Here is a 114289-nt window from a genome sequence, read left to right on the forward strand (position 1 = left end):
GCGCCCTCGAGATCGGCGCCGAGGTCGTCCTCATGGCGAAGGCCGTGGACGGCGTCTACTCCGACGACCCCCGCACGAACCCGGCTGCGGTGCTGTTCGAGGAGATCACCCATCGCGAGGTCATCGAGCAGGGCCTCAAGGTCGCCGACGCGACCGCCTTCAGCCTGTGCATGGACAACGCCATGCCGATCATGGTCTTCAATCTGCTGACCAAGGGCAATATCGCCCGAGCCATCGCCGGTGAGAAGATCGGAACACTCGTACGGTCATGAACGGACAACGGAACATGGAGGAACTGCCGTGATCGATGAAGCCCTCTTCGAAGCAGAAGAGAAGATGGAGAAGGCCGTCACGGTGGCCCGGGACGATCTGGGTGGCATCCGGACCGGTCGCGCGAACCCGGGCATGTTCAACCGCATCGTCGTCGACTACTACGGGGCTCCCACGCCGATCACGCAGATCGCCAGCATCAATGTTCCCGAGGCGCGCATGGTCATCGTCAAGCCGTACGAGGCCTCGCAGCTGAACGCGATCGAGACCGCGATCCGCAACTCCGATCTCGGTGTCAACCCCACCAATGACGGCAACATCATCCGCATCTCGGTCCCGCAGCTCACCGAGGAACGTCGCCGCGAACTCGTCAAGCAGGCCAAGGCCAAGGGTGAGGACGCCAAGGTCGCCGTGCGCAACGTCCGCCGCAAGGCGATGGAGGAACTCGGACGTATCCAGAAGGACGGCGAGGCCGGCGAGGACGACGTGAACCGCGCCGAGAAGGAACTCGACAAGACGACCGCCAAGTACGTCGGTCAGATCGACGAGTTGATCAAGCACAAGGAAGCCGAACTGATGGAGGTCTGACAGTGGGTCGAGCCGACGGGTCCTCCGACCCGCAGCTTCCACTCGGTGCCGGAGCCGACTCCGGTGCCACCCCTGCAGACCCGGCACCGGCCCCCGACCCCGCGTCGGAGCCGGTGAAGAAACCCTCACGGGCGGGACGCGACCTGCCGGCCGCTTTCGCGGTCGGCGGTGGTCTGGGCGCGCTCGTCATCGGGATCCTGCTGTTCGCCCCGAAGGCGTGGCTCGCCGTCGTCGCGATCGCCATCGGCATCGCGACCTGGGAGGTCACCAAGCGTCTGCGCGAGGCGGACGTGCTCGTCCCCAGACTGCCGTTGCTGGCCGGTGGTCAGGCGATGATCTGGCTCGGGTGGCCGTACGGCACGACGGGTGTGCTCGGTGCGTTCGCAGGCACGGTCGTCGTGACGATGTTGTGGCGCCTGTTCGACCACGGTCTCGTCGCGCAACCGCGCAACTACCTGCGCGACACCGCGGTCGCGGTCTTCGTCGCGGCCTGGTTGCCGTTGCTGGCGTCGTTCGCGACCCTCATGGTCCTCGAGGATCAAGGCGCCCAGCGCGTGTTCTGCCTGATGCTCGTGTGTGTCGCGTCGGACATCGGCGGCTACGCCTCGGGTGTCCTGTTCGGCAAGCACCCGATGGTCCCGGCGATCAGCCCGAAGAAGTCGTGGGAAGGTTTCGCCGGGTCGTTGGTGGCCTGCATCGCGGTCGGTGTCCTCACCGTCGTCTTCCTGCTCGACGGCCCGTGGTGGGCCGGTCTGCTGCTCGGCGCCGTGCTCGTGGTGACGGCGACGGCCGGCGATCTCATCGAGTCGCAGGTCAAGCGGGATCTCGGCATCAAGGACATGGGCACCCTGCTGCCCGGCCACGGCGGCATCATGGACCGGCTCGACTCGATCCTGCCATCGGCCTTCGTCACCTGGCTGATCCTCACGGCCTTCGTGTAGTCGCCCGATGGTGCGTTCGTCGAAGCTTCGTGCGCCGAAGTCGGGGAGTGGTGTGATCGCCAGCCCCAACATCTGGCACTGGCCCGAGGTGTACGAGGAGGAGAACCGCGCGCAGGATCCCCGCGGCGCCGTGTACGCGGCGCTGCGGGAGGCCGCGGACTGGACCGGCCGCGACGTCGTCGACATCGGGTGCGGTTCGGGTTTCCACCTTCCGATGTTCGCGGCCGACGCACGCACGGTGACCGGGATCGAACCGCACCCGCCGCTGGTCGCCGCGGCCCGCATCCGCGTGGACGGTCTTCCGTCGGTCACCGTGACGGAAGGCTCCGCGGCTCAAATGCCGCTTCCCGACGCTTCGGTCGATCTCGTCCACGCCCGCACCGCCTACTTCTTCGGCCCGGGGTGCGGCGCCGGAATCCTCGAGGCGATGCGTGTGCTGCGTCCGGGCGGCGCGCTCGCCGTCGTCGATCTCGACGCCACCGCCCATCCCTACGGCGACTGGATGCGCGACGACCTGCCGCACTACGACCCGGCCGCGGTCGAGGCGTTCTTCGCGGCGCAGGGATTCGATCTGCGCCGCATCGACACGCTGTGGAAGTTTCCGGACCGCGCGACCCTCGAGCGGGTGCTCGGCATCGAATTCGCACCACGCGTCGCGACCCGGGCGATCCGGGAGACACCCGGCACGACGCTCACCGTCCGCTACCGGCTGCACGTGCGCCGCAGACCCCTCGGCCTGGAACTGAACTGAGAGCGGTCAGCGCGACCGGCCGATACCGAACATCCGCGCCAGCTCGCTGATCTTCTTCGCCTTCGCGAGGTTCGGCAGGTCGCTGCCGTCGCGGACGTTGCGCCCGTCCTCACCGAGCTTGTCGATGATGCCTTCCGCCCAGTCCACGTCCGTGCTGTTCGGGCTCAGAGCCACGTTCGCGTACGACGCGCGTTCGCCGGTCATGCACAATTTGCCGGTCATCCCCATCGAGCGGGTCAGCTCGGCCTCACGTTCGAGGACCTCGGGGTCGTCGCTGAGTGTGGGTCCGTCGATGGGTCCCGGAAGGCGCGCGGCGCGGCTCGTGATGACCAACCTCGACCGCGCGTACGCCATCGCCATCGGGCTGTCGCTCATGCCGGTGTCGCGCCGGAAGTCGCCGCTGCCGAAGACCAGGCGGAAGGTGCCCTCCGCACGGGCGATCTCGGGAGCCGCCTCGAGACCCATCGCCGACTCGATCAACACGAGGATGCGCGTGCCCTCCGGCAGCAGATCTGCGGTGGCCTCGACCTGGTGACCACTCTCCGCCTTCGCGAGCATGACGCCCTGCAGGCCCGGGAGCCCGGCGAGCGCGGCGAGATCGTCGGCCCAGAACGACGTGGTGGCGTCGTTGACCCGCACCCAGGCCTTCCCACCCTCGCGCAGCCACGCCTCGGTGCCCTCGCGAGCAGCGGGTTTGGCCGCGGCGGGTACGGCGTCCTCGAGGTCGAGCACCACCGCATCCGCCGGCGAGTCGACGGCGGCGTCGAAGAGATCGGGGGAGCGGCCCGGAACGAGCAACCACGAGCGTGCGACTTCGGGAGCGACGAGACCGGTCATGATGTCCATGCTCCCGTATTCCCCCTCCGCGCCCGGGCGACTCGGCGTGAGGGAGACCGACCGGTGACACCGGCCCGGGAATGGGGGCGAGTATCACAGCAACGCCCGGACCCATCCGTCCCGGATCATGGGACAATAGGTGATTATGGCTTCTTCCCTGCCCCTGGTCTTCGATGCACCCAAGCGTGGTCTTCCGCCGCGCCATCTCGCCGACCTCGACGCAGATCAGCGTCGTGATGCGGTGCGCGAACTGGGGCTTCCGGCCTTCCGCGCCGACCAGCTCGCCCGCCAGTACTACGGGCGGCTCGAGGCGGATCCGGCGAAGATGACCGATCTGCCCGCCGCCGTCCGCGACAAGGTGGGGGAAGCGTTGTTCCCGCCTCTGCTCAGCGCGGTTCGGCACATCGCGTGCGACGGAGGCGAGACCCGCAAGACCCTGTGGCGCGCCCACGACGGCACCCTGCTCGAGAGCGTCCTCATGCGCTATCCCGACCGCGCCACGCTGTGCATCTCCAGCCAGGCCGGATGCGGCATGGCATGCCCGTTCTGCGCGACCGGCCAGGGTGGTCTCGACCGCAACCTGTCCACGGCCGAGATCGTCGACCAGGTGCGCGCGGCCGCCGCTGCCCTGCGCGACGGCGACGTCGCCGGCGGACCAGGACGGCTGTCGAACGTCGTGTTCATGGGCATGGGCGAGCCGCTCGCGAACTACAAGCGCGTGGTCGCGGCGGTGCGGCGCATCACCTCACCTGCGCCCGAAGGCCTCGGTCTGTCGCAGCGTTCGGTCACCGTCTCCACGGTGGGACTCGCACCGGCCATCCGCCGCCTCGCCGACGAAGGGCTCAGCGTCACCCTCGCGGTGTCGCTGCACACCCCGGACGACGAACTGCGCGACACCCTCGTCCCGGTCAACAACCGGTGGTCGGTCGCCGAGGTCCTCGAGGCGGCGCGGTACTACGCCGACAAGACCGGCCGGCGCGTCTCGATCGAGTACGCCCTCATCCGCGACGTCAACGACCAGCCGTGGCGCGCCGACATGCTCGGCAAGAAGCTTCACAAGGCTCTCGGGTCGCTCGTGCACGTGAACCTCATCCCGCTCAACCCCACCCCGGGCAGCGAGTGGGACGCCAGCCCGAAGGACGTCGAGCGCGAGTTCGTGCGGCGCGTGCAGGCCCAGGGCGTGTCGTGCACCGTCCGCGACACCCGCGGCCAGGAGATTGCCGCAGCGTGCGGTCAGCTCGCCGCGGAAGGCTGAGCCGACAGACACGAAAGGGCCCGTCCGGAGAATTCCGGACGGGCCCTTTCGTCGATGGACTAGCGCAACCGGCGGCGACGCACCGCATCGCGCGCGACGATGAACACCAGCAGAGCCGCCGAACCGATGAGGTAGAGGCTCTCGACATGGCCTTCGTGATTGCCGATCAGCATCAGCAGCAGGAACGCCGCCACGATCAGAGCCATCACGCGGAAGAACTTGGGGGCTTCCCCGCTCCAACCCCACTCGGCGGACGGCACTTCCGCCGCCACATCACCACGAGTGGACTGCAACTCGGTACCGGCCACGGTTTCCTCCTGCTCACCAGATGCTGCTGTTGCTGCTTATCGTGACATACGACCCCGCGTCGTACGAAGCGGGGCATGCATGTGGCGCCTGTCGAGAGGTGGAGACCGGGCGGTTCAGGAACCGTTCAGGTGCGTGGGGAACAATGCTCGCGTGGCCGACACTCGATCTTCTTCCCGCACCCGGGTGCTCCTGCTGGGCAGTACCGGTTCCATCGGTACCCAGGCACTCGACGTGATCGCCGCCAACCCCGACGACTTCGAAGTCGTCGGTCTCGCCGCGGGCGGAGGCAAGACGGACCTGCTCGCCGAGCAGATCCGCGCAACGGGTGTCCGCGAGGTCGCCGTGGCCGACCCCGCCGCCGCCGCACGTCTCGACCTGCCGGTCCGGAGCGGCCGGACCGCTGTCACCGAGCTCGTGCGCGAGGTCGAGGCCGACGTCGTGCTCAACGCCCTCGTCGGCTCCCTCGGCCTCGAACCGACGCTCGCGGCGCTCGGTACCGGTGCGCGACTCGCGTTGGCGAACAAGGAGTCGCTGGTCGCGGGCGGCTCGCTCGTGACGAAGGCGGCGGCGCCCGGTCAGATCGTGCCTGTGGACTCGGAACACTCCGCGCTTGCGCAGTGCCTGCGCGGCGGCACCGGCGACGAGGTGGCGCGTCTCGTGCTCACCGCCTCGGGCGGTCCGTTCCGCGGCTGGACCGCCGACCGCCTCGAATCGGTGACTCCCGAACAGGCCGGCGCCCACCCCACCTGGTCGATGGGACCGATGAACACCCTCAACTCGGCGACCCTCGTCAACAAGGGACTCGAACTCATCGAGACCCACCTGCTCTTCGGCGTGGACTACGACCGGATCGACGTGACGGTGCACCCGCAGTCGATCGTGCACTCGATGGTCACCTTCGTCGACGGGTCGACTCTGGCCCAGGCGTCGCCGCCGTCGATGAAGCTGCCGATCGCGCTGGCCCTCGGCTGGCCGCACCGCGTTCCGCACGCCGCCCCGGCACTCGACTTCTCGACCGCGTCCACCTGGGAGTTCGAACCCCTCGACGACGACGTCTTCCCGGCCGTGCGGCTCGCGCGCCAGGCGGGCGTGGGCGGCGGATGCCTCACCGCCGTCTACAACGCGGCCAACGAGGTCGCCGCCGAGGCATTCCTCGCAGGGACGCTGTCGTTCCCGCGGATCGTGCAGACCGTCGAGGCCGTGCTGAACGACGCACACGAGTGGTCCGCCGAACCCAGTACCGTGGACGACGTGCTCGCCGCCGACGGCTGGGCCCGCGACCGGGCGCGCACACTCGTATAGGAGGATCGGCCACTCATGATGTTCGTACTGGGCGTGGTGCTGTTCGCCCTCGGCATCGCCATCTCCATCGCCCTGCACGAGGCCGGCCACATGTGGACCGCGCAGAAGCTGGGCATGAAGGTCCGGCGCTACTACATCGGGTTCGGTCCCCGCGTGTTCGCCTTCCGCCGCGGTGAGACCGAATACGGTCTCAAGGCGGTTCCGGCCGGCGGGTTCTGCGACATCGCCGGCATGACGGCCCTGGACGAACTCGCGCCCGACGAGGTCGAGCGCGCGATGTACAAGCAGAAGACGTGGAAGCGCCTCGTCGTGATGTCGGGTGGCATCGCGATGAACTTCCTGCTCGGCATCGTGCTCATCTACGGCCTCGCCGCCAGTGCGGGGCTGCCCAACACCGACAACCGCGCGGTGGTCGGCACCGTCGGCTGTGCCGCGCCGACCCAGGACGGTCCGCCCGATTACACCCCGGCCGACTGTTCGGGTCCCGGTCCGGCCGAGCAGGCCGGCATCGAACCGGGCGACGTGATCGTCGCCGTGGACGGGCAGTCCGTCGAGACCTTCGGCGACCTCGTCCGGGCCACACAGCCCCTGTCGGGCACCGTGCCGTTCACCGTCGAACGCGGCGAGGAGACCCTCACCGTGCCGGTCACGGTCCAGCAGGTCCAGCGCTGGGTCTACGAGAGCGAGTCGCCCGACGCCGAACCCGTCTCCCGCACCGTCGGTGCGATCGGTGTCGGGGGAGAGCCGGGAATCATCGAGTACACGCCGCTCTCGGCGATCCCCGCGACCTTCGACTTCACCGGTTACCTCGCGGTCCGCACGGCCGAGGCGCTCGTGAGCCTGCCGAGCAAGGTCGCCGACCTGTGGATGGCCGTCACCGGGGGAGAGCGCGCGGTCGACACCCCGGTCAGCGTCGTCGGCGCCAGCGTCATCGGCGGCCAGTTCGCCGAGCGCGGCATCTGGGAGTCGTTCGTGTTGTTGCTCGCACAGCTGAACTTCTTCCTCGGTGCGTTCAACCTCCTCCCGCTGCTGCCGCTCGACGGCGGGCACATGGCCGTCGCGATCTACGAGAAAGCCCGCAACTGGCTGCGCAGCCTGCGTGGACTGCCGGTCGGCCCGCCCGTGGACTACATGAAACTGCTGCCGCTGACCTATGTGGCGGTGGTCATCGGTGGCGCCTACATGGTGCTCACCCTCACAGCAGACATCGTCAACCCCATCAAGCTGTTCTGATCTGCGCCGGTAGACTTGCCGAGTAGCGACGAAAGAAGGCGAACTGTGACCAGCCCCGTCGGATTGGGCATGCCCGAAATTCCTGCGGTCCTCGCACCCCGACGCAAGACCCGGCAGCTCATGGTCGGAAATGTCGGCGTCGGCAGCGATCATCCGGTGTCCGTGCAGTCGATGACCACCACGAAGACGCACGACGTGAACGCCACCCTCCAGCAGATCGCGGAGCTCACGGCGTCCGGCTGCGACATCGTGCGTGTGGCGTGCCCGCGTCAGGAGGACGCCGACGCGCTCCCGATCATCGCGAAGAAGAGCAAGATCCCGGTGATCGCCGACATCCACTTCCAGCCGCGGTACATCTTCGCCGCGATCGACGCCGGCTGCGCGGCCGTGCGCGTCAATCCCGGCAACATCAAGGAATTCGACGGTCGCGTCAAGGAGGTCGCCAAGGCGGCCGGCGATGCCGGGATCCCCATCCGCATCGGCGTCAACGCCGGCTCCCTCGACCCCCGGTTGCTCGCCAAGTACGGCAAGGCCACGCCGGAGGCGCTCGTCGAGTCCGCCCTGTGGGAGGCGAGCCTGTTCGAGGAACACGGCTTCGGCGACATCAAGATCTCCGTCAAGCACAACGACCCCGTCGTGATGGTCGAGGCCTACCGGCAGCTCGCCGCGCAGTGCGACTACCCGCTGCATCTCGGCGTGACCGAGGCCGGCCCCGCCTTCCAGGGCACCATCAAGTCGGCCGTCGCCTTCGGCGCGTTGCTCAGCGAGGGCATCGGCGACACCATCCGCGTGTCGCTGTCGGCGCCGCCCGCAGAGGAGATCAAGGTCGGCACGCAGATCCTGCAGTCGCTGAACCTGCGTCCCCGCAAGCTCGAGATCGTCTCCTGCCCGTCCTGCGGGCGCGCCCAGGTGGACGTCTACTCCCTCGCCAACGAGGTCACCGCCGGACTCGAGGGCATGGAGGTGCCGCTGCGGGTCGCGGTGATGGGGTGCGTCGTCAACGGACCCGGTGAGGCTCGTGAGGCGGACCTCGGTGTGGCCTCCGGAAACGGCAAGGGCCAGATCTTCGTCAAGGGCAAGGTCATCAAGACCGTGCCCGAGGCGCAGATCGTCGAGACCCTCATCGAGGAAGCGATGCGCATCGCCGACGAGATGGAAGGCAACGCCTCGGGCGGCGGCCCCGTGGTGTCGGTCGGCTGATACGGGTGGGGCGCACGGGACGGCGTTCTCTCACTTTCGAGGACTCAGGTTTCCACGCCGCCGTCCGGCATGGCACTCTGATCTCGTATCGGCTTGTCGACGGGTGGTGAGCGAGTGCTCAAGCTTCTGGGTGTCCGGTCGTTGGGTGGACGTGACACCGCCGCGGTGCTCCGGGTGCTCTCCCGCGACCCCGTGGCCGCGTGCATGGTGGCCGGCCGCGTCGAGGAGTACGGACTCGACGGGCGTGCCGTCGGCGGTGAGATGTGGAGCCGCGGCGGCCCCGAGACCTCGCTGTGCTTCTCCGGCGCGAACCTCATTCCGCTGCTGGGCAGTCCGGACGACATCCAGGCGTTCGCCGAGCGCGCGAGTCGCGGGCCGCGACTGTGTTCGTCCATCGTCGGTCGCGCCGAGTACGCGCTGCCGATGTGGGAGCGGCTCGAATCGGCGTGGGGCGCTCCCCGCGAGGTGAGGGCAGAACAACCCCTCCTCGTTCTCGACCGCGAGCCGCTCGTCGAACCCGACCCGCAGGTCCGTCCCGTGCGGCCCGACGAACTCGATGTCTATCTGCCGGCCGCGATCTCGATGTTCATCGAGGAGGTCGGTATCGACCCGCGCACCGGCGACGGCGGTGCGGGTTACCGGCGCCGCGTCGCGAGCCTCATCGCGGCGGGACGCGCCTGGGCGCGATTCGAGGACGGACAGGTGGTGTTCAAGGCGGAGGTGGGCTCCCAGTCGTCCACGGTGGGCCAGATCCAGGGCGTCTGGGTCGATCCCGCGCATCGCGGCTCGGGCCTCGGCACGATCGGTACCGCCGCCGTGGCCTGCGCGGTCGCTCGCAGCGGTCGCCTGCCCAGCCTCTACGTCAACAGTTTCAACGCCCCGGCCCGCGGAGCCTACGCCCGCGCGGGTTTCCGTCAGGTCGCGACGTTCTCCACGGTGCTGCTCGACTGATCTCCCGTCGGCTCTGCCTACGATGACGGGCGATGAGACCTCGAAGTTCCACCCCGGCATCCCCGTACGCACGCGCGCTCCGGATCGGCGCTGTGCTGTCGGCGGCCGTCGTGCTCCTCGGCCTGGCCGTCGCGTGCACGCCGCGCCCGGCCGGGCCGGAGGCCGCCGCCCAGGCGTTTCTCGACTCGTTCGCCGCTCAGGACGTCGCGTCGGCGGCGGACCGCACCGACCGCCCCGACGACGCGGCCGTCGCGATGCAGGAAGTCCTGGACGGGCTTCAGGCCGAATCCCTCACCGCCACCACGACATCCACCCGGATCAGCGGCGACTCCGCGACCGTGGGCTACAACTACGAGTGGCACCTGCCGAAGGAACGGGTGTGGCAGTACACCGGTGAGCTCAACATGGGGCGCAGCGGGAACGACTGGATCGTGCGGTGGGCGAAATCCGCGCTGCACCCGCAGCTCGGCGAACGGCAGACCATGCAGCTCCGCAGCAGTCCGGCGCCGCGCGCCCGGGTCAACGAGCACGCGGGCAGCGACATCCTCGTCCCCGGCACGGTCTACGGCATCGCCTTCGACGCCTCGCAGACCACCGACGTCGCCGGTGCGGCACGACAGCTCGCGTCGACGTTGTCGGAGTTCGATTCCTCGCTCACGGCGCAGGCGATCGCGGAATCGGTGACGGCCTCGTCCGGGCCGCGGTCGGTGATGCGACTGCGCGAGGACGACTACGAGCGCGTCGCCCCACGCCTCGCCGGGATCGACGGTGTCGTGGTGACCGAGCAGGCCGACCTCGTCGCGACCGATCGCAACTTCGCGCCTGATCTCGTGGGCCAGATCAAGAAGACCGTCATCGACGAGGTCGACGGCACGGCCGGGTGGAGCGTCGTCGTGGTGAACCAGTACGGCGTGGACACCGGGGTGCTCACCGAGACGCCGCCGCAGCCGGTGCCGTCGTTCTCGGTCAGCCTCGACCGTCCCCTCCAGCTCGCGGCTCAGGCGGCCGTCGATGCCCGCACCGAGCAGGCGATGACGGTCGTGATCGAGGCGTCCACGGGTGCGGTGCTGGCGGTGGCCCAGAACAAGGCCGCCGACAGGGACGGGCCGGTCGCGCTGGCCGGCCAGTACCCCCCGGGCTCGACGTTCAAGATCGTCACCTCGGGTGCGGCGATCGCCGAGGGTCGCGCGACCCCGAACACGATGGTGCCGTGCCCCGGTCGCATCACGATCGGCGAGCGGAGCGTGCCGAACTACAACGAGTTCGAGCTCGGGACGGTCTCTCTCGCCACCGCTTTCGCCCGATCCTGCAACACCTCCTTCGCCAAGCTCGCCTCCGAGATGGCCCCGGACGCGCTGACCGTCGCCGCCTCGCAGTTCGGTATCGGTGTGGACTACGAGGTGGTCGGGATGCCGACCTTCACCGGATCGGTTCCGCCCGCGGAGGATCTCGTCGAACGGACCGAGGACGGTTTCGGTCAGGGCAAGGTGGTCGTGAGCCCGTTCGGGATGGCGCTCACCGCGGCGACGGTCGCCGCCGGCCGTACTCCGGTGCCCTATCTCATCGCGGGTCGCGAGACGGTTGTGAACGGTTCACCGCCGCCGGTGACGCCGGAGATGGTGGAGGGTCTGCGCGAGATGATGCGCTTGGTGATCACGAGCGGTACCGCCGACCGTATCCGGGACCAGGGCGACGTCTACGGCAAGACCGGCGAGGCCGAGGTCGAGGGCGGGTCGCACTCGTGGTTCGTCGGCTACCGCGGCGATCTGGCGTTCGCGACGCTCGTCGTGCGCGGCGGCAGCTCCGACAACGCGGTCGCGGTCACCCGCGACATGTTCGCCGCCCTGCCGCCGGAGTACGACGAGGGAGCCTGAGCTCAGGCCAGGGCCGGATCCTCGGCGAGGGCGGCGAGCTGTTCGAGCAGCGGTGCCGCCGCGACGAGTTCGGCGGCATCGACCGGATCCATCGCTGCGAGCACCTCCTGCATCCGTGAGATCCACATACGCCGAATGAGATTCCCGTTGTGCTCCGCCAGGGGAGTGCGGTGCAGATGGTGCGACCGCCCGTCGTTCGGGTTGGTCGTGCGGGAGACGAGGCCGCGGGCGACGAGGCTGCGCACCGTGGCACTGACGTTGCTGCTCTGCAGTCCGAGCATGCGCGCGAGATCGGACACGGTGATGCCGGGATGGTCGGAGAGCACCCGCAGGACCTCGATCTCGGACTGGGGGATCCCGACCAGGCCCGATTCGCGTTCGCCGACGCGCTGCAACTTCCACACGAGCGTGCGCACGCTGTCGGCCAGGCGGTCGACGTCGGCGTCGCTGATCCTCGGGTCGTCGGGCATGCCTCGATCGTAGGCTAGAATCTATATATAAATTTATATATGAATTCGAACTTATCGATCGAGGTGTGATGAACCGACCCTCCGAGGCCGCAACCGGAGTGAAGACCGGCGAGCACGGATCCGGCGGCCGTTCGCTGTCCGGCATGTCCGTGGCGTCGCTCGGTCTGCTGGCCGCCCTGGCCCCGCTCGCCGTGGACATGTACCTGCCCGGCTTCCCCGACATCGCCGAGGAATTCGGCAGTACCGCGTCCGCGGTGCAGTTCACGCTGACGGCCTTCCTCATCGGCATGGCCCTCGGCAACCTGATCATCGGACCGATGTCCGACCGGTTCGGTCGCCGCTCGTCCATGCTCATCGGCACGGCCGTGTGCGCGCTTGCAAGCGTCGCGTGCGCCCTGGCGCCCACCGTGGAACTGCTCGCGGTCTCCCGCTTCGTCCAGGGCTTCGCCGGCGCCGCCGGCATCGTCGTGGGTCGAGCCGTCGTCTCCGACCGTGCCGAGGGCATGGCCGCGGCGAAGCTGTTCGGCCTGCTCGTGCTCGTCAGCGCAGTGGCGCCCATCGCGGCGCCGCTCGTCGGCGGCGGCATCATCCTGTCCGTCGGCTGGCGCGCCGTCTTCTGGTTCCTGGCCGCGCTGAGCCTCGTGATGCTCGCGGCGATCGTCTTCTTCCTGCCCGAGAGCCTCCCGGCCGACCGTCGCTCGGCGGGTGGCCTCGGCGGCCTGGTGAGCGGGATCGCCGTCGTCGCCCGCGACCGTACCTATCTCGGCTACCTGCTGGCCCACACCTTCGCGTTCGGTGTGCTCTTCGCGTACATCTCCGCGTCGCCGTTCGTCATGCAGAAGATCCACGGCCTGTCGACCGGCTGGTTCACCCTGCTGTTCGCGTTCAACGCCGTGGGCATCAGCCTCGGCAATGTGGTGAACCAGAAGCTGCTCCAGCGCACGACCCCGCACCGGCTGCTCGGCATCGGGTCGGCGCTGCTCGTCTTCTGGTCCGCCGTGCTCACCGTCAACGCCCTCGCGGGACCCGTCCTCGGAGTGACCATAGTGGCGTTGTGGTTCGGCGTCGCGAGCCTCGGGCTGGTGCTCGCCAACGCCGCGACCCTCGCTCTCGGTCAGGTCCGGCACGCTGCCGGCACCGGCTCGGCGCTCCTCGGCGCCCTCCAGTTCCTGCTGGCGGCCGTAGTCGCTCCGATCGTCGGCGCCTGGGGTGAGGACACCGCGGTCCCCATGTCCCTCGCCATGCTCGTCACCGCCGTCCTCGGCCTCGGCTCGATGGCGTTGGTCCGCAACCGCTGACGGACCCTCAGCTCTCCTCGCGATCCGTCGTACTCGCGGGCCGGCCGTCGCGCCGGCCCGCGAGTCGCGTCACCAGCCACAGCACCACGCCGATCCCGAGCAGCACCCCGGCCGTCCGGTACTGGGTCGCAGGCCGGTCGACCCACGGTAGGACGAGGAACAGGCAACTGGTCGCCCCGAGCACCGGAAGGATCGTCGGCGCGCGGAAGTGCCGGTGCTCCACGTGGTCCCGGCGCAGGACCAGGGCCGCGACGTTGACGATCGCGAACACCCCCAGCAGGAGCAGCGCCGTCGTACCCCCGAGTTCGGGCACCCCGCCGACGAAGACGACGAGACCGACCGCGAGCAGCGTCGTGAACACGATCGCGACATAGGGCGTGCGGCGGGTCGGGTGCACCCGCCCCAGGACGGCGGGCAGGACGTCCTCGCGGGCGATGCCGTAGATCAGCCGGCTCGCCATCAGCATGTTGATCAGCGCGGTGTTGGCCACCGCGAACATCGTGACGAAGGCGAAGATCCCGACCGGGAACGCCGGGGCGCCGACCTCGACCACCCGCAGCAAGGGCGTCTCGCCCGCCCCGAGTTCGTCGGGCGGGACGAGCGAGATCGCGGTGATCGACACGAGCACGTACACCAGCGCAGCGAGACCCAGGCCGAGCAGCAGCATCCGGGGGAAGATCCGGGTGGGCTCCTTGCACTCCTCGGCCATGTTCACCGAGTCCTCGAATCCCACCATCGCGAAAAAAGCCAGGGCCGTCCCCGCGACCACCGCGGAGAAGACGGACCGGTCGCCGGGATCGATCTCGACCACACGCGAGAAGTCGCCGCCGCCGAAACCCAACGCCCACATGCCGATCGCGACGATGATGAGCAGGCCGCCCAACTCGATCATCGTGAGCACCACATTGGTCTTCACGCTCTCGGCGACCCCGCGGAAGTTGATCACCGCCAGGACGAGGACGAAGACCAGCGCGATCACGGTGATCCCGGCCGTGCCGGCCAGGTCGAGTCCGAAGGCCTCGGCGAAGTTCGCGGCGAACGCCCGCGCAGCCGTGGCGGCAGAGGTGATGCCCGAGGACATCACGGCGAAGGCCACCAGGAAGGTCAGGAAGTGCACGCCGAACGCCTTGTGCGTGTAGAGCGCCGCTCCGGCCGCCCGCGGATACTTCGTGACCAGCTCCAGATAGCTGAACGCCGTCACCGTCGCGACGGCGAACGCGACGAGGAACGGCAGCCACACCACGCCACCGACCTCGTTCGCGACCTCCCCGGTGAGGGCGTAGATGCCGGTGCCCAGGATGTCACCGATGACGAACAGCAGGAGCAGACCCGGCCCGAGAACGCGGACGAGCTGGGGTGAGTCGGTCGTCTCGGCCACCGCAGGCCCCCTTCCGCGCACCCTGTCCGCCGGCGGGGGACCGACCGGATTCAGGGCAGCAGACCCGATTTTCGCGCGGCGACGACGGCCTCGTGGCGGGAATGGACGTCGAGCTTGCTCATGGCGCTGCGCAGGTAGCTCTTGACCGTCTCGGCGCCGACCGACAGGCGCTGGGCGATCTCGGCGTTGCTGCACCCCAGCGCCACATGGGACAGCACGTCGGTCTCGCGGGGGGACAGCACGACGTCCGTCGGTTCCGGTTCCGTTCCGTCGAGCACCCCGGCGAGACGGTCGGACAACGAGCGGAGCTTCTCCTGCAGCGCCGGATCGGTCGTGCCCTGCGCGAGCACCCGCAGATCGGCGTGGACCTCGCGGACCTGCGCGGTCGCGACGGGATCGCGGTCGCCGGACGACCGCTCGAGCATCGCGAGTCGCCGATCGACCTCGTCGCGCACCTCGATCTCGTGCGCGAGACGAGCCGCCGCCTGCGCGAACGCCGTCACAGCCCGATCGCCGACGGGCGCGCACTCGCGCGCGGCGCCGTACAACACGGCGCGGGCCTTGCCCTCGACGAGTACCGGCACGGCGAGGATGGACCGCAATCCCTCGTACAGAACGGGACGGTCGAAGTGGTGCGTGATCGACGCGGAGCGACCGTAGTCCGACACCGTCACCACTCGGGACTCCGCGAGGACGCGACCGCCGAGACCCGCCCGCGGAGGCACTACGACCCCGGCCAGGCTGTTGGTGCGGGTGCCGAAGAATTCGCTGAGTTGCAGCGATCCCTGCTGGACCTCGCCGGCGAAGACCACCGGCAGCTGGGCCTGCGCCGCGGTGCGGCGGAGTTCACCGCGCAGGGCATCACCGTCGCGGGGACGCAGCAGCGCCGACGAGGAGGACGACACGAACGCCACCCCTTTCCGGGGGTATCGGGGAACATGGTGTGACTCGAATCATAGACGTCGAACGGGTGTGCTCCCCAGATCGGGAACACCCTGGCCGGTACGGACGAAAGGACCACAATGGGCGACACAGCGAGCCGCGTGCGGACACTGCTCGAGCGGTACGACACGGCAGACGCCTGCGCAGCCCGACTGCTGTGCGACGACCATCCCGCCGACGCGGTGGCGTTCACCGTCGTCGACGCCGACCTGAGCTCGACGGATCTCACCTACGGTGAGCTCCGCGAACGGTCGGCCCGCTTCGCTGCGGCGCTGGCGGATCTCGGTGTCGAACCCGGCGACCACGTCGCGACGCTCATGGGCAAGTCGGCAGACCTGGTGGTCGCGGTTCTCGGTATCTGGCGTCGCGGCGCCGTGCACGTGCCGCTCTTCACCGCCTTCGCCCCGCCGGCGATCGCCTTCCGGCTCGACGCGAGCGGCACCAAGGTGGTCGTGGCCGATCGGGATCAGGCCGGCAAGCTCGCCGCCGGATCGGATCTTCCCGCCGAGGTGCCGTGGCAGGTCGTCGTGGCCGGCCAGGGCGACGCAGACGCGTCCGGTCGTGGGGGCCGCGACTTCGGCGAACTGGTCGCCGCGCAGTCGGCCGACGACCCGCGTGGCGAGGCCGTCGCCGTCGGCGCCGAGGGGCGTCTGGTCCAGCTGTTCACCTCCGGCACGACCGGCACTCCCAAGGGTGTCCCCGTCCCGGTGAAGGCGCTGGCGTCCTTCCACGCCTACCTGGAGTTCGGCCTCGACGTGCGCGAGGACGACGTCTTCTGGAACGCGGCCGATCCGGGATGGGCGTACGGGCTCTACTACGCGCTGCTCGGGCCGCTCGCGGCCGGTCGGCGCAGCCTCCTGCTGCACGCCGGTTTCTCGCCCGCGCTCACCTGGCAGATCCTCGACACCTTCGGGGTGACCAACTTCGCGGCGGCCCCGACGGTCTACCGCAGCCTCAAGGCCGACACCGCCGAGCACCCGCCGGTCCGGCTGCGTCGTGCCTCCTCGGCCGGTGAGCCGCTGACCCCGGACGTGCTCGAGTGGTCGCAGGAGACCCTCGGTGTCGTGGTGCGCGACCAGTACGGACAGACCGAACACGGCATGTTCGTCGTCGACGCGTGGGCGGACGAACTGCGCGAGGACACCCCGGCGCGTTCGATGGGCAAGCCGCTGCCGGGCTGGAGTTGCGCGGTGCTGCGTGAGGACAGCGACGAGATCGCCGAGCCGGGTGAGGTCGGGCGCGTCGCGATCGATGTGCACGCGAGCCCGCTCGTGTGGTTCACCGGCTACGTCGACGCACCCGAGAAGACCGCCGACCGGTTCAGCGAGGACGGCCGCTGGTACCTGACCGGCGACGCCGGCAAGGTCGACGAGAACGGATTCTTCTTCTTCTCGTCCCGCGACGACGACGTGATCATCATGGCCGGCTACCGCATCGGCCCGTTCGATGTCGAGTCGGTGCTCGTGATGCACCCCGACGTGATCGAGGCCGCCGTGGTGGGGCTGCCCGACGAACTGCGGGGTGAGGTCCTCGAGGCGTTCGTGGTGCTGCGGGAGGGTGTCGAGGGCGACGACGCGCTCGAGGCGGAGCTCCAGAAGCTCGTGAAGCAGAAGTACGCCGCCCACGCCTACCCGCGCGCGGTGCACTTCGTGCCGCACCTGCCCAAGACGCCGAGCGGCAAGGTCCAGCGTTTCAAGTTGCGCCAGGCGGGCGCTGTCGGCTGATCGGTGCACGACCGCTCGATCGGTGGATGACGGGGGAGCGGGGCGCGGCAGCTAATCTGGAAGTCATGGCTACCCGCGCTCCGCTCGTCCCCGGCACTCCGACTCCCGTCCGGGAGGTGCCCGCGTCGATCGAACGGCCGGAGTACGTGTGGAAGCCCACGGCGAAGGAAGGCAACGAGCCGTGGGTGCAGACACCGGAGACGATCGAGAAGATGCGACTCGCGTCGAAGATCGCCGCGCAGGCCCTCGTGGAGGCCGGTAAGGCCGTCGCGCCCGGCGTGACCACCGACGAGATCGACCGCATCGCGCACGAGTACATGTGCGACCACGGCGCCTACCCGTCGACCCTCGGCTACCGCGGCTTCACCAAGTCGTGCTGCACCTCGCTCAACGAGGTCATCTGCCACGGCATCCCCGACTCGACCGTCGTCGAGGACGGTGACATCGTCAACATCGACGTCACCGCCTACATCGACGGCGTCCACGGCGACACCAACGCGACCTTCCTGGCCGGCGACGTCTCCGAGGACGTCCGTCTGCTCGTCGATCGCACCCGCGAGGCGACGATGCGCGGCATCAAGGCGGTCAAGCCGGGCCGGGCCCTCAACGTCATCGGCCGGGTCATCGAGTCCTACGCCAACCGCTTCGGCTACGGCGTCGTCCGCGACTTCACCGGCCACGGCATCGGCGAGACCTTCCACAACGGCCTGGTGATCCTGCACTACGACCGGCCCGACATCGACACGATCATCGAGCCCGGCATGGTGTTCACCATCGAACCGATGATCAACCTCGGTACGCCCGACTACGAGATCTGGGACGACGGCTGGACGGTCGTCACCAAGGACCGCAAGTGGACCGCGCAGTTCGAGCACACCATCGTCGTCACCGATACCGGCGCCGAGATCCTCACCCTGCCGTGACCTCCGCTCGCTGAGCGAGCACGGAGTTCGGCCCCGACCCGGAAAAGGTCGGGGCCGAACCTGTTCCGGAAGGCGGCCGGCCTAGGGTGCCGCGTTGCGGACGACCTGCCAGGTCGCACCCACGCACACCGCGGCGACCAGCAGGGGAAGGACCACCAGGGTCGTCGTCGGCGACGTGTCGACGATCCACGACCACAGCGACGACCACGACCGGGTCCACGTGACGAGGATCGCGGCGAGACCGCCGATCACGACGACGGACGCGGCAGCCGTGAGCAGACCCGTTGCACGCCAACGGTGCTGGATCGCGCCGGTGAGCATCGACAGCGCGACGATCAGGAGCATCGTGGCGAAGAAGCCCAGGAACTGCACCACGGAACTGTCGGTGACGAAACGCAGGATCCCGAACATCCGCATGTCCACACCCCAGCCCCCGGTCGCGGCCTCGAGCACCGAGAGGAGTTGGAAGGCGATCGCGAACACCGCCGACTGGGCCACCGCGATCGCGACCATCGACTGCATGTAGTGCGATCGCGTGGAACCGAGACGCAGTGCGAACGAGAACATCTGGGTCATCGCCAGGAGGTAGAAGGCGACGACGAAGCCGTAGACCGACAGCATGCTGCCGGTGACGTTGTACTCCGCACCCGTGTCGACGAGGGAGAAGATCACCCACGGGATGAGGGCCGAGGTGATCAGCAGTCCGACGGGCCACGCGACGAACAGCGGCCACGAGACGAGTTGCAGGCGGGCGACGGACAGGACACGCGCCGACCCGGTGGTGACCGGGGCGGGCAACGGGATCGCGGTGGTCACAGCGATGCCTCCTCGTTCGTGGTGATGGTCTCGGGTGTCCGGTGGAGGTGGACCACGAGGTCCTGGAGCGAGATCGGTTGCACGTCCACACGTCCGGAGGCGTGGGGGAGTTCGTCCGCGTCGTTGCGGAGGAAGGCCGTGCGGGCGACACCGCCGAGGCTCTCCGTGTGCAGGACGGTGCTGTCGCCGACGATCCGCGCCACCTCGTCCGCCGGGCCGGTCGCCTGTGCGGCGCGGGTGCGCAGCGTGTCGGTGTCCTCGTCGACGACGAGATGTCCGCGGTCGAGCACGAGGATGTGTTCGAGCAGGTCGGCGGCCTCGTCGATCAGATGGGTCGACAACACGATCGTGCGCGGCCGCTCCGCGTAGTCGAGCAGCAGTTCGTCGTAGAACATCTGCCGGGCCACGGCGTCGAGACCGAGATACGGTTCGTCGAAGACCGTCACCGGTGCGCGCGACGCGAGACCCACCACGATGCCCAGTGCGGAACTCATGCCGCGGGAGAGTTTCTTGACCTTGCGTCCGCAGGGCAGCGCGAACCTGTCGGCCAACCGCTGTGCGTACTCCCGATCCCACAGCGGCAGAAGCAGTTCCGCCGAGGCGAGCACGTGCCCGACGCGCATGTCGTCGGGATAGCGCTGGGTGTCGGCGACGAAGCACAACTGCTGGAGCACCGCGGTGTTCTCGTACGGATCGGCGTCGAACACCTCGACGCTGCCGGTCGTGGGACGCATGTGGCCCGCGAGCAGCTGCATCAGGGTGGTCTTGCCGGCGCCGTTGCGGCCGAGCAGGCCGTAGATCGTGTTCCGGTGGAGTGTGAAGTCGGCGTCGGTGAGGGCGGCGACGTCCCCGAACCGCATGCCGAGGTGACGTGCGCGGACGACGGGCGGAGTGATGGTCATACGTGCTCCCGTGTGTCGAGCATGGACTTGAGCTCGTCGATGCCGATTCCGAGTTTCTCGGCCTCGAGGACGAGCGGGACGACGTACTGCTGGGCGAACCGATCCCGTCGGCGGGCGATCAGTTTGTCGCGGGCACCGGTGGTGACGAACATGCCGATTCCTCGTTTCTTGTAGAGGATCCCGTCGGCGACCAGGGCGTTGAGGCCTTTCGCGGCCGTGGCCGGGTTGATGCGGTGGAAGGCCGCGAGCTCGTTCGTCGAGGGAACCTGCGATTCCTCCGCGAGGCTGCCGTCGACGATCGAGTTCTCGATGAGCTCGGCGATCTGTTGGAAGAGGGGCTTGCCCTCGTCGTTCAGCACGACGCCCCGGGGCCCGGAGGCGGGTGCATCGGTTCATTACTCATGTAATGAACCATAGGACCTCGTCGTCGATACGGCAAGAGGCGGAGCACGGACTGCGGCCATGTAGCGTTTGCCCATGGAATCGAGGACGGTGACCACGCCCGGTGGGGACGTGCAGGTTCGGATCGGCGGCCCCGAAAGTCGTTACACGGTGCTGCTCTTCCCCGACGCGGGGGAGGACGGGGATGTGTACGACGTCGTGTGCGAGCGGCTGCACACGTCCGACCTGCGGACGATCGTGGTCGAGAAGATCGACGGACTCGCGCCCGCCGACGTGTTCGCCCTACTGGACGCCCTCGCTCTGCCCTGGGTTCATCTGGCGGGCAGCGGCGCGGGAGCCGAACTGGCATGGGCCGTCGCCGCAGGGCGCTTCGGACGCTTCGCGAGCCTGGTGGTCGCCGACCGCGGCCATCCCGCGGTCGCGGATCGTGACGGCACGGTGCGCGACGCATCGGCGCCGCCCGCGGAGGTGCCCACCACAATCGTCGTGGGCGATGCCTCGCGTCGCCCCGAAGCGGACGCATCGATGCGCTACGTGACGGGAGAGTTCCGGGTGGTCGAACTCGCCGGTGTCGCCAACGTGCCCGCCGAGGCGCCCACCGACTTCGCGTCCGCGATCGCGCTGCGCACCGGAAGCTGGTGAGACGCGTGTGGCCTGCGGCCCGGAGAGGGCAGCAGGCCACACGGCGCTGATGGAAGTGCTCAGAGACCCCGAAGTTCAGAGACCCAGGAGGGCGTTCTCGACGAGCTCGGGCAGCGCGGGGTGGATCCAGTACTGGCCGGTCGCCATCTCCCGCGCGGGCAGACCGAACGACATCGCCTGGATGAGCGGCTGGATGACCGTCGACGCCTGCACCCCGATGATGTGGGCGCCGAGCAGCAGACCCGTCGACCGGTCGGCGATCAGCTTGCAGAAGCCCTCGGTGTCCTCCATGGCCCAGCCGTAGGCGACGTTCCCGTAGTCCTGGATCTTGACGGAGATGTCGTATCCCGCCTCCCGGGCCTCGGCCTCGGTGAGACCGACCGACGCGATCTGCGGATCGGTGAACACCGCGGAGGGGACGTAGCGGTGGTCCGTCCGCTGCAGACCCGTGGTGTCGCCGCTCCACGCGTCGTGCAGCAGGTTGTGCTGGACGACCCGCGCCTCGTGGTTGGCCACGTGCTTGAGCTGGTAGGGCGACGACACGTCGCCGAGGGCGAACACACCCGCAGCGGACGTGCGCTGGAACTCGTCGACCACGATCCGGCCCTTCGCATCGAGTTCGATGCCGGCCGCCGCGGCGTCGAGCAGGTCCCCGTTGGGCTGCCGACCCGTCGCGACGAGCAGGGCGTCGCCGCTCACGACGGTGCCGTCGGCGAGTTCGACCTCCACGCCGTCGCCGACCGGACGGAACGCCCGGGCCGGATCGGCGAGGTGGACGTCCCACTTGGCCGCGGCGAGCGCCGTGAACCGCTCGGAGACGTCGGCGTCGAGGTGCCGCAGCAGACGGTCGGTCCGCGCGATCACCGACACCCGCGTGCCGAGCGCCGAGAAGACGTGGGCGAACTCCATCGCGATGAAGCCCGTCCCGAGGATCACGAGGGACTCGGGCAGTTTCGGCAGCCGCATGACGTCGTCGCTCGTGTGATATCTCACACCGGAATCGAGTACCTCCTGGGGGATCGCGGGCCGCGAACCGGCCGCGACGACCACCTGATCGGCAGTGATCACCTCACCGGTTCCGGTGTCGATGCGGCGCTCGCCGACGAACCGCGCGTGACCGTCGTAGACGGTGACGTTCGCGCAGTCCTCGCGGCGGTAGCGCTCCCCGCCCGCAGCGATGGGATCGATGCGACCGAAGACCCGGTCGACGATGTCGTTCCACCGCACCCCGTCGATCGACGCGTCGACGCCGTACTTCGCCGCGGTGCGGACCGTGTGGGCGACCTCCGCGGCGTAGACGTACATCTTCGTGGGGATGCAGCCCACGTTGAGGCAGGTGCCCCCGAAGGTGCCTTCTTCGAGGAGAGCGACGCGCTTCCCGTCGTACCGCTCGTCGAGGATCGAATTCCCCGATCCTGTGCCGATGATCGCGAGGTCGTAGTGGGTCACGCGTGCTCTCCCATGGGTCGGTGCAGTACGGAAACGGTGGCGGAGTCGTCGGCCTCGGTTCGGGAACCGGAGGTGTCCGCCTCGTCCGCTCCGTCCAACCATTCCAGCCACAGGTCCAATTCCCGGAAGGCCTCCGCCAGGGGACCGGGTGTGGACAGGAACACGTCGTGGCGGGCACCGTCGATCGGCACGATCGTCGTGCGGTTGCCGAGGCATCCCGCCCATCGGGCTATCTGGCGGACGTCGAGGACCGCGTCGACGGTGTCGACGCTCGCGTCGTACCGCGGAGCGGAGCGGGAGGCACCGGACCGCAGGATCAGCGACGGCACCCCGATGTCGAGCCCGCGGTGCAGGACGGCCTGGCCGCGCCGCACGGCACGCAACCAGCCGAACCGGATGGGGAAGCCGGTCAACGGCTTCCAATCGAGGTCGTAGCGCCAGCCGTCGCTCTGCAGGCTGCGGCCGTAGGCCTCGGTCTTCGGCAGCGGGATGAGCGCGCGGGGCCGGAGGCGGCCGACGACGTCGATGGCCGCCGTGCCGACATTGCGCAGGTAGGACGGTCCCTGCAGGTCGAACCACGGGCTGTTCAGGACGAGACCCACGATGCCCGCCGCGGCAACCCCACCGGACCGGCGACGGAGCCGGTCGAGCCACAACGGCAGGACGAGCCCGCCCGTCGAGTGGGCCGCGAGCAGCACACCGCCACCGACCTCCTCGCGCACCACGCGCAGCGCCTCGTCGAGCTCGGCGTCGTAGTGGGAGAGATCGGTGACGAAGTGAGGAGTGTGCCCGGGTGCCCGCGAGCGGCCGCACTTGCGCAGGTCCAGTGCGAAGAAGCGGTAGCCGCGCGCCGCGAAGTGCTCGGCGAGGTGCTGCTGGAAGAAGTAGTCGGTGAAGCCGTGGACGTAGAGCACCGCGCGATCGGGGAGATCGGTGGACGGCGGCTGGTAGCGCACCAGGGTCGCCGAGATCTCGCCTTCGCCGTCGGGGTCGGTGCCCAGCGGCAGTTCGAGCTGCTCGTAGCCGTCTCCGAGGACGTCAGGACGCCAAGTAGTCACTATCACACCCTAGGTGTGTTCGCCGACCACCGCTCATGGGTACACAATGAGGTGAAATGAAACGCCGGACCACGCGCGGGTAACCTGTCTGTCGCATTCGCGCGCCGCGTTGACGGGACACCCACGCGAGACGGTACCTCCGTACTTCGGCGGCGCGTGCGAACCAGACAAGGAAGTCGATTTCCCAGTGTCAGAGAACGTAGTAGCGAAGACCGACGTAGTGCTCGTGGGCGCGGGCATCATGAGCGCAACCCTCGGTGCGTTGTTGCGTCAGGTGCAGCCCGACTGGTCGATCACCGCGTTCGAGCGCCTCGACGCCGCGGCCGCCGAGAGCAGCGACCCCTGGAACAACGCCGGTACGGGCCACTCCGCGCTGTGTGAGCTCAACTACACCCCCGGGAAGCCGGACGGTTCGGTCGACATCGCGAAGGCCGTCAACGTCAATGAGCAGTTCCAGGTCTCGCGCCAGTTCTGGGCGTACGCCGTCGACAACGGCATCCTGTCCGACCCGAAGAACTTCATCAACCCGGTCCCGCACGTCAGCTTCGTGCACGGCGCCGAGAACGTGAAGTACCTGCGTGCCCGCTACGACGCCCTCGCCGGACATCCCCTCTTCGAGGGCATGGAGTACACCGAGAGCCCCGAGGTCTTCACCGAGCGCCTGCCGCTCATGGGTAAGGGCCGAGACTTCTCCGACCCGGTCGCCCTGAACTGGACGCAGACCGGCACCGACGTCGACTTCGGCGCCCTCACCAAGCAGCTCATCAACCACGTCGCGGCCTCCGGCGGCACCGTCTTCTTCGGCCACGAGGTCACCGACGTGTCCAAGCAGTCCGACGGCAGCTGGATCGTGAAGGTCCGCAACCGCCGCACCGGCGAGTCGCGCAAGGTCCAGGCCAAGTTCGTCTTCGTCGGCGCCGGCGGTGGCGCGCTGCACCTGCTGCAGAAGTCGGGCATCAAGGAGATCAAGGGCTTCGGTGGCTTCCCCGTCTCCGGTGCCTTCCTGCGCTGCACCAACCCCGAGGTCATCGCGCAGCACAGCGCCAAGGTCTACGGCAAGGCCGCGGTCGGTGCCCCTCCGATGTCGGTGCCGCATCTCGACACCCGCGTCATCGGCGGCAAGCAGGGTCTGCTCTTCGGTCCCTACGCCGGCTGGTCGCCCAAGTTCCTCAAGCAGGGCGGCATCATGGACCTGCCCAAGTCCGTCAAGCCCGGCAACCTGATGTCGATGCTCGGCGTCGGCGTCACCGAGCTCGGCCTGGTCAAGTACCTCGTCGGTGAACTCATGCAGTCGCCCGCCGACCGTATCGGCACCCTCGCCGAGTTCGTGCCCGAGGCGCGCCTCGAGGACTGGGAGCTCATCGTCGCCGGTCAGCGCGTGCAGGTCATCCGCCGCAAGGGCGCGGGCGGTGTCCTCGAGTTCGGTACCGCCGTGGTCAACGCGGGCGACGGTTCGATCGCCGGTCTGCTCGGTGCGTCGCCGGGTGCCTCGACGGCCGTTCCGGCCATGCTCGACGTCCTCGAGCGCTGCTTCCCGCAGCAGTGGGCGGGCTGGCAGTCCAAGCTCCGCGAGATGGTCCCGTCGCTCGGCCTGAAGCTGTCCGACAACCCCGACCTGTTCCGCCAGGTCTGGGACCACAGCACGAAGTCGCTGCAGCTCGACGTCGTCTCCGACACCGTGGCCGAGGCGCCCGCAGAGGCCGCCGCGGTCTGATCCGATCACTGCACCTGTGGCCCGGCGCGATGCCCGGGCCACAGGTGTCCTGAAGGTGGGTCCGATCGGATTCGCCTCGACACGAGAGATGGGGAGATGCCCGTGTCCGCTGCCGCTGAGGACGAGACCAGTTACCTGGTCGGACTCGATCTCCGTGGACGCCGCGTCGTGATCGTCGGAGGAGGCAGCGTCGCGCAGCGGCGTCTCGGTCTGCTCGTCGCGTCCGGTGCCGACGTCCACGTCGTCGCCCGGGCCGCGACCCCCGTGGTCGAGAGCATGGCGACGAAGGGCCGCATCTCCCTCGACCTGCGCGAATACCGCGAGGGCGACCTCGACGGCGCGTGGTACGCCATGGCCTGCACCGACGAACCCGAGACCAACGCCGCGGTCGTCGCCGAAGCCGAACGCAACAGGATCTTCTGCGTCCGCGCCGACAACGCCCGTCACGGCAGCGCCGTCACCCCCGCCACAGCCCGCTACGAGGGCCTGACCGTCGGCGTCCTCGCCGGCGGCGACCACCGCCGGTCCGCTGCTGTGCGCACTTCGATCCGCGACGCTCTCGCCGGAGCGGCCGTCACCGAGTTCGCCGGGACCGCACCGAAGCCGGTCGGCGTCGCCCTCGTGGGCGGCGGACCGGGCGATCCCGATCTGATCACCGTGCGCGGCCGTCGCCTGCTCGCTCGCGCCGACGTGGTCGTCGCCGACCATCTCGCCCCGCAAGAGCTGCTCGCGGAACTCGACTCGCACGTCGAGGTGATCGACGCGGCGAAGCTCCCGTACGGACGGGCCATGGCCCAGCAGGTCATCAACGAGACCCTCATCGACCGCGCGAAGGCCGGCAAGTTCGTGGTCCGGCTCAAGGGCGGCGACCCGTACGTCTTCGGACGCGGTTACGAGGAACTCGAGGCCTGCACCGCGGCAGGCATCCCGGTGACCGTCGTCCCCGGCATCACCAGCGCGATCTCCGTGCCGTCCGCAGCCGGGATCCCCGTCACTCACCGCGGGGTCACCCACGAGTTCGTCGTGGTCAGCGGCCACGTCGCACCCGGACATCCCGACTCGCTCACCGACTGGGACGCGCTCGCCAAGCTGCGCGGCACCCTGGTCCTGCTCATGGCCGTCGAACGCATCGAGCAGTTCGCCGACGCCCTGATGGCCGGCGGGCGCCCCACAGACACCCCCGTGGTCGTCGTGCAGGAGGGCACGCTGAGCAGTCAGCGTGTGGTGCGTGCCGACCTGTCGACCGTCGCTCAGCGTGTCCGGGACGAGGCCGTGCGCCCGCCCGCGATCGTCGTGATCGGGCCGGTGGCCGGATTCGGACTCGATCCGCGGACCGGCTCCGACTCGGACGGTGGGTAACGTTGGATCACGTGTCAGCCACCTCGCATCCGTCGGCCACCCGCGCGGTCGCTCTGGCCATGCTGGTCCTCAGCGGCCTCCAGTTGATGGTCGTGCTCGACGGAACGGTCGCAAACCTCGCGCTCGCGCCGCTGCAGAGCGATCTGGGACTGTCGGACGCGGGTCGCAACTGGGTCCTCACCTCGTACGCTCTCGCTTTCGGCGGGTTGATGCTCCTCGGCGGTCGTCTCGGCGACAGCTACGGGCGCAAGCGCATGTTCATGGGCGGGGTCGGCCTGTTCACCCTGGCGTCCCTGCTGTGCGGTCTGGCGACCGGCGAGGCGATGCTCATCGGCGCCCGCGCCCTGCAGGGCGTCGGCGCCGCGGTCGCGTCCCCGACCGCCCTCGCGCTCGTCGCGACGACCTTCGCCGCAGGTCCGGCACGCAACCGTGCCATCGCGGTCTTCGCGGCCATGACCGGTGTCGGGTCCATCGCCGGACTGATCCTCGGTGGTGCGCTCACCCAGGTGTCGTGGCGCTGGATCTTCCTCATCAACGTCCCCATCGGCGTCCTCATCGTCGTGCTCGCCGCGATCGCGCTGCGTGAGACCGCCTCCGAACGCCTCGCGCTCGACGTGCCCGGAGCGATCCTCGCGACGCTCGGATGCACCGGCCTGGTCTTCGGTCTCACCGAGGGTCCCGAAGTCGGTTGGTCGAGCCCCTCGGTGATCGGCGCGATCGTCGCCGGCTTCGTGCTGCTCGGAGTGTTCCTGCTCGTCGAGCGGCGGGCCGAGAACCCGCTGCTGCCGTTCGTGCTGTTCCGCAACAAGGACCGCGTCGCGACCTTCGTGGCGATCTTCTTCGCGGGCGCCGTGATGTTCAGCCTCGCGGCCTTCGTCGCCCTGTTCGTGCAGGACATCCTCGGTTACAGCCCGCTCGCCGCGGGTCTGGCCTTCGTGCCGTTCGCCTTCGGCCTCGGCGGTGCCGCCGCGGTGTCCTCGAAGCTGGTCGCGCGGATCGAACCGCGCTGGCTCGTGGTCACCGGCTCGGCGATCATGACCGTCAGCCTGCTCTACGGCTCGACCATGGACGGCAGCGTCCGCTACTTCCCGACCCTGTTCGTGCTGGTGCTCGTCGTCGGCTTCGGGGTCGGCCTGGCCGTGGTCCCGCTGCCGCTGTGCGCGATCTCCGGGGTGGGACCGCACGAGATCGGACCGCTCTCGGCGATCGCGCAGGTCGCGCAGACCCTCGGAGGTCCGGTCGGTCTCGGCGTGATCGGTGCGATGGCCACCTCGCGGACGATGTCGCTCGGTGGTGTCTCCGGAGCCGTCGCCGACATGACCGACGCCCAGCTCGTCGCCCAGGGCGAGGGATACATGTTCGCGCTCGTCGGCTGTGCTGTCTGCGCGGTGATCGCCGGTGTCGCGGCGCTGTTCATCCGCTTCACTCCCGAAGAGGTCGCGCAGGCGCAGGAAGCCGAGAAGGCCGCGCAGACCTCCTGACCGCTCGACCGCCGTGGCGGATGAGTTTGCTCACGCCTGCCACGCACGACCCCCGGGTACCCGACCCTCATGCAGGTCGGTGTTCTCGAACGGGGCAGATTCGTCGCATCGTGGATCGTCCGCGCGGTGCGCGAGGCCGGACACGAGCGGTACGTCGCCCTCCAGGCGTTCCGGTCCACGCTCGCCGCGGTCGTCGCGTGGCTCGTCGTGACCGAGGTCTTCCACTTCCAGCAGGCCTTCCTCGCGCCCTACGTCGCGGTCTTCCTCGTCGAGGCGACACTCGTGCGCTCGCTCCAGCAGGCGGTGGTGCAGGTCGGGGCGGTGGTTGCGGGTCTGCTGGTCGCGGTCGTGGTGACACGGCTCGTGGAGTCGACGACCGCTGCGATCGGTATCGCCGTGGCGGTCGGCTACTTCGCGGGTCGCTGGCGACGGTTCGGGGCCAGTGGCATCTGGGTGGCGATCACCGCGCTGCTGGTGATCGCGACGGGCGCCTCGGACAGCCCGATCCTGCTCGGTGAACGACTCGCGGAGACGATGATCGGCGCCGCGATCGGCGTCGCTGTGACGGCGCTGGTCTTCCCGCCGGTGTACTCGGCGGGCAAGGAGGCCCGCGAACTCACCGGTGAGCTGCGCGACCTGCTGCGGGACATGGCGTCCGGATGCCGTGAGGGATCGTCGGGGGTGCGGGACTGGGTGCAGCGCGCGCGGGGCATCGACAGCCTCGTGCAGCGCGCCTTCGAGGAATCGCGGTGGGCGCACGAGAGTGCCCGGATGAACCCACGGCCCGCCGCTGCACGGGCCGGGGAATGGGCACGTCGCTGGGACCGGACCCTCGACGACCTCTCGTCGGTGTCCAGCGCCGTCGAGGAACTCGCGCACGCTCTGGACCCCGTACTCGGCGACGACATCGCCGAAGCCGACCGCGACCGCCTGCGGACGGGGATCGCGGCGATGCTCGACGCCCTCGCCGAGATGGTCGATGCCGTGGGGGCAGGCCGGGAGGTCGACCCCGACGGGGCGTGCCGCAGCAATCTCACCGAGCTCGAACGGTTCGCCACCGAATCGGACGACCTGGTCCTGACCGCGCGACTCGGCGCCGTCCTGCACACGGCCCGCCGGATCGTCGCGGCGATGGGACTCGAGGTCAGGTGAGCACGACCAGCTCGGTCGGCGACTCCACCTCGACCCTCAGTCCCGCCTTCGACGCGACGCGGGCGAGCGCTCCGATATCGCTCGGTTCCGCGCGGGTGAGGACCAGCGCGCGGGCCAGCAGGCCCTTGTGGTGCTTGTTGAAGTGGCTGACAACCTTGCGGGTGCCGTCGGGCTGCTCGGTGAGCACGGTGGCGGTCACCGCACCCGGCACGGGACCGGGCTGCTGGTAGACCCCGGAGCGGAGATCGACCACGAGGTCGCCGCCGGCCTCGGCCACCAGCGCGTCGGTGAGTTCGTTCCGCCACACGGACTTCAACGTGCCGAAGCCGGGCAGTTTCGACCCTCCCGAGAGGCGGTAGGCGGGGATCGGATCCGCAGCCCGGACCGCGCCGAACAGCGCCGACCCGATGCCCAGGCGCCGATAGGCCTTGTCGCGCTGCGCCTTCGTGAACGCTCCCGCGTCGAGCGCGTCGTACAGCACCCCGGTGTACCGCTCGAGCGCCGGGCGGGTGGGGGAGACCCACAACTTCGCGTTGCGTTCGATCTCGTCGGCGCCCTTCGTGCCCAGTCCGAGTGCGCGGCTCGACTCCTCGGGGTCGGCAGCGAGGTCGACGAGGGCCTGCACGAGCATCTCCCGCGTCTCCGTCAACTGCGGCATCGACAGGTCGGCGAGATCGAGCGGCCCGCCGTCGCCGCCGTCGGACTTGGTTTCGGATGGAGGGAGAAGCACCAGCACAACCGGTAACCGTACCGACGTCACTCGAGGCGGCCACGGTAGGCTGCAAGGTCGTGATCACCCGCATGTCGCACCTGTTCCTCCGCACCCTCCGAGACGACCCGGCCGACGCCGAGGTCGCGAGCCACAAGTTGCTGGTCCGAGCCGGATACGTGCGACGTATCGCGCCGGGTGTGTACTCGTGGTTGCCTCTGGGTCTGCGGGTGCTGCGGCAGATCGAGCGGGTCGTGCGCGAGGAGATGAACTCCATCGGTGCGCAGGAGATCGCTCTGCCCGCGCTGCTGCCGCGCGAGCCCTACGAGGCCACCAACCGGTGGACGGAATACGGCGACAGCCTGTTCCGGTTGAAGGACCGCAAGGGCGGCGACTACCTCCTCGGCCCCACACACGAGGAGCTCTTCGCGCTCACCGTCAAGGGTGAGTACAACTCGTACAAGGACTTCCCGGTCACGCTCTACCAGATCCAGACGAAGTACCGCGACGAGGAGCGCCCCCGCGCCGGCATCCTCCGCGGTCGTGAGTTCGTCATGAAGGACTCCTACAGCTTCGACCTCACCGACGAGGGTCTGGCCCAGTCGTACAAGGCGCACCGCGACGCCTACGAGCGCATCTTCGCGCGCCTCGGCGTGAAGTACGTGATCGTCTCGGCCACCTCCGGCGCGATGGGCGGCAGCGCCTCCGAGGAGTTCCTGGCCGACTCGCCCGCAGGTGAGGACACCTACGTGCGGTGCCTCGAGTCCGGCTACGCGGCGAACGTCGAAGCGGTGAAGACCCTCGCGCCGGAACCGCTGCCGATCGACGGACAGCCCGAAGCGGTCGTGCACGACACCCCCGACACCCCGACGATCGCCTCGCTCGTCGCTTCGGCGTCTGAGGTCCTCGGGCGTGAGGTCACCGCGGCCGAGACGCTCAAGAACGTCATGGTCAAGGTCCGGCAGCCCGGTGGCGAGTGGGAACTGCTCGGCATCGGCATCCCCGGCGACCGCGAGGTCGACGACAAGCGCCTCGAGGCCTCGCTCGAGCCCGCCGAGGTGGAGCTGCTCACCGACGCCGACTTCGAGGCCAATTCCTTCCTCGTCAAGGGCTACATCGGGCCGAAGGCGCTGCTCGCCAACGGTGTCCGCTACCTCGTCGACCCCCGCGTGGTCGACGGCACCAGCTGGATCACCGGCGCCGACGAGCAGGGCAAGCACGTCTTCGGGCTGGTCGCCGGTCGCGACTTCACCCCGGACGGCACGATCGAGGCCGCCGAGGTGCGCGACGGCGATCCGTCGCCCGACGGAGCCGGCCCGCTCGTCTCCGCCCGCGGCATCGAGATCGGCCACGTCTTCCAGCTCGGCCGCAAGTACACCGACGCCTTCGCGGTGGACGTCCTCGGCGAGAACGGCAAGCCCGTCCGCCCCACGATGGGCTCCTACGGTGTCGGCGTGTCGCGTCTCGTCGCGGTGGTCGCCGAACAGCAGCACGACGAGAAGGGCCTGCGCTGGCCGTCGGAGATCGCGCCGTTCGACGTGCACCTGGTGATCGCCAACAAGGACGAGCAGGCCCGGGAGGGCGCCGAGAACCTCGCCGAGGAACTCTCGAACGCCGGCCTCGAGGTGCTCCTCGACGACCGCAAGGCGTCGCCCGGCGTGAAGTTCAAGGACTCCGAGCTGCTCGGCATGCCGCTCGTCGTCGTGGTCGGCCGCGGTTTCGCCGACGGCAAGGTCGAGGTCCGCGACCGTTTCTCCGGCGAGGCCGACGAACTGCCGATCGGTGAGGTCGTCCAGCGCATCGTCTCGCGCTGACCCCCTTGTCTGCCGGTGCCCTCGCACTCTCTGTGCGGGGGGGCACCGTTGTATCTGTGCGAAGGTGACAATACCGACATCGGATAGGTAACGCTAACCTCATTCCGTTCTTGTGGTCTGTCACGACAGAAACGGATGGTGGAAATGAGATCGACGGTGCGGCGGGAGAAGCGGCAGCGGGGCGTGGCGTCGTCGTCCCGGTGGGTCGCCGCGGGACTCATCGGTGCCCTCGCCTTCACGGCCGGATGCTCGAGCCGCGACACCCAGGAGGCCGACGCATCGACCACGGGTGACGCCGTCACGATCGTCGACCAGCGAGGCGAGACGATCACCCTCGACGGTCCGGCCGAGAAGGTGGCCTTCACCGTCATGCCCGCCCCCTCGATCTTCGCGGCGGTCGACCGGAGCTACGACCGGATCGTCGGTATCAACCAGTCGACGCTCGTCGCGAACCAGGGCGGGATGTTCGCCACCATGTTCCCGGGCTCGGCCGAGTCGACCACCGTGGCCGGAAGCGACTTCGTACCCAACGTCGAGACGCTGCTCGAACTCGACCCCGACGTCGTCGTGCAGTGGGGCGACCGCGGCCCGGACGTGGTCGAGCCCATCGAGTCCGCCGGCTTCCCCGTGGTCGGACTCGAATACGGCACGCAGGAGGACCTGGAAACGTGGATCACTCTGTTCGCGCAGATCGCAGGCAAGCCCGAGCGCGGTGAGGAACTCGTCGCCTGGCAGCGCGCCGAGATCGAGGAGATGCGCGAGAAGGTCGCCGGACAGGACGCCCCGCGGCCGCGCGCGATGATCCTCTCCCGCAACGGCGACGCCTACAGCACCACGAGCGCCACCGGATACGACGGCTTCCAGTTCGACCTCGTCGGAGCGGACCTCGTCACCGAAGGGTTCGTCTCGGATTCCGGACAGGTGAGCCCCGAGCAGATCCTCGCGTGGGATCCCGAGGTCATCATGCTGAGCGGCTTCGACCAGAGCACCCCGGCCGACATCTACGCCGACCCGCGTCTGGCGAGCGTGAGCGCCGTGCAGAACCGCCGCGTCTACAAGACCCCGCTCGGCGGTTACCGCTGGCAGGTGCCGAGTGCCGAGTCTCCGCTGATGTGGGACTGGATGTTCCGCATCCTGTACCCGCAGGAGCAGAGCGGTGAGTTCCGCGACGACATCCGCGCCGCCTTCGACGACCTGTTCGCCTACGAGATCTCCGAGGACGAGATCGACCAGGTGCTGCGCTTCGACCTGAACCGGGATGCCGCGAGCTATGACCAGTTCGCCCGTTGACGCGACGGCCCGCTCGACCTCCCCGGCGTCGGTCTCGACGCCGCGGCAGGCGAGGTGGGGCCGTAACCCCCTGATCATCGCGGGTTTCACCGCACTGGTCGTGGTGGTCGCTCTCGTCGCGCTGGCAGTGGGACGCTACTTCGTCCCGCCGAACGAGATCGTCCGCCTGCTCGCCGGCCAGATCCTTCCCCTCCGCGAGACGTGGACGCAGCAGGAGAGCACGGTCGTCCTCGACGTCCGCCTGCCTCGCGTGCTGCTGTCCATCCTGATCGGCGCCGGACTGGCGCTCACCGGCGCCGTGATGCAGGGGGTCTTCCGCAATCCCCTCGCGAGCGCACAGATCCTGGGAGTGTCCTCCGGTGCCTCCTTCGGAGGCGTGCTGGTGCTGCTCGTCGGACTCGGCGGAATCGCCCTCGTCGGAGGCGCTTTCGTCGGCGGGGTGATCGCCCTGCTGCTGGTCCTCACGATCGCGCGGGCCGTCCCGGGGGCACCACTGCTCATGATCATCCTCGGCGGGACCGTCGTGGGCGCGATGTTCCAGGCGATGGTCTCGTTCATCACCTATATCGCCGATCCCTACAGTGAACTGCCGTCGATCGTCTTCTGGCTCATGGGATCTCTTGCCACTGCCAGTTACGGGAAACTCGCGATCGCCGCGGTGCCGATCCTCCTGCCCGCCCTCGTGGTACTCGCGCTGCGCTGGCGTTTGAACATCCTGTCGATGGGGGACGAGGACGCCGTTGCGCTCGGCCTGCGCCCGCAACGCCTGCGGCTGCTGCTGCTCGGCTGCGTCGCGATGATCACCGCCGCTGCGGTGGCGGTCTCGGGTGTCATCGGATGGGTGGGCCTGGTCGTGCCGCACCTGGTACGCATGATGATCGGCACCGACAACCGGATGGTGCTGCCCGTCAGCGCGCTGCTCGGCGCCGCCTATCTCACCGCCATCGACACCCTGTCGCGCGTGCTCAGTACGGCCGAGATCCCCATCGGCATCCTCACCGCGATCATCGGTGCGCCATTCTTCGTCGCCCTGCTGATCCGCAACCGAACCCGACTGTGGGGTAGCGATGCTTGACGCGAAATCCATCTCGTTCCGGTACTCGGCCAAGGGGCCGTGGATCTTCGAGGACGTCACGGTCACCGCGAGTGCCGGTGAGGTTCTCGCTGTGCTCGGGCCGAACGCGCGCGGCAAGACGACGATGCTCAAGTGTCTGTCCGGCCTGCTCACACCGGTCACCGGGACCGTCACGTCCTCGGGCACCATCGGATACGTGCCGCAGAGTCATGCGGTGGCGTTCTCGTTCACCGTGCTCGACATCGTGCTCATGGGACGCGCCCGCAAGGTGCGCATCTACAGCAGCCCCACGAATGCCGACCGTGACGCCGCTCTGGACGCACTCGGTCGCGTCGGCATCCTGCATCTGGCCACTCGCGATTACGGCGGTCTGAGCGGGGGCGAACGGCAGCTCGTCCTCATCGCCCGGGCCCTGGTGTCCGGCTGCGACACGATCGTGCTCGACGAGCCGGCCTCCGCCCTCGACCTGCGGAATCAGGCACGTGTGCTCACGGTTCTGCGCGGCCTGGCTGACGACGGGATGGCCGTGGTCATGACGACCCATCATCCCGATCACGCCCTGCACATCGCCGAGCGTTCGATGCTCATGGTCTCTGCTGACGACCAGCGGGTCGGTGCCACCCGGGAGCTGCTCGGCGACGAGTTGCTCAGTGAGATGTACGGCGTGCCGATCGTCACCGCCGACGTCGCGACACCGAGTGCACTCCGGCGGTTGACGGTTCCGGATTTCGGACGGGGGATCGCATGAGCGTCCTGAAAGCGGTGATGGCGCCGCGCGACGGTGCGCTGGTCGACGGCTTCCGTGAGATCGACGTCTACGACCTGCCGTCCGTGTGCGGGCCCGCGGTCACCGGTATCTACTTCACCGGCGACGTCGATCAGGAGTATCTGTTCGACAACCGCGATGTGCTCGACGCGTTCGTCGCGCGAGGCGGCAGAGTTCTGATCAACGGTCACGTCCAGCGGATCTTCCTCACCGGCCTCACACGGTGGCGCAAGCTCGAATTCCGCAACCCCTCGGATCTCGCCCTGCGCCGGGTGAACGAGCATCCGGTCTGGGCCGGGATCGATCCGAAGGCCTTGCTGTACAACAGCGGTCGCCGGGAGCCGGTGCCCTTCGAGGAACTCGAACGTATCGGCGTGGCCGGTTTCTACGGCCGGGGATGCTATCTCGACATGCCCGACGGCGCACAGGTGGTGCACACCCTCGGACGTACCCGCGCGCCGATCGACTACGAGTACCGGCTCGGACAAGGACGGGTGCTCGTGCACGGTGGCAACGACCTGCTGCAGTTCGCCGGCGAGCACAGGGGCACCGCGCATCTTCGTACGCAGATCCTCGACTGGCTGGAGGGCCGATGAGCCGAGCGACCCGAACGAATCCGGCGCCGGCGGTCGCCTTCCTGCACGGCGGCAGCCACAGTCACCTGGCGACACTGGCCGACCCCGCCCTCGCGCCCTACCGGATGCGCGCGGTGCACGTCCGTACCGGCGTACCCGAGGACATCGCAGGCTCCGATGTCGTGGTCGTCGCCGACCGGCTGCGGCCGGACCTGCTGTCCGGATGGGCAGCGGAGGTGAAGGAGGCCCTGGAACGAGGCGCAACGGTCGTCGTCTTCGGCGAGAACCACGTCCAGGACTGGCTGGGAGTGCCCGAACAGCCGCGGCCGACCATCTTCTGGTGGTGGCGTACCGGTGAGGACCACCGGGTGCGACTGCAGGCACCGGACCATCCGGCCTGGGGATTCTTCTCCGACCGCTCGGTGATCTGGCACTACCACGGGGTGCTCGAGCCCCCGCCCGGCGCCGTGAGTCTGGCGGATCTGCACACCCCCGACGGGGAACGGGACGGTTCGATCCTGTTCGTCGACGAGACCAACCACCGCGGCCGCCTGCTGGTGACCACGATGGATCCGGTCTACCACCACGGGTCGGGCTTCATGCCCGGTGCCACCCAATTGCTGTACTCGGCCCTGCACTGGGCCACGAGAGGATAGGACGCGCGTGCTCACCGTCTACGAGTCGGGTCACCCGATCGAATTCACCTTCGCCGACCTGATGAAATATCACGGCCCCGAGTTTCCCGGGGGAGTGGCTCACGGTTTCACGGTGATGCGGCACGCCTTCTCGATCCTCGGCGACGTCGAGCGGCGGGAAGTTCGGGTGCGCACCGCTTTCCCCGGTCCCGGCGGACGCGACGCGGTGGAGATGGTGCTGCGTGCCGTCACCGACGGGCGTTATGTCGTCGACCCGGAACTGGCCGCGACCGAACGCGGAGCCACCCTCGCCCGCTACGTCTGGCAGTTCACCTGGCGCGAGCGCAGCGTGACGCTGCAGATCCGCGACGACGGACTCGTCACCGACGAGTTCATCGCGCTCGGCGCCAAGCCCGGCCGCACCGACGCCGAGAACGCGCGGCTCACCGTGTTGAAGCAGGAGATGACCGATCGCCTGCTCGCCCGCGAGGTGGGCGCCGCTTACGAAGTGGTGGAGTGACCCACCCCGGGACACAATGAGGTGCATGGCCGACAACTGGAGTGCGACCGACAACTACCTCACCGACGTGCTGATCGGCGACGACCCTGCGCTGAGCTCGGCGCTGGAGGCGAACGCCGCAGCGGAACTGCCGCCCATCGACGTCTCCGCGCCGCAGGGCAAGTTCCTGCACCTGCTCGCACGGATCCGGGGTGCGCGCCGGGTCCTGGAGATCGGCACCCTCGGCGGGTACTCGACCATCTGGCTCGCCCGGGCCGTGGGGGAGTCCGGCCGGGTGGTCACCCTCGAATACGAGCCGAGGCACGCCGAGGTGGCCCGCGCCAATCTCGACCGCGCCGGCATCGGTGACCGCGTGGACATCCGGGTCGGCCCCGCCCTGGACTCGCTGCCGGGCCTGGTCGACGAGGATCCCTTCGACCTGGTGTTCATCGACGCCGACAAGGAGAACAACAGCAACTACGTGCGCGCGGCGCTCGGGTTGTCGTGACCCGGCACCGTCATCGTCGTCGACAACGTGGTGCGGGCCGGGGCCATCGTCGATCAGGACAGCGGCGACGAACGGGTCCGCGCCTCACGGGACGTGCTCGAACTGCTCGCCCAGGAACCACGGCTCGACGCAACGGCGTTGCAGACCGTCGGATCGAAGGGCTGGGACGGCTTCGCGCTCGCCGTCGTGACCGGCTGACCCGTGCTTCGGCCCGACCGGCTCAGGGTTGACCGGGGAAGGCCACCGACGGCACGACTCCGCGGCTCTGCCGCCACCGCGCCGCCCGCAGGGCCGCCTCGGTGAGTGCACCCACGGCCGTGGCCCGGGTGGCCTCGCTGCGAGCACGCTCCACGACCGATCGCCACGCGACCGCGGTGTCGCTCTCGATCTGCTCGGCGAGCTGCGCGGCGGACGCGGCGTCGATCACCGGGAACGGCACGGTGTAACCGGGTGCCGCGACCGGCGGCTCGACACTCGCGGCGCGCAACGCCTCGACCGTCGCATCACGGCGTGCGCGGTGCGCGGCGGTGTCCTCTGCCACAGCGTCCGCGTGGGTGGGATCTGCGAAGGCCGCGATCACGCCGTATCCGAACACCGCCGCGTGTTCGGCCTCGAGGGCGTCGACGAGGGCCTGCTGTTCGGAACCGAGTTCGGGTGAGCTCACGGCAACATCACCGCCGTCTGCACGGCGCAGGACGCGCTGATCGAGGCGAGAAGACCCGCGCGGTAACCCGAGAGCGTGCGTGCGAGGTCGGCGGCTTCGCGCTGCGACCGGTTCAACCGCTCACGGAGCTCCTCGACGGTCGGCAGCTCACCGGTGGGGATGGTCACCGTGGTCGACGGGGGAGTGAAACTCGTGGTGGCACCCTCCATGCGGGCGATCTCGGCCTCGAGAGCGTCGGCGTGGGAGGTCCGCTCGGCCGCGATCGTGGTGAGCGCCGCGGACAGCTCCGGCGCCCGCGCGACCACCGCGGTGGCCGTCGCGGCGTCGGTGCGGGCGCGGGTCGCCTGGCTCGCCAGCGGATCCGGTTCGGCGGCATCCTCGTCGGAGGCGCCGCACGCGGTGATCGTCGTGATTCCGAACCCACCGACAGCGACCGACGACCATCGCAGGAGGGTTCGTCGGGAGACGGTGGGACGGTCGAGTGGCATCGGCACCGGACCATCCTGCCAGTCCCGTCGTCCGACGAAGGACGCCGCCCTGGTCACGGCAGCACGAAACGCGGGTTAGGCTTGATGTCTGCCGGTACGCATCCGTTCCGGCCCGCTGCCCGCTGCGACCACAACTGAACGAGGAGCCCGCCCGCCATGCCTGTGCCGCCCCCGGAGAGGATCGTCGAGCTCGTCTCCGATCTGCTCGCCAGAGAGGGATACGACCTCGAGGACGTGGTGGTCACGGCCGCCGGAAAGCACAGTACGGTGCGCCTCCTCGTCGACAGCGACGCAGGTCTCGGTCTCGACGAGGCGGCCCGCCTGAGCAGGATCGTCTCCGAGGCCTTCGACGGGGTCTCGGACTTCGGTGAGTCGCCCTACGTCCTCGAGGTCACCAGCCCCGGGATCGGCCGGCCCCTGACCGAGCCCCGCCACTGGCGGCGCGCCCAGGGTCGCAAGGCGAAGGTGGAACTGGCCGACGAGATCCTCGTCGCCCGCATCGGCGAGCTCGTCGGCGACGAGATCAGGCTCGTCCTGCCCGATCGGTCCGGGCCGGTCGTGCGTTCGGTCCCGTTCTCGGCGGTGCGCAGAGCGGTGGTGGAGGTGGAGTTCTCCCCGCCGCCGCCGAGGGAACTCGAGCTGGCGGGCGGGGTTCCGGACGGCCGGGTCGCGGCCGGAGAGCTGGCCGAAGGACCCGACGACGAGACCGGCAGCGACGACCACGACGAGACGAACGAAACGAAGGTGGACAAGTGAATATCGAGATCGCCGCCCTGCGCATGCTCGAGGCGGAGAAGAACATCCCGTTCGACGAGCTGATCGCGACGCTCGAGACGGCCCTGCTCACGGCGTACCGGCACGTCGACGGACACCAGCCGCACGCGCGGGTCGTGGTCGACACGAAGTCCGGCGCCATCCAGGTCCTCGCCGAGGAACGCGACGCCGACGGCAACCTGATCGCCGAGTGGGACGACACTCCCGAGGACTTCGGCCGGATCGCGGCGACCACCGCGCGTCAGGTCATCATGCAGCGCATCCGCGACGCCGAGCACGAGCAGCGCTTCGGCGAGTTCGCGACCCACGAGGGCGAGATCGTCAGCGGTGTCGTGCAGCGCGACTCGCGTGCCAACGCCCGCGGCATGGTCGTCGTGAAGATCGGTGGCGAGACCAACAACGCCGAGGGACTGATCCCGCCGGCAGAGCAGGTGCCGGGGGAGACCTACGAGCACGGCGACCGCATCAAGTGCTACGTCGTGGGCGTCTCCCGCGGACAGCGCGGCCCCCAGATCACCCTCTCGCGGACGCACCCCAACCTCGTGCGCAAGCTGTTCGCCCTCGAGGTCCCCGAGATCGCCGACGAGTCGGTGGAGATCGTCGCCGTCGCCCGCGAGGCCGGGCACCGATCGAAGATCGCCGTGCACTCGACCGTCCCGGGCCTCAACGCGAAGGGTGCGTGCATCGGCCCGATGGGGCAGCGGGTGCGCAACGTCATGCGCGAGCTGGGCGAGGAGAAGATCGACATCATCGACTACGACGAGGACCCCGCCAAGTTCGTGGGCAACGCACTCTCGCCGTCGAAGGTGGTTTCGGTCACGGTCGTCGACCCCGACGCGCGTGCCGCCCGGGTGGTCGTTCCCGACTTCCAGTTGTCCCTCGCGATCGGCAAGGAAGGGCAGAACGCCCGGCTCGCGGCCCGGCTGACCGGCTGGCGGATCGACATCCGCAGCGACGCGGCACCGGCCGGGAACGACGATTCACGCGGCGGCTCGACAGGCGCGTAGGAGTGGGATGCGGGATTCCGGGCAAATCAGCGGTACAGTGGTCGATGGTTCAGCATGACCTGTCCTCGACCGGCGGGGAACGCGCCACTACGGTGCGGACCTGTGTCGGATGTCGGCAGCGAACGCTGGCTGCCGAACTGCTCCGGGTGGTGGCGCGCGAGAAGGAACCGTCAGGTTTCGCCGTGATTCCCGATCCCCGACGCAGGCTTCCCGGGCGAGGTGCTTGGTTGCATCCCACTTCGGAATGTCTGGGCCTGGCGGTTCGGCGTCGAGCATTCGGCAGGGCACTGCGCGTGACCGGACAACCGGACACCACAGCGCTGGATCAGCTGGTCGGGTCCACGGAACAGTGATCACGGACGCATCGAATCGGCTTCGGCCGGGTAGACGGACGTGGGAACGACGACGAGGAACACCAACAGTGACATCGCACTCTGAGAAGAACAGGCACGAACACTCATGAGCACACCGTGAAGCACCAGCGATGAACGTCCATCGGAGATAACCCGAGGTCGTGCGGGCAGTCGGCCGCTCGACCTCATCAGTGAGGAGAGCAGTGGCAGGCAAGGCCCGCGTGCACGAGTTGGCGAAAGAACTCGGTGTCACCAGCAAGGAACTACTCGCACGCCTGAAGGAACAGGGCGAGTTCGTCAAGTCCGCGTCGTCGACCGTCGAACCGCCGGTCGCGCGTCGACTGCGCGAATCGTTCGGTAAGACCGAAGGCGATGCAGCCGCGAAGGCTGCACCCACCCCCGCACCGAAGCCCGGTGCTCCCCGGCCGGGTCCCCGGCCCACCCCTGCGAGCCCGGCCCCCGCGGCCGAGACCGCACGTCCGAAGCCCGGCGCACCGAAGCCGGCCGCTCCCAAGCCCGCTCCGGCACCGGAGAAGCCCGCGGCTCCCGCGCCGCACGCCCCTGCTGCCCAGGCGGCTCCGCAGGCCCCGGCTGCTCAGGCTCCCGGCGCGACGCCGCAGGCCCCCGCGGCCAAGCCCGGCCCCAAGCCGGCCGGTCCGCGTCCGGGTCCGAAGACCCCGCGCGTCGGTAACAACCCGTACTCCTCGGCTCCGGCCGAGCGTCCCGCTCCGCGTCCGGGTGCCCCGCGCCCCGGCCCGGGCGGACCGCGTCCGACTCCCGGCCAGGGCGGCCCCCGCCCCACGCCCGGACAGGGACGTCCCGCAGCAGGCCCCGGTGGCCCGCGTCCCGGACCCGGCCAGGCCGGTCCGCGTCCGGCGCCGGGTCAGGGCGGTCCCCGCCCGGCGCCCGGTCAGGGCGGACCCCGTCCGTCCCCGGGTTCGATGCCCCCGCGTCCCAACCCCGGTGCGATGCCGCAGCGTGCTGCGCGTCCGGCCGCATCCGGTCGTCCGGGTCGTCCGGGCGGAGCTCCCGGTGGACGTCCCGGTGGCGGCGGCGGCGGTTACCGCGGTGGCGGCGCCGGTGGTGGCGCACCCGCAGGTGCAGGCGCTCCCGGTGGTTTCCGCGGTCGCCCCGGTGGCGGCGGCGGTGGACGCGGTCGCGGCGGTGCAGCCGGCGCGTTCGGTCGTCCCGGTGGCGCTCCGCGTCGTGGTCGCAAGTCGAAGCGGCAGAAGCGGCAGGAATACGATTCGATGCAGGCGCCGTCGGTCGGCGGCGTGCGGTTGCCGCGTGGCAACGGCGAGACCATCCGTCTCGCTCGCGGCGCATCGCTGTCCGACTTCGCCGAGAAGATCGACGCGAACCCGTCGGCCCTGGTGCAGGCGCTGTTCAACCTCGGTGAGATGGTCACGGCCACTCAGTCGGTGAACGACGACATCCTCGAGCTGCTCGGCTCGGAGATGAACTACGTCGTGCAGGTCGTCTCGCCCGAGGACGAGGACCGCGAGCTGCTCGAGTCGTTCGACATCCAGTACGGCGAGGACGAGGGCGGCGAGGAAGACCTCCGTCAGCGTCCGCCGGTGGTCACCGTCATGGGTCACGTCGACCACGGCAAGACCCGCCTGCTCGACACGATCCGCAAGGAGAACGTCGGCGAGGGCGAGGCCGGTGGCATCACCCAGCACATCGGTGCCTACCAGGTGATGACGCACCTCAACGGTGAAGATCGCCTGATCACCTTCATCGACACCCCGGGTCACGAGGCGTTCACCGCCATGCGTGCCCGCGGCGCGAAGTCGACGGACATCGCGATCCTCGTGGTCGCAGCCGACGACGGCGTCATGCCGCAGACGGTGGAGGCGATCAACCACGCGCAGGCCGCCGATGTCCCGATCGTGGTCGCGGTGAACAAGATCGACAAGGAGGGTGCGAACCCTCAGAAGATCCGTCAGCAGCTCACCGAGTACGGGCTGGTCGCGGAGGAGTACGGCGGCGACACCATGTTCGTCGACATCTCCGCGAAGCAGAACCTCAACATCGACCAGCTGCTCGAAGCGGTGCTGCTCACCGCCGACGCAGCGCTCGATCTGCGGGCCAACCCGGACATGGAGGCGCAGGGCGTCGCCATCGAGGCGCACCTCGACCGCGGTCGCGGTCCGGTGGCCACGGTGCTCATCCAGCGCGGCACCCTGCGCGTCGGCGACTCGATCGTCGCCGGCGACGCCTACGGCCGCGTGCGTCGCATGGTCGACGAGCACGGCGAGGACGTGCTCGAGGCACTGCCGTCGCGTCCGGTCCAGGTCGTCGGCTTCACGTCGGTGCCCGGCGCCGGCGACAACCTGGTCGTCGTCGAAGAGGACCGCATCGCGCGTCAGATCGCCGACCGGCGTAATGCCCGCAAGCGCAACGCGCTCGCAGCACGCAGCCGCAAGCGCATCAGCCTCGAGGACCTCGATGCCGCTCTCAAGGAGCACAACGAGCTCAACCTCATCCTCAAGGGCGACAACTCGGGTACCGTCGAGGCCCTCGAAGAGGCGCTCATGGGTATCGAGATCGACGACGAGGTGCGTCTGCGTGTCATCGACCGCGGTGTCGGTGGCGTCACCGAGACCAACGTCAACCTCGCTGCCGCGTCGAACGCCGTGATCATCGGCTTCAACGTCCGCGCCGAGGGCAAGGCCACGGAGCTCGCGAACCGCGAGGGCGTCGATATCCGCTACTATTCGGTCATCTACCAGGCGATCGACGAGGTGGAGAAGGCCCTCAAGGGCATGCTCAAGCCGATCTACGAGGAGGTCGAGCTCGGCCGCGCCGAGATCCGCGCGATCTTCAAGTCGTCGAAGGTCGGCAACATCGCGGGTTGCCTCGTGCAGTCCGGCATCGTCAAGCGCAACGCGAAGGCCCGCCTCATCCGCGACAGCAACGTCGTGGCCGAGACGGTCACCATCTCGTCGCTGCGCCGCGAGAAGGACGACGTCACCGAGGTCCGCGAGGGCTTCGAGTGCGGTTTGACGATCACCTACTCCGACATCAAGGTCGGCGACGTGATCGAGGCGTACGAGTTGCGCGAGAAGCCGCGCGACTGATCCACCCGCACCCGTGGCGGTGAACGATTCGTCGTTCGCCGCCACGGGTGTGTCGGGACGCCCGACCCTGCCGGCACGGAGCCGACCGGGCGGCCGACCGGACGGTCCTCGAGGGGAGAAGCGGATGTATCTGGGAGCACTCGAACTCGACCTGCTGCTCGGCGACGTGCATTCGCTCAAACAGAAGAGATCGGCGATCCGTCCGGTGGTCGCAGAACTACGCCGGCTCGGGGTGTCCGCCGCCGAAACCGGGGAACACGATCTGTACCGCCGGGCGCAGGTGGGTGTGGCGGTCGTCGCCCCCGACCTCGCGCACGTCGGAGAGATACTGGACAAGTGTGAGCGGCTGGTCGCCCAGCGGCCCGAACTCGACCTGCTGTCGGTCAGACGCAGGCTGTACGGGCCCGAGGACTGATCCCGGCCGCACGACGGGCCGCCTGCCGGCGGCCACAGAAGGGAACGAACGACATGGCCGATCCAGCACGGGCCCGCCGACTCGCGAAGCGCATCGCCACCATCGTGGCCACCGCCATCGACCTCGAGATCAAGGATCCGCGGCTCGAGTTCGTGACGATCACCGACGCGAAGGTCACCGCGGATCTGCACGACGCCACCGTCTACTACACGGTCCGCGGCGCGGATCTGAACACCGAACCCGATCACGAGGCCGCTGCTGCCGGCCTCGAGAAGGCCAAGGGCGTGCTCCGCTCGAAGGTGGGCGCCGGCACCGGTGTGCGGTTCACCCCGACGCTGACGTTCGTCACCGACACCGTGCCCGACACGGCACGACACATGGAGGAACTCCTCGCGCGTGCTCGCGCGGCCGACGACGAGGTCGCACGCGCCCGTGAGGGTGCCGTTCCGGCCGGCGATGCCGATCCCTACAAGGAACCCCGTGAGCGCGACGCCGGTGACGACGACGAATAACGCACCGGTGCCCGACCAGACTCCTCCGATGGACCCGTCGCACCGCGACGATGCCGCTCTCCCGTCCGGCCCGGCAGGATCCGTCGACCTGCACGGTGCCGCCGCACTGCTCGACGCGGCGGCCACCGTGACGGTGCTGTGCCACATCAACCCCGACGCCGACACCCTCGGCAGCGGGCTCGCCCTAGGGCTCGCGCTCGAGCGACGCGGTGTCGCCGTGCAGGTGGCGTTCGGTTCGCCCGCGGACATGCCGGAATCGATGCGGTCGCTGCCGGGCGCACACCTGGTCACGCCCGTCGCGGAGGTGCGCCGCGAGGCCGATCTCGTGGTGACCGTCGACTGCGGTACCGCGGGCCGTCTCGGTGTCCTGCGCGACCGTCTGAAGACCGCACCGAACGTCCTGGTGATCGACCACCATCTGTCCAACACGCGGTTCGGCACCCACAACCTCGTCGACCCGGAGTCCGAGGCCACCGCGATGGTGCTCGCCGACCTCTTCGACGTGTGGGGTGTCGAGATCGATGCCGCACTCGCGCACTGCCTGTACGCGGGACTGGTGACCGACACCGGATCGTTCCGGTGGGGTCGCCCGCAGGCCCACGGACTCGCCGAGCGACTGCTCGCCACCGGGATCGACGGCACGTCGATCACGCGGGCCCTGCTCGACACCCATCCCTTCGGATGGTTGCCGATGCTGTCGTCGGTGCTGGCGACCGCCACGCTCGAACGCGACGCTGCGCAGGGCAGGGGACTGGTCTACGCCTTCGTCCGGCGCGCCGACTCCGCGCATCTCGGTCCGGAGGAGGTCGAGAGCGTCATCGACATCGTGCGCACCACCGCCGAGGCCGAGGTCGCCGCGGTGTTCAAGGAGGTCGCTCCCGAGGAGTGGACCGTCTCGCTGCGCGCGAAGACCTCGGTGGACGTGTCCGCCGTCGCCACCGCACTCGGCGGCGGAGGACACCGCCTGGCGGCGGGATACACCGCCCACGGCGACACCGATCGGATCGTCGCCGCGTTGCGCGGCGTGCTCGGTTGACTGCGTCCGGCGGGTCGCCCGCCTCCGAGACGCCCGGCGGCTCACGCGCCTCGGATACACCCGGCGACTCACGCGCCTCTGAGACGCCCGGCGGCTCACGCGCCTCTGAGACGCCCGGCGGCTCACGCGCCTCTGAGACGCCCGGCGGCTCACGCGCCTCTGAGACGCCCGGCGGCTCACGCGCCTCTGAGACGTCCGGCGGCTCACGCGCCTCGGACGTCACCGGACGGCGGATCCTCGGGCTCGCCCTTCCCGCCCTCGGGGTGCTCGCGGCGGAACCGCTCTACCTGCTGTTCGACATCGCTGTCGTCGGCCGGCTCGGGGCGCTGCCCCTGGCCGGTCTCGCGATCGGGGGGTTGATCCTCGCGCAGGTGAGCACCCAGCTCACCTTCCTGTCGTACGGCACCACCGCGCGCGCGGCGCGTTTCCACGGCGCGGACCGGCACGACGACGCCGTCGGCGAGGGCGTGCAGGCGACCTGGCTCGCGATGATCGTCGGACTGGCGATCCTGCTCGTCGGCCAGGCACTGGCCGGTCCCGTCGCGCGGCTGCTCGCCGGCGATGCCGAGATCGCCGACGCCGCCGTCTCGTGGCTGCGGGTCGCGCTGTTCGGGGCACCCTTGATCCTCGTCGGCCTGGCCGGGAACGGCTGGATGCGCGGCGTCCAGGACACGATCCGGCCGCTGCGATTCGTCATTGTCGGTCTCGCCCTGTCGGCAGTGCTGTGCCCGGTTCTGGTCCACGGTCTGCTGGGTGCTCCCCGGTGGGAGCTGGTCGGTTCCGCCGTCGCCAATGTGATCGGGCAGTCCGTGACGGCCGTCCTGTTCGTGGTGGCGCTGCTGCGGTCCGGGGTTCCGCTTCGGCCTCGACCCGCCGTGATCGGGGCGCAGTTGCGGCTCGGACGCGATCTGATCGCCCGCAGCCTCGCGTTCCAGGCCTGTTTCCTGTCCGCGGCGGCGGTGGCGTCGCGCTTCGGTGCGGCCGCGGTGGCCGGTCATCAGGTCGTGCTGCAACTGTGGAACTTCGTGACCCTCACCCTGGACTCGCTGGCGATCGCCGCGCAGGCCCTCGTCGGCGCAGCGCTCGGTGCGGCCGATCGGCGGGGCGCGACGCGTCTGGCGTGGCGGTTGTCGGCCTGGTCGGCGGTCTTCGCCGTCGTCCTCGCGGTGGTCTTCGTGGTGGGGAAGGACGTGATCCCGGGTCTGTTCACCACCGACACCGAGGTGCTCGATCAGATCGGGGTGGCGTGGTGGTTCTTCGTCGCGATCATGCCGCTCGCAGGAATCGTGTTCGCACTCGACGGTGTTCTCCTCGGTGCCGGGGACGCGGCGTTCCTGCGGACCGCGACGCTGGCCTCGGCGTTGTTCGGCTTCCTGCCGTTGATCTGGTTGTCGCTCGCGTACGACTGGGGTCTGGCGGGTATCTGGACGGGGCTTACGGTGTTCATCGTGTTCCGGATGATCGCCGTCGTATGGCGCACGCTCTCGGGACGATGGGCGGTGACGGGGGCGGACCGGCAGGTGCGTGTCCAGGACGAGTCGGGAGGTTAGTGCGTGGCAGCGAAGCTGTGGGCGATCAGCGACATCCATGTGGGCCATCGGGGCAACCGGCCGGTCACCGAGGGTCTGTATCCCGAGTCGCCCGACGACTGGTTGATCGTCGCGGGCGACGTGTCGGAGAAGACCGACGACATCCGGTGGGCGCTGTCGCTGCTCCGCAGCCGGTTCGCGAAGGTGATCTGGGTGCCCGGCAACCACGAACTGTGGACCACCGCCAAGGATCCGGTGCAGATGTTCGGGGTCGCGCGCTACGACTACCTCGTGACGATGTGCCGCGAACTCGACGTGCTCACCCCCGAGGATCCGTATCCGATCTGGGAGGGCGAGGACGGGCCCGTGGTGCTCGTGCCGATGTTCCTGCTCTACGACTACTCGTTCCTGCCGGAGGGCACCACGACGAAGGCGGACGGTCTCGCTCTCGCGCGCGAACGCAACGTCGTCGCGACCGATGAGTTCCTGCTGAAGCCGGATCCGTACATCACGCGCGACACCTGGTGCCGGGTACGTGTGGAGCAGACCCGAGCCCGTCTCGACGCGCTCGATCCCGCGCTGCCCACCGTGCTGATCAACCACTTCCCGCTGGTGCGCGAACCCACGCGGATGCTGTTCTACCCCGAGTTCGCGCTGTGGTGCGGCACCACCGAGACGGCCGACTGGCACCTGCGCTACCGGGCGCTGTGCAGCGTCTACGGCCACCTGCACATCCCGCGGACCACCTACTACGACGGGGTGCGCTTCGAGGAGGTCTCGGTCGGCTACCCGCGCGAATGGCAGCGACGCGGCATGCCGGAGCAGCCCCTGCGGCAGATCCTCCCCGTCCCGGAGTATCCGCCGGGCAGCCTGAACAAGTGGGGCGGTCACTTCACCGTGACCCCCGAGATGGAAGCCGAGGCCGAGAAGATGCGGGCTCAACGAGAGAAGGAGTTGCGGTGACCGAACCGGACACCGGGCAGAAGACGGACACGCGCGGCGCGCTGATCGGGCGCATCGTGCCGGACGGCGTCGCTGCAGCCGAGTTGTTCGAGGACCCACCGGGACTGCGGCCGCATCCCCAGGAGGAGCCGCTCGTGGCGCGGGCCGTGGAGAAGCGGCGCCGCGAGTTCGCCGGTGCCCGTCACTGCGCCCGCCAGGCCATGCGCACCCTCGGCGTCGACCCCGCGCCGGTACTGCGCGGAGAGAAGGGCGATCCCGTCTGGCCGCGCGGCGTCGTCGGCAGCCTCACCCACTGTGACGGTTATCGCGGTGCGGTGCTGGGTTATTCGTTGCAGATCCGTTCGCTCGGCATCGACGCCGAGCCGCACGACGTGCTCCCCGACGGGGTGCTGCCCGCGGTGAGCCTCGAACCCGAACGCGAGTGGCTCGCCTCGGTCGGCGACGACCTGCACTGGGACCGTCTGCTGTTCTGCGCCAAGGAGGCCACCTACAAGGCGTGGTTCCCGCTGACGAAGAGGTGGCTGGGCTTCGAGGACGCCCATATCACCTTCGAGCGCGACACCACCTCGGACGCGGTCACCGGCACCTTCCATTCGCGACTGCTCGTCCCCGGTGACACCCTCGACGGGCAGCCCTTGACGGGCTTCGACGGACGGTGGCTCGTCGCCGACGGTCTCGTCCTCACCGCGATCACGGTGCGCTGATGAACGACATCGCACCCCCGCAGGAACATCCGGCACTCGCCCGCGCGGGCCTGCTCGTCGTCGACAAGCCCGCCGGCATGACGAGCCACGACGTGGTGGCGCGCTGCCGCCGACTGCTCGGCACCCGCAAGGTCGGGCACGCGGGCACCCTCGACCCCATGGCGACGGGTGTGCTCGTCCTCGGCGTCGAGCGCGCCACGAAGCTGCTCGGGCTGCTCGCACTGACGACCAAGTCGTACACCGCGACGATCCGTCTCGGGCAGAGCACCGTCACGGACGACGCGGAGGGCGAGACCGTCGCGACCATCGATGCGACGCACGTGACCGACGAGCAGATCGGCGAGGGCGTGGCCGCGTTGACAGGAAACATCCAGCAGGTGCCCGCCAGCGTCAGCGCCATCAAGATCGACGGCAAGCGCGCCTATGCCCGCATGCGCGAGGGGGAGGCGGTCGAGTTGAAGGCCCGGCCGGTCACCGTCTCGCGGTTCGACGTCCTCGCCCGCCGCGATGTGCCCGAGAGCGGCTTCGTGGATGTCGACGTCGACGTGGACTGCTCGTCCGGCACCTACATCCGGGCGCTCGCACGCGATCTCGGCGCGGCGCTCGGAGTGGGCGGTCATCTCACGGCGCTGCGTCGCACGAAGGTCGGCCCGTTCGGCCTCGAGCACGCCCGCACGCTCGAACAGCTCGTCGACGACCCGACGCCGAGCCTCGACATCGACGCGGCCGTGCGCACGGCCTTCGAGTGCCGCACCATCAGCGACGAGGAGGCGGGGCTGCTCGCGAACGGCCGCTGGCTCGAGCCCGTCGGGATCCACGGGGTCTACGGCGCCGTGGATGCACAGGGTCGGGCCGCGGCGCTGCTGCAGGAGAAGGGCAAGCGGGCCGCGGCGGTGTTCGTGGTGCGGCCCTCCAACATGTGAGCCGGCTCAGACGAGCCAGATCGCTTCCGCCGCCGGGTGACCGAGATCGATCGTGCGGCCCTCGGTCGGGCCCAGCCGAACCGAGATGGTTCCGGCGAAGTCGCGACGTTCGAGCACGGTGATGTCGGTGTCGAGGGCGATCCCCACCTCGTCGAAGTAGCGCAGCATCGCGGGGTCGGAGTCGGAGATGCGGGCCACGCGGCCGTGGTCGCCGTCGTTGAACTCGCTCAGGGCGCGGGCCGGAGGTGACGGGATCGTGCCGTCGGGCGCGGGGATCGGGTCGCCGTGCGGATCGCGTTCGGGATGACCGAGTTTGGTGTCGATCGCCGCGACCATCCGTTCGGAGACGGCGTGCTCGAGGATCTCGGCCTCGTCGTGCACCTCGTCCCACCCGTAGCCGAGCTCGCGGACCAGGAAGGTCTCGATGAGGCGGTGGCGCCGGACCATCGCCACCGCGGCCTGCCGGCCCTCGTCGGTGAGGGAGATCGCGCCGTAGCGCTCGTGGTCGACGAGTCCCTGGTCCGCGAGACGGCGCACCGCTTCGGACACGGTGGACGCCGACACGCCCAGCTTCTCGGCGAGCAGCTTGGTGGAGATCTTCTCCCCGGACCACTCCTGGACCGTCCACATGATCTTGAGATAGTCCTGTGCGACCGAGGACAGCATCTCGGTCGCGGTGGTCTCGTTACTCTCAGGCACGCGTCCAGCTTAGGTAACCATCACCCGGGAATCACGCTCTCCGTCGTCTCGCTCGTCCTTTCGCCCTCCGGCGCGCGGCGACGCATCACGAGCCGGGTGACGACACCCTGACGCGGCGCGAACAGGTACGCGAGAGTGAAGACCACGGCCTGGGCGAGCACCACCACGCCGCCGGTCGCGGCGTCGGTGTAATAGCTCGTGTACACACCGACCACCGACGCGATCACCGCGAGTACCGGTGCGATCACCAGCATCCGGGCCATCCGGTCGGTGAGCAGATAGGCCGTCGCGCCCGGGATGATGAGCATCGCGACGACCAGGATCACGCCGACCGCCTGCAGCGCGCTGACGATCGTCACCGCGAGCAGCGACAACAGCAGCGCCGACAACGCGGCTGGGGACAGGCCGAGAGTGTGCGCCTGGACGCGGTCGAAGGCGAACAGCGTCAGATCGCGGCGCTTCGCGACGAGGACGGCCAGCACCACGGCCGCCAGGATCGACACCTGCCAGACGTCGCCCGTCGCGAGCCCGAGCAGGTTTCCGAACAGCACGTGGTGCAGGTCGATCTGGCTCGGGTTCTTCGAGATCAGCACCACGCCCAGGGCGAACAGTGTCGTGAAGACGATGCCGATGGTGGCGTCCTCCTTGACGCGGCTCGTGCCGCGGACGAGCCAGATCAACGCGACGGCGATGCCGGCGAAGACGAGGGCTCCGAGCGCGAACGGCACCCCCACCAGATAGGCGAGGACGACACCGGGCAGTACAGCGTGCGAGACCGCGTCGCCCATCAGCGACCAGCCGATGAGCACGAGCCAGCAGCTGAGCAGCGCGCACACGATCGTCGCGGCGACCGCGACGAGCAGCGCGCGCTGCATGAAACCGTACTGCAGGGGTTCGATCAGCACGTCGATCATCGTCCGGCCTCCTGTGCGTAGGTCTCCCGCGCGACGTCCTCGGCTCGTCCACCGTTCGCCGGTGGGGGAGCGCCGAAGGCGCGGGCGAGGTTCACCGGGAGGAGGATCTCCTCGGGGGAGCCGTGCACGAGCACGCGCCGCTGCAGCAGCACCGCTTCGTCGCACAGTTGCGCCAGACCCGCGAGATCGTGGGTGGCGACGAGGATCGTGTGACCGCTCGCCGCCAGTTCGCGGATGACGGCGGTCAGCGCGTGCTCGGTGGTGGTGTCGACCCCCGCGAACGGTTCGTCGAGCAGCAGCAACGGCGAGCCCTGCGCGATCGCCCGTGCCACGAAGACACGCTTGCGCTGGCCGCCCGAGAGCTGCCCGATCTGCCGGCCGGACAGCGCCGTCATCCCGACCCGTTCGAGCGCGGCGTCGACGGCCTCGTGATCGGCGGCGCGCGGGCGGCGCAGGAAGCCCTGGTGGCCGTAGCGGCCCGTCATGACGACGTCGCGCACGCCGATCGGGAAGTTCCAGTCGACGGCCTCGGACTGCGGCACGTAGGCGACCTGTGTTCGACGACGCGCCACGGCGGTGGTCGTCCCGCCGATGGTGACGCGACCCGAGGTGGGTCGCACGAGACCCATGATCGTCTTGAACAGCGTCGACTTCCCCGAACCGTTGGTTCCCACGAGTCCGCAGACACGGCCCGGTGCGAGCTTCAGGGTGACGTTCTGCAGGGCCAGGACGGTGTCGTAGCGCACCGTCACGTCGTCGACGAACAGTGCCGGTGTGTCGAGTGTCGAAGTCATGGCCTCAGTCCCGTCGTGATGACGTCGATGTCGTGTCGGAGCAGATCGAGGTAGGTGGGGACGGGGCCGTCCGCCTCGGAGAGCGAGTCGACGTAGAGGATTCCGCCGAATTCCGTTCCGGTGTCGGCCGCGACCTGCCTTTGCGCCTTGTCCGAGACGGTCGATTCGCAGAACACCGCCGGCACCTCGTTGGTGCGCACGAAGTCGACGGTCCGGGCGATCTGCTGGGGGGTGCCCTGCTGGTCGGAGTTCACCGGCCACAGATAGGCCTCCTGCAGCCCGGCATCCCGGGCGAGATAACTGAACGCGCCCTCACAGGTGACGAGTGCGCGCCGGTTGGCAGGGATGCCGTCGAGGGCGGTGACGAGTTCGGTGTGGAGAGCGTCGAGTTCGGCCTTGTACGCCTCGGCGTGGGCCGCGAAGGCGTCCGCGTGCTCGGGGGCGAGGTCGGCCAGTGCCGCGGCGATGTTGTCGACGTAGACGCGGGCGGCGAGTGGGGACATCCAGGCGTGGGGGTTGTAGGGGCCCGTCATCGCGCCCTCACCGATCGGCAGTGGGTCCACACCGTCGCTCACGACCACGTGCTCGGCGTCGACGTCGGCGACGAACTGTTCGAACCACCGCTCGAGACCGAGTCCGTTGTCGAGGACGAGGTCGGCCTCGGTCGCGAATCGCAGGTCGCCCGGAGTGGGCTCGTAGCCGTGGACCTCGGCGCCGGGCTTGGTGATGGACTCGACCCGCACGTGGTCGCCGCCGACGTTGCGTGCCATGTCGGCGAGGACGGTGAAGGTGGTCAGGACCAGGGGCCGATCGTCGGCGGAACCGGTGGTCGAACACGCCGCGAGGGCGGCGGCGCAGGCCGTGGCCGCGAGGGCGGCGATCATGCGACCGGCACGGGAACGTACGGACCGTGTTCTGTGGGCTCTCGACGAAAAGTTCGGCACACCGAAATTATGCATTCGCTAAGCCGTCACCGTCATGTGGGGCGCGCCGGGAGCCATCCGGGCGTGCCCGACCCGCTCACGGGCCGTAGGCTGCCGATGTGCAGAGATGGCGAGGTCTGGACGAAATTCCTGCGGACTGGGGTCGGTGTGTACTCACGATCGGCGTGTTCGACGGCGTACACCGCGGCCATCAGCAGCTCATAGCGCGTGCCGTCGAGGCCGCGCGGGCACGCGGTGTGGCCGCCGTGCTCATGACCTTCGATCCCCACCCCATGGAGGTGGTCCGCCCGGGCAGCCACCCGGCGCAGCTGACCACCCTCGCGCGACGCGCCGAGCTCGCCGAGGAACTCGGTATCGACGTCTTCTGCGTCATGCCGTTCACCCCGGAATTCATGAAGCTCTCACCGGAGCGGTACGCCCACGAGATCCTCGTCGAGCGACTGCACGTGGCCGAGGTGGTCGTGGGGGAGAACTTCACCTTCGGGAAGAAGGCGGCCGGCACCGTCGACATGCTCCGCTCGATCGGTGAGCGCTTCGGGTTCGCGGTGCAGGGGCTCACGCTGGTCGCCGAGCACGCCGTGACGTTCTCGTCGACCTACATCCGTTCGTGCGTCGACGCCGGGGACGTCGTCGCGGCCGCGGACGCACTCGGGCGCCCGCACCGGGTCGAGGGCGTGGTCGTGCACGGCGACGGTCGCGGTCGCGGACTCGGATTCCCGACCGCCAACGTCGCACCGCCGATCTACGCGGCGATCCCCGCCGACGGCGTGTACGCGGCCTGGTTCACGGTGCTCGACTCCGGTTCGCCCGTCGAGGGACTCACGGCCGGTCAGCGTTACCTTGCGGCCGTGTCGGTGGGCACCAATCCGACCTTCTCCGGACGCAAGCGCACGGTCGAGGCGTTCGTCCTCGACGAGAAGGCCGATCTCTACGGCCAGCACGTGGCGGTCGACTTCGTCGAGCGGCTGCGGGGCATGGAGAAGTTCGATTCGGTCGAGGCGCTCATCTCCGCGATGCACCGCGACGCCGAACGAGCGCGAGAGGTTCTCACGAAGACTCCCCAGTGATGCCGACTCCCGAGTGACACCGACTCCCGGATGACGTGGGCGTCACTCGAGCGGCCGGTGTCGTCCGAACGAACGAAACTGCGAGTTCGGTACGAAAAAGATCTTGTCCGCCGTCACAATCGGCTACATGCTTTTTCGAGAGTGGAGGTCCGCGCGCCTTTCGTGGGTCGATGCGGGTAACTACTTTCAGTCGATCCCGGGACGGCCCACCGATTGGTGGTCGTTCGCCGTGTTCTCCGAGGACCGGGGGCGCACCCCGGACCGCGGGTCGATTCTGTCGTTCTTCGACTCTCGCATGCACCTGGTCAGCGCTCTGGCACGTCGGATCGCCGACGCGCCCGGCTCACTGGACTATCCCTACTGGGTGAAGGCCGACCTCGCCGTCGACGACGTGGTCACCGTCCACGACGCGCGCAGCTCCACCTTCGAGGACTGGCTCGGGTCGGTGGCGCGACTGTCCGCCGACGGCGTCGACGCCGCCCGGTGCCCGTGGCAGGTGCACGTCTTCCCGGGCGTCCCCGATCCGGACGAGCCCGGCGCGACCGTCACCGTCGCCGCGATCCAGGCGAGCCACGCCATGCTCGTCGGTTCCTCCGCCCGGGGGCTCCTCGAAGCCCTGTTCGGCGAGGAGAGCCGGCCGCTGGAGGTCGACGGTCTCGCGCCGCCCGCCGGCACCACACATCCCGTCGCGGCCACGACACACGGCATCGCCCGTCTCGCGATTTGGCCGGTCGTCGCGCTCGGCGTCCTCGTGCGAGCGAATCTGGAGGCGCGTCGTCGCCGTCAGGATCCGCTGCCCGGAACGGTCGGCGCCGATCCCACGCCGGACACGTCCGCTGTCGCGCAGACGAACCGCCGGGTCATCCGCATCCTGCGGCCCGACCTGTCGGCGCTGGCCGGACGATCGTGGACGGTGACCGCCCTCGGCCTGACGGCGGTGTCGCTCGCGATGGAGCGCTATTACCGCGAGCGCGGGGAGGATCTGCCCTCGGAGTACGCGGCGGTGCCCGTGGCGCTCGGCGAGTCGGCGGCCGGACTCGGGGTGAACCGCGTCGCGGGCGGTCTGGTCCCCCTGCACGTCGAGATCCCCGAACCTGCGCAGCGTGCCGCGACGATCGCCGACTCCCTCGCGCGCGAACGGGCCCGCGTCGACTCGGCGGAGAGCATCGACGCGATGCACCGCACGGGCGCAGCGCCCTATCCGGTCTTCCGGCGTGTCTCCCGCGCGCTGGCACACGCGCTCGCGTCCGGAGCGGTCCCCGGCGTCGCGACGGCGCTCAGCAGCGTCAACTGCGGTGCGGACGTGCGGTGGTCGGTGCCGTGGGGGCACCTGAAGTTCGTCGCCGGTGTGCAGGCCCTCGTGCCGCGTGTCGACTTCATGCACACCTTCGCGCGGGCGGGGGATGCCTTCGCGGTCACGGTCCTGGCCCCGGCACGGGACGACCTCCGTCCCGACCGCGACATCGACCGGTACGTCGAGCTGCTCGACCAGGGTTTCGCCGAGGTGTCCGCCGCGGTGGGCCGCGCAGGTGCCGGCCGGCGCTGAACCCGATCGTGGTTCGGCGGCGGAAGCCGGCTCTGATAGGCTGGACCGTCGGTGCGCGCTGCGGTTCGCGGTGGCCGTACCGGGCGGACTCCGGTCCGTCTACCGTCACGCGGACGTCAGTTGTACAGGAGTGACCCAGTGGCTCTGACCACCGAACAGAAGAAGCAGATCCTCGGCGAGTACGGCCTCCACGAGACCGACACCGGTTCCCCCGAGGCGCAGGTGGCACTGCTCACCAAGCGCATCGTGGACCTCACCGAGCACCTCAAGCAGCACAAGCACGACCACCACTCCCGCCGCGGCCTGCTGCTGCTGGTCGGTCGTCGTCGCCGCCTGCTGAAGTACGTCGAGAAGGTCGACGTCGAGCGTTACCGCTCGCTCATCCAGCGTCTGGGTCTGCGTCGCTGACGCGGACACGACACGACCTGATCTGCATTCGCTGATCTTTTCCGGCAGCCGACGGGGTACCCACTACACTGGGCCTCGTTGGCTGTCGGTGTTTGTGCCGGTTCGGCCGGCGACTTCCATCGCCTCCAATGGTGATGATCCGTATGCACCGACGGTGTCGGTCCTCGGTAGTGACCTTCCGGTCCCGTCGGGTGTCGTATCCCGAATCCGCCGGAGGGTTTCGATCGACGACCGCCTCCGTGAGTCGGTGCGCAGCCGCGGCCACGGGGGTCGCGGCGCCCGCGCGGGTACGGCGAAGACGAAGAGGGAAGAGAAGACATACAGATGACAAGCACTACCGCAGTCGAGATCGACGAAGGGGTCTACGAGACCACCGCGACGCTCGACAACGGTGCCTACGGCACCCGCACCATCCGTTTCGAGACCGGCCGCCTCGCACGCCAGGCCGCCGGTTCGGTCGTCGCCTATCTCGACGACGAGACCATGCTGCTCTCGGCTACCAGCGCCTCGAAGCAGCCCAAGGACCAGTTCGACTTCTTCCCGCTGACGGTGGACGTCGAGGAGCGCATGTACGCCGCGGGTCGCATCCCCGGCTCGTTCTTCCGTCGTGAGGGACGCCCCTCCACCGACGCGATCCTGACCTGCCGTCTGATCGACCGGCCGCTGCGCCCGTCCTTCGTCGACGGTCTGCGCAACGAGATCCAGGTCGTCGTCACGGTTCTGAGCCTGAACCCGAACGACCTCTACGACGTCGTCGCGATCAACGCCGCGTCGGCCTCCACCCAGCTCGCCGGCCTGCCGTTCTCCGGCCCGGTCGGTGGCGTGCGTGTCGCGCTCATCGTCTCCGACGACAACAAGTCGGGCCAGTGGGTCGCGTTCCCGACCGTCGAGCAGCTCGAGAACGCCGTCTTCGACATGGTCGTCGCCGGTCGCATCGTCGGTGGGGGAGACAACCCCGACACCGCCGACGTCGCGATCATGATGGTCGAGGCCGAGGCGACCGAGAACGTCATCGCCCTCGTCGACGGTGGCGCCCAGGCGCCCACCGAGACCGTCGTGGCCGAGGGCCTCGAGGCAGCGAAGCCGTTCATCGCCCGCCTGTGCATCGCGCAGCAGCAGCTCGCCGCTGCCTCCGCGAAGCCCACCGGCGATTTCCCGCTGTTCCCGCCCTACCAGGACGACGTCTACGCCGCGGTCGAGTCCGCTGCGTCTGAGAAGCTCGCCGAGGCGCTCACCATCGCCGGCAAGCAGGAGCGCGACGACCGCACCGACGAGATCAAGGTCGAGGTGCTCGAGCAGGTCGCTCCGAACTTCGAGGGTCGCGAGAAGGAGATCGGCGCTGCCTTCCGCTCGCTGACCAAGAAGCTCGTGCGCCAGCGCATCCTGCGCGACCAGTTCCGCATCGACGGCCGCGGTGTCACCGACATCCGTGCCCTCTCCGCCGAGGTCGCGGTCGTTCCCCGCGCCCATGGTTCGGCGCTGTTCGAGCGCGGCGAGACCCAGATCATGGGTGTCACCACGCTCGACATGGTGAAGATGGCGCAGCAGGTCGACTCGCTCGGTCCCGAGACCAGCAAGCGCTACATGCACCACTACAACTTCCCGCCGTACTCCACCGGTGAGACCGGTCGTGTCGGCTCGCCGAAGCGTCGCGAGATCGGCCACGGTGCCCTCGCGGAGCGCGCGCTCATCCCGGTTCTGCCGAGCCAGGAGGAGTTCCCCTACGCCATCCGTCAGGTCTCCGAGGCCCTCGGCTCGAACGGCTCGACGTCCATGGGTTCGGTCTGCGCCTCGACGCTGTCGATGCTCAACGCCGGTGTGCCGCTCAAGGCCCCGGTCGCCGGTATCGCCATGGGCCTGGTCTCCGACGAGGTCGAGCTCGAGGACGGCACCCGTGAGACCCGCTACGTCGCCCTCACCGACATCCTCGGTGCGGAGGACGCGTTCGGCGACATGGACTTCAAGGTCGCCGGCACGAAGGACTTCGTGACCGCCCTGCAGCTCGACACCAAGCTCGACGGTATCCCGTCGCAGGTCCTCGCCGGTGCGCTCTCGCAGGCCCACGATGCTCGCGCCACGATCCTCGAGGTCATGGCCGAGGCCATCGACACGCCCGACGAGATGAGCGAGTTCGCTCCGCGTATCACCACCATCAAGGTCCCGGTGGACAAGATCGGTGAGGTCATCGGCCCCAAGGGCAAGATGATCAACTCGATCACCGAGGAGACCGGCGCCAACATCTCCATCGAAGATGACGGCACCGTCTACGTCGGTGCAGCGGACGGCCCGTCCGCGCAGGCCGCGATCGACAAGATCAACGCCATCGCCAACCCGCAGCTGCCGAAGGTCGGCGAGCGCTTCCTCGGCACCGTGGTCAAGACCACGGCGTTCGGAGCGTTCGTCTCCCTGCTCCCCGGCCGCGACGGCCTGGTGCACATCAGCAAGCTCGGCAACGGCAAGCGCATCGCCAAGGTCGAGGACGTCGTGAACGTCGGTTCGAAGATCCGCGTCGAGATCGCCGACATCGACAACCGCGGCAAGATCAGCCTCGTCCCCGTCGAGGACGAGTCGGCCGAGGCCGCTGCGACCGGCGAGAACGCCGAGTCCTGATCACCCCACCCGCCTGCCGGTTCCCGGTGGGCGCGTGAACCCCGCACCCGTGGCGCCCGACATCCGGTCGGGCACCACGGGTGCGTCGTTTCCGGCAGACCATGGTTACCGGGGTGCAACGGCCGGACGTCATCCGGGTGAGGTTCCGCCGAACCGGGTCCGGACCGCGCCCGGGAATGGTTCCCTGAGTATGTGAGAACGGCCACGCCGGCGGATCTCGGGAGGTTGCGCGGAGCGAATCTGGCTCTGGCAACGTGGGTGTCCGCCATCAACTTCTGGGCCTGGAACATGATCGGGCCGCTGTCGACGACCTACGCCACCGACATGTCGCTCAGCAGCACGGAAGCGTCGATGCTGGTGGCCACGCCGATCCTCGTGGGCTCCCTCGGCCGCATCGTGGTCGGGGCGATGACGGACAGGTACGGCGGACGGGCGATGTTCATCGCCGTCTCGCTGCTGTCGATCGTTCCTGTCGTCGCGGTCGGATTCGCCGCCGAGGCCGGCTCCTACCCGCTGCTCCTGGTCTGCGGGTTCTTCCTCGGCATCGCGGGCACGATCTTCGCGGTCGGGATCCCGTTCGCCAACAACTGGTACGAACCTGCCCGCCGCGGCTTCGCGACCGGCGTGTTCGGGGCGGGCATGGTGGGCACGGCCCTGTCGGCCTTCTTCACGCCGCGCTTCGTGAACTGGTTCGGGCTGGTGCCCACCCACATCGTCGTGGCGGCCGCCCTCGCCGTGACCGCCGTGGTGTGCATCCTGGTGATGCGCAACGCTCCCGAATTCCGTCCCAACACCGATCCGGTGCTGCCCAAGTTGACCGCCGCGGCGAAACTCGGTGTGACCTGGGAGATGTCGTTCCTGTACGCCGTCGTGTTCGGCGGGTTCGTGGCATTCAGCAACTATCTGCCCACCTACGTCAAGACGATCTACGGCTTCTCCGCCGTCGACGCCGGTACGCGCACGGCGGGTTTCGCGCTCGCCGCGGTCCTCGCGCGGCCCGTGGGCGGAGCGCTGTCGGACCGGGTGCCGCCGAAGTACGTGGTCCTGGCCTCGTTCGCCGGTACCGCGGTGATGGCGGTGATAGCGACCTTCCAGCCCCCGCCCGACCTGTGGTCGGCGCTGACGTTCATCACGATGGCGATCTTCCTGGGCATCGGCACCGGTGGTGTCTTCGCGTGGGTGGCGCGTCGCGCCCCGGCACACGCGGTGGGCAGTGTCACCGGCATCGTCGCCGCAGCAGGTGGGCTCGGCGGTTACTTCCCGCCCCTGGTGATGGGCGCGACCTACGACGCCGAGGGCAACGACTACACCGTCGGTCTGCTCCTGCTCGCGGCGACGGCACTGGTGTGCCTGCTCTACACCGCATTCCGCCTGCACACCCACGAACCGCCTCCGACAGCAGCAGGATCCGGGGCCCGCGACGTACGTGAGGAGAAATCGTGACGGACACCGCCGGAATCGGGAACCGGATCGAGGAACTGCTCGTGCGCAGCGGACGGTTTTTCACCTCCGGCGAGCAGTCCGACGACACACGCACGGTCACGCGGCGCGGTGGCCGAGAAGGCGACATCTTCTACCGGGACCGCTGGAGCCACGACAAGGTCGTCCGCTCCACACACGGGGTGAACTGCACCGGTTCGTGTTCGTGGAAGATCTACGTCAAGGACGGCATCATCACCTGGGAGACCCAGGAAACCGACTATCCGACAGTCGGGCCCGACCGTCCCGAGTACGAACCGCGTGGGTGCCCGCGCGGCGCGGCCTTCTCCTGGTACACCTACTCGCCGACGCGCGTGCGCTATCCGTACGCGCGCGGGCTGCTCGTCGAGATGTACCGGGAGGCGCGGCAGCGACTCGGCGATCCGGTGCTCGCCTGGGCCGACATCCAGAACGATCCCGAGCGGCGCCGCCGCTACCAGCGTGCCCGCGGCAAGGGTGGGCTGGTGCGCGTCACGTGGGCCGAGGCCACGGAGATGATCGCCGCCGCGCACGTCCACACCATCAAGGAGTACGGACCCGACCGGGTGGCCGGCTTCTCGCCGATCCCCGCCATGTCGATGGTCTCCTTCGCCGCCGGTTCCCGGTTCGTCGAACTGCTCGGCGGCGTGATGACGTCGTTCTACGACTGGTACGCCGACCTGCCGGTGGCGTCGCCGCAGGTCTTCGGCGATCAGACCGACGTGCCCGAGTCCGGGGACTGGTGGGACGCCTCCTACCTGATGATGTGGGGTTCGAACGTGCCCGTCACGCGCACCCCGGACGCGCACTGGATGACGGAGGTCCGCTATCGCGGCACCAAGGTCGTCTCGGTGAGTCCGGACTACGCCGACAACACCAAGTTCGCCGACGAGTGGATGGCGTGCGCGGCCGGTACCGACGGTGCCCTGGCGATGGCGATGGGCCATGTGCTCCTCACCGAGTTCTATGTGCGGCAGCGCGTTCCGTTCTTCGTCGACTATGTGCGCCGATACACCGATTTGCCGTTCCTCGTGCGGCTCGAGGAACGCGGCGGACGGCTCGTGCCGGGCAAGAACCTCACCGCCGTCGATCTCGGACACAGCGTCGAGAACGCGGCGTTCAAGCCGGTCTTCGTCGACGGTGCGACCGACACCGTCGTCGTACCCCCGGGCTCCCTCGGCTTCCGCTACGGCGACGACGGCATCGGCAAGTGGAATCTCGAACTCGGTGACCTCGTCCCGACCCTGACGGTCGCGCCCGGCGGCGGGGGAGCGGTCGAGACCGCGGCGGTGCACCTGCCGAGTTTCGACACCGTCGACGGGCACGGTGAGAGCATCGAACGGGGTGTGCCGGTCCGTCGGATCGGGGATCACCTCGTGTGCACCGTCTTCGACCTGATGCTCGCGCAGTACGGGGTGAACCGTCCGGAGCTCGACCTGCCCGGGCAGTGGCCGAGCGGGTACGACGACCCGGGCTCGCCGTACACCCCGGCCTGGCAGGAGGCCCTCACCGGGGTGCCCGCGGCCCAGGCGATCCGGATCGCGACGGAGTTCGCCCGCAACGCCGAGGAGTCGGGCGGGCGTTCGATGATCATCATGGGGGCCGGCATCTGCCAGTGGTTCCACGGCGACGCCACCTATCGCGCGGTGCTCGCGCTGCTCATGCTCACCGGCTGCATGGGACGCAACGGGGGTGGATGGGCGCACTACGTCGGGCAGGAGAAGTGCCGTCCCGTCACGGGATGGGCGGCCATGGCGATGGGGACGGACTGGTCTCGCCCGCCCCGCCAGATGGCCGGCACTTCCTACTGGTACGTGCACACCGACCAGTGGCGCTACGACGGTTACCGTGCCGACGCGCTGGCCAATCCGCTGGGGCGCGGGCGTTTCCGCGACAAGCACACGATGGACGTCATGGCGTCCGCGGTCGCCATGGGCTGGACGCCCTTCTATCCCCAGTTCGACCGCAACACCCACGAGGTTGCCGAACAGGCACGGGCGGCGGGACGGGATATCCCACAGCACGTCGCGCAGCAACTCGCCTCGGGCGAACTGAAACTGTCGGTGACCGACCCCGACGACCCGCGGAACTGGCCGCGCGTGCTCAGCGTGTGGCGGTCGAACCTGCTCGGCTCGTCCAGCAAGGGCAACGAGTATTTCCTGCGGCACCTGCTCGGCACCGATTCCAACGTGCAGGCCGAGCCGACGGCCCCCGGCCTGCGGCCCGGTGAGGTGGCGTGGCCCGACGACCTGCCCGAAGGAAAACTCGACCTGCTCATGTCGATCGACTTCCGCATGACCTCGACGACGTTGTTCTCCGACATCGTCCTGCCCGCCGCGACCTGGTACGAGAAGGGCGACCTGTCGAGCACCGACATGCACCCCTACATCCACGCTTTCACCGCGGCGGTCGACCCGCCCTGGGAGACCCGTTCGGACTACGACGCTTTCGGCGCCATCGCGCAGACCTTCAGCACCCTCGCCCGGACTCACCTGGGAACCCGCACCGACATCGTGATGGGGACACTGCAGCACGACACGCCCGCAGCGATGGCGTATCCTTCCGGCACCGAACGGGACTGGCGCTCGACCGGCGAAGTGCCGGTTCCGGGGAGGACGATGGGTCCGCTCGCCGTCGTCGAACGGGACTACGGTGCGATCGCGGAGAAGTGGGCGACGCTCGGTCCGCTCGTCGAGACCCTCGGGTTGAACACCAAGGGCGTCGTGACCCGGCCGGACCGTGAGGTCGCCGAACTGGCACAGAGATTCGGCGTCATGGATTCCGGTGCCGGACGGGGCCGTCCGGCGATCACCACCGCCGAACGGATGGCCGACACGATCCTCGCGCTGTCGGGCACGTCCAACGGCAGGCTCGCCGTCGAGGGTTTCCGTGAACTGGAGAAACGCACCGGACGACGACTCGTGCACCTCGCGGAGGGTAGCGAGGAACGGCGGATCACCTACGCCGACACCCAGGCCCGTCCCGTACCGGTCATCACGAGCCCCGAATGGTCGGGGAGCGAAACGGGAGGTCGCCGGTATGCGCCGTTCACCGTGAACATCGAGGAGCTGAAACCCTTCCACACGTTGACGGGCCGGATGCACTTCTACGTCGACCACGACTGGCTCGAAGAACTCGGGGAGCAGCTCCCGGTCTACCGGCCCCCGCTCGACATGTCGCGGCTGTTCGGCGAGCAGGCGGTCGGCTCCGGTGACGGTATCGGCCTGACGGTGAGATATCTGACCCCACACTCGAAGTGGTCGATCCACTCGGAGTACCAGGACAACCTGTTCATGCTGTCGCTGTCCCGGGGCGGGCCGACGATGTGGATGTCGCCGGCCGACGCCGCGAAGATCTCGGTGGGCGACAACGATTGGGTCGAGGCCGTCAATCGCAACGGTGTCGTGGTGTGCCGGGCGATCGTCTCGCACCGCATGCCCGAAGGGGTGGTGTTCGTCTACCACGCCCAGGACCGCGTCATCGACGTCCCGCGCAGCGAGACCACCGGACGCCGCGGCGGCATCCACAATTCGCTCACCCGCATCCTCATCAAACCGAGCCACCTCGCGGGCGGATACGCGCAGACGGCCTACGCGTTCAACTATCTCGGCCCGACGGGCAACCAGCGCGACGAGGTGACGATCGTGCGGCGCCGATCCCAGGAGGTCGTCTACTGATGCGTGAGCAGGAAGCGAGGCGGTCGTGAAGGTCATGGCACAGCTTGCGATGGTGATGAACCTCGACAAGTGCATCGGATGCCACACCTGTTCGGTGACCTGCAAGCAGGCGTGGACCAACCGGTCGGGCACCGAGTACGTGTGGTTCAACAACGTCGAAACCCGCCCGGGCCAGGGCTATCCGCGCACCTACGAGGATCAGGAGCGCTGGCGCGGCGGCTGGGTCCGGGACAGCAAGGGACGGCTGCGTCTCCGCGACGGTGGACGCCTCGCGAAACTCGCGCGCATCTTCTCGAACCCGAAGATGCCGTCGATCGACGACTACTACGAACCGTGGACCTACGACTACGACAACCTGACGAACGCGCCGCTCGGCGACCACGTCCCGGTGGCGTCACCGCGCAGCCTGATCTCCGGCGAGCCGATGAAGGTGGAATGGTCGGCGAACTGGGACGACAATCTCGGTGGCTCGCCGTCGATCGTGCCCGACGACCCGATTCTGAAGAAGGTCGGCGACCGGGTCAAGCTCGAGTTCGAGCAGACCTTCATGTTCTACCTGCCGCGGATCTGCGAGCACTGCCTCAACCCGTCGTGTGTGGCGTCGTGTCCGTCCGGCGCGATGTACAAGCGATCGGAGGACGGCATCGTCCTCGTCGACCAGGACCGGTGCCGCGGCTGGCGGATGTGCGTGTCCGGATGCCCGTACAAGAAGGTGTACTTCAACCACAAGACCGGCAAGGCCGAGAAGTGCACCTTCTGCTACCCGCGGGTCGAGGTCGGGTTGCCGACGGTGTGCTCGGAGACGTGCGTGGGCAGGCTCCGGTACATCGGTCTCGTCCTCTACGACGTCGACCGGGTCCTGGAGGCGGCATCGGTGGAGAACGACACCGACCTGTACGAGGCGCAACGCGGGCTGCTGCTCGACCCGCGCGACCCCGAAGTGATCGCCGGCGCCCGCGCCGAGGGCATCTCCGACGAGTGGATCGAGGCCGCGCAACGGTCGCCGGTCTACGACCTGATCAGCACGTACCGGGTCGCGTTGCCGCTGCATCCGGAGTACCGGACGATGCCGATGGTCTGGTACGTGCCACCGCTGTCGCCGGTCGTCGACGCCGTCAGCCGGGAGGGACACGACGGCGAGGACATCGGCAACCTGTTCGGCGCCCTCGACGCCCTGCGCATCCCCATCGCGTACCTTGCGGAACTGTTCACCGCCGGGGACACCGCGACGGTCGAGACGGTGCTGCGACGACTCGCGGCGATGCGCTCCTACATGCGCGACATCAATCTCGGCCGCGAGACCCGCCCCGAGATCCCCGAGGCCGTCGGCATGACCGAGGAACGGATCTACGAGATGTACCGGCTCCTCGCCCTCGCCAAGTACGACGAGCGATACGTCATCCCCACCGCCTACGCGGCCGAAGGGCATCGGCTCGAGGAGTCGGCGACGGACTGCGCGTTGTCCTACGAGGGTGGCCCCGGCATGTACGAGTCGGGTCCGTTCGGGGAGGCCAGCGGCGCCCCGGTCCCGGTGGCGGTCGAGACCTTCCACGCCCTCGCGCAGCGGCAGACCAGTGAGGGGATGGCAGCGAACGCGTCGAACCCGTCGCGGGTGAATCTCCTGAACTGGGACGGCAAGGGCGTGCCGACGGGCATGTTCCCGGGCGGTCACGGCACGGAAGGGGAGAAGCGATGAGACTGTTGCGTCCACGGCGCGCCGGCGTCGATCGCGCCCTGCACCATCGTCTCGTCCGTCAGGCCGCGTCGCTGCTGCTCGCCTATCCCGACGACGGACACGCCGGACGGCTGGGCGTCGCCGGGCAACTCGTCGACCACATCACCGATCCCGAGAAGGACATGCTGGGGACGGCGGTCCGCGCACTGAACGAACCGGATCTGCTCGTCCTGGCCCAACGGTACGTCGAGACCTTCGACCTGCGGCGACGCTCGACGATGTACCTGACCTACTGGACCGCGGGCGACACCCGGAATCGCGGCGCCGAGATGCACGCCTTCGCGAGTGCCTACCGCGCCGCGGGTGTCGAGCCGCCCGTCCACGAATCACCCGACCATCTGCCGGTGGTTCTCGAATTCGCGGCCACCGTGGATCCCGCCGCGGGCGAGGAACTCCTCACCCGGTATCGGGTGGCCCTCGACGTGCTGCACACCTCCCTGCGTGAGGCCGGCTCGCCGTACGCGCAGGTCGTCGCGGCCGTGTGCGCGACCCTCCCGCCGGTCACCGCCCGGGACGAGGAACGGGCCCGGCGCCTTGCGCAGGCGGGACCGCCCCGCGAGTCGATCGGATTGCAGCCCTTCACCCTGACGGTGCCGCCGCGGCGAGGAGTCCCGGAATCATGAGTGCAGGAGAGATCTTCTGGGACGTGGTGCCGTACGTGACGCTCGCGATCGTCGCGGTGGGGACCTGGTGGCGGTATCGATACGACAAGTTCGGATGGACCACCCGTTCGTCCCAGCTGTACGAGGCGCGGTTACTGCGCATCGCGAGCCCGATGTTCCACTTCGGGATCCTGGTCGTGATCGTCGGCCACGTCATCGGCCTGGTGATCCCGCAGTCGTGGACCGACGCCGTCGGGTTGAGTCAGCACGCCTATCACGTGCAGGCCATCACGCTCGGCACGATCGCCGGTGTCTCGACGCTCGTCGGCATCTCCCTGCTCGTGTACCGCCGTCGCACCCGCGGTCCCGTCTTCAGCGCCACCACTCTCAACGACAAGGTCATGTATCTCGTGCTCGTCGCCGCGATCGTGGCGGGTCTCGCCACCACGCTGATGGGGTCGGGCGTCGTGGGCGAGGAACACAACTACCGGGAGACCGTCTCGCCGTGGTTCCGGTCGATCTGGGTCCTGCAACCCCGCGGCGACCTGATGGTGGAGGCGCCGTTCAGCTTCCAGCTGCACGCCCTGATCGGCCTCGCGCTCTTCGCCATCTGGCCGTTCACGCGCCTCGTCCACGCCTTCAGTGCCCCCGTCGGATACCTGTTCCGGCCGTACATCGTCTACCGCAGCCGCGAGGAGGCACGTCCCGGCCGGCTCGTGGGTTCGCAACCACAACGACGGGGGTGGTGAGCGCGACCGATGGTGGGGGAGAGTCCCGGTGTACTGTGAAATGTTCCGCGCCCCCGACCTTGTCAGGACCACCGAAGATCCCCATGGCTTCCAGTTCCCACGTGAAGAACGACGCTTCGACCCCCGCACCCGTCGCGGCCACCGGCGTCCGCCGCTCGGTCCTCCCCGGGGGAGTGCGGGTCGTCACCGAGCACGTCCCCGGAGTGCGCTCGGCGGCCGTCGGAGTGTGGGTCGGTGTCGGATCCCGCGACGAACAACCGTCGGTCGCAGGCGCCGCCCACTTTCTCGAGCACCTGCTGTTCAAGGCGACCCCGACGCGCACCGCTCTCGACATCGCCGAGACGATGGACGGGATCGGGGGAGAGCTCAACGCGTTCACCAGCAAGGAACACACCTGCTTCTACGCGCACGTCCTCGACGACGACCTGCCGATCGCCGTCGAGGTCGTCGCCGACGTCGTCCTGCGCGGCCGGTGCCTGAGCGCGGACGTCGACGTCGAGCGTCAGGTGGTGCTCGAGGAGATCGCGATGCGCGACGACGATCCCGAGGACCTGCTCGGCGACTCGCTGCTCACCGCGCTGTACGGCGATCACCCCCTCGGCCGGCCGATCATCGGATCCGTCGAGTCGATCGAGTCCATGACCCGGACCCAGTTGCATTCGTTCCACGTGCGCCGCTACACCCCGCCGCGGATGGTCGTCGCGGTCGCCGGCAACGTCGACCACGCGCACACCGTCGAACTGGTGCGCCGCGCCTTCGCCGGTCACCTGGACGACGCGGCCACTCCCGCGCCCTGCCGCGACGGACGGCTCGAACTGCGCACCGCGCCGACGATGAGCATCGTCGAGCGCGACAACGAACAGGCGCACCTGACCCTCGGCGTGCGGTCCTTCGGCCGGCACGACGGGCGTCGCTGGGCGTTGTCGGTGCTCAACGCCGCCGTCGGCGGTGGTCTGAGTTCGCGCCTGTTCCAGGAGGTACGCGAGAAGCGGGGTCTGGCCTACTCGGTGTACTCCGGCACCGACACCTTCGCCGACACGGGCGCCTTCTCCGTGTACGCGGGCTGTCAGCCCGACAACCTCGGTGAGGTCGCCGCGGTGGTCCGGGAGGTGCTCACCGACGTGGCCGAACACGGCATCACCGACGCGGAATGCGCCCGTGCCAAGGGGTCGCTGCGCGGCGGTCTCGTGCTCGGACTCGAGGACACCGGGGCGCGCATGCACCGGATCGGCCGCAGCGAACTGAGCTACGGGCAGCACTGGAGCATCACCGAGACCCTCGAACGCATCTCGTCGGTGTCCACCGAGGAGGTGCGCAGCGTGGCCGCCGACCTGCTGCACCGGCCGTTCGCGGTCGCCGTCGCCGGCCCCTACCGGCGCACTCGTGACGTTCCGGCGTCGGTGCGCGAACTCGTGTCCTGAATCGTCCTCAGCTGGGCCAGTCGGCTCCGCAGGCGTCCGATGTCGTGCGCGACGGGTCCCGCCGGAGCAGCGAGTTCCGATACCGCGACCTCCGAGACGAACACGACCCGCACGTCGCGGTCGTGGAGCACGTCCACCAGATTGGCGAACCGCTGCGCGGGTTCGCGACCCGCGGTCGTCAGATCCGGGATCTTGTCGACGACCCAGAACAGGTGATCCGCCGCGAGCGCCAGATAGTCGACCGGCGCCGTGGTGTGGTCGCAGAGATCGCCGAAGTCGAACCAGAGACAGTCCTCCTCGGCCCGTAGAGCGCGGAGCGGACGTTCCGCCGGGCGCAGGACCCGATGTTCGGCCGGCGCCGGCCGTTCGAGACCGAGCCGTCGTAGCTGCCGGTCGGACGGGGAGACGGCCCAGATCCCCGACGCGAATCCCTTCGCATGGTCGGAGCCGAGCCGATGATCGCGCGGACCGTCCAGAGCGACGACCGTCGCGCACCGCTCGACGAGCTCGATCGTCGGGACGAAGCCGTCGTGGAAGAGCGGGTTGGGGAGCAGGTCGCGGGGAGGATAGTTCGAGGTCAGGACGAGACGCGTGCGGCGACCGAGCAGTGCGGGGAACAACCGGGCGACGAACGTGCCGTCCGCCGGATCGTGGACGTGGAATTCGTCGAAGCACACGAGCTCGGCGCGACCGATCAGGTGATCGAGTGCGGCGTCGAGATCGAAGCGGTGCCGTCGGAGCTCGACGTGCAGGTCGCGGAAGAACTCGTGGAAGTGGACGCGGAGCTTGTTCCGTCCGGGATAGGCCGAGAAGTACACGTCGGCGAGCCAGCTCTTGCCGCGCCCGGGCGGGCCCCACAGGTAGACGTTCGGGCGCTCGGGATGACACAGCTGCTCGACGGCGTCGTGTTGCGCGGGATCGAGCACGAACCCCCGGCTGCGCGCGGCCTCGTCGAACACGGTGCGGGGGACGGGGTTCGGCATGGCGGTGTTCGGCGACATGCGGTTCCTGCGTCGGCGCACCCTCACGGCCGAGACTCTATCATCGTAGAGTGACGACTTCACCCGAACGTCCCTCCCGGCGCACGGCCATCAGCGATGCCGCCCTCGAACTCGCCGCCCGTGGCGGCAACCACGCGGTGACGCACACGGCCATCGACGTGCACCTCGGCCTGCCGAAGGGCTCGACCTCCTACTACTTCCGCACCCGCCACGCGCTCGTCTCGGCTGCGATCACCCGCCTCGCCGAACGGTCGCGCGCGGATTTCGCCGCGCTGTTCGACGACACGACCGGCGACCCGAGCCCTCCTGCCGACCTGATCGCGCGCTATCTCGAACGCCTGCTCACTGTGCGTCGCACCGATGTGCTGGCCCGGTACGCGCTCGCGACCGACGCGCGCCTCGAACCGGAGTCTGCCGAGGCGCTCGCGGCCTGCATGTTCTCGATCTCCGCGGCCACCGATCTCGTGCGGGAACTCGGTGCGCCGGAACCCGACACGGCGGGGCGCGATCTGGTGACCCTGCTCGAAGGAGTTCTGTTCGACCGCACCCACGGCGCTCGCGCCCACACGTCCTCGGATTCGGACACGGCATGGGTCGACGAGATCAGCTCGACCGTCGGTCGGTGGCTCGACGCGCTCTGCGCACAGCAGTAGGTGGCGTTCGACCCGCTCGGGACGTCCATGGGTGGTTGCGTAGGATTTCCGGGGGAGACGGCAACGAAAGGGCGTGACGACGCAAGTGGATACAACAAAAGTTCGGGTGGGTGTACTCGGTGCTGCCGGCAAGGTCGGCCAGGCGATCTGCGCCGCCGTCGACGCCGCGTCCGATCTCGAGCTCGTCGCCACCGTCGACAAGGGCGACAGCCTCGACGCCTTCGTGAACTCGCAGACCCAGGTGGTCGTCGACTTCACCCACCCCGACGTCGTCATGGACAACCTGCACTTCCTCGTCGAGAACGGCATCCACGCCGTGGTCGGAACCACCGGCTTCGACGACGAGCGCCTCGACCGGGTGCGGAGCTGGCTCGCGGATCGTCCCGAGGTGGGCGTGCTCATCGCGCCGAACTTCGCGATCGGTGCCGTGCTGTCGATGCGCTTCGCCCAGGCCGCCGCCCGGTTCTTCGACTCCGTCGAGGTGATCGAGCTGCACCACCCGAACAAGGCCGACGCCCCGTCCGGCACCGCCTACCGCACTGCCCGTCTGATCGCGCAGGCCCGCGCCGAGGCCGGTGTGGCTCCGAGCCCGGACGCCACCACCACCGAACTCGACGGTGCTCGCGGCGGCGACGTCGACGGTGTCCGTGTGCACTCCGTGCGTCTCGCCGGACTCGTCGCCCACCAGGAGGTGCTGCTCGGCACCCAGGGCGAGACCCTCACCATCCGGCACGACTCGATCGACCGTTCCTCCTTCGCTCCCGGGGTGCTGCTCGGTGTGCGGGAGATCGGTAAGCGACCGGGTCTGACCGTCGGAATCGATCCCCTCCTCGACCTGTGAGAACCGGCTCGCTCAAAGTCCTCGTGCCCATCGCGTTCATCGTGGTCGCGCTGGGGTTCTACTTCGTTCTGCTCGGCTCCACCGGCCTGGAACTGGTCCGGTCCGGTGAGGTCGCGGCGATCGGTCTCGGGATCGGCATCCTCATCCTCCCGGTCGTGGGAGCCTGGATCGTCTACGCGACCCTCCGCGCAGGGCTGCAGCATCAGCACCTCGCGCGGCGGATCCACGACGAAGGCCTCGAACTCGACGTCGACGACCTGCCCCGCATGCCGTCGGGGCGGATCGACCGGGACGCCGCCGACGAACTGTTCGCGACCGTGAAGCAGGAATGGGAAGCCGACCCCGACAACTGGCGCAACTCCTACCGGCTGGCACGCGCCTACGACTACGCGGGCGACCGCAGTCGCGCGCGGGAGACGATGCGCCGGGCGGTCGCGCTCGAGAAGCTCGAACGGGACGGCCACGCCGGTTCCTGAACCGGCGAGTGGTTTTGACAACCTCGACGTGGTGCAGCAGCCTGCTGATGTGACGGACGAGGCTGTGGAAGACCGGGCTGGGGCGGACGAGGCAGGGCGCGGGGACGGATCCCGCACGGTGCTGGTGGTGCACCACACCCCGTCGCCGCCGACCCGCGAGATCCTCGAAGCCGTCCTGGCGGGAGCTCGGGACCCGGAGATCACGGGTGTCACCGTCCGGGCGGTCCCCGCGCTGGGCGCCACGGTTCCCGATGTGCTGGCCGCCGACGGCTTCCTGTTCGGCACGACAGCCAATTTCGGCTACATGTCGGGTGCGCTCAAGCACTTCTTCGACACGGTCTACTACCCGTGTCTCGATGCCGTCGCCGGTCGTCCCTACGGTCTGTGGGTGCACGGGAACAACGACACCGCCGGCGCTGTGGCCTCGGTTCGGCGCCTGACCACCGGCTTGGGTCTCGTGCAGGCTGCTACCGATCTCGAGATCACCGGACCGGTCGACGCGAAGGTACGCGAGCAGTGTTACGAACTCGGCGCCATCGTCGCGGCGACCGCGGCCGGCGAGATCTGACTTCAGTGGAAGTGTGTCTCCGTGAACGACGTGAGGCCCTTGCCGGCGGTTTCGAGGGCCATCTTCTCGGCGCGCCGCACGAGGAATCCGGGGACGGGGATCTTCGGATCGATGGTCAGCGAGAACTCGGCCGTCGTGCCGGATCCCTTGGCGGTGAGGGTGTAGGCGCCGTCCTGCTGGCGTTGCTGGCTGCTCTCCACCAGGGTCCACGACATGGACTCGTCGCCGTTCCAGGAGTACTCGACGACCTGTTCGTCGGTGATGCCGACGATGGAGACGGTCATCCGCACGCGGTGCGGTCGTCCGTCGGGGTGGGTGGACTCGACGGTGACGGACTTGTGGGTCGACGACCACTCGGGCAGGCGTTCGACCGCGGCGAGCGCGGCCATCACCTGCTCCGGGGTTGCGTCGATGTCGAAACTCCTGGTGCTGCTGACCGCCATGCGCCCTCCGTGTCGCCCGATTGTGTGCGTCGGCACTCTATCGTGCGGTGAGGTGCCTCACGCGTCGCTGCGCGGGTTCGTGTCGTCGGGACCTGCAGTGTCGTTGCGGCCGGCAGTGTCGTCCGGGCCCGCGGTGTCGGTCGGGTCGGACGGCGGTTGCTCGGTGGGTTCGGGCGAGGTGGGCTTCGCCCAGCCACCCTGACGGCGCCATTCGTCGGCACGGCGCTGATAGCGCATCTGCTCCCGCAGGGCGCCCTGCACGGCCTGCGCCATCCAGGAATTGAGCGACAGCCCGCTCTGCTGCGCCGCTTCCTCGGCCTTGGTCTTGATCTGTTCGACGAGGCGCAGGGTCACCCGGCTGATGTCGCCGGTCATCTCTTCGAAGGACGGCGTCGGAACCTCGTGCGGGGGAGCGGGTTCGCTGTGGACGGCGAGGACGGCATCGGTGCCGTCGAGGCGCACCGTGACGGTGCGGTCGCCGAGTTCGTCGCTGATCTCGTTGGCCATGTCGGACAGTGCTGCCAGGACCGCGAGTCGGACGGGTGCGGCGATGGCGGTCGCGAGGGCGGCGGCGGTGCGTCGGGTCTGCTCGTCGCCGAGTTCGGCCGCGGAGATCACGGAGTCCGTGATGGCGGACGTGTACTTGTCGATGTCCATGACGCCAGTGTGACGTCACGAGTGATGTCACGCAAGTGTCATCATGATGTCATCGATCGTCGCAGGTCGAGGCGCGTTAGTGTTCGGACGGAAGAGACGGCGCGTCCGGAGGATGCGCGACGACCCAGGCGAGGAGGAGACGATGGCGCCCGAAGCCGCCGTTCCGAAGGTCCGGCTCATCGCCACGACGGAGTTCCACGTCCCCGACGACGTCGACTGGGACACCGACGCCGAGGGCGGGGAAGCGCTCGTCGAGTTCGCCGGTCGCGCCTGCTACCAGAGCTGGTCCAAACCGAACCCGCGCACCGCGACGAACGCCGGATATCTCCGTCACCTGCTCACCGTGGGGCACCTGTCCGTTCTCGAACACGCCACGGCGACCTTCTACATCACCGGCATCTCCCGTTCGTGCACGCACGAGCTGATCCGGCACCGGCACTTCTCGTTCTCCCAGCTGTCCCAGCGTTTCGTCGCCGACGGTGAGGTGCCCGTGGTGGTTCCGCCCGCGATCGCGGGCGATGCCGAACTCGAGGAGTTGTTCTTCGCGGCCGCGGAGCGCAGCCGCGAGGCCTATGTGGCGCTGTTGGCGGCGCTCGACGAGAAGCTCTCGCATCTTCCCGCCGGTCCGTTGCGCGCCAAGCAGGTCCGGGAGGCCGCCCGGGCGGTGCTCCCCAACGCCACGGAGACCCGCATCGTCGTCACCGGCAACTACCGATCGTGGCGTCACTTCGTCGCCATGCGCGCGACCGAACATGCCGACGTCGAGATCCGGCGTCTCGCCGTCGAATGTGTGCGTCAGCTCGCGGATGCCGCACCGAACGCGTTCTCGGACTTCGCGATCACGAAGCTGGCCGACGGCAGCGAGATCGCAGCTCCCACGCTCGCGACCGATCTCTGATCGACCTGTACCCCGATCTCCGATCGACTGCTACACCGATCTGTGATCCGTCTTCGGGGGGCGGGCGTGTGTCGAGGCGGCCCTGCCACGCGGTAGCCTTCTGACCATGACCAACGGTGATTCCGCAACTGCTGTCGAGCTTCCGTTCGGCACCGTCGCCACAGCGATGGTGACCCCGTTCACTGCCGATGGCAAGCTCGACGTGGATGCGGGCGTGCGTCTGGCGAACTACCTCGTCGAGGGTGGCTGTGACGCACTGGTTCTCGCCGGTACGACCGGCGAATCGCCCACGACGACCGAGAACGAGAAGATGGAGCTGATGCGGGCCGTGCTCGCATCCGTCGGCGACCGCGCCAAGATCATCGCCGGTGCCGGCAGCAACGACACCGCCCACAGCGTCGAGCTCGCCCGCGACGCCGCGCGAGCCGGTGCGCACGGCCTGCTCGTGGTGACCCCGTACTACTCGCGGCCCCCGCAGGCGGGTCTCTACGCCCACTTCGTCGCGGTGGCCGATGCGACCGATCTGCCGGTCATGCTCTACGACATCCCACCTCGATCCGTCGTGCCGATCGAGACCGACACGCTGCGTCTGCTCGCCGAGCACCCGCGGATCGTCGCGGTGAAGGACGCCAAGGGTGATCTGAACGCGGGCGCCGAGCTGATCGGCACCACCGACCTGAAGTTCTACTCGGGCGACGACCCGCTGAACCTGCCGTGGCTGTCCGTCGGCGCCGTCGGATTCGTCAGCGTGATCGGCCATCTCGTGCCCGGTCGCCTCCGCGAGCTGCACACCGCCTTCGAGGCCGGCGATCTCGAACTCGCCCGTCGCATCAATCTGTCGATGGTGCCCATCTACCGGGCCGTCGCGCGACTGGGAGGTGTGAGCGCCTCGAAAGCAGGGCTGCGACTGCTCGGTATCGACGTCGGAGAGCCCCGTCTGCCGCAGGTCGCCCCGGTGACAGCGCAGATCGACGCTCTCGCGGCGGATCTCCAGGCTGCGGGGGTGCTGTGATGAGCCGCCCCGATCGTGGCCGTGGCCGCGCCACCCGCAACGCCGGTCCGCCCTCCCGCGCCCCGCGCCGGGTGCCGCAGAACTCCGCGGCCGCCCAGCGACCCGACGCGCGCGTCGTCGACCCCACCGAACGGTTGGGTACGCCGCCCAAGGCTCCTCGCGACGGTCTGCGCGTCGTCGCGCTCGGCGGTATCGGCGAGATCGGCCGCAACATGACGGTCTTCGAACACCAGGGACGGCTCCTGATCGTCGACTGCGGTGTTCTCTTCCCCGAGGACCAGCAGCCCGGCGTCGATCTGATCCTGCCCGACTTCCGGTACATCGAGGACCGGATGGACGACGTCGAGGCGATCGTCCTCACCCACGGCCACGAGGACCACATCGGTGCCGTGCCGTTCCTGCTGCGTCTGCGCCCCGACATCCCGGTCGTCGGGTCCAAGTTCACCCTGGCGCTGGTCGCGGCCAAGTGCCGCGAGCACCGTCAGCGTCCCAAGCTCGTCGAGGTCGTCGAGGGGCAGAGCACCTCGCACGGTCCGTTCGAGTGCGAGTACTTCGCGGTAAACCATTCCATCCCCGACGCGATCGCCGTCGCGATCCGCACCGCCGCGGGGGTCGTGCTGCACACCGGCGACATCAAGCTCGACCAGCTGCCGCTCGACAACCGCCTCACCGACCTCGCGGGCTTCTCCCGCCTCGGCGACGAGGGTGTCGACCTGTTCCTCGTCGACTCGACGAACGCCGAGGTCCCCGGCTTCGTCACGCCCGAGCGCGAGATCGGCGGGGTGCTCGACACCGTCATCGGCAAGGCCACCAACCGGGTGATCGTCGCGTCCTTCGCGAGCCACGTGCACCGCATCCAGCAGATCGTCGACGTCGCGGAGCGCTACAACCGGCGCGTGGCGTTCGTCGGCCGGTCGATGGTCCGCAACATGCAGATCGCGCAGGATCTGGGCTATCTCAACGTGCCCGACGGCCTCGAGGTCGACATCGACACCGCCGCGAGCCTGCCCGACGGCCGGGTCGTGCTGGTCTCCACCGGTTCGCAGGGCGAGCCGCTCTCGGCGCTGTCCCGGATGGCGCGCGGCGAGCACCGGCAGATCAACATCCGGGCCGACGACCTCGTCGTCCTCGCGTCGTCGCTGATCCCCGGCAACGAGAACTCCGTGTTCGCGGTCGTCAACGGTCTGGCCAAGCGCGGCGCGAAGGTCGTCACCCAGCAGAACGCGAAGGTGCACGTCTCCGGTCACGCGTCGGCCGGCGAGCTGCTGTACCTCTACAACGCGGTGCGACCCACCAACGCGATGCCCGTCCACGGCGAGTGGCGCCACCTGCGGGCGAACGCCGCCCTGGCCGAGGCCACGGGTGTTCCCCGCGAGCGGATCGTGCTCGCGGAGGACGGTGTGGTCGTCGACATGGTCGACGGACTCGCCGAGATCGTCGGGCGCGTCCCGGTCGGTCACGTCTACGTCGACGGCCTGTCGGTGGGCGACGTGGGCGAGTCCACGCTGTCGGATCGTCTCGTCCTCGGCGAGGGTGGGTTCATCTCGATCTCCGTCGCGGTCGACGCCGCCACCGGCCGTGCGGTGAGCACCCCGGAAGTCTCCGGTCGCGGTTTCTCCGACGACCCGGGCGCACTCAACGAGGCGGCACAGCTCGTCGACAAGGCGCTCAACGAACTCGCTGCAGAAGGCGTCACGGAGACCCATCGAATCGCCCAGGGCATCCGTCGCGTCGTTGGCCGCTGGGTCGCCGAGACCTATCGTCGTCGCCCGATGATCGTGCCCACGGTGATCCCGGTCTCCTGAGTGCGGTGCGCGCGGTCCCGCCGAACACGCGGGTTCGCGCGATGGGCGAGGGCAGGAGTGATCGCTAGAGTGGCGGAATGAGCCTCGCCCGAAGCGAACGACATGCCCTCGTCCGCACGATGTCCGAGGTCGGGCCCGACGCGCCGACGCTCTGCGGCGACTGGACGGTCCGGGATCTCGCCGCGCACCTGCTCGTCCGCGAGCGCCGGGTGGACGCGATGCCCGGCATCGTCGTCCCGGCCCTGGCCGATCACACGGAGAAGGTGCGACGCTCCGCCACCGACCGGCAGTGGGCACACCTGCTCGCCGACGTCGATTCCGGCCCGCCGAAGTGGTCGCCGATGTTCCTGTTCGACGCCGTCGCCAACGCGGCGGAGATGTTCGTGCACCACGAGGACGTGCGCCGCGCGCAGCCCGGATGGGAGCCGCGGACGCTGTCGGCGGACGACCAGGACCAGCTCTGGCGCATCGCGCGGATGATCGGACGCAACAGCTACGGCGGATGCGACGTCACGGTGGTCTTCGAGCGGTCCGGTTCCGGCGAGCGGGTCACCCTGCGCAAGCGCGGTCCGCGCACCGTCGTGCTGCGCGGCGAACCGGCCGAACTCGTGCTGCACGCCTTCGGCCGCGACCAGGTGCGGCTCGAGATCGAGGGTGACGAGTCGGCGGTCACCGAACTGGCGGGGTCGAAACGCGGACTGTGAGCGCTCGCCCGGGACGGCGTGTGACCAGTGCCGCCGCCCGGTACCCGTGTTGCTGATGGTTCATGAGAGGTCCGTGCGGCTACCCTGGCGGATATGGCAGGAAAGTCGTCGGGCAGCCGCGGAACGTCGTCTACGACCTCTCGGTCGCGGGCGGGGGCGCGGGGTTCGGGCGGCAGCACCTCCCGTGCTCGCAGCGCGGGTGCCTCCACCTCGAAGACCGGATCGACCGCGAAGTCGAAGGCGTCCGGATCGACCCGGTCCACCCCCGCACGCAAGCCGCGCGCCGCGGCCTCGACCGCGAACCGTCGCAGCGGTGGCACCGCACGTCGCACTCCGGCCGCGAGCCGCCGCCCCGCGCCCGCCCGTCCCCGGCGCAGTTCCGGGGGGATCCTCACCGCTGTCGGCCGCACCGTCGGCGCCGGCTGGATGATCACGGCCCGCGCCCTCGGTGCCACGACCCGGACGATGGGTCGCGCCACCGAGATCGAGTCCGGACACCGCCGCGACGGCATCGCGCTCGGACTGATCTCCATCGGCGTGATCATCGCCGGCACGGTGTGGTTCGGCGTCGGCGGCCCGGTGGGGGAGTGGGTCGAGACGGCCGTCCGCGCCGTCACCGGCGGTGCGAGCGCGGTCCTTCCGCTCGTCGCGGTCGGCGTCGCGGTGACGCTCATGCGCACCGAACCGCATCCCGAGATCCGTCCCCGGCTCGTCGTCGGCGGACTGCTCGTCGGTCTGCCCGCGCTGGGTCTGTGGCACATCGCCTCCGGTTCGCCCACCGACGCGGAGGGCCGCTCGGAAGGGGCCGGTTTCGTCGGTGCCGCCGTGGGCGGACCGCTCACCTCCGGACTCACCGTGTGGCTGTCCGTGCCGCTGATGCTCCTCGCGGCGGGCTTCGGGATCCTGCTGCTCACCGGCACCACGGTGCGGGAGCTGCCCGAACTGTTCCGCGACTACTTCGGCCTCGGCTACCGCGCCGACGACGAGTACGGCGACTACGACGACCACTACGACGACGATTACGGCTACGACGAGCCGCCGATGTTCGACGCCGACGGCTACCCGATCGACGAGCCGCCCGCGCCCAAGCGGTCCCGTCGCCGGCGTACCCCGGTGGAGAACTACCCGCCCGACGAGTTCGACGGCGACGCGAAGACCGAGGTGCTCCCGCTGTGGGACGACCGCGCACCCGAACCGGAGGCGCCCGCCTCGCCGCCGGCCACGCTGGAGATGCCCTCGGTCGCCGAGACCGCGGCCGCAGCACCGGCCCCCGCTCCCGCCCGTAAGAAGCCGAAGGCCGCCCCGGTACCCGAGGTCGTCGACCAGACCTCCGAACCGGAACCGGCCGAGACGTTCGTGCGCGACCGCGAGATCGAGGGCGACTACACGCTGCCCTCACTGGAGTTGCTCACCAAGGGCGACCCGCCCAAGACGCGGTCGGCCGCGAACGACCAGATGATCGAGGCGATCACCGAGGTTCTCGAACAGTTCAAGATCGACGCCGCGGTCACCGGCTTCACCCGTGGCCCGACCGTCACCCGCTACGAGGTCGAACTCGGCCCCGGCGTCAAGGTCGAGAAGATCACCGCGCTCGCCCGCAACATCGCGTACGCGGTGGCCACCGACAACGTCCGGTTGCTCGCACCGATCCCGGGCAAGTCCGCCGTCGGCATCGAGGTCCCCAACACCGACCGCGAACTCGTGCGGCTGTCGGACGTGCTCGCGGCGCCGTCGACCCGGCGCGACCACCACCCCCTCGTCATCGGTCTCGGTAAGGACATCGAGGGCGACTTCGTCTCCGCCAACCTCGCGAAGATGCCGCACCTGCTGGTCGCCGGTTCGACCGGTTCCGGTAAGTCGAGCTTCGTCAATTCGATGCTCGTGTCACTGCTCATCCGCGCGACGCCCGACGAGGTGCGGATGATCCTCATCGACCCGAAGATGGTCGAGCTGACGCCCTACGAGGGCATCCCGCACCTGATCACCCCGATCATCACGCAGCCGAAGAAGGCCGCGGCGGCGCTGGCCTGGCTCGTCGAGGAGATGGAGCAGCGCTACCAGGACATGCAGGCCAACCGCGTGCGCCACATCGACGACTTCAACGCGAAGGTGAAGTCGGGGGAGATCACCGCACCGCTCGGCAGTGAGCGCGTGTACCGGCCGTATCCGTACATCCTCGCCATCGTCGACGAGCTCGCCGACCTGATGATGACGGCCCCACGCGACGTCGAGGATGCGATCGTCCGCATCACCCAGAAGGCCCGCGCCGCCGGCATCCATCTCGTGCTCGCCACCCAGCGACCCTCGGTGGACGTCGTCACGGGTCTCATCAAGACGAACGTGCCCTCGCGACTCGCGTTCGCGACGAGTTCGCTCACCGACTCGCGCGTCATCCTCGACCAGCCCGGTGCCGAGAAGCTCATCGGTATGGGCGACGGACTGTTCCTGCCGATGGGGGCGGGCAAGCCGATCCGCCTGCAGGGTGCGTTCATCACCGACGAGGAGATCGCAGGGGTCGTCGACTTCGCCAAGAATCAGGCCGAACCCGAGTACAACGAGGGAGTCACCGCTCCGAAGGCCGGCGACAAGAAGGACGTCGATCCCGACATCGGCGATGACCTCGACGTCTTCCTGCAGGCCGTCGAACTCGTCGTCACGAGCCAGTTCGGTTCGACGTCGATGCTGCAGCGCAAGCTGCGCGTCGGATTCGCCAAGGCCGGTCGCCTGATGGACCTGATGGAGACCCGCGGTGTGGTCGGGCCGAGCGAGGGCAGCAAGGCCCGCGAGGTGCTGGTCAAGCCCGAGGAGCTCGACGGCCTGCTGTACTCGATCCGTGGCGGTGGAGATCCGGCAGAGGCCCCGGCTGCAGAGCAGTGAGACATGCCCTCTCGACGGGCCGTCCCTGCTGCCTCCGGCGGGAAGCGACGATGTGTGGCACAATCGTGGAAGCTGTGGAGGGGAGTATCCCCAGATCCGCGGCGGTCTCGTCAACACGTGCGGCGCCGATGCCGTCCCGGGGCCGTCGGTCCGGCGATAGTCCGGGCGGGAGAGACCTCCGGCAGGTACGCATACCTACCGGAAGGCCTATGGGTCCATGCACGTAAACCTGACCACCTGGTTGATCACGATCGCCGTCATCATCGGGTTGTTCGTCTTCGACTTCTTCGCCCACGTCCGCAAGCCGCACGCGCCCACACTGCGCGAATCCGGTTTCTGGTCGGCCGTCTTCATCGCCATCGCGATCCTCTTCGGCGTGATCGTCTTCGCGGTCTGGGGACCGACCTACGGCGGCGAGTACTTCGCCGGCTACATCACCGAGAAGGCGCTGTCGGTCGACAACCTCTTCGTCTTCGTCATCATCATGGCCACCTTCGCGGTGCCCCGTGAGTACCAGCAGAAGGTCCTCACCATCGGCATCGTGCTGGCGCTGGTCATGCGCGGTGCCTTCATCGCGGTCGGTGCCGCGGCGATCAACGCCTACAGCTGGGTGTTCTACCTGTTCGGCTTCTTCCTCATCTACACGGCCGTCAAGCTCATCCGCGACCACGGTGAGGACCCGCAGGCCATCTCGGAGAACCGGATGGTCAAGCTGGCCCGGAAGTTCCTGCCGGTGCACGACGAGTACGACGGCGACCGCCTCATCACTCGCATCGACGGCAAGAAGCTCGTCACGCCGATGCTGCTCGCGCTTGTCGCCATCGGCTTCACCGACATCCTCTTCGCGCTCGACTCGATCCCCGCGATCTACGGTCTGACCAACGAGCCGTATCTGGTGTTCACCGCGAACGCCTTCGCCCTGATGGGCCTGCGACAGCTGTTCTTCCTCATCGGCGGTCTGCTCGAGCGGTTGGTCTACCTGTCCTACGGACTGTCGATCATCCTCGCGTTCATCGGCGTGAAGCTGGTGCTCCATGCCTTGCACGAGAACACGCTCGGCTGGATCAACGGCGGCGAGCACGTTGCCGTCCCGGAGATCTCCACCGGCGTGTCCCTGGTCGTGATCATCGGAGTGCTGGCCGTGACGACGGTGGCCAGCCTGCTCAGGACGCGCGGCGAGAAGGAATCCGTCAGGAGTTGAACACGCCCATCACCGGGTTCCACCCGGTGATGCGCACGGCGTCGACGAGGTCGCGCTGCGCGAACGGGTCCTGGCCCATCAGTTCGCGCGCCGCGGCCTCGTCGGCCACGTCGACGAGGATGAGCGCACCCGAACCGTCCGTCCACGGGCCGGTCGCCCGCACGATGCCCTGATCCACGAGGTCGCCGAGCCATGCTCGGTGCTTCGGGCGGTGCTCGTCGCGCGCCGAGGCGGTCGCATCCGAATAGGTGTACTCGACGGCGAACAGGGCCATACGGGTCTCGCTTTCGTGGTCTCGATCAGAGGGTGAGGAGCATCCGGGTGTTCCCGAGCGTGTTCGGTTTCACATAGCTCAGGTCCAGGAACTCCGCGACGCCCGTATCGTACGACCGGCACATCTCCGCATAGACCTCGGCCGTCACCGGAGTCCCCTGGATCTCCGCGAAACCGTGCCGCGCAAAGAATTCCACCTCGAAGGTGAGCACGAACAGTCGTTCCAGCTCGAGCTCGCGGGCGACCTCGATGAGGCGCGCGACGATCAGGTGACCGGCGCCGTGGCCCTTGACGGACGGGTCGACGGCCACGGTGCGCACCTCGCCGAGATCCGACCACAGCACGTGCAGGGCCCCGCACCCGACGACCTGTCCGCCGAGTTCGGCCACCCAGAACTCCTGGACGGCCTCGTACAGGGTCACGAGATTCTTCTCGAGCAGGATCCTGCCCGCGTAGATGTCGATGAGCCGCTTGATCTCGGGCACGTCGGAGGTTCGGGCGCGCCGTACGACCATTCGATCGTTCGAGTCGTGGTTCGTCGGCGGTGTCGTCATGCGGTGAACAGTAGCGCGTGCGGCTACCGATATTGTGGGGCACATGAGCACGCCCCGCCAGCATGTCACCGCGTCGGGCGGGAGCGGCGCCGCACCGGGACCGCACGCCGGGAGCCCGCACGATCCGGTGCCGTTGTGGAACATCGCCAACATCCTGACGGTGGGCCGGATCGCGTTGGTACCGGTCTTCCTGGTGCTGCTCTTCGTCGGCGACGGGCACGACACCGCGTGGAGGCTCGCGGCGACCGGAGTCTTCGCGATCGCCGCCATCACCGACCGGATCGACGGTCAACTCGCGCGAAAGCACGGTCTCGTCACCGATTTCGGCAAACTCGCCGATCCCATCGCCGACAAGGCCCTCATCGGTGCCGCGCTCGTCGGGCTGTCGCTGCTCGGCGACCTGTCGTGGTGGGTCACCGGCATCATCGCGGCTCGGGAGCTGGGTATCACTGCCCTGCGGTTCGCTGTGCTCCGGCACGCCGTGATCCCGGCGAGTCGCGGCGGCAAGCTCAAGACCCTGGTGCAGACGCTCGCCATCGGTGTCTACCTGATGCCGCTGCCCGAATCGGTGGAACCGGTGGCGATCGGCCTGATGATCCTGGCGGTCGCACTGACGGTGGTGACGGGACTCGACTATGTGGTCCAGGCGATCCGGCTGCGTACCGGGGTGCGCCGGAGCGAGAGCGAGACCGCCCGTGCGGGGGACATTTCGGGGGCGGACGTCTCGGGGGATGCCGCCGCCCGGGACACACCGGGCGACGGCCGCACGGTGGGTGAGGACGCCCGGTAACCACGGGACGGGACGCGCGGGATCCGGCTCGGTGCGGTCGACACCGCTGTGTCGGGACTACTCGGACGTCTGCAACCGCCGTCGGCGTTGTAATGTCTGGACACCGCGGTATCGAGGTCCGATCGATCTGCGGGAACCTCGCAGCGTCGTCGTGCGTTGACGAGGTGTCGGCACGACGGACGAAGGAGGATGGGATGGCGCTGTTGTTGCGTGAGGCACTCGGTGACAGCCTTCGGCGCACCCGTGTTTCGCAGAGCCGCACCCTGCGCGAAGTCTCCAGCAGCGCCCGGGTCAGCCTCGGCTATCTCTCGGAGATCGAGCGCGGCAGGAAGGAGGCCTCGAGCGAACTGCTCGCGGCCATCTGCGATGCACTGGAGGTCCCGCTGTCCGACGTGCTGTTCGACGTGAGCGGTCTGCTGGCGGACGGCCTCGACCGTCGCACGGACATGGAGACCACCGCAGCCGACACGGCACCGGCCGAGCGGTCCGACGACGGCGCCACCGCCGAGCCCGGTTTGCTCGCGCAGGAGCCGCGCATGGTGATCCCTGCACCCGCCGCACAGGCGCTGGCAGCCGCCTAACATGGATCACGAACCGTGCCGGCCTCGCCGGATACGGTCGTAAGCGACATCGACCGGGGCGTGATGCGTGCACGGACCCGGCCGGGGCAGGTGGGTCGTCGGGGGTAGCAGCGGACCGGCGATCTTCGAACCGGGGCGCGAGGGCCGCGTACCGGGTCGCGTTCGGCGCGGCGTACCAGATGGAGGCAGGATCACACCCATGGCTAATCCTTTCGTCAAGGGCTGGAAGTACCTGATGGCGCTTTTCAACTCGAAGATCGATGAGAAGGCCGATCCGAAGGTCCAGATTCAGCAGGCGATCGAGGACGCGCAGCGTCAGCATCAGGCACTCTCGCAGCAGGCGGCCTCCGTCATCGGTAACCAGCGTCAGCTCGAGATGAAGCTCAACCGTCAGCTGGACGAGGTCGAGAAGCTCAACGCGAGTGCTCGCCAGGCCGTCATGATGGCCGACCAGGCCACGGCGGCGGGCGATACCGAGAAGGCGATCCAGTACACGAACGCGGCCGAGGCCTTCGCGGCACAGCTCGTCACCGCCGAGCAGTCCGTCGAGGACCTCAAGGTGCTGCACGACCAGTCGCTCCAGGCCGCCGCGCAGGCCAAGAAGGCCGTCGAGCAGAACGCCATGGCGCTGCAGCAGAAGGTCGCCGAGCGCACGAAGCTGCTCAGCCAGCTCGAGCAGGCCAAGATGCAGGAGCGCGTGAGCGAGTCGCTGCGTTCGATGGATTCGACCCTCGCAGCTCCGGGCACCACTCCGAGCCTCGACGCCGTCCGCGAGAAGATCGAGCGTCGCTACGCCAACGCTCTCGGTTCGGCCGAGCTCGCCCAGAACTCGGTGCAGGGCCGCATGCTCGAGGTGCAGCAGGCCACCGTCCAGATGGCCGGTCACAGCCGACTCGAGCAGATCCGGGCGTCGATGAAGGGCGAGGCGCTTCCGGGCACTCCCGCCAACCCTGCCGTCGACACGCGCAAAGAGCCCCCGAACGCTGCCGGTACCACCGGCCGCTGATCCGCACGCCTCGGAACTGATCCGCCGTGAACGCCTCCGGAGACGACCGGACCGGGAACATCCCTGGTTCGGTCGTCTCTGCGTTCCGCGACGCCACCGACAACGCGATGGAGGCCGCGCGCCGCTGGCGCGATCCGGCCGCCCGCTTGCGGCGTAAGAAACGTCGCGCGCGTCGGCGTGCCAGTTTCTTCGGTGCCGGCTCTGGCACCACGGCGATCGGCACCGCGACCCTGGCCGTCGCGTCGGCTCCCGAATGGACGCTCGTCGCGGCCGGGGGAGCGACGGCGGCTCTCGCAGTGCCCGCCGTCCTCGCCGTCCGTACGTTCCGTCGCCTCGATGCGGTGCCGCTGCCCCCACCGCCGCCGCGCCGCCGGCCGCTGCCACCGGCCGGTTCGGTCGCCCGCGCCCCGATGGAACGCCTCGCGGCGAACGAGCAGAGCCTGCGGCGCCTGCTCGGTGTGCTCGTGCGGTCGAACTCCGTGGCCCCCGACGACCTCACCGAGATCGACGACGCGGCCCGCGCAGCCGCATCCGCACTCGATGCCGTCGTCGAGGACGTCGTAGCCCTCGAATCCGCCGCGCAGGGCAGTGCGGCCGCCAAGACCCACCTGTCCGCTGCCATCGTCGACGCGGGCGAGCGTCTCGGGACGGGTGTCGACCAGTTCGAGGAACTCGTCGCCGCTGCAGCACGCCTCGCCGCGACCGCCGAGGGCAACCGGTCGCTGGCGATGCTCGACCAGCGACGCGCCGAACTGATCGCCACGTCCGACAAGCTCGAGAGCTGGGCGCAGTCCTGGCGCGAGTTGGGGCAGATCGAGCAGCGTTACCGCCCCTGAGGGGCGGAACACCTCCGTCATCGACACCGCGGGCCGAACACGTCGGTCGTCGACACCTCTCAGTCGTCGACACCGCGAGCGGCGAGGGCCTCGCCCATCGCCTCCGCGGTGCGCAGGGCTCCCACCACCACCGGAACCACGAGGGCCCGCAACGAGAATCCGAGACCACGCGCCTTGCGTGCCTCGGTCACGCGGGTTACCACGGTGCCGATCAGCGGGATCGCGCGGACGGTCATCACCAGCACGAGTCCCACCCGGTCGGGATCGACCCCGACGCGCGCGAGGGGACGGGCCGCCCGCACGATCGCGTCGAGCATGTCGGTGGTCCGCGTCGTGAGGGTCACCAGGGCGGCCAGGGCAACCGCCACGAGCAGCGACCCGCAGATCACCACCGCCCGTTCCCACCCCGCGACGAGGACCTGGAACGCTGCGATGATCGCCAGCATCCACACCAGCGGCCGCAATTGCACAGCGGCCAGACGCGGAGGTATGCGCGCGGCCGCGTACGCGAGCACGGCCAACGCCAGGGCGGGCAGCACCTGCCAGGGCTGCCGGATCCACAGGGTCAGGGCGAGGATCAGTGCTGCGACCGCGAGCAGCTTCGCTCCCGCCGGAAGCCGATGCAGGACGGAGCGTCCGGGATGGTAGAGGCCGAAAGTGTTCACCCGATCAGATTCCGGTAGAACGCGAGCGCGGACGCCGGTTCGTCGTCGGCGACGACCCGCCCCGAGTCGACCACCAGCACACGATCGAAGTCCGCGAGGAGTTCGAGATTGTGGGTCACCGCGATCACCTGCTGCGGCAGGCTCGCGAAGGTGCGCGCGATGAGCTTCGTGTTGCGCAGGTCGAGCAGGGTCGTCGGTTCGTCCGCGACGAGCACCGCCGGGTCGGTCACCATGATCGCGGCGAGCGCGAGCAACTGCTTCTGGCCGCCCGAGAGCAGGTGGCTGGGGTGGTCGTGATGCCCCGTGAGCCCGAAGTCGGCGAGGACCTGCCGTACCCGGGCCTCGCGTTCCTCCTTGCCGAGTCCGCTGCGTCGGAGCGAGAAGGCGACGTCCTCGGCGACCGTCGGCATGATGATCTGATGGTCCGGGTCGGTGAAGACGAATCCGACCTTCTTGCGGACCTCCCGGCCCTTGCGCGCCGTGTCGAGGCCGTCGACGGTCACCGAACCGGACGACGGGACGAGCAGGCCGTTGATCATGCGCGCCATCGTCGACTTGCCGCTGCCGTTCGCGCCGACGATGCCGACGCGTCGTTCGGTGAGGACCACGTCGACCCCGTCGAGGACGGTGCGGTGGCCGTAGGCGTGCCGCACCTCCCGGAATCGGATCTCGCTCATCGACGGTCGGGCGGCGGCGTCAGTGCGCGGGATCCGCAGCGGGGCGGGGCGCGATGCGCGGTGCCGCCAGTGCGGGGTAGGCGCGGTGCACCTGGGCGGCGACCGCTGCGGCGACGACCGCCTTGGCGAGATCGCCCGGCAGGAAGGTGACGTTGGCAGCGGCGGCGGCCCACACCGTGAGATCCGTGCGCAGGACCATGCCCGCGATACCGAAGGCGTAGAGAACGACGATGCCACCGAGGACGTTGACGGCCACACCGGGCAACGTGCGGTATCGCGGCAGCATCTTCATGCTCAGCCAGCCGATCACGGCGACGGCAGGAACCCAGCCGATGAGGAAGCCCACCGTGGGACCGGCCAGCGAGGTGAGGGTCGTGCGCCCGCCGGCGAGTACGGGCAGCGCCAGTCCCAGCACGATCACGGTGAGCACCGACAGGACACCCTTGCGTGCGCCGAGCAGTGCACCCGCGAGCATCACGCCGAGGGTCTGCAACGTGATGGGCACGCCGGACGATCCGATGCTGATCTGACCGGGCAGTCCCAGGGCGATGATCAGGGCGGCGAAGACGGCGATCTGCGCGAGGTCGCGCGCGGGGATACGGCGGGACGTGGACACGATTACTCAGCCTTCCGGTATGGACGGTGAACCCGTAGAGCCTAAGCCGTACCGGCGTGCCGCGGGTCACCGACCCACCTCCGGGTGCCCGTGGGCCACACCCGGGGTGCGTCTCCGGGTGTCCCCTGATCTTTCCCTGATATCTGCGCTGACCTGCTGTTTTTCTCCACTCGAGCTGCAAGGATCGAGGCGTACCGAGCAAACGGAGTCCGGCACGGAAGAGGTCGGCATCGAGGGTGGGAGTACCCAATGTTCTGGAAGATCGTAGGAATCGTCGCGGTGGTGTGGGTCGGTCTCGCCGTCCTCGGCGCCCTGCTCGACAACCTGTTCGGCTTTCTCGTACTCGGCGCCGTGATCTTCGGCGGATACCTGCTGTACAAGGCAGTATCGGGAGGTGACAAGCACGACCTGACACGTCTGTAGGACGAAGGGGGCAGCTGTGGAGGCGGTACCGGAGGACTGGCAGGACGGACTCGTGATCGCCGCGCACCCCGACGACATCGAATACGGTGCCGCCGCGGCCGTGGCCCGATGGACCCGGCAGGGCAAACAGGTGCGCTACGTCCTCGCGACGAGCGGGGAGGCCGGGATCGCCGGGCTCGACCCCGAGGAGTGCGGCCCGCTGCGGGAGGCGGAGGAACGCGAATCCGCGCGGATCGTCGGCGTGGACTCGGTGGAGTTCCTCGGCCACCGCGACGGGCACATCGTCGCCGGCCTCGATCTGCGACGCGACATCGCGGCGAGCATCCGCAGACACCGACCCGAGATGGTGGTGACCGGGAACTTCGGGCTCACCTGGTTCCCCGGCATCCTCAACAGCGCGGACCACCGTGCGGTCGGGCTGGCCGTGCTCGATGCCGTTGCCGACGCTGCCAACGAGTGGATCTTCCCGGAACTCGCGGAGGCCGGTCTCGAAGCCTGGCCCGGGGTGCGGTGGGTGGCGGTCAATACGACGTCTCCGACCCACGGGGTGGACGTCACCGACACCGTCGAGGTGGCGGTCGAGTCGCTCTCGGCGCACCGCCGCTATCTCGAGGCCCTCGACGACAGGAGCGCCGAGGAGCAGGCCCGCGAGCAGGTGGAGCGATCGTCCGCACCGCTGCCGGGCTTTCCGGCCGCTCGGGTCGCCGGATTCGAGCTGTACACCTTCGCGGGATAGGGGACGTCCCACGACGGTGTTGTGACATCTGTCCCGCGTGCGCGGGAGGCCCGATCCCGCGTGCGCGGGATGTGGCAGGCTGTGCGCGTGCGAGTGGCGGTGGTGGCCGGGCCCGATGCGGGTCATGCGATTCCGGCGATCGCGTTGTCGCTGCGGCTCGCGGATGCCGGGCACGACGCGGTCGTCCTCACGGGCGAACGATGGCTCGGCCTCGAGCTGCCCGGTGTGACGTTCGCAGAATTGAAGGGGCTCGCACCCCGGCTCGGGGACGACGACGGCGACGCGGGGGCGAAGATCCACGCCCGTGCCGCCCACATCGCGAACGAGATGCTCCCGGATCTCGGAGCCCTGCTACCCGACCTCGTCGTGGCGGACGTGCTCACCGCCGGCGGAGGGATGGCCGCCGAGCGACTGGGGATCCCGTGGGTCGAGCTCTCGCCGCATCCGTTGTACCTGCCCTCGCGCGGGCTTCCACCGATCGGGAGCGGTCTCGATGTGGGCACGGGTGTGCGGGGCCGGTTGAGGGACGCCGCGTTGCGTGCGATGACCGCGAGATCGCTGCGGCAGGGGGAGCGCGAGCGTTCTGCCGCACGTGTCGGAATCGGTCTGCCGGCGCGCGATCCCGGGCCCCGGGCCCGGCTGATCGCCACCCTGCCGGCACTCGAGGTGCCCCGTCCCGACTGGCCCGGGCACGCGCATGTCGTCGGTCCACTGCTGTGGGAACCCACCGCGGAGATCCTCGATCCGCCGCCGGGTGACGGACCTGTCGTGATGGTCGCGCCGTCGACCGCGGTCACCGGCGTGACCGGGATGGTCGAGACGGTCTGCGACGCACTCGACGGGGCCGGGATGCGGGTCGCCGCGACGATGCTCGACCCCCCGCAGCAGTCGCTCCCGAGCTGGGCCGTCTCGGGTCGCGGCCGGCAGGACGTCCTGCTCCGGCAGGCCGATGTCGTCGTGTGCGGGGGTGGGCACGGGATGCTCGCCAAGACGCTGAGTGCGGGGGTTCCGGCGGTGATCGTGCCCGGGGGTGGCGACCAGTGGGAGCTGGCGAACCGCGCCGCACGGCAGGGGAGTGCGGTGGTGGTGCGTCCGCTCGACGCGGCTGCGGTCCGCTCCGCGATCGACACCGTGCTGTCGTCCCCGGACTTCGCCGCAGCGGCTCGTGCGGCCGCCGACGGTGCCGGCGACGTGGAGGATCCGGTCGCGGTGTGCGAGGCCGCAGCGGACTGACTGTCGCGGCGCAGCACGCGCGACTACCGTGGTCGGGGTGCGGTTGACGGAGTTCTACGAGGTGGTCCGGGACGAGTTCGGACAGATGCACGGCGATGCCCTGCTGCGCGATCACGTGCTGCTCTCGCTCGGTGGACGGACGGCGGCCGAGGCGATCGAGGCGGGACAGGAGCCCCGGGAGGTGTGGCGCGCGCTCTGCGACGAGTTCGACGTCCCGCCCGTACGGCGGTAGTCACGGGACCGGCCGGGAGTGTCACGCGCCGAATCGATTTTCTGTCCGACGGGGATGCGACCATTCTTCGCGTACACGAAGCGACCGGCTTTCGAACACGTGTTCGGCTATGCTGGGAACGCCGGGTGGGTTGTCCACAGGTGGTGATTCCATCCACAGATACGGCGTTTCCGCGGTCGCGACAGCGAACTTGTCGGTGCCGGGTTCTAACGTCGTCGACAACAAGGACGAGATTCTATTAAGGGGACCAAGATGGCAGCACAGGCTCACGACCGCGAGAAGGCGCTCGAGCTCGCCCTCGCGCAGATCGACAAGAGCTTCGGTAAGGGCTCGGTGATGCGCCTGGGCGAGGACGTCCGTCCGCCCATCGCAGTCATTCCCACCGGGTCGATCGCACTCGACGTGGCTCTCGGTATCGGCGGCCTGCCGCGCGGGCGCGTCATCGAGATCTACGGCCCGGAATCCTCGGGTAAGACGACGGTGGCCCTCCACGCCGTCGCCAACGCGCAGGCCGCCGGCGGCATCGCGGCGTTCATCGACGCCGAGCACGCCCTCGATCCGGACTACGCGCGCAAGCTCGGTGTCGACACCGACGCCCTGCTCGTGTCCCAGCCCGACACCGGTGAGCAGGCCCTCGAGATCGCCGACATGCTCATCCGCTCGGGTGCGCTCGACATCATCGTCATCGACTCGGTCGCGGCGCTCGTGCCCCGCGCCGAGATCGAAGGCGAGATGGGCGACAGCCACGTCGGTCTCCAGGCCCGCCTGATGAGCCAGGCACTGCGCAAGATGACCGGTGCGCTCAACAACTCCGGCACCACCGCGATCTTCATCAACCAGCTGCGCGAGAAGATCGGCGTGATGTTCGGCTCGCCCGAGACCACCACGGGCGGTAAGGCGCTGAAGTTCTACGCCTCCGTGCGTCTGGACGTGCGCCGGATCGAGACGCTCAAGGACGGCGGCGACGCGGTGGGCAACCGCACCCGCGTGAAGGTCGTCAAGAACAAGGTCTCGCCTCCGTTCAAGCAGGCCGAGTTCGACATCCTGTACGGCCAGGGCATCTCGAAGGAGGGCTCGCTCATCGACATGGGTGTCGATCAGGGCTTCATCCGTAAGTCCGGCTCCTGGTACACCTACGAGGGCGACCAGCTGGGGCAGGGCAAGGAGAACGCCCGCAAGTTCCTGCTCGAGAACACCGATGTGCGCGACGAGATCGAGAAGAAGATCAAGGAGAAGCTCGGCATCGGTGCCGTTCTCACCGATCCGAGTGATGTCGAGGAGCCGGTCGACTTCTAGTCACCGCCCAGACCGCACGGGGCACGGACGCACGTCGTCCGTGCCCCGTGGCGTATCTGCACCCGGCCGCGCTGTCGGTGGGTCCGGCTACTGTGCGCGTCATGGACGACCCCGAGGAACGACGGCCCGACGCACGGCGCGAACGACGCGGACGGCGGCGCTCGGCTCGCACCGAGCAGGAACTGCCCGGCGGTGGCACCGAAGCGCAGGCCAAGGACGTCTGTCTCCGTCTGCTGACCGATCGGGCACGCAGCCGATCCGAGCTCGCGACGAAGCTCGAGCAGAAGGGATTCGCACCCGACGTCGCCGAACGTGCCCTCGACCGTCTCACCGAGGTCGGGTTGATCGACGACGCGGATTTCGCCAACCAGTGGGCACGTTCACGGCATCTGCACGCGGGGAAGGGTAGGCGCGCAATCGCACTCGAACTGCGCCGCAAGGGAATCGACGCCGACGACGCGGCGGCTGCCCTCGAACAGATCGACACCGCCGACGAACGGGAACGAGCGGTCGAACTGGTCCGCAAGAAGCTCCGCACCCAGCCGCCGCTGCCCACCGAAGGGGATCGGCGCGAGATCGCGGCCGAACGCGACAAGTTGGTACGGCGACTGGTCGGAATGCTGGCCCGGCGCGGTTACGCGCAGGGGATGGCGTTCGACGTCGTGCGGGAGGAACTCGCGACCTTCGGTGCCGACGCGAGCGACCTCCCGCACGACTGAAACATTACGTCCGGACCTCGACGGTCGGGCGCACTACTTGCGTCCCTCCCCGGTCATGTCCAGGCCGGGCACCGACATCGTGGGCATCGTCTGCGGCTCCTCGGCCGGCACGGCACCCTTCTTGCGTTTTCCGGATCGCAGGCGCTTCTCGAGCCAGATCGCGAACTGCGTCAGCGCGCTGTTGAGGATGATCATGATCGCCGCGACCACCAGCAGCGACGGCAGGTAGTTCTGGAAGAACGCGCCGAGCTGCTGTCCGGAACGCACCACTTCGACATAGCCGATGAGGTAGCCGAGCGCGGAGTCCTTGAGCGCGATCACCATCTGCGACACGATCGCCGGGAGCATGACCGTCACGGCCTGCGGCAGCAGGATCAGCCGCATGAGCTGGTTCTTCCGCATGCCGATGGCGTAGGCGGCCTCGCTCTGGCCGCGCGGGAGCGACCTGATGCCCGCTCGCACGATCTCCGCGATGACCGATCCGTTGTACAGGGTCAGGCCGGTGATGACCGCAGCGAGCGCGAGGTACTCGGACTTGAAGACTCGGTACTCGGCGAACACCTGGTAGGCGAAGATCATCAGGATCAGCACCGGGACAGCGCGGAACAACTCGACGATCGTGCCGGCGATCCCGCGGACCCATCGGTGATCGGACAGACGGGCGATGCCGAGCACCGTGCCGAGGACCAGTGCCAGCACGATCGACGCGACGGCCGCGATGATCGTGCCGCGGATGCCGGGCAGCAGATAGGTGGTCCAGCTGGACGATTCGACGAACGGCTCCCACTTGGCGGCCGTCAGCTGTCCGTTGGCGTCGAGCGCGCGGTAGACGATCCAGCCGACGAGGACGAGGAGCGCGACCACGACCACCGACAGGATCCGGTAGAGCGCCTTGGCGCGGGGCCCGGGTGCGTCGTAGAGAACGGTTCCGTGTGCACTCATCGGGCGACCTCGTATCGCTTGCTGAGCCGGCCGAAGAGCAGGCCGGTGGGAAGGGTGAGGATGACGAACCCGAGCGCGAAGATGCCACCGACGACGAAGATGGCCGCTTCGTTCTCGATCATCGTCTTCATCAGCAGCGAGGCCTCGGACACGCCGATGACGGAGGCGATCGTCGAGTTCTTGGTCAACGCGATGAGCACCGAACCGAGCGGGGCGATGACCGCGCGGAACGCCTGGGGGAGGACGATCAGGCGCAGATTCTGGCTGAAGGTCAGACCCAGCGAGCGGCCGGCCTCCGACTGTCCGAGCGAGACCGTGTTGATGCCCGAGCGGAGCGACTCACACACGAAGGCCGCCGTGTAGACGCTCAGGCCGAGCACGGCGAGCCGGAAGTTGTTGTCCACCAGGAAGGTCGGCGACGACTCGGATGCCAGCTTGATGCCGAGCGTCTGGGACAGACCGAACAGGCAGAAGATGATGATCAGGGTCAGCGGGGTGTTACGGAAGATCGTCACGTAGGCGGCGCCGACGGCACGCGCCACGGGGATGGGAGACACGCGCATCGCAGCAAGGATCGTTCCGAGGATCAGAGCGCCGATCGCCGAGATGACGGTCAACTGGATCGTGGTCCAGAACGCGTCGAGTAGCTGACTGCTGTACTTGCTCAACAGATCCACAGGTCACTCCGGGATCGAGGGGACGGGGTGGGTGTCCGGAACGGTCCGGCCGGTCCGTGAGATCTCACGGACCGGCCGCACCGGCGGACAGGACGGGACTGGCCCGTGCTCGGTAGAGATCGACGCTCAGTAGCGATCGACCTCGGGCTGCTCGGGCAGCTCGTAACCCGAGGCGCCGACCGTCTCCTGGAAGGCGGCCTCCCACGCACCGCTGGCGATCATCTCCTCGATCGCGTCGTTGATCGCGTTGCGCGACTCGTCATCACCCTTGGCGAGACCGATGCCGTAGCGCTCGGTGGTGAACGGCTCACCGACGACCTTGAAGTCGCCCGGGCTCTGCGCGGCGTAGCCGGCGAGGATGATGTCGTCGGTGGTCACCGCGTCGACCGCGCCGTTGCGCAGCGCCTCGACGCACAGCGAGTAGGTGTCGAACTCCTGGAGCTGGACGTCCTGCGCGTAGTTGTCCTTCACGTTCTGGGCCGGGGTCGAACCCGCCACCGAGCACAGGCGCTTGCCGCCGTTGAGCGAGTCGGGTCCGGTGATCTCGGTGTCGTCCGCGCGCACGAGGAGTGACTGGCCCGCGATGAAGTACGGGCCGGCGAAGTCCACCTTCTCCTTGCGGGAATCGGTGATCGAGTAGGTCGCGACGATGTAGTCGACCTCACCGTTCTGGATGAGGGTCTCGCGCTGAGCGGACGGAGCTTCCTTGAACTCGATGTTCTCCTCCGAGACGCCGAGCTGACCGGCGACATACTTGGCGACCTCGACGTCGAACCCGCTGAACGAACCGTCCGGGTTGCGCAGGCCCAGGCCCGGCTGGTCGAACTTGATACCGACCGTCAGGGTGCCGTTCTCCGCGGACTGCGAGACACTGCGCGTCTCGTCGCCACCGCACGCCGTAGCGACCACTGCCACGGCGACGGCGCCGATGCCCAGGCGGATGGAGCGGGACAATTTCATCGAATACCTCCGGTGCGGTTCGGAACTACGTCCGACGGGCCGGGCGGCCCGTCGGATGCGGGAATCAGGTCAGTGACTGAGGATCTTGCCGAGGAAGTCCTTGGCGCGATCGGATTTCGGTGCGGTGAAGAAGGTCTCGGGATCGGTGTCCTCGACGATGCGACCGTCGGCCATGAACAGAACGCGGTCGCCGGCCTTGCGGGCGAATCCCATCTCGTGGGTGACCACGACCATCGTCATGCCCTCCTTCGCGAGGGAGGTCATCACGTCGAGGACCTCCTGGACCATCTCGGGGTCGAGGGCGGAGGTGGGCTCGTCGAACAGCATGACCTTGGGGTTCATCGCGAGCGCGCGTGCGATCGCCACGCGCTGCTGCTGGCCGCCCGACAGCTGCGCCGGGTACTTGTCGGCCTGGTTGGCGATCCCGACGCGGTCGAGCAGCGCCATCGCCGACTCGCGGGCCTGTTCCTTCTTGATCTTGCGCACCTTCGAGGGGCCGAGCATGACGTTCTGGAGGATCGTCTTGTGGGCGAAGAGGTTGAACGACTGGAACACCATGCCGACGTCCGCGCGCAGGCGGGCCAACGCCCGGCCCTCCTCCGGCAGCAGGGTGCCGTCGACGTGGATCTCGCCCGTGTCGATCGGTTCGAGCCGGTTGATGGTGCGGCAGAGGGTCGATTTCCCCGAACCGGACGGGCCGACGACGATGACGACCTGCCCTCGTGGGATCTCGAGGTTGATGTCCTGCAATACGTGCAGGGATCCGAAGTGCTTGTTCACCCCGTTCATGGAGATCATGGACGAGCTGGTGTCCGACTTCTCGGACGGACGATCCGTTCCGGCTGCCGCTGATGTCATATCTGCAGACCCTATGCCGTCCGGCGCCCGAGACTTCGCATTTCGGGACACCTTCGGTGCACGCGTCACGGGATTTTTACGGCACGAGCGGTGACCGACACCTCGACGGGGCTCATGGGGGCAGCGCGTGGAAAGGAGACCGGTCGAGGTGAGATACCCTGAGACGTGTCACTGATCGACGAAGAAGCCCCCCGCACCGGTGCCCGGACCTACGAGGTCCGCACCTACGGCTGCCAGATGAACGTACACGACTCCGAGCGTCTGTCGGGGTTGTTGGAGGACGCCGGCTTCACCAAGGCCGGGCCCGGCGCGTCACCCGATCTGGTGGTCTTCAACACCTGCGCGGTGCGGGAGAACGCCGACAACAAGCTGTACGGCAATCTGAGTCATCTGCGTCCGGTCAAGGACGACAACCCCGACATGCAGATCGCCGTCGGAGGCTGCCTCGCCCAGAAGGACCGCGACACGGTCGTCAAGAAGGCGCCCTGGGTCGACGTGGTCTTCGGCACGCACAACATCGGCAATCTCCCCGCACTGCTCGAACGCGCGCGGCACAACCGCCGTGCCGAGGTCGAGATCCTCGACGCCCTCGAGGCGTTCCCCTCGACGCTGCCCGCCAAGCGCGAGTCGTCGTACGCCGGATGGGTGTCGATCTCCGTCGGCTGCAACAACACGTGCACCTTCTGCATCGTGCCGTCGCTGCGCGGCAAGGAGGTCGACCGGCGCCCGGGCGACATCCTCGCCGAGGTGCAGGCGCTCGTCGACGAGGGCGTGCTCGAGGTGACACTGCTCGGCCAGAACGTCAACTCCTACGGCCGGTCCTTCGCCGATCCGGAGCAGCCCCGCGACCGGGGCGCCTTCGCGTCGCTGCTGCGCGCGTGCGGCGAGATCGAGGGCCTCGAGCGGGTGCGCTTCACGTCCCCGCATCCGGCGGAGTTCACCGACGACGTCATCGACGCGATGGCGCAGACCCCCAACGTGTGCCCGCAGCTGCACATGCCGCTGCAGTCCGGCAGCGACCGGATCCTGCGCGCCATGCGCCGCTCGTACCGCAAGGAACGCTTCCTGGGCATCATCGAGCGGGTCCGTGCCGCGATGCCGCACGCCGCGATCACCACCGACATCATCGTCGGCTTCCCCGGCGAAACCGAGGAGGACTTCCAGCAGACCCTCGAGGTCGTCGAGAAGGCACGGTTCACCAGCGCGTTCACCTTCCAGTACTCGAAGCGCCCCGGCACGCCCGCTGCCGACATGGACGGTCAGCTCCCCAAGGCCGTGGTGCAGGAACGTTACGAGCGCCTGATCGCGCTGCAGGAACGCATCACCCTCGAGGAGAACCGCAAGCTCGTCGGAACCGAGGTCGAACTGCTCGTCGCCGCGGGGGAGGGCCGCAAGAACGCCGAGACCGCCCGGATGAGCGGGCGTGCCCGCGACGGCCGCCTCGTCCACTTCCGTCCCGAGGGCGCGATCGACACCGCGGTGCGTCCCGGCGACGTCATCACGATCGTCGTCAGCGACGCCGCGCCGCACCACCTCGTCGCGGACACCCCGATCCTCACGCACCGCCGTACACGTGCGGGCGACCACTTCGAACAGGGCCGGCTGCCCAAGACACCGCCGATCGGTGTCGGACTCGGACTGCCGCGCATCGGCGTCCCCGACCCGCTGCCGCCTCAGATGGGATGCAACGCATGACCACCGACAAGCCGCACGATCACCACGCGACGGGTGACGTACGCGCCGAACTCGAAGCCGCCGAACGGAAGGTGGCGAGCGACATCGACCCGGGCGCCCGGGCGATGTTCGTCGCGATCGCCGTCCTGATCCTGCTGGCGACCTTCAGCCTGCCCCACGCCGGATCCGCGAACGGGTGGGAGGTGCTGTCCTTCGCCCCGGACGCGACCACCGAGGAGATCGGTCTGCCGTCGCGGCTGTTCGTCGGCTTCGCAGTGGTCTTCGCCGGGCTGGGCTCGATCCTCGCGCTCGTCACCCGCAAGTGGGCGCTCGCGTGGGTGTCCCTGGCCGGATCGGCGGTGACCATCGTCTTCGGCATGCTCGCGATCTGGTCGCGCCAGACCCTGCCCGTCGAGTCGTCCGCCGCGGGACCGGGATTCGGTCTCGTCATCGGCTGGTTCGCCGTCATGGTGATCGTCTTCCACTGGGCCCGCGTGGTGTGGGCGCGGACCTCGGCCCAGCTCGAGGCCGAGGCCGAGTTGCGGAAGGTCGCAGCCCAGCACGAACGGCCCCGCCTGATGCGCGACGACCCCGAGGCCTGACGCCTCCGGCACGAACACGACGATCCCCCTCTCCCGACCGGGAGAGGGGGATCGTCCGTCTCGGATGCCGCGGGGGTCAGCGCTCGCCGACGGCACCTTCGGCCGCGTCGGCCCACTCGCGCCACTGCGCGGCCTGGGCGAGGGCCTTCTCGGCCTCCTTCGCCCGGCCGGCGGCGGTCGCCTTGGCGGCCTGCTCCTCGAACTGGCGCACCCGCTCACGGAACTGGGCCGCACGGGCGAGGGCCTCGGGATCGGTGCGGCGCCACTCGGAATCCGCGGCCTCGCGCACCTTCTTCTCGATGGCCCGCAGACGACCCTCGAGATCGTGCATGCGCTCGCGCGGCACCTTGCCGATCGCCTCCCACTGGTCCTGCAGCTCGCGCAGGCGCGCCCGGGCACCTTCGAGATCGGCCGACGGGTCGATCGAGGAGGCCGCCTCGAGCAGGGCCTCCTTCGCGCGGGCGTTCTCCTCGAACTCGGCGTCGCGCTCGGCGTTCGCGGCGTTGCGTGCGGCGAAGAAGACGTCCTGGGCGCCCTTGAACCGCTTCCACAGCTGGTCGTCGGCGTCCTTCGGTGCCCGTCCGGCCGCCTTCCACTCGGCGAGCAGGTCGCGGAAGGCCGCGGCGGTGGCACCCCAGTCGGTGGAGTTCTGCAGCTCCTCCGCCCGGGCGACGAGTTCTTCCTTGCGGCTCTTCGCCGCGGCGCGCTCGCGGTCGAGTTCGGCGAAGTGGGCCCCGCGACGCCGGTTGAACCCCTCGCGTGCCTTCGAATAGCGACGCCACAACACGTCGTCGACCTTCCGGTCGACCCCGCGGATGGTCTTCCACTCCTCGAGGATCTCGCGCAGCCGGTCGCCCGCAGCCTTCCACTGGGTGGATTCGGCGGCGATCGTCTCGGCCTCGGCCGCGAGGGCCTCCTTGCGGGCCGTGCTCTCGGCGCGCCGACGCTCCTTCTCCTGCTTGGCGAGAGCCGCGGCCTCCTCGGAGTGCTCGATGATCGCGGTGAGCCGGGTGGCGAGCGCATCGAGATCACCGATGACGGCGGCGGTCGGCAGCGACTCGGCCAGTGCCTCGGCGGCCGCGCGGGTCTTCTTCACGTCGGCGGTGCCGGAGGTCAACCGGGTCTCGAGGATCGCCACCTCGGTGGCGAGATCGTCGTAACGGCGTCCGAAGTGCGCGAGGCCCTCGGCGGCGTCGCCTGCCTGCCACGATCCGATGCACCGCTCGCCCTCGCTCGTGCGGACCCATGCGGTGCCGTCCTCGTCGACGCGTCCGAACCGACTCGGATCGCTCGCGGGCACCGCCGGGACGTGGGGGTGCGTCTGGGCCGCGACGGGATGCGGCTTCGGGGGTGCTGCGGTGGAACTGCCGTTCTCTCGGCCCGCAGGGCCGGGCGTCGCAGCATGGGCTCGGGGTGTGGCGGGACCGGGACGCGGGGTCCGCTCCTGCGTCGACTCGCCGGTTCGGTCCTGTGCGTTCGGGTCGCTCATCGATACCTCATCTCTGCCGCGCGGCACGGCTGCCTGGTCGCATGGGTCTACCGCCGGTCGATCCCGGGGCTCCGCGATCGTGTCCGCCCACTATTGAAACAGGTCGTGTCGATGCAGGGCGCCGGGTCCGGTGGACTACGGTTGCCGATGTGTTGACCGCCGCGGCGTTCGTGCCGTCCCCACCGCTGCTCGTGCCCGAGCTGACCGGTCTCGCCGCGTCCGAGACCGACGATCTGCGCGAGGCGGTTCTCGAGGTCGGTCGTAGCCTGTCCGGTGCCACGGAATGGGTGGTCGTGGGAGCCGAGACGGCCGAGCAGACCGTTCCCCCCACCGCGCGCGGGTCCTTCCTCGGCTTCGGTGTCGACGTCACGGTCCAGCTCGGTCCCGAGGCCGCCGGCGAACCCGATCCCGCGCTCGCGTTGACCGCTCTGGTGGCCGGCTGGATCCGCGACCGCACGGCACCCGGCACCCGCGTGACGACCCACGTGGTGGCCGCCGACGCCGCCGCCGCCGACTGCGCCGATCTCGGCCGCGACCTGCGTGCGGAACTCGACCGCGACGATCGGCCGCGAGCGTTGCTCGTCGTCGCGGACGGAGCGACGACCCTCACGGCCAAGGCGCCCGGCGCCTACGATCCGCGTTCGGAGGAGGTCGAGGCGGCCCTGGCCGCGGCGCTCGGCGCCGGCGATCCGGAGGCGCTCGCGGCACTCGACCCCGAGCTGTGTTCGGACATCAAGCTGACCGGACGCGCCGCCTGGCACGTCCTGGCGGCCACCCTCGGCGCGCGCCCGCGTTCGGCGTCCGTCACCTACTCCGCCGCGCCCTACGGCGTGGGCTACCACGTGGGAATCTGGACACCGTGAGCGCAGGAATCACCGGCCCCGCCGACACGCTCGTACCGATCGCGGTGGTGGGCCCCACCGCCACGGGCAAGTCCGATCTCGGACTGGACCTCGCCGAGGCGCTCGGCGGCGAGATCGTCAACATCGACGCGATGCAGCAGTACCGCGGGATGGACATCGGGACGGCCAAGCTGGCACCGGACGAGCGTCGCGGGATCCCGCACCATCAGCTCGACGTCCTCGACGTCACCGAGACCGCGACGGTCGCCCGCTACCAGCAGGCCGCGATCGCCGACGTCGAGGCGATCCTCGGGCGCGGTCGTCTCCCGATCGTCGTCGGCGGATCGATGATGTACGTACAGGCACTGCTCGACGAATGGCAGTTCCCGGCGACGGATCCGCAGGTCCGCGCCAAGTGGGAGGCGGTCCTCGAGACCGAGGGGCTCGCAGCGGTCCACCGGGCGCTGCAGAGCGCCGATCCCGCCGCCGCGGCGACGATCCTGCCCACAGACGGCCGCCGCATGGTCCGCGCGCTCGAGGTCGTCGAACTGACCGGGCAACCGTTCGCGGCGTCGCAGCCGACGATCGGTGAGCCTCGCTGGGGCACCGTGATCCTGGGCGTCGACCGCGACACCGCCGAACTCGACGACCGCATCGCGCGGCGCACCGACCTGATGTTCGAACGGGGCCTCGTCGACGAGGTGCACGGTCTCCTCGAGGTCGGCCTGCACGAGGGTGTCACCGCACGTCGCGCGATCGGCTACGCGCAGGTGCTCGCGTACATCGACGGGGAGTACGACCTCGACCACGCACGCGAGCGGACGTTCATCGGGACCCGCCGCTACGTGCGACGACAACGCTCGTGGTTCCGCCGCGACCCGCGCATCCACTGGCTCGACGGCGCCGACCCCCACCTGCTCGACGTCGCCCGGCGGGCCGTACAGGACGCACGCACATCACCGGCCTCACCAGCCCGATAAGGTAGCGCGCATGGAGTTCAGCAAAGGGCACGGAACCGAGAACGACTTCGTGATCCTTCCCGACCCCGACGCGCGCCTGGACCTCGACGCAGGCCGGATCGCCGCCCTGTGCGACCGGCGCCGCGGGCTCGGTGCCGACGGTGTGCTCCGCGTGGCGCGGGCCGGTGCGCTGGTGTCGGCCGGTGTGCTCGAAGAACTGCCCGAGGGCACCGACGCCGACGACTGGTTCATGGACTACCGCAACGGCGACGGATCCATCGCCGAGATGTGCGGCAACGGTGTGCGGGTGTTCGCGCACTATCTCACCGCGCACGGACTCGAGGACCGCCGCGAGTTCGTCGTCGGCAGCCGGGCGGGAGGCAAGCCCGTCACCGTGCACGAGACCGGACCGGTCCTCGGCGAGGTGACCGTGGACATGGGGACGGTGCGCACCCTCGGCGAGTCGGCGGCGACCATCGACGGGCGGGTCTATCCGGGCATCGGCATCGACGTCGGCAACCCGCACCTCGCGTGCGTGGACCCGCACCTGAACGACACGAGTCTTGCCGGTCTCGACCTCACCTCGCCCGGCTTCGACCCGGGCTTCTTCCCGCACGGGGTCAACATCGAGTTCCTGACCCCGATCGCGGCCGGGACGGTCCACATGCGCGTCCACGAACGCGGCGTGGGGGAGACCCGCTCGTGCGGAACCGGCACGGTGGCCGCGGCCGCTGCGGCCCTGCGCTTCGACGGCGCATCCGACGGCGCGGTGCGGGTGCGGATCCCCGGCGGCTCGGTCGAGGTGCGCATCGAGGACGGTCGCGCCTGGCTGCGCGGGCCGTCGGTGCTGGTCGCGACGGGTGAACTCGACGACACCTGGTGGTCGGCGCCGAACTGATCGGCACCGATCGGGCCAGCTCGGGGTGCACTCGGGTACCCCCGCGGGGATGCGGCAGAAAAACTCGAATGCACCGATTCGGGCTTCGTGACACCATGGAGGTGTATGACGAACACACAGCGCATGCATCGCGCAACCACAGATGACAGCACTCCGACCGCGTACGACGCATCCGGAGGCTGGACCGCCGAGGATCCGTCCGTCGGCGAGATGCAACTCGAAGACCGTAGCGCGTTGCGGCGTGTGGCCGGTCTGTCCACCGAACTCGAGGACATCACCGAGGTCGAATACCGTCAGCTCCGACTCGAGCGTGTCGTGCTCGTCGGTGTCTGGACGGGCGGAACGGCCGCCCAGGCGGAAGCGAGTCTGGCCGAGCTGGCCGCGCTCGCCGAGACCGCGGGCTCCGAGGTCCTCGAAGGTCTGGTCCAGCGTCGCGACCGGCCCGATGCCTCCACCTACATCGGCTCCGGCAAGGCCGACGAACTGCGAGAGATCGTCCTGTCCACCGGCGCCGACACCGTGATCTGCGACGGCGAACTCACCCCCGCCCAGCTCACCGCGCTGGAGAAGGTCGTCAAGGTCAAGGTCATCGACCGGACCGCGCTGATCCTCGACATCTTCGCCCAGCACGCCACCTCGCGGGAGGGCAAGGCACAGGTCTCCCTCGCGCAGATGGAGTACATGCTCCCGCGTCTGCGCGGCTGGGGCGAATCGATGTCGCGGCAGGCCGGTGGCCGTGCCGGCAGCAACGGCGGTGTGGGCCTGCGCGGTCCCGGTGAGACGAAGATCGAGACCGACCGTCGCCGGATCCGTGAGCGGATGGCCAAGCTCCGTCGCGAGATCAAGGCGATGAAGGCCGCGCGCGACACCAAGCGCACCCGGCGTCTGCGCAACAAGATCCCGTCCGTCGCGATCGTCGGATACACCAACGCCGGCAAGTCGAGCCTGCTCAACAAGCTCACCGGCTCCGGTGTCCTGGTGCAGAACGCACTGTTCGCGACCCTCGACCCGACGACCCGCCGGTCGGCGCTGCCCGACGGCCGCGAGTACGTGCTCACCGACACCGTCGGTTTCGTCCGGCACCTCCCGACCCAGCTGGTCGAGGCGTTCCGGTCGACCCTCGAGGAAGTCGCCGACGCCGATGTGCTGCTCCACGTCGTCGACGGCTCCGACCCGATGCCCACCGAGCAGATCAAGGCGGTGCGCGAAGTCGTCACCGAGGTGCTCCGCGAATCGGACGCACCGCCGCCGCCGGAACTGATCGTCGTCAACAAGATCGATGCCGCCGACCCGGTCACCCTGACGCAGTTGCGCAGCGCGATCCCCGGCGCGGTGTTCGTCTCCGCGCACACCGGCGAGGGCGTCGAGGAGTTGCAGACCCATCTCGCGGGTCTGCTCGAGGATCCCGACGTCGAGGTGAAACTGCTCCTGCCGTACACCCGCGGTGATCTGCTCGCGCGCATCCACTCGGACGGTCAGATCCTGTCGTCCGAGCACGAGGTGGACGGCACGCGGGTGCACGCGAAGGTGCCGGCAGCGCTGGCGTCGGCATTGGTCGACTTCGCGGCCTGATGCGGGTCGTGCGCCGGGCGGCGCTGCTCGCTGCCGTCGCGGCGTTCGTGCCGGTCTCGCACGCCGGCGCGCAGGACGCCGGGATTCCGGTCGCGGATCTGCCGACCGAGATGCTGTGCATCCCCGACGATCCCGTGCTCGCCGAACTGTCCGGCCTCGCGACGATCGGCAACCGGCTGTTCGCGACGCCCGATGCCGGGGAGGACGAACGCATCGTCGAACTCGACGGCGATTGCTCGGTGCTGCAACGTGTTCCGTCGCCCGTCGATCCCTACGACGTCGAGGATCTCGCCGCGGGGCCCGACGGCCGGTTGTGGCTCGGGGATCTCGGCGACAACACCCGCGTCCGCGAGACGATCGCGCTCATCTCCCTCGACCCCGACACCGGGCAGGGAGATCTGCATCGGCTGACCTATTCCGACGGTCCCCGCGACGCCGAGACCGTGCTCGTCTCCGCGACGGGCGAACCTGTGATCGTGACGAAGGCGCTGTTCGGCTCGAGCAATGTCTATCGGCCCGCACGCGGACTTACGATCGACGGCCTGCCCGCCCCGGGACCGGCCCCCCTCGAGAAGGTCGGGTCGCTGGCACTCGGACCGTCGGACACCCCCGGCGGTCCCATTCCCGGTGCGTCCTCCTCGATGATCACCGGCGGCGCGGTCAGCGCCGACGGGACGGTCGCGGCGGTCCGCACCTACACCGACGTCTACCTGTTCCACGCGCCCGACGGCGATCTCGCGGCCGCCCTGGTCGCCGGTCCGCGCTTCCGCATTCCGGTCCCGGACGAACCACAGGGCGAAGCCGTCGCCTTCACCGCCGACGGGGACCTGCTCACCGCGTCCGAGCGCGGCGCGGCAGGCACGGAGAATCCACCGATCCATATCCGTCGCGGTGCGACCGATCTCTTCGCACCCGCGGACGACGATGCCGCGGACGAGATGTCGTCCGCGGCACTGCCGGTAGTCGGTGCGGGCGTGGCAGCCGGGGTCATCGGGCTCGGGGTCCTCGGACTCGTCGTCCGACGCCGCGCCCGCGGCTGAGATCAGGCGTCGAGGTCTGCGGCGACCAGTTCCGCAACCTGCGCGAGGACCGCGTCGTCGTCGCACGAGATCGTGACCTGCGTGCCCTTTTCCGCGCCGAGCGTCATGATCATCAGGGCCGAACCGGCGTCGACGGGCTCGCCGCCGTCGACCGCGAGGGTCACCGGGACACCGGCCGCGACCACGGCCTCGGCGATGATCCCTGCAGGACGGGCGTGCAGGCCGATGGACGAACCGACGGCAACCGTGGTGCTGGGCATGTGAATCTCCTTCGTGGTGGGGAAGTGCAGAGGGTCGGATCGATCAGGAGCGTGCCGCTGTGTTCAGGAGCGTGCCGCTGTGTTCAGGAGCGTGCCGCTACGGGCTGGGGGTTCGCCTCGTCGGCGGCGACCCGGGCGGGACGCGTGATCGACTTGGCGATACTGACCGCGAGTGCGGCGACCACCGTGCCGGCTGCCAGCGCGATCAGGAACCACACGACGCGGTCCATCGCGAACAGCACGAACAATCCGCCGTGGGGAGCGGTGAGCGTGACACCCGTCGCCATGACGATGCCGCCGGTCACGGCGCCGCCGAGCATCATCGACGGGATCACCCGGAACGGGTCGGCCGCCGCGAACGGGATGGCGCCCTCCGAGATGAACGATGCACCGAGCAGCCATGCGGCCTTGCCGTTCTCGCGTTCGGCCGTGCTGTAGAGACGCGGACGCACCAGCGACGACAGCGCCATTGCGAGCGGGGGAACCATACCGGCGGCCATGACCGCCGCCATGATCTCGAGCGAACCGGTGTTGGCGACGTCGAGACCGGCGACCGCGAAGGCGTAGGCGGCCTTGTTGACCGGCCCGCCGAGGTCGAAGCACATCATCAGGCCGAGGATCGCACCGAGCAGCACCGCGGAACCGCCGGACAGACCGTTGAGCCAGTCGGTGAGACCGGTCGTGATCGCGGCCAGCGGGCGACCGAGCAGCAGGAACATGAGCCCACCGACGATCAGGCTCGCAAGCAGCGGGATGATCACCACGGGCATCAGGCCGCGCGCCCAGGTGGGCAGCGGGATACGGCCGACCCACAGGGCCGCGAAGCCGGCGATGATGCCGCCGACCAGACCGCCGATGAAACCGGCGCCGACGAAGACGGCCACCGCACCGGCGGTGAAGCCCGGAGCCAGACCCGGACGGTCCGCGATCGCGAAGGCGATGTACCCGGCCAGTGCCGGGACGAGGAACGAGAACGCCAACGAGCCGATCTGGTACAGCACCGCACCGAGATAGGCGCCGAGCCCACCTTCGGGCAGGTTGGTGAGCGTGTTGTCGAGGACGATGTCGGCGGCCGAGTCGGTGATGTCGGGACCGGCGAGCAGGAAGCCCAGAGCGATGAGCAGACCACCGGCCGCGACGAACGGGATCATGTAGCTCACGCCGGTGAGCAGGATCTGCCGCAGCCGGGTACCCCAGCCGAGGTCGCTGCCGCTCTCCGACTCACCCGCCGGGGCGCCCGCGGTGCCCTCGACGGTGCGTGCGGACGGATCGGTGGCGGCCCGCAGGGCCTCGCCGACCATGGTGTCCGGTTCGTTGATCGCGCGCTTGACGCCCGATGCGATCACGGGCTTCCCGGCGAACCGTTCGCGGCCCTTGACGCCCACGTCGGTGGCGAAGATGACGGCGTCGGCGCCGGCGATCACGTCGGCGGACAGGGGAGTGCTGCCGCTCGATCCCTGTGTCTCCACCCGGACCGTCACGCCCGCGCGTTCACCGGCGGCGGCCAGCGCGTCGGCGGCCATGTAGGTGTGCGCGATACCGGTCGGGCACGCGGTGACCGCGACGATCGTGCGGCCTCCGGGCTGTTCCGCGCTCTGCGGAGGCGCGACCGCCGGCTTCGCGGAGGCTGCCGGTGCCGGCTGCTGCGGCGCTGCGGTCGCGCCGGCAGCAGCGCTGCTCGACGGCGCCGGTCGGGGCGGGAGGACGTCCTCGACCAGCGCGATGACCTCGTCCGCGGACGCGGCCGCGCGCAGCGACGCGACGAAGTCCGGGCGCACGAGTGCACGAGCGAGAGCGGTGAGCAGCTTCATGTGGTCGCCGCCCGCACCTTCGGGCGCGGCGATGAGGAAGACGAGGTCGGCGGGTCCGTCGGGCGCACCGAAGTCGGCCTTCGGGGACAACCGGGCGAAACCGAGCGACGGTGTGGTCACTGCTTCGCTGCGTGCGTGCGGGATCGCGATCCCGCCGGGAAGACCCGTGGCGGACTTGGCCTCCCGTTCGAGAACGGCCGCGGTGAGTGCGTCGGCGTCGGACGCGCGACCGTTCGCTGCGAGACGCTCGGCGAGCGCGGCGATGACGGAGTTCTTGTCGGATCCCAGGTCGGCATCGAGCGAGACGAGTTCCGTGCCGATGATCGAGGAACCGCCTGCGGAGCCGGAGGTGGTGTCGGACATGACGTTCCTTAGGAGTGGGAGGGGAGCGGTCGGGGTCGGCGGTGGACGTCGGTGACGTGCACTCGGGATGGATCGACGGAATCGGGTGTGGGCAGGGCTGTTCCGGGGAGCGTGACGGCTGCGGTCCCGTACGCCACGGCGAGACGCAGGCACTCGTCGGGGGTGTGACCGGCCTGCTCGGCGAGCAGATATCCGGCGAGCGACGAGTCGCCCGCGCCGACCGTGCTGCGGACCGTGACGTCGTCGGCGGTGGCCCGCCACGCGCCGGTGGCGGTGACCAGCACTGCGCCCGCACCGCCGAGTGTCGCGAGCACCGCGCCGACACCACGTTCCACCAGCACCCGTCCCGCGTCGACCACGGCGCCGACGTCTCCTGCGGCGGCGCCGGATTCGAGTTCGTGGGCGTCGGCGCCGGTGAGCTGGGCCAGTTCGTCGGAGTTCGGCTTGATCACGTCGGGGGCCGCCGCGGGGAACCGCTCGGCGAGGGCGAGCAGTGGCCGCTCGGAGGTGTCGACCGCGATGCGGCATCCGAGACCGCGCAGGGCACCCACGAGATCGGCATACCACGACTCGGGCACACCGGGAGGAAGAGAACCGGACAGGACGGTCCACGCGGCTCCCTGCGCGCATTCCAGCAGGACTGCGCGCAACTCGCCGAGTGTGCGTCCGGTGCAGGGGGTTCCGGGTTCGTTGAGCTTGGTGGTGGTGCCGTCGGGTTCGGCGACCGTGATGTTGTTGCGCGTCGGCCCGGAGGTGGGCACGGCCCGATGGGCGATGCCCTGCTCGTCCAGCGCGGCGAGCAGAGGATCGCCGGCGTTGGCCGGGAGAACGGCGACGACCTCGGTCGTCGCGGCGTGCAGCACACGGGCGACGTTGATCCCCTTGCCGCCCGGATCGACGGTGGATCGCTCGGTGCGATGCACCCTCCCGCGCTCGAGCGGGCCCGTCAGCCCGACCGTGCGATCGAGACTGGGGTTGGCCGTGAGCGTGACGATCATGCCGTCACCACCTCGATTCCGTGTTCGATGAGTTGCCGGCGGTCGGTGTCGTCGAGATCGGTGTCGGTGACCAGGACGTCGATCGGTTCGAGCGACGCGAAGCTCAGCAGATTGCGCCGACCGACCTTCGACGAATCGGCGACCACGACGACCCGGTCGGCGGTGCGCACCATCGCGCGCTTGACCGCGGCCTCGTCGGCGTCGGGGGTGGACAGGCCGTGGTCGATGCTCAGCGCGTTGGTGCCGATGAACGCCACGTCGACGTGCACCGTCGACAAGGTGGCGAGAGCCTCGGCGCCCACCGCGGCCTGCGTGACACCGCGGACGCGACCGCCGAGCAGGTGCAGTTGCACGGTGCTCATCGCGGCGAGGCGCGCGGCGATCGGCACCGAGTTGGTGACGACGGTGAGGTCGACCTCGGGCGGCAGCGCTCCGACGATCCTGCCGGTCGTGGTGCCGGCGTCGAAGAGCACGCTTCCGCCGGACGGCGGGAGGAAGGACGTGGCGGCGGCGGCGATGCGGTCCTTGTGTTCGGCGCGGGTGTGTTCGCGCTCGGAGAGGGCCGGCTCGGCCACCGGGAGCGAGGCGGCCGGGATCGCGCCGCCGTGGACGCGCCGCACGAGGCCCAGGCGTTCGAGGTGGGCGAGGTCGCGGCGCACGGTCTCGGTGGTGACGCCGTACCGGTCGGCGAGCACTGCGACCGATACGCGGCCACGTGCCGCTACCAGCGCTGCGATCGCCTGCTGCCGTTCCTCTGCGTACACCGACACTCCTGGGGGTACCCGATTTGTGGGGAAACAATGTTGGTTTATGTTGTTTTACGCCTGTCTGTGTTGACATGTCAAGGCGTCCGAGTAATCTGAGTCACAACGAACTACTGCGGTGAGGAGATCTCCATGGAGCAGTCGGTGTCCGTCCTGCACGGCACCCCCGTCGTCCCCGGTATCGGATACGGGCCGGTCATCCGTCCCGTCGCGCGTCCTGTGGTCCCGGCGCAGGGCGCCTCGATCCCCGACACGGCGCGCGAGGCCGAGGTGGGCCGGTTCGAGGACGCCGCGAAGGTCGTGGCCGAGCGGCTGCGGGCCCGCGCCTCGCGTGCATCGGGTGCCGCGGCAGAAGTGCTCCAGGCCACCGCTGTGCTGGTCGAGGACCGCGCCTGGCGCGGGGCGGCCGCGACGAAGATCCGGTCCGGATCCGACGCGGTCGGCGCCACCGTCGCTGCCACCGACCAGTTCGCGGCCCTGTTCGAGAAGATGGGCGGGCTGCAGGCCGAGCGGGTCACCGACCTGCTCGACATCCGCGACCGCGTGATCGCCGAACTGCAGGGAGCCCCCGAACCCGGTCTCGAGATGCCCGATTCGCCGTCCGTGCTCCTCGCGGCCGATCTCGCACCCGCCGACACCGCCGGACTCGACCCGTCCGTCGTCGTCGCGCTGGCCACCTCCCTCGGAGGACCCACGAGCCACACCGCGATCATCGCGCGCCAGCTCGGCATCCCGTGCGTCGTCGCGGTGGCCGGTCTCGACGATGTCCCGGCCGGCACCGAGGTGCTGGTCGACGGCGCGACGGGCCGGATCGTGCTCTCCCCGGACGGCGCCGAGGCCGCAGCCGAGGTCGAACGCGACCGCGTCGAGCGCGAGCGGGTGGCGGGCTGGTCCGGCCCCGGCGCCACCGCCGACGGTCACCCGGTCGAGATCCTCGCCAACGTGCAGGACGGAGCCGGTGCCGTCGCGGCGCGCCGGACGCCGGCGCAGGGCATCGGACTGTTTCGCACCGAGCTGTGCTTCCTCGACCGCGACACCGAACCGACGGTGGACGAGCAGGCCGACATCTATGCGGAGGTCTTCGAGGCGTTCGACGGGCGGAAGGTCGTCCTGAGGACCCTCGACGCCGGATCCGACAAGCCCCTCCGGTTCGCCAACCACCCCGACGAGCACAATCCCGCCCTCGGCGTCCGCGGCATCCGCATCACGACCACGGCGCCGGGAGTCCTCGATCGTCAGCTCGACGCAGTGGCCGCGGCCGCCTCGCGCACCGGCGCCACGCCGTGGGTCATGGCGCCGATGGTGGCGACCGTCTCGGAGGCCGCCGATTTCGCCGCACGCGTGCGCGAGCGCGGACTGTCACCGGGTGTCATGATCGAGGTTCCGTCCGCCGCCCTGCTCGCCGACCGATTGCTCGAACACCTGGACTTCCTGTCGATCGGCACCAACGACCTCGCCCAGTACACGATGGCGGCCGACCGGATGTCGCCGCAGCTGGCCGCACTCACCGACCCGTGGCAGCCCGCGGTGCTCGCGCTGGTGGCCCGCGCGGCGCAGGCCGGGGCGGCCGCGGGCAAGCCGGTCGGGGTGTGCGGCGAAGCCGCGGCCGACCCGCTCCTCGCCTGCGTCCTGGCCGGAATGGGCGTGACCTCCCTGTCGTGCGCGGCGTCGGCAGTGACGGGTGTCGGCGCCCGGCTCTCCTCGGTCCCGATGGACCGTTGCCGTGAGGCGGCCGAGGCGGTCCTCGCGAGCGACGACCCCGTCGCGGCACGTGCCGCGGCAGCGAAACTGCTGGACTGAGCGGCGCGGCCGGGACGGCCGATTCCGCGCGGCCGGGGCGGCCTGTTCTACGCCGCTGATGCTCCCGGTTCTACGATGACCTGTCGTGACCGAACGAGCAAGCACGACCGGACGCACGACCACACGCCGCGGCTGGACCCTGCACGGCGACGGGCGTCGCATCAACCCCGGTGCGGTGGTCGCACCGCACGAGCGACTGTCGTGGCCGCGCACCGTCGGCATCGGGATGCAGCACGTCATCGCGATGTTCGGCGCCACCCTGCTCGTGCCGACGATCACGGGCTTCCCGGTCACGACGACGCTGCTGTTCTCCGGAATCGGCACCGCGCTGTTCCTGATCATCACGCGCGGCCGGGTGCCCAGCTATCTCGGCTCGTCGTTCGCGTTCATCGCGCCGCTCAGCGCCTCGGCCGGTTCCGGTCCGGCAGCGCAGCTCGGCGGGATCGTCGCCGTCGGCATCGTGCTGGTGCTCATCGGTCTCGTGGTCAAAGCGGCAGGTTCGCGCATCATCGACGCGGTCATGCCGCCGGTGGTCACCGGGGCGATCGTCGCCCTCATCGGCCTCAACCTCGCGCCGACCGCCACCGGATCGTTCGAAGCCCAACCGCTCGTCGCCACGATCACGCTCGTGGTCACGCTGCTCGTGACGGTGGTCGGCCCGGGCATGCTCGGCCGCCTCGGCATCCTCGTCGGTGTGATCGTCGGATGGATCTTCGCGGCGTTCACCGGCGCGATCGCGTCCGAACGCATCGACGCCATGCGCGAGGCGGCCTGGTTCGGCCTGCCGGATCTGCACGGCCCCACCTTCGAACTGTCGGTAGTGCTGCTGGCGCTGCCCGTCGTCGTCGTGTTGGTCGCGGAGAACGTCGGCCACGTCAAGGCGGTCGCCGCCATGACCGGTCGGAACCTCGACGACATGGCCGGCAACGCGCTCATCGCGGACGGCCTCGCGACCACCCTCGCCGGTGCGGGCGGCGGTTCGGGCACGACCACCTACGCCGAGAACATCGGCGTCATGGCGGCCACGCGCGTGTACTCGACCGCTGCATACGCCGTTGCGGCGGTCACCGCCGTCGTGCTGGCCTTCTCGCCGAAGTTCGGTGCGCTGGTGTTCACCGTGCCCGACGGTGTCCTCGGCGGCGCGACCCTCGTGCTCTACGGCCTGATCGGCATCCTCGGTGTCCGCATCTGGACGGAGGCGAAGGTCGACTTCACGGATCCGGTCAACCTCACGGTCGCGGCCGCGGCGCTCGTCGCCGGCATCGGCGACCTGACCCTGTCGATCGGCTCGGTCGAACTCGGCGGTATCGCCTGGGGTTCGATCGGCATCCTCGTCGCGTACCCGCTGCTGCGCAGACTCGCGGATCTGCGCCGGTGACCGGAACCCGGCGCATCGGCCGACACCGACCCGTGCCCGCGGGTCGTTCGATACCGACGCGTGCCCGCCGGGGTCGTCCGGGTCACAAAATGCGCTCGGTTGTGTCAGCGTCACCGCGCGCTCGTCTGCATACCGTGAGTATGTCGAACGACGTCTCACACAGGAGCGCAGATGGAACGCACCCTTTTCGAGCCCGAGCACGACCTCTTCCGGGAGTCGTACCGGAAGTTCCTCGAACAGGAGGTGGCCCCCTTCCACGAGCAGTGGGAGAAGGACAAGATCGTCGACCGTGAGGTGTGGAAGAAGGCCGGCGCGCAGGGCTTCCTCGGCATGGCGGTGCCGGAGGAGTACGGCGGCGGTGGCATGGACGACTTCCGCTACAACGCCATCATGGCCGAGGAGACCACCAAGCTGGGCTTCAGCGGTCTGGGCTTCATGCTGCACAACGATGTCGTCGCTCCCTACCTGCTCGAGCTCGCCGACGAGGAGCAGAAGAAGCGCTGGCTCCCCGGCTTCTGTTCGGGTGAGCTGATCACGGCCATCGCGATGACCGAGCCCGGCACCGGCAGCGACCTGCAGGGCATCAAGACCCGCGCGGTGCGCGACGGTGACGACTGGGTCCTCAACGGCGCCAAGACGTTCATCACCAACGGCATCCACTCGGATCTGGTGATCGTCGTCGCCTGCACCGATCCGGAGAAGGGCGCCCAGGGCTTCTCGCTGCTCGTCGTCGAGCGCGGCATGCCGGGCTTCGAGCGGGGACGCAACCTTGACAAGATCGGCCTCGACGCGCAGGACACGGCGGAGCTCAGCTTCAACGACGTCCGCGTCCCGGCGGCCAACCTCCTCGGCCAGGAGGGCATGGGTTTCATCTACCTGATGCAGAACCTGCCGCAGGAACGCCTCGCGATCGCTGTCGTCGCCGCTGCCGCGATGGAACGCGTGCTCGACGACACGATCCAGTACTGCCGCGACCGCAAGGCCTTCGGCAAGCCGATCGGCAAGTTCCAGAACACCCGCTTCGAGCTCGCCGAGCTCGCCACCGAGACCCAGCTGGCCCGGGTGTTCGTGGACCGGTGCATCGAGCTGCTCAACGAGAAGAAGCTCACCGTCCAGGAGGCCGCGATGGCCAAGTACTGGACCACCGACAAGCAGGTCGAGCTGATCGACCGCTGCCTGCAGCTGCACGGCGGCTACGGCTACATGCGTGAGTACCCGGTCGCCAAGGCGTACCTCGATGCCCGCGTGCAGAAGATCTACGGCGGCACGAACGAGATCATGAAGGAAGTCATCGGGCGCGGCCTCAACGTCTGAGGCACGTACGAGAAAGGCCGGGGTGGCTCCGCTCAGCGGAGCCACCCCGGCCTCGTTCGTCTCCGGGTGGGGCCGGGAGTCAGATCTTGCGGACGACGGTGACGACCTTGCCGAGGATGACCGCGTCGTTGCCCGGGATCGGTTCGAACATCGGGTTGTGCGGCATGAGCCAGACGTCGCCGTCGACTCGCTTGAACGTCTTGACGGTGGCCTCGCCGTCGAGCATCGCGGCGACGATGTCGCCGTTGTCGGCGACGTTCTGCTGCCGGACGACCACCCAGTCGCCGTCGCAGATCGCCGCGTCGATCATCGACTGACCGACGACCTTGAGCAGGAACAGCGAGCCCTGACCGACGAGTTCGCGCGGCAGCGGGAAGACGTCCTCGACCGATTCCTCGGCGAGGATCGGACCGCCGGCCGCGATGCGGCCGACGACGGGAACCATTGCCGCCGAAGGGATGTCGTCGGCCGACGAGCCGGCGACCACCTCGGGGGAGGACTCGGGTGCGGGGGTGGGCTCGAGATCGCGGACGTCAACGGCGCGCGGACGGTTCGGGTCCCGGCGCAGGAAGCCCTTCCGTTCGAGCGTGCGGAGCTGGTGCGCGACGGAGGACGTGGAGTTCAGTCCGACGGCGTCGCCGATCTCGCGGATGCTCGGTGGGTACCCCCGTTCGCTGACGGAATCGCGGATGACCTCGAGCACACGACGCTGACGCTCGGTGAGGCTCGCGGTGGGATCGTCGGTCGCGGGTCCGCCCCGGCGGGCTGTGGATGTTCCGTCCGCCTTCATCGTGACCTCCGTGCGGCGAGTGTCGGATGGGTTGCAAGTTGCCTTCGAATCTATCGAGATCCCGCGCGTATATCAAACAGATGTTCGAGATTCACCCTCCGAGGAGGTGTCGTCGGGGTGCGACTCGTGGTAGAACATTCGAACAGACTTTCGTTCGAACACATGATCGAGTGACCGAACGGGGTCGGGAGACCACGCACAGCGACACGGAGGATTTCCGATGAGCAGAGCGGTTCGGATCGATACGGTGGTTCCGGTGGGTACGGCGCGACAGGGCGCGGTGGCCCGAACCGGTGCCTCAGTCCGGACGAGCACGGCAGGGCGGACCGTCGCGGGCCCGCCCGGAGCAGGTGCGCCC

The 114289-nt window shown here is 69.2% G+C and carries 111 protein-coding genes and 1 pseudogene (1 of these 112 cut by a window edge); 77 read left to right on the plus strand and 35 right to left on the minus strand.

What is annotated here, in order from left to right; genetic code table 11:
- The 4 genes in view from pyrH to C6Y44_RS10230 are tightly spaced (at most 28 nt apart) and all read left to right on the plus strand, a layout consistent with a single transcriptional unit that may run on beyond the window.
- A protein-coding gene (gene pyrH, locus C6Y44_RS10215) for a UMP kinase (RefSeq protein WP_159418584.1) crosses the window boundary here: on the plus strand, positions 1-272 show its end. Its footprint begins 457 nt before the window's first position; only the last 272 of its 729 coding nucleotides appear in the window; its start codon lies beyond the left edge, outside the window; its stop codon occupies positions 270-272.
- A gap of 28 nt (positions 273-300) precedes the next feature.
- On the plus strand, positions 301-858 hold the full coding sequence (gene frr / locus C6Y44_RS10220; RefSeq protein ID WP_024100638.1) for a ribosome recycling factor: 558 nt from the start codon (positions 301-303) through the stop codon (positions 856-858).
- 2 nt (positions 859-860) lie between these two features.
- The gene (locus C6Y44_RS10225; protein ID WP_071934800.1) at positions 861-1799 is read left to right on the plus strand and encodes a phosphatidate cytidylyltransferase; all 939 of its coding nucleotides are present in this window, start codon (positions 861-863) and stop codon (positions 1797-1799) included.
- 7 nt (positions 1800-1806) lie between these two features.
- Entirely contained in the window at positions 1807-2550 is a 744-nt protein-coding gene (locus C6Y44_RS10230; protein ID WP_174247054.1) for a class I SAM-dependent methyltransferase, read from the plus strand.
- 6 nt (positions 2551-2556) lie between these two features.
- Here C6Y44_RS10230 and C6Y44_RS10235 read toward each other — a convergent pair whose 3' ends face one another.
- Positions 2557-3396: an HpcH/HpaI aldolase/citrate lyase family protein gene (locus C6Y44_RS10235; protein ID WP_159418582.1), complete on the minus strand. Its 840-nt coding sequence runs from the start codon at positions 3394-3396 to the stop codon at positions 2557-2559.
- Between the two features lie 136 nt (positions 3397-3532).
- Between C6Y44_RS10235 and rlmN the strand changes: the two genes are divergently transcribed.
- Entirely contained in the window at positions 3533-4642 is a 1110-nt protein-coding gene (gene rlmN, locus C6Y44_RS10240; RefSeq protein WP_016691228.1) for a 23S rRNA (adenine(2503)-C(2))-methyltransferase RlmN, read from the plus strand.
- Between the two features lie 59 nt (positions 4643-4701).
- On the opposite strand, the gene C6Y44_RS10245 is transcribed toward rlmN, so the two are convergent.
- Complete coding sequence (locus C6Y44_RS10245) at positions 4702-4950, minus strand: DUF2631 domain-containing protein (RefSeq protein ID WP_120282265.1); 249 nt, start codon at positions 4948-4950, stop codon at positions 4702-4704.
- Positions 4951-5029: 79 nt separating this feature from the next.
- Here C6Y44_RS10245 and dxr point away from each other — a divergent pair, with 79 nt between their 5' ends.
- The 5 genes from dxr (at position 5030) to C6Y44_RS10270 (ending at position 11511) form a co-directional block, all read left to right on the plus strand.
- Positions 5030-6253 (plus strand): 1-deoxy-D-xylulose-5-phosphate reductoisomerase, encoded by a 1224-nt coding sequence (gene dxr, locus C6Y44_RS10250; RefSeq protein WP_404817790.1) that lies wholly within the window; start codon positions 5030-5032, stop codon positions 6251-6253.
- Between the two features lie 15 nt (positions 6254-6268).
- A complete protein-coding gene (locus C6Y44_RS10255; RefSeq protein WP_192378835.1) occupies positions 6269-7486 on the plus strand; it encodes a M50 family metallopeptidase in 1218 nt (405 codons plus the stop codon).
- A gap of 45 nt (positions 7487-7531) precedes the next feature.
- Entirely contained in the window at positions 7532-8686 is a 1155-nt protein-coding gene (gene ispG, locus C6Y44_RS10260; RefSeq protein ID WP_016691224.1) for a flavodoxin-dependent (E)-4-hydroxy-3-methylbut-2-enyl-diphosphate synthase, read from the plus strand.
- Positions 8687-8800: 114 nt separating this feature from the next.
- Positions 8801-9637, plus strand: coding sequence for a GNAT family N-acetyltransferase (locus C6Y44_RS10265; RefSeq protein ID WP_120282268.1), 837 nt, complete (start codon positions 8801-8803; stop codon positions 9635-9637).
- A 32-nt stretch (positions 9638-9669) separates the two neighbouring features.
- Positions 9670-11511: a penicillin-binding transpeptidase domain-containing protein gene (locus tag C6Y44_RS10270; protein WP_183070684.1), complete on the plus strand. Its 1842-nt coding sequence runs from the start codon at positions 9670-9672 to the stop codon at positions 11509-11511.
- 2 nt (positions 11512-11513) lie between these two features.
- On the opposite strand, the gene C6Y44_RS10275 is transcribed toward C6Y44_RS10270, so the two are convergent.
- Positions 11514-11981 (minus strand): MarR family winged helix-turn-helix transcriptional regulator, encoded by a 468-nt coding sequence (locus tag C6Y44_RS10275; RefSeq protein WP_120282269.1) that lies wholly within the window; start codon positions 11979-11981, stop codon positions 11514-11516.
- 68 nt (positions 11982-12049) lie between these two features.
- Between C6Y44_RS10275 and C6Y44_RS10280 the strand changes: the two genes are divergently transcribed.
- Positions 12050-13279 (plus strand): multidrug effflux MFS transporter, encoded by a 1230-nt coding sequence (locus tag C6Y44_RS10280; protein ID WP_159418580.1) that lies wholly within the window; start codon positions 12050-12052, stop codon positions 13277-13279.
- Positions 13280-13286: 7 nt separating this feature from the next.
- Here the strand turns inward: C6Y44_RS10280 and C6Y44_RS10285 are convergent, their stop codons facing one another.
- Both C6Y44_RS10285 and C6Y44_RS10290 read right to left on the minus strand, forming a co-directional pair.
- Complete coding sequence (locus tag C6Y44_RS10285) at positions 13287-14657, minus strand: APC family permease (protein ID WP_159418579.1); 1371 nt, start codon at positions 14655-14657, stop codon at positions 13287-13289.
- A gap of 50 nt (positions 14658-14707) precedes the next feature.
- Entirely contained in the window at positions 14708-15571 is an 864-nt protein-coding gene (locus C6Y44_RS10290; RefSeq protein WP_088897308.1) for a LuxR C-terminal-related transcriptional regulator, read from the minus strand.
- A 108-nt stretch (positions 15572-15679) separates the two neighbouring features.
- Between C6Y44_RS10290 and C6Y44_RS10295 the strand changes: the two genes are divergently transcribed.
- A complete protein-coding gene (locus C6Y44_RS10295) occupies positions 15680-17323 on the plus strand; it encodes an AMP-binding protein (protein WP_159418578.1) in 1644 nt (547 codons plus the stop codon).
- Between the two features lie 65 nt (positions 17324-17388).
- Positions 17389-18246 (plus strand): type I methionyl aminopeptidase, encoded by an 858-nt coding sequence (gene map, locus C6Y44_RS10300; protein ID WP_120282274.1) that lies wholly within the window; start codon positions 17389-17391, stop codon positions 18244-18246.
- Positions 18247-18327: 81 nt separating this feature from the next.
- Here map and C6Y44_RS10305 read toward each other — a convergent pair whose 3' ends face one another.
- From C6Y44_RS10305 to C6Y44_RS10315, 3 genes are read right to left on the minus strand one after another with little or no spacing between them, the layout of a single operon-like run.
- Positions 18328-19062 carry a hypothetical protein gene (locus C6Y44_RS10305; protein ID WP_120282275.1) on the minus strand — a complete coding sequence of 245 codons (735 nt, stop codon included), beginning with the start codon at positions 19060-19062 and terminating at the stop codon, positions 18328-18330.
- A complete protein-coding gene (locus C6Y44_RS10310) occupies positions 19059-19964 on the minus strand; it encodes an ABC transporter ATP-binding protein (protein WP_159418577.1) in 906 nt (301 codons plus the stop codon). Before C6Y44_RS10310 ends, C6Y44_RS10305 begins: the two co-directional genes overlap by 4 nt.
- Positions 19961-20320: a GntR family transcriptional regulator gene (locus C6Y44_RS10315; protein WP_026060947.1), complete on the minus strand. Its 360-nt coding sequence runs from the start codon at positions 20318-20320 to the stop codon at positions 19961-19963. The genes C6Y44_RS10310 and C6Y44_RS10315 overlap by 4 nt, the downstream gene beginning before the upstream one ends.
- 121 nt (positions 20321-20441) lie before the next feature.
- On the opposite strand from C6Y44_RS10315, the gene C6Y44_RS10320 reads away from it, so the two are divergent.
- Positions 20442-21008: an alpha/beta fold hydrolase gene (locus C6Y44_RS10320; protein WP_174247052.1), complete on the plus strand. Its 567-nt coding sequence runs from the start codon at positions 20442-20444 to the stop codon at positions 21006-21008.
- Between the two features lie 75 nt (positions 21009-21083).
- Here the strand turns inward: C6Y44_RS10320 and mtr are convergent, their stop codons facing one another.
- Complete coding sequence (gene mtr, locus C6Y44_RS10325) at positions 21084-22457, minus strand: mycothione reductase (protein ID WP_159418576.1); 1374 nt, start codon at positions 22455-22457, stop codon at positions 21084-21086.
- Complete coding sequence (locus C6Y44_RS10330) at positions 22454-23515, minus strand: alpha/beta hydrolase (protein WP_120282278.1); 1062 nt, start codon at positions 23513-23515, stop codon at positions 22454-22456. Before C6Y44_RS10330 ends, mtr begins: the two co-directional genes overlap by 4 nt.
- A 187-nt stretch (positions 23516-23702) precedes the next feature.
- Here C6Y44_RS10330 and mqo point away from each other — a divergent pair, with 187 nt between their 5' ends.
- From mqo to C6Y44_RS10350, 4 genes are all read left to right on the plus strand, one after another.
- The gene (mqo, locus tag C6Y44_RS10335) at positions 23703-25229 is read left to right on the plus strand and encodes a malate dehydrogenase (quinone) (RefSeq protein ID WP_081314386.1); all 1527 of its coding nucleotides are present in this window, start codon (positions 23703-23705) and stop codon (positions 25227-25229) included.
- Between the two features lie 96 nt (positions 25230-25325).
- Complete coding sequence (gene cobA / locus C6Y44_RS10340) at positions 25326-26588, plus strand: uroporphyrinogen-III C-methyltransferase (RefSeq protein WP_159418575.1); 1263 nt, start codon at positions 25326-25328, stop codon at positions 26586-26588.
- A 59-nt stretch (positions 26589-26647) separates the two neighbouring features.
- A complete protein-coding gene (locus C6Y44_RS10345; protein ID WP_225623821.1) occupies positions 26648-28069 on the plus strand; it encodes an MFS transporter in 1422 nt (473 codons plus the stop codon).
- A gap of 69 nt (positions 28070-28138) precedes the next feature.
- A complete protein-coding gene (locus tag C6Y44_RS10350; RefSeq protein WP_159418573.1) occupies positions 28139-29221 on the plus strand; it encodes an FUSC family protein in 1083 nt (360 codons plus the stop codon).
- On the opposite strand, the gene yaaA is transcribed toward C6Y44_RS10350, so the two are convergent.
- Positions 29214-29957, minus strand: coding sequence for a peroxide stress protein YaaA (gene yaaA, locus C6Y44_RS10355; protein WP_159418572.1), 744 nt, complete (start codon positions 29955-29957; stop codon positions 29214-29216). The genes C6Y44_RS10350 and yaaA overlap by 8 nt on opposite strands.
- Before the next feature lie 53 nt (positions 29958-30010).
- Here yaaA and C6Y44_RS10360 point away from each other — a divergent pair, with 53 nt between their 5' ends.
- The 8 genes and pseudogenes from C6Y44_RS10360 to C6Y44_RS10395 all read left to right on the plus strand — a co-directional run bounded on the left by C6Y44_RS10360 (position 30011) and on the right by C6Y44_RS10395 (position 37290).
- Complete coding sequence (locus tag C6Y44_RS10360) at positions 30011-31744, plus strand: proline--tRNA ligase (RefSeq protein ID WP_120282282.1); 1734 nt, start codon at positions 30011-30013, stop codon at positions 31742-31744.
- A gap of 144 nt (positions 31745-31888) precedes the next feature.
- Positions 31889-33034, plus strand: a complete 1146-nt coding sequence (locus C6Y44_RS10365; RefSeq protein WP_159418571.1) for an ABC transporter substrate-binding protein — start codon at positions 31889-31891, stop codon at positions 33032-33034.
- On the plus strand, positions 33015-34109 hold the full coding sequence (locus tag C6Y44_RS10370; RefSeq protein WP_159418570.1) for a FecCD family ABC transporter permease: 1095 nt from the start codon (positions 33015-33017) through the stop codon (positions 34107-34109). Before C6Y44_RS10365 ends, C6Y44_RS10370 begins: the two co-directional genes overlap by 20 nt.
- Positions 34102-34857 (plus strand): ABC transporter ATP-binding protein, encoded by a 756-nt coding sequence (locus C6Y44_RS10375; RefSeq protein WP_159418569.1) that lies wholly within the window; start codon positions 34102-34104, stop codon positions 34855-34857. The genes C6Y44_RS10370 and C6Y44_RS10375 overlap by 8 nt, the downstream gene beginning before the upstream one ends.
- A complete protein-coding gene (locus C6Y44_RS10380; protein WP_159418568.1) occupies positions 34854-35471 on the plus strand; it encodes a hypothetical protein in 618 nt (205 codons plus the stop codon). The genes C6Y44_RS10375 and C6Y44_RS10380 overlap by 4 nt, the downstream gene beginning before the upstream one ends.
- Positions 35468-36106 carry a hypothetical protein gene (locus tag C6Y44_RS10385; protein WP_159418567.1) on the plus strand — a complete coding sequence of 213 codons (639 nt, stop codon included), beginning with the start codon at positions 35468-35470 and terminating at the stop codon, positions 36104-36106. Before C6Y44_RS10380 ends, C6Y44_RS10385 begins: the two co-directional genes overlap by 4 nt.
- Before the next feature lie 7 nt (positions 36107-36113).
- On the plus strand, positions 36114-36605 hold the full coding sequence (locus C6Y44_RS10390) for a hypothetical protein (RefSeq protein ID WP_059381208.1): 492 nt from the start codon (positions 36114-36116) through the stop codon (positions 36603-36605).
- Positions 36606-36630: 25 nt separating this feature from the next.
- Positions 36631-37290: pseudogene (locus C6Y44_RS10395) on the plus strand (O-methyltransferase).
- Positions 37291-37312: 22 nt separating this feature from the next.
- On the opposite strand, the gene C6Y44_RS10400 reads toward C6Y44_RS10395, so the two are convergent.
- Entirely contained in the window at positions 37313-37756 is a 444-nt protein-coding gene (locus tag C6Y44_RS10400; RefSeq protein WP_159418565.1) for a ferritin-like domain-containing protein, read from the minus strand.
- Entirely contained in the window at positions 37753-38244 is a 492-nt protein-coding gene (locus C6Y44_RS10405) for a hypothetical protein (RefSeq protein WP_174247155.1), read from the minus strand. The genes C6Y44_RS10400 and C6Y44_RS10405 overlap by 4 nt, the downstream gene beginning before the upstream one ends.
- A gap of 156 nt (positions 38245-38400) precedes the next feature.
- Between C6Y44_RS10405 and rimP the strand changes: the two genes are divergently transcribed.
- The 11 genes from rimP to truB all read left to right on the plus strand — a co-directional run bounded on the left by rimP (position 38401) and on the right by truB (position 49543).
- Positions 38401-39000 carry a ribosome maturation factor RimP gene (gene rimP / locus C6Y44_RS10410; protein ID WP_174247051.1) on the plus strand — a complete coding sequence of 200 codons (600 nt, stop codon included), beginning with the start codon at positions 38401-38403 and terminating at the stop codon, positions 38998-39000.
- Positions 38997-40025 carry a transcription termination factor NusA gene (nusA, locus tag C6Y44_RS10415; protein WP_159418563.1) on the plus strand — a complete coding sequence of 343 codons (1029 nt, stop codon included), beginning with the start codon at positions 38997-38999 and terminating at the stop codon, positions 40023-40025. Before rimP ends, nusA begins: the two co-directional genes overlap by 4 nt.
- A 44-nt stretch (positions 40026-40069) precedes the next feature.
- Positions 40070-40378 (plus strand): YlxR family protein, encoded by a 309-nt coding sequence (locus tag C6Y44_RS10420; protein WP_081314385.1) that lies wholly within the window; start codon positions 40070-40072, stop codon positions 40376-40378.
- A 203-nt stretch (positions 40379-40581) separates the two neighbouring features.
- Complete coding sequence (gene infB, locus C6Y44_RS10425) at positions 40582-43461, plus strand: translation initiation factor IF-2 (protein WP_159418562.1); 2880 nt, start codon at positions 40582-40584, stop codon at positions 43459-43461.
- Between the two features lie 124 nt (positions 43462-43585).
- Positions 43586-43876 (plus strand): DUF503 domain-containing protein, encoded by a 291-nt coding sequence (locus C6Y44_RS10430; protein WP_006551275.1) that lies wholly within the window; start codon positions 43586-43588, stop codon positions 43874-43876.
- A 53-nt stretch (positions 43877-43929) separates the two neighbouring features.
- Positions 43930-44388, plus strand: a complete 459-nt coding sequence (gene rbfA / locus C6Y44_RS10435) for a 30S ribosome-binding factor RbfA (protein WP_016693580.1) — start codon at positions 43930-43932, stop codon at positions 44386-44388.
- A gap of 28 nt (positions 44389-44416) precedes the next feature.
- Positions 44417-45424, plus strand: coding sequence for a DHH family phosphoesterase (locus C6Y44_RS10440; protein ID WP_120282290.1), 1008 nt, complete (start codon positions 44417-44419; stop codon positions 45422-45424).
- A 263-nt stretch (positions 45425-45687) separates the two neighbouring features.
- The gene (locus C6Y44_RS10445; protein WP_404817791.1) at positions 45688-46974 is read left to right on the plus strand and encodes an MATE family efflux transporter; all 1287 of its coding nucleotides are present in this window, start codon (positions 45688-45690) and stop codon (positions 46972-46974) included.
- 3 nt (positions 46975-46977) lie between these two features.
- Positions 46978-47916, plus strand: a complete 939-nt coding sequence (locus C6Y44_RS10450) for a metallophosphoesterase family protein (protein ID WP_159418561.1) — start codon at positions 46978-46980, stop codon at positions 47914-47916.
- A gap of 41 nt (positions 47917-47957) precedes the next feature.
- Positions 47958-48620, plus strand: coding sequence for a 4'-phosphopantetheinyl transferase Npt (gene npt / locus C6Y44_RS10455; protein ID WP_174247154.1), 663 nt, complete (start codon positions 47958-47960; stop codon positions 48618-48620).
- A complete protein-coding gene (truB, locus tag C6Y44_RS10460; protein WP_159418559.1) occupies positions 48620-49543 on the plus strand; it encodes a tRNA pseudouridine(55) synthase TruB in 924 nt (307 codons plus the stop codon). Before npt ends, truB begins: the two co-directional genes overlap by 1 nt.
- 6 nt (positions 49544-49549) lie before the next feature.
- Here the strand turns inward: truB and C6Y44_RS10465 are convergent, their stop codons facing one another.
- From C6Y44_RS10465 to C6Y44_RS10480, 4 genes are read right to left on the minus strand one after another with little or no spacing between them, the layout of a single operon-like run.
- On the minus strand, positions 49550-50242 hold the full coding sequence (locus C6Y44_RS10465) for a metal-dependent transcriptional regulator (protein WP_120282293.1): 693 nt from the start codon (positions 50240-50242) through the stop codon (positions 49550-49552).
- 20 nt (positions 50243-50262) lie between these two features.
- Positions 50263-51156 (minus strand): metal ABC transporter permease, encoded by an 894-nt coding sequence (locus tag C6Y44_RS10470; protein WP_120282294.1) that lies wholly within the window; start codon positions 51154-51156, stop codon positions 50263-50265.
- Positions 51153-51950, minus strand: coding sequence for a metal ABC transporter ATP-binding protein (locus C6Y44_RS10475; RefSeq protein WP_159418558.1), 798 nt, complete (start codon positions 51948-51950; stop codon positions 51153-51155). The genes C6Y44_RS10470 and C6Y44_RS10475 overlap by 4 nt, the downstream gene beginning before the upstream one ends.
- Positions 51947-52834 carry a metal ABC transporter substrate-binding protein gene (locus tag C6Y44_RS10480; RefSeq protein WP_060650960.1) on the minus strand — a complete coding sequence of 296 codons (888 nt, stop codon included), beginning with the start codon at positions 52832-52834 and terminating at the stop codon, positions 51947-51949. Before C6Y44_RS10480 ends, C6Y44_RS10475 begins: the two co-directional genes overlap by 4 nt.
- A 158-nt stretch (positions 52835-52992) precedes the next feature.
- On the opposite strand from C6Y44_RS10480, the gene C6Y44_RS10485 reads away from it, so the two are divergent.
- The 10 genes from C6Y44_RS10485 to C6Y44_RS10530 all read left to right on the plus strand — a co-directional run bounded on the left by C6Y44_RS10485 (position 52993) and on the right by C6Y44_RS10530 (position 68167).
- Complete coding sequence (locus C6Y44_RS10485) at positions 52993-53961, plus strand: bifunctional riboflavin kinase/FAD synthetase (protein ID WP_006551264.1); 969 nt, start codon at positions 52993-52995, stop codon at positions 53959-53961.
- A gap of 127 nt (positions 53962-54088) precedes the next feature.
- Entirely contained in the window at positions 54089-55507 is a 1419-nt protein-coding gene (locus tag C6Y44_RS10490) for a DUF1298 domain-containing protein (protein ID WP_159418557.1), read from the plus strand.
- Between the two features lie 138 nt (positions 55508-55645).
- Positions 55646-55915 carry a 30S ribosomal protein S15 gene (rpsO, locus tag C6Y44_RS10495; RefSeq protein ID WP_006551263.1) on the plus strand — a complete coding sequence of 90 codons (270 nt, stop codon included), beginning with the start codon at positions 55646-55648 and terminating at the stop codon, positions 55913-55915.
- Positions 55916-56239: 324 nt separating this feature from the next.
- Positions 56240-58525, plus strand: a complete 2286-nt coding sequence (locus C6Y44_RS10500) for a polyribonucleotide nucleotidyltransferase (protein WP_159418556.1) — start codon at positions 56240-56242, stop codon at positions 58523-58525.
- 192 nt (positions 58526-58717) lie between these two features.
- Entirely contained in the window at positions 58718-59968 is a 1251-nt protein-coding gene (locus C6Y44_RS10505; protein WP_301951971.1) for a nitrate/nitrite transporter, read from the plus strand.
- Entirely contained in the window at positions 59965-63660 is a 3696-nt protein-coding gene (locus C6Y44_RS10510; protein ID WP_159418555.1) for a nitrate reductase subunit alpha, read from the plus strand. The genes C6Y44_RS10505 and C6Y44_RS10510 overlap by 4 nt, the downstream gene beginning before the upstream one ends.
- A 25-nt stretch (positions 63661-63685) precedes the next feature.
- A complete protein-coding gene (narH, locus tag C6Y44_RS10515) occupies positions 63686-65356 on the plus strand; it encodes a nitrate reductase subunit beta (protein WP_159418554.1) in 1671 nt (556 codons plus the stop codon).
- A complete protein-coding gene (gene narJ / locus C6Y44_RS10520) occupies positions 65353-66018 on the plus strand; it encodes a nitrate reductase molybdenum cofactor assembly chaperone (protein WP_159418553.1) in 666 nt (221 codons plus the stop codon). Before narH ends, narJ begins: the two co-directional genes overlap by 4 nt.
- Positions 66015-66746, plus strand: a complete 732-nt coding sequence (narI, locus tag C6Y44_RS10525; protein ID WP_120282302.1) for a respiratory nitrate reductase subunit gamma — start codon at positions 66015-66017, stop codon at positions 66744-66746. Before narJ ends, narI begins: the two co-directional genes overlap by 4 nt.
- 83 nt (positions 66747-66829) lie before the next feature.
- Positions 66830-68167, plus strand: coding sequence for a M16 family metallopeptidase (locus C6Y44_RS10530; protein WP_120282303.1), 1338 nt, complete (start codon positions 66830-66832; stop codon positions 68165-68167).
- On the opposite strand, the gene zapE is transcribed toward C6Y44_RS10530, so the two are convergent.
- Positions 68116-69168 (minus strand): cell division protein ZapE, encoded by a 1053-nt coding sequence (gene zapE / locus C6Y44_RS10535; protein ID WP_159418552.1) that lies wholly within the window; start codon positions 69166-69168, stop codon positions 68116-68118. The two genes, C6Y44_RS10530 and zapE, sit on opposite strands and share 52 nt — an antisense overlap.
- A gap of 50 nt (positions 69169-69218) precedes the next feature.
- Here zapE and C6Y44_RS10540 point away from each other — a divergent pair, with 50 nt between their 5' ends.
- The 4 genes from C6Y44_RS10540 to C6Y44_RS10555 all read left to right on the plus strand — a co-directional run bounded on the left by C6Y44_RS10540 (position 69219) and on the right by C6Y44_RS10555 (position 71706).
- Positions 69219-69821 carry a TetR/AcrR family transcriptional regulator gene (locus tag C6Y44_RS10540; RefSeq protein ID WP_159418551.1) on the plus strand — a complete coding sequence of 201 codons (603 nt, stop codon included), beginning with the start codon at positions 69219-69221 and terminating at the stop codon, positions 69819-69821.
- 85 nt (positions 69822-69906) lie between these two features.
- Complete coding sequence (dapB, locus tag C6Y44_RS10545; RefSeq protein WP_174247152.1) at positions 69907-70662, plus strand: 4-hydroxy-tetrahydrodipicolinate reductase; 756 nt, start codon at positions 69907-69909, stop codon at positions 70660-70662.
- A complete protein-coding gene (locus tag C6Y44_RS10550) occupies positions 70659-71138 on the plus strand; it encodes a hypothetical protein (protein ID WP_159418550.1) in 480 nt (159 codons plus the stop codon). The genes dapB and C6Y44_RS10550 overlap by 4 nt, the downstream gene beginning before the upstream one ends.
- A 64-nt stretch (positions 71139-71202) precedes the next feature.
- On the plus strand, positions 71203-71706 hold the full coding sequence (locus tag C6Y44_RS10555) for a flavodoxin family protein (protein ID WP_174247151.1): 504 nt from the start codon (positions 71203-71205) through the stop codon (positions 71704-71706).
- A gap of 2 nt (positions 71707-71708) precedes the next feature.
- On the opposite strand, the gene C6Y44_RS10560 is transcribed toward C6Y44_RS10555, so the two are convergent.
- Entirely contained in the window at positions 71709-72149 is a 441-nt protein-coding gene (locus C6Y44_RS10560; RefSeq protein WP_159418548.1) for an SRPBCC family protein, read from the minus strand.
- A 57-nt stretch (positions 72150-72206) separates the two neighbouring features.
- Entirely contained in the window at positions 72207-72806 is a 600-nt protein-coding gene (locus C6Y44_RS10565; protein ID WP_159418547.1) for a hypothetical protein, read from the minus strand.
- Between the two features lie 142 nt (positions 72807-72948).
- On the opposite strand from C6Y44_RS10565, the gene thyX reads away from it, so the two are divergent.
- From thyX to C6Y44_RS10595, 6 genes are all read left to right on the plus strand, one after another.
- Entirely contained in the window at positions 72949-73704 is a 756-nt protein-coding gene (thyX, locus tag C6Y44_RS10570) for an FAD-dependent thymidylate synthase (RefSeq protein WP_174247050.1), read from the plus strand.
- A gap of 106 nt (positions 73705-73810) precedes the next feature.
- The gene (dapA, locus tag C6Y44_RS10575) at positions 73811-74716 is read left to right on the plus strand and encodes a 4-hydroxy-tetrahydrodipicolinate synthase (protein ID WP_120282311.1); all 906 of its coding nucleotides are present in this window, start codon (positions 73811-73813) and stop codon (positions 74714-74716) included.
- Entirely contained in the window at positions 74716-76521 is a 1806-nt protein-coding gene (locus tag C6Y44_RS10580) for a ribonuclease J (protein WP_225623774.1), read from the plus strand. The genes dapA and C6Y44_RS10580 overlap by 1 nt, the downstream gene beginning before the upstream one ends.
- Positions 76522-76598: 77 nt before the next feature.
- The gene (locus C6Y44_RS10585) at positions 76599-77225 is read left to right on the plus strand and encodes a TIGR03085 family metal-binding protein (RefSeq protein ID WP_120282312.1); all 627 of its coding nucleotides are present in this window, start codon (positions 76599-76601) and stop codon (positions 77223-77225) included.
- A 93-nt stretch (positions 77226-77318) separates the two neighbouring features.
- Positions 77319-80102 carry a DNA translocase FtsK gene (locus C6Y44_RS10590; RefSeq protein ID WP_174247049.1) on the plus strand — a complete coding sequence of 928 codons (2784 nt, stop codon included), beginning with the start codon at positions 77319-77321 and terminating at the stop codon, positions 80100-80102.
- A gap of 217 nt (positions 80103-80319) precedes the next feature.
- Positions 80320-81303: a TerC family protein gene (locus tag C6Y44_RS10595; protein ID WP_159418545.1), complete on the plus strand. Its 984-nt coding sequence runs from the start codon at positions 80320-80322 to the stop codon at positions 81301-81303.
- Here the strand turns inward: C6Y44_RS10595 and C6Y44_RS10600 are convergent.
- Together C6Y44_RS10600 and C6Y44_RS10605 are read right to left on the minus strand one after the other, a co-directional pair.
- Entirely contained in the window at positions 81293-81577 is a 285-nt protein-coding gene (locus C6Y44_RS10600; protein ID WP_120282314.1) for a YciI family protein, read from the minus strand. The genes C6Y44_RS10595 and C6Y44_RS10600 overlap by 11 nt on opposite strands.
- Before the next feature lie 25 nt (positions 81578-81602).
- Positions 81603-82130 (minus strand): amino-acid N-acetyltransferase, encoded by a 528-nt coding sequence (locus C6Y44_RS10605; RefSeq protein WP_225623775.1) that lies wholly within the window; start codon positions 82128-82130, stop codon positions 81603-81605.
- Between the two features lie 43 nt (positions 82131-82173).
- Between C6Y44_RS10605 and pgsA the strand changes: the two genes are divergently transcribed.
- The 4 genes from pgsA to pspM all read left to right on the plus strand — a co-directional run bounded on the left by pgsA (position 82174) and on the right by pspM (position 85343).
- Positions 82174-82920 (plus strand): CDP-diacylglycerol--glycerol-3-phosphate 3-phosphatidyltransferase, encoded by a 747-nt coding sequence (gene pgsA, locus C6Y44_RS10610; RefSeq protein ID WP_159418544.1) that lies wholly within the window; start codon positions 82174-82176, stop codon positions 82918-82920.
- A 194-nt stretch (positions 82921-83114) separates the two neighbouring features.
- Positions 83115-83501 carry a helix-turn-helix domain-containing protein gene (locus C6Y44_RS10615; RefSeq protein ID WP_006551282.1) on the plus strand — a complete coding sequence of 129 codons (387 nt, stop codon included), beginning with the start codon at positions 83115-83117 and terminating at the stop codon, positions 83499-83501.
- 199 nt (positions 83502-83700) lie between these two features.
- Entirely contained in the window at positions 83701-84507 is an 807-nt protein-coding gene (gene pspA / locus C6Y44_RS10620; RefSeq protein ID WP_006551283.1) for a phage shock protein PspA, read from the plus strand.
- A 26-nt stretch (positions 84508-84533) separates the two neighbouring features.
- Positions 84534-85343 carry a phage shock envelope stress response protein PspM gene (gene pspM / locus C6Y44_RS10625; protein WP_159418543.1) on the plus strand — a complete coding sequence of 270 codons (810 nt, stop codon included), beginning with the start codon at positions 84534-84536 and terminating at the stop codon, positions 85341-85343.
- Between the two features lie 59 nt (positions 85344-85402).
- Here the strand turns inward: pspM and C6Y44_RS10630 are convergent, their stop codons facing one another.
- The 3 genes from C6Y44_RS10630 to C6Y44_RS10640 are packed head-to-tail and all read right to left on the minus strand — an operon-like array spanning position 85403 to position 87301.
- Positions 85403-86008, minus strand: a complete 606-nt coding sequence (locus tag C6Y44_RS10630; RefSeq protein ID WP_159418542.1) for a CbiQ family ECF transporter T component — start codon at positions 86006-86008, stop codon at positions 85403-85405.
- On the minus strand, positions 86005-86685 hold the full coding sequence (locus C6Y44_RS10635) for an energy-coupling factor ABC transporter ATP-binding protein (protein ID WP_159418541.1): 681 nt from the start codon (positions 86683-86685) through the stop codon (positions 86005-86007). The genes C6Y44_RS10630 and C6Y44_RS10635 overlap by 4 nt, the downstream gene beginning before the upstream one ends.
- A 19-nt stretch (positions 86686-86704) precedes the next feature.
- Complete coding sequence (locus C6Y44_RS10640; protein ID WP_088898222.1) at positions 86705-87301, minus strand: biotin transporter BioY; 597 nt, start codon at positions 87299-87301, stop codon at positions 86705-86707.
- A 249-nt stretch (positions 87302-87550) separates the two neighbouring features.
- Between C6Y44_RS10640 and C6Y44_RS10645 the strand changes: the two genes are divergently transcribed.
- From C6Y44_RS10645 to recX, 6 genes are all read left to right on the plus strand, one after another.
- Entirely contained in the window at positions 87551-87724 is a 174-nt protein-coding gene (locus tag C6Y44_RS10645) for a hypothetical protein (protein WP_006551287.1), read from the plus strand.
- Positions 87725-87740: 16 nt separating this feature from the next.
- On the plus strand, positions 87741-88460 hold the full coding sequence (locus C6Y44_RS10650; protein ID WP_159418540.1) for a PIG-L deacetylase family protein: 720 nt from the start codon (positions 87741-87743) through the stop codon (positions 88458-88460).
- A gap of 87 nt (positions 88461-88547) precedes the next feature.
- Complete coding sequence (locus C6Y44_RS10655) at positions 88548-89693, plus strand: glycosyltransferase (protein ID WP_183070806.1); 1146 nt, start codon at positions 88548-88550, stop codon at positions 89691-89693.
- A gap of 37 nt (positions 89694-89730) precedes the next feature.
- Positions 89731-89925 carry a DUF3046 domain-containing protein gene (locus C6Y44_RS10660; RefSeq protein ID WP_006551291.1) on the plus strand — a complete coding sequence of 65 codons (195 nt, stop codon included), beginning with the start codon at positions 89731-89733 and terminating at the stop codon, positions 89923-89925.
- Between the two features lie 252 nt (positions 89926-90177).
- The gene (gene recA, locus C6Y44_RS10665; RefSeq protein WP_059381245.1) at positions 90178-91221 is read left to right on the plus strand and encodes a recombinase RecA; all 1044 of its coding nucleotides are present in this window, start codon (positions 90178-90180) and stop codon (positions 91219-91221) included.
- 101 nt (positions 91222-91322) lie between these two features.
- A complete protein-coding gene (gene recX, locus C6Y44_RS10670) occupies positions 91323-91940 on the plus strand; it encodes a recombination regulator RecX (RefSeq protein WP_159418539.1) in 618 nt (205 codons plus the stop codon).
- 33 nt (positions 91941-91973) lie between these two features.
- On the opposite strand, the gene C6Y44_RS10675 is transcribed toward recX, so the two are convergent.
- The 4 genes from C6Y44_RS10675 to gluA all read right to left on the minus strand — a co-directional run bounded on the left by C6Y44_RS10675 (position 91974) and on the right by gluA (position 95317).
- On the minus strand, positions 91974-92882 hold the full coding sequence (locus tag C6Y44_RS10675; protein WP_159418538.1) for an amino acid ABC transporter permease: 909 nt from the start codon (positions 92880-92882) through the stop codon (positions 91974-91976).
- On the minus strand, positions 92879-93559 hold the full coding sequence (locus tag C6Y44_RS10680) for an amino acid ABC transporter permease (protein ID WP_006551296.1): 681 nt from the start codon (positions 93557-93559) through the stop codon (positions 92879-92881). The genes C6Y44_RS10675 and C6Y44_RS10680 overlap by 4 nt, the downstream gene beginning before the upstream one ends.
- A 126-nt stretch (positions 93560-93685) precedes the next feature.
- A complete protein-coding gene (locus tag C6Y44_RS10685; RefSeq protein ID WP_120282322.1) occupies positions 93686-94519 on the minus strand; it encodes a glutamate ABC transporter substrate-binding protein in 834 nt (277 codons plus the stop codon).
- Positions 94520-94588: 69 nt separating this feature from the next.
- Positions 94589-95317 (minus strand): glutamate ABC transporter ATP-binding protein GluA, encoded by a 729-nt coding sequence (gene gluA, locus C6Y44_RS10690; protein ID WP_172414951.1) that lies wholly within the window; start codon positions 95315-95317, stop codon positions 94589-94591.
- Positions 95318-95542: 225 nt separating this feature from the next.
- On the opposite strand from gluA, the gene miaB reads away from it, so the two are divergent.
- Both miaB and C6Y44_RS10700 read left to right on the plus strand, forming a co-directional pair.
- Positions 95543-97072 (plus strand): tRNA (N6-isopentenyl adenosine(37)-C2)-methylthiotransferase MiaB, encoded by a 1530-nt coding sequence (gene miaB, locus C6Y44_RS10695; protein WP_159418537.1) that lies wholly within the window; start codon positions 95543-95545, stop codon positions 97070-97072.
- Positions 97060-97653 carry an Rv2732c family membrane protein gene (locus C6Y44_RS10700; protein ID WP_016692697.1) on the plus strand — a complete coding sequence of 198 codons (594 nt, stop codon included), beginning with the start codon at positions 97060-97062 and terminating at the stop codon, positions 97651-97653. The genes miaB and C6Y44_RS10700 overlap by 13 nt, the downstream gene beginning before the upstream one ends.
- Before the next feature lie 76 nt (positions 97654-97729).
- On the opposite strand, the gene C6Y44_RS10705 is transcribed toward C6Y44_RS10700, so the two are convergent.
- Entirely contained in the window at positions 97730-99142 is a 1413-nt protein-coding gene (locus C6Y44_RS10705) for a DUF349 domain-containing protein (protein ID WP_159418536.1), read from the minus strand.
- A 149-nt stretch (positions 99143-99291) separates the two neighbouring features.
- On the opposite strand from C6Y44_RS10705, the gene C6Y44_RS10710 reads away from it, so the two are divergent.
- The 5 genes from C6Y44_RS10710 (at position 99292) to C6Y44_RS10730 (ending at position 104453) form a co-directional block, all read left to right on the plus strand.
- Positions 99292-100005: a class III extradiol ring-cleavage dioxygenase family protein gene (locus tag C6Y44_RS10710; protein WP_159418535.1), complete on the plus strand. Its 714-nt coding sequence runs from the start codon at positions 99292-99294 to the stop codon at positions 100003-100005.
- Positions 100002-100964, plus strand: a complete 963-nt coding sequence (miaA, locus tag C6Y44_RS10715; protein ID WP_174247048.1) for a tRNA (adenosine(37)-N6)-dimethylallyltransferase MiaA — start codon at positions 100002-100004, stop codon at positions 100962-100964. The genes C6Y44_RS10710 and miaA overlap by 4 nt, the downstream gene beginning before the upstream one ends.
- 10 nt (positions 100965-100974) lie before the next feature.
- Positions 100975-101841 (plus strand): diaminopimelate epimerase, encoded by an 867-nt coding sequence (gene dapF / locus C6Y44_RS10720; RefSeq protein WP_159418534.1) that lies wholly within the window; start codon positions 100975-100977, stop codon positions 101839-101841.
- A gap of 105 nt (positions 101842-101946) precedes the next feature.
- Entirely contained in the window at positions 101947-103413 is a 1467-nt protein-coding gene (hflX, locus tag C6Y44_RS10725; RefSeq protein WP_192378836.1) for a GTPase HflX, read from the plus strand.
- Entirely contained in the window at positions 103413-104453 is a 1041-nt protein-coding gene (locus tag C6Y44_RS10730; protein WP_159418532.1) for a hypothetical protein, read from the plus strand. Before hflX ends, C6Y44_RS10730 begins: the two co-directional genes overlap by 1 nt.
- Positions 104454-104455: 2 nt before the next feature.
- Here the strand turns inward: C6Y44_RS10730 and C6Y44_RS10735 are convergent, their stop codons facing one another.
- The 4 genes from C6Y44_RS10735 to C6Y44_RS10750 form a co-directional block, all read right to left on the minus strand.
- Positions 104456-104713 (minus strand): HPr family phosphocarrier protein, encoded by a 258-nt coding sequence (locus tag C6Y44_RS10735; protein WP_006551308.1) that lies wholly within the window; start codon positions 104711-104713, stop codon positions 104456-104458.
- Between the two features lie 83 nt (positions 104714-104796).
- Entirely contained in the window at positions 104797-106887 is a 2091-nt protein-coding gene (locus C6Y44_RS10740; RefSeq protein WP_016692705.1) for a PTS fructose transporter subunit IIABC, read from the minus strand.
- Positions 106888-106895: 8 nt separating this feature from the next.
- Positions 106896-107885, minus strand: coding sequence for a 1-phosphofructokinase (gene pfkB, locus C6Y44_RS10745; protein ID WP_192378837.1), 990 nt, complete (start codon positions 107883-107885; stop codon positions 106896-106898).
- Positions 107882-108649, minus strand: coding sequence for a DeoR/GlpR family DNA-binding transcription regulator (locus C6Y44_RS10750; RefSeq protein WP_026061229.1), 768 nt, complete (start codon positions 108647-108649; stop codon positions 107882-107884). Before C6Y44_RS10750 ends, pfkB begins: the two co-directional genes overlap by 4 nt.
- A gap of 132 nt (positions 108650-108781) precedes the next feature.
- Here C6Y44_RS10750 and ptsP point away from each other — a divergent pair, with 132 nt between their 5' ends.
- The 3 genes from ptsP (at position 108782) to C6Y44_RS10765 (ending at position 113141) form a co-directional block, all read left to right on the plus strand.
- Positions 108782-110449, plus strand: coding sequence for a phosphoenolpyruvate--protein phosphotransferase (gene ptsP / locus C6Y44_RS10755; protein ID WP_159418530.1), 1668 nt, complete (start codon positions 108782-108784; stop codon positions 110447-110449).
- Between the two features lie 85 nt (positions 110450-110534).
- Positions 110535-111827: a uracil-xanthine permease family protein gene (locus C6Y44_RS10760; RefSeq protein WP_159418529.1), complete on the plus strand. Its 1293-nt coding sequence runs from the start codon at positions 110535-110537 to the stop codon at positions 111825-111827.
- 171 nt (positions 111828-111998) lie between these two features.
- Complete coding sequence (locus C6Y44_RS10765; protein ID WP_060650925.1) at positions 111999-113141, plus strand: acyl-CoA dehydrogenase family protein; 1143 nt, start codon at positions 111999-112001, stop codon at positions 113139-113141.
- 79 nt (positions 113142-113220) lie between these two features.
- On the opposite strand, the gene lexA is transcribed toward C6Y44_RS10765, so the two are convergent.
- Positions 113221-113931, minus strand: coding sequence for a transcriptional repressor LexA (gene lexA, locus C6Y44_RS10770; RefSeq protein WP_159418528.1), 711 nt, complete (start codon positions 113929-113931; stop codon positions 113221-113223).
- Between the last annotated feature and the right edge of the window lie 358 nt (positions 113932-114289).

It is taken from the genome of Rhodococcus rhodochrous (assembly GCF_014854695.1).
Taxonomy (GTDB): Bacteria; Actinomycetota; Actinomycetes; order Mycobacteriales; family Mycobacteriaceae; genus Rhodococcus.

Coding starts and splice junctions, on each gene's coding strand:
- C6Y44_RS10230 (WP_174247054.1), top strand. CDS start 1,807: ATGGTGCGTTCGTCGAAGCTTCGTGCGCCGAAGTCGGGGAGTGGTGTG.
- C6Y44_RS10235 (WP_159418582.1), bottom strand. CDS start 3,396: ATGGACATCATGACCGGTCTCGTCGCTCCCGAAGTCGCACGCTCGTGG.
- rlmN (WP_016691228.1), top strand. CDS start 3,533: ATGGCTTCTTCCCTGCCCCTGGTCTTCGATGCACCCAAGCGTGGTCTT.
- dxr (WP_404817790.1), top strand. CDS start 5,030: ATGTGGCGCCTGTCGAGAGGTGGAGACCGGGCGGTTCAGGAACCGTTC.
- C6Y44_RS10255 (WP_192378835.1), top strand. CDS start 6,269: ATGATGTTCGTACTGGGCGTGGTGCTGTTCGCCCTCGGCATCGCCATC.
- C6Y44_RS10270 (WP_183070684.1), top strand. CDS start 9,670: ATGAGACCTCGAAGTTCCACCCCGGCATCCCCGTACGCACGCGCGCTC.
- C6Y44_RS10275 (WP_120282269.1), bottom strand. CDS start 11,981: ATGCCCGACGACCCGAGGATCAGCGACGCCGACGTCGACCGCCTGGCC.
- C6Y44_RS10280 (WP_159418580.1), top strand. CDS start 12,050: ATGAACCGACCCTCCGAGGCCGCAACCGGAGTGAAGACCGGCGAGCAC.
- C6Y44_RS10295 (WP_159418578.1), top strand. CDS start 15,680: ATGGGCGACACAGCGAGCCGCGTGCGGACACTGCTCGAGCGGTACGAC.
- map (WP_120282274.1), top strand. CDS start 17,389: ATGGCTACCCGCGCTCCGCTCGTCCCCGGCACTCCGACTCCCGTCCGG.
- C6Y44_RS10310 (WP_159418577.1), bottom strand. CDS start 19,964: ATGACCATCACTCCGCCCGTCGTCCGCGCACGTCACCTCGGCATGCGG.
- C6Y44_RS10320 (WP_174247052.1), top strand. CDS start 20,442: ATGGAATCGAGGACGGTGACCACGCCCGGTGGGGACGTGCAGGTTCGG.
- cobA (WP_159418575.1), top strand. CDS start 25,326: ATGCCCGTGTCCGCTGCCGCTGAGGACGAGACCAGTTACCTGGTCGGA.
- C6Y44_RS10345 (WP_225623821.1), top strand. CDS start 26,648: ATGCTGGTCCTCAGCGGCCTCCAGTTGATGGTCGTGCTCGACGGAACG.
- C6Y44_RS10350 (WP_159418573.1), top strand. CDS start 28,139: ATGCAGGTCGGTGTTCTCGAACGGGGCAGATTCGTCGCATCGTGGATC.
- C6Y44_RS10365 (WP_159418571.1), top strand. CDS start 31,889: ATGAGATCGACGGTGCGGCGGGAGAAGCGGCAGCGGGGCGTGGCGTCG.
- C6Y44_RS10370 (WP_159418570.1), top strand. CDS start 33,015: ATGACCAGTTCGCCCGTTGACGCGACGGCCCGCTCGACCTCCCCGGCG.
- C6Y44_RS10375 (WP_159418569.1), top strand. CDS start 34,102: ATGCTTGACGCGAAATCCATCTCGTTCCGGTACTCGGCCAAGGGGCCG.
- C6Y44_RS10380 (WP_159418568.1), top strand. CDS start 34,854: ATGAGCGTCCTGAAAGCGGTGATGGCGCCGCGCGACGGTGCGCTGGTC.
- C6Y44_RS10385 (WP_159418567.1), top strand. CDS start 35,468: ATGAGCCGAGCGACCCGAACGAATCCGGCGCCGGCGGTCGCCTTCCTG.
- C6Y44_RS10405 (WP_174247155.1), bottom strand. CDS start 38,244: ATGCCACTCGACCGTCCCACCGTCTCCCGACGAACCCTCCTGCGATGG.
- rimP (WP_174247051.1), top strand. CDS start 38,401: ATGCCTGTGCCGCCCCCGGAGAGGATCGTCGAGCTCGTCTCCGATCTG.
- C6Y44_RS10420 (WP_081314385.1), top strand. CDS start 40,070: ATGGTTCAGCATGACCTGTCCTCGACCGGCGGGGAACGCGCCACTACG.
- C6Y44_RS10430 (WP_006551275.1), top strand. CDS start 43,586: ATGTATCTGGGAGCACTCGAACTCGACCTGCTGCTCGGCGACGTGCAT.
- rbfA (WP_016693580.1), top strand. CDS start 43,930: ATGGCCGATCCAGCACGGGCCCGCCGACTCGCGAAGCGCATCGCCACC.
- C6Y44_RS10440 (WP_120282290.1), top strand. CDS start 44,417: ATGGACCCGTCGCACCGCGACGATGCCGCTCTCCCGTCCGGCCCGGCA.
- truB (WP_159418559.1), top strand. CDS start 48,620: ATGAACGACATCGCACCCCCGCAGGAACATCCGGCACTCGCCCGCGCG.
- C6Y44_RS10470 (WP_120282294.1), bottom strand. CDS start 51,156: ATGATCGACGTGCTGATCGAACCCCTGCAGTACGGTTTCATGCAGCGC.
- C6Y44_RS10475 (WP_159418558.1), bottom strand. CDS start 51,950: ATGACTTCGACACTCGACACACCGGCACTGTTCGTCGACGACGTGACG.
- C6Y44_RS10480 (WP_060650960.1), bottom strand. CDS start 52,834: ATGATCGCCGCCCTCGCGGCCACGGCCTGCGCCGCCGCCCTCGCGGCG.
- C6Y44_RS10490 (WP_159418557.1), top strand. CDS start 54,089: ATGCTTTTTCGAGAGTGGAGGTCCGCGCGCCTTTCGTGGGTCGATGCG.
- C6Y44_RS10500 (WP_159418556.1), top strand. CDS start 56,240: ATGACAAGCACTACCGCAGTCGAGATCGACGAAGGGGTCTACGAGACC.
- narJ (WP_159418553.1), top strand. CDS start 65,353: ATGAGACTGTTGCGTCCACGGCGCGCCGGCGTCGATCGCGCCCTGCAC.
- narI (WP_120282302.1), top strand. CDS start 66,015: ATGAGTGCAGGAGAGATCTTCTGGGACGTGGTGCCGTACGTGACGCTC.
- C6Y44_RS10530 (WP_120282303.1), top strand. CDS start 66,830: ATGGCTTCCAGTTCCCACGTGAAGAACGACGCTTCGACCCCCGCACCC.
- zapE (WP_159418552.1), bottom strand. CDS start 69,168: ATGTCGCCGAACACCGCCATGCCGAACCCCGTCCCCCGCACCGTGTTC.
- C6Y44_RS10560 (WP_159418548.1), bottom strand. CDS start 72,149: ATGGCGGTCAGCAGCACCAGGAGTTTCGACATCGACGCAACCCCGGAG.
- C6Y44_RS10565 (WP_159418547.1), bottom strand. CDS start 72,806: ATGGACATCGACAAGTACACGTCCGCCATCACGGACTCCGTGATCTCC.
- thyX (WP_174247050.1), top strand. CDS start 72,949: ATGGCGCCCGAAGCCGCCGTTCCGAAGGTCCGGCTCATCGCCACGACG.
- dapA (WP_120282311.1), top strand. CDS start 73,811: ATGACCAACGGTGATTCCGCAACTGCTGTCGAGCTTCCGTTCGGCACC.
- C6Y44_RS10580 (WP_225623774.1), top strand. CDS start 74,716: ATGAGCCGCCCCGATCGTGGCCGTGGCCGCGCCACCCGCAACGCCGGT.
- C6Y44_RS10585 (WP_120282312.1), top strand. CDS start 76,599: ATGAGCCTCGCCCGAAGCGAACGACATGCCCTCGTCCGCACGATGTCC.
- C6Y44_RS10590 (WP_174247049.1), top strand. CDS start 77,319: ATGGCAGGAAAGTCGTCGGGCAGCCGCGGAACGTCGTCTACGACCTCT.
- C6Y44_RS10595 (WP_159418545.1), top strand. CDS start 80,320: ATGCACGTAAACCTGACCACCTGGTTGATCACGATCGCCGTCATCATC.
- C6Y44_RS10600 (WP_120282314.1), bottom strand. CDS start 81,577: ATGGCCCTGTTCGCCGTCGAGTACACCTATTCGGATGCGACCGCCTCG.
- C6Y44_RS10605 (WP_225623775.1), bottom strand. CDS start 82,130: ATGACGACACCGCCGACGAACCACGACTCGAACGATCGAATGGTCGTA.
- pgsA (WP_159418544.1), top strand. CDS start 82,174: ATGAGCACGCCCCGCCAGCATGTCACCGCGTCGGGCGGGAGCGGCGCC.
- C6Y44_RS10615 (WP_006551282.1), top strand. CDS start 83,115: ATGGCGCTGTTGTTGCGTGAGGCACTCGGTGACAGCCTTCGGCGCACC.
- pspA (WP_006551283.1), top strand. CDS start 83,701: ATGGCTAATCCTTTCGTCAAGGGCTGGAAGTACCTGATGGCGCTTTTC.
- C6Y44_RS10635 (WP_159418541.1), bottom strand. CDS start 86,685: ATGAGCGAGATCCGATTCCGGGAGGTGCGGCACGCCTACGGCCACCGC.
- C6Y44_RS10645 (WP_006551287.1), top strand. CDS start 87,551: ATGTTCTGGAAGATCGTAGGAATCGTCGCGGTGGTGTGGGTCGGTCTC.
- recA (WP_059381245.1), top strand. CDS start 90,178: ATGGCAGCACAGGCTCACGACCGCGAGAAGGCGCTCGAGCTCGCCCTC.
- recX (WP_159418539.1), top strand. CDS start 91,323: ATGGACGACCCCGAGGAACGACGGCCCGACGCACGGCGCGAACGACGC.
- C6Y44_RS10675 (WP_159418538.1), bottom strand. CDS start 92,882: ATGAGTGCACACGGAACCGTTCTCTACGACGCACCCGGGCCCCGCGCC.
- C6Y44_RS10685 (WP_120282322.1), bottom strand. CDS start 94,519: ATGAAATTGTCCCGCTCCATCCGCCTGGGCATCGGCGCCGTCGCCGTG.
- gluA (WP_172414951.1), bottom strand. CDS start 95,317: ATGATCTCCATGAACGGGGTGAACAAGCACTTCGGATCCCTGCACGTA.
- C6Y44_RS10700 (WP_016692697.1), top strand. CDS start 97,060: ATGCAACGCATGACCACCGACAAGCCGCACGATCACCACGCGACGGGT.
- C6Y44_RS10705 (WP_159418536.1), bottom strand. CDS start 99,142: ATGAGCGACCCGAACGCACAGGACCGAACCGGCGAGTCGACGCAGGAG.
- dapF (WP_159418534.1), top strand. CDS start 100,975: ATGGAGTTCAGCAAAGGGCACGGAACCGAGAACGACTTCGTGATCCTT.
- hflX (WP_192378836.1), top strand. CDS start 101,947: ATGACGAACACACAGCGCATGCATCGCGCAACCACAGATGACAGCACT.
- C6Y44_RS10730 (WP_159418532.1), top strand. CDS start 103,413: ATGCGGGTCGTGCGCCGGGCGGCGCTGCTCGCTGCCGTCGCGGCGTTC.
- C6Y44_RS10735 (WP_006551308.1), bottom strand. CDS start 104,713: ATGCCCAGCACCACGGTTGCCGTCGGTTCGTCCATCGGCCTGCACGCC.
- C6Y44_RS10740 (WP_016692705.1), bottom strand. CDS start 106,887: ATGTCCGACACCACCTCCGGCTCCGCAGGCGGTTCCTCGATCATCGGC.
- pfkB (WP_192378837.1), bottom strand. CDS start 107,885: ATGATCGTCACGCTCACGGCCAACCCCAGTCTCGATCGCACGGTCGGG.
- ptsP (WP_159418530.1), top strand. CDS start 108,782: ATGGAGCAGTCGGTGTCCGTCCTGCACGGCACCCCCGTCGTCCCCGGT.
- C6Y44_RS10765 (WP_060650925.1), top strand. CDS start 111,999: ATGGAACGCACCCTTTTCGAGCCCGAGCACGACCTCTTCCGGGAGTCG.
- lexA (WP_159418528.1), bottom strand. CDS start 113,931: ATGAAGGCGGACGGAACATCCACAGCCCGCCGGGGCGGACCCGCGACC.